The organism is Sorangium sp. So ce381 (assembly GCF_051473845.1).
Taxonomy (GTDB): domain Bacteria; phylum Myxococcota_A; class Polyangia; order Polyangiales; family Polyangiaceae; genus Sorangium; species Sorangium atrum.
Genome location: NZ_CP150336.1, coordinates 6,850,761 through 6,962,526 on the forward strand (window position 1 = coordinate 6,850,761; position 111,766 = coordinate 6,962,526).

A 111,766-nucleotide genomic window follows, 5' to 3' on the forward strand; every position below is an offset into this window, starting at 1 on the left:
GCCGAGCAGAAGGTGCTGGCGTGGCGCGCCGATCCGCTGCGGCAGCACCGCGTGGGGCTCGTCGTGACCGCGCTGTCGGCGCACCTCGCGCAGCAGGCGAAGCTCGTCGACGTGCGGCGGAGCAACGTCGCGCGCGTGTGCCTTGGCCAGCTGCTCGCGCAGCTGCCGGAGCGCTGGGCCCTCCGGCTCGCGGGGGCGCTGAAGAAGCACGGCGTCACGCCGGTCCGGCCGCAATGAGCGAGGCGGCGGGGCGCGGCGGGCGCGGCGACGTGCCCGAGGACGCGCTCGCCGCGTGGCTCGACGCCTTCGTGCGCGATCCCGGCTTCCTGGAGAAGTACCCCTGCTACGCGGCGATCCTCGCGCGGCTCGCGCCTGTCGCGGACCCCTCGGTCAAGCGCATGGCCGTCTCGCTGTTCGATGGCCGCTTCTTCCTCCACGTCAACGTGGAGTCGTTCATGAACGAGCCCGTGTTCCTGCGGGGCGTGCTCCTCCACGAGGTGCACCACGTCGCGCTCGGGCACCTGTGCCACCCCAAGTTCGCGGGCGCGGACGAGCCGGAGCTCATGGACCTCGCCCTGGAGATGTCGGCCAACGAGTACATCGAGGAGCCGCTCCCCGACCCGATCCGCTGGCAGCCCTACGCCGCGATCGGCCTGCGCGGCGGCCAGAGCACGCTCGAGCGCTACGAGCTGCTCGTGAGCGCGGCGCGCGAGGGCAAGCTCCCGCAGCGCGGCGGCGAGGCCGTCGACGACCACCGCGTGCTCCGGCGCCCCTCGCGGGAGCCGGGCGCTGTGGAGCAGACGCGGCAGCTCCTGCTGCGCGCCGCCGAGGAGGCGGACGCGCTCGCGGACGACGGCGATCCGGCGGACGTGCCCGGCCTGCTGCTCGCGGGCAAGACGCCGGGGCGGCTCATCGAGGAGCTGACGGACGCGCTGGGCCCGCCCGCGCACCCGCTCGACTGGAAGACCGCGCTCAGGATGTTCGTGGCGAGGGAGCGCGCGCCGGTGCACACGTACGCGCGGCCGAACCGGCGCTTCCCGGGCCGCGTCGGCGAGGTCCCCGGCAGGACGTACGCGCCCCGCGCGATCACGAAGCCGTCGGTGCTCGTCGCGATCGACACGTCGATGAGCATGCGGCGCGAGGAGCTCTCGGAGATCGCCCGGCAGCTGCAGGTGATGAGCGAGTCGGCGCGCATCACCGTGGTCGAGTGCGACGTGGAGATCGGGCGCGTGTACGCGTTCGACGGGCGGCTCGACGAGGTCGGCGGCCGCGGCGGGACCGATCTGCGGCCGGTGTTCGCCCCGGAGTTCCTGGCGGCGCGGAAGGTCTCCGGCGTCATCTATTTCACGGACGGCGCGGGGCCCACGCCCCCGGCGCCGCCGCCGCTGCCGGTGCTCTGGATCCTGACGAAGCCGCAGGATTTCGCGTGCCCGTGGGGCGAGCGCGCGTGGCTTGCGAGGAAGCCTCGGCCAAGGTGATGTGAAGGCGGCGCGCGAGGGCGCGAAGACGCCCGCGCGGCGTGGGCTCGCCGCGCGGGCTCGGACTCGGGGCCTCAGGGCGTGCTCGCCGGATCCGCCGGGTCGCTCCCCGCGTCCTCCTCGTCGCCGTCGAGCGCCCCATCGCCGTCGCGGTCGAGCGCCATGCGCGTCCCCGAGCCGGGCGGCGCGCAGGTGAAGGTCAGCGCCTTGTTCGGCCCCGCGATCGCGCGCAGCGCCGCCGCGCTGATCGCCGGGCTCGCCGCCCTGTCGGGCAGGAACGTGCCAGCGCCCTGTTGATAGAGGAAGCCCTGCTCATCCCCGTGGAGGCGGACCTTGGCCACGAGATCGCACTCCCCCACGTCGGCGCGCGCGATCAGGAGATCCACGCGCAGCTCGGCGGCCGTGTCGCCCGCGCCGGCGAGCGTCGCTTGCTGGCCCACGATGGGCGCCAGGTTGCTGTCGAAGGCGTGAAGATACTTGGTCACCTGATGGCGCAGCACCTCGCCCGCCGCCCCCGGCGGGAAGCCGGCGACCCCCGGCGCCTCGTTGAAGCCGTTCTGATCGTGGAAGCGGAAGACCGTATCCATCGTCCCGTCGTGGCCAAAGCCGAACCCGCGGATCTGATCGCCCTGGAACTCGAAGTTCCGGTTGTTGAAGCGCGGGTTCTGCACCATGCCGAACATCCCCACCTTCTGATAGACGTTGCGGAGCTGGGCGACCTTGAAGCTCTGGAAGATGAAATCGAACGTGTAGCGCCCGTCGGTCCCGAAGAAGCCGGGGAACTCGACCCCGTACTCGGCGTTGGCGGTGGGATCGAGCACGTGGCACGAGGCGCACGCGCCGCCCTCGCTGGGCGGCAGGGTGAAGAAGGCCTTGCCCGCCGCCTGATCGGCGGTGAGCGAGTTGTCCAGGTGGCGGATGGGGTTGGGCGGATACATCACCTGCATGGCGAAGTCGGTGAAGGCCTGCATGTCCGCCGCGGGGATGGGCGCGTTTCGCCCGAGCAGGCCGACGAAGGCGACGCTGAACTTCTTGAACGCGGCCTCCTCGTCGAACGTGCCGCTGTTCGGCTGCGCGCTCGGCGCGTCCTCCCCGCCGGTGCGGTCTCCGCGCCAGTGCATCGGGCCGTGGTTGGCCATCCCGCGCAGGCTCTGCGTCGTCATCGGCCCCTTGAGCGCGGCGAACTCGGCGGGCGCGCCGAAGATCGTCGGATCGAGCACGAAGGGGCCTGGCATCGGCCTGTTCACCGCGTCGGGGTCGCCGAGGTCCCACGCCAGGCTGTCGAGATCGCCGAAGACATGGCAGCTCGCGCACGCCGAGTCGCCGTGGCTCGACGTGAACGACGCGTCGTAGAGGAAGCGGCGGCCGCGGACCACGCTCTCCGGCTCGGGGCTGTACATGGGCACGTGCGCGACCTCGGCCTTGTCATCGACGTCGATGATCGAGATGGAGTTGTCGAAGCGCGTGAGGGCGTAGAGCTGCCCGCGCGCCTCGTCCAGCACCACGCCGGTGGGCCCGCCGCCGGAGACCGGGATCTGGCGCGCGAGCCTCGGCACGAAGGTGTCGGCCTCGAGCGCCGCGGTGTTGAAGATGCCGATCTTGTCCGAGCCGAGCGCGGCGACGTAGAGCTTCTTCCCGTTGCTGGAGACGGCCATGCCCGTGGGCAGCGCGAGGCTCTTCCGGTTCTCGGCGTTCGGGACCGGGGCGCAGCACGCGCTGTAATTGATGTGTTTGTTCAGGTGCCGCGGGGCGACGCTGCCCGTCGCTGGATCGATCACCGTGATGTTGTTGTGGTTGAACCGGCCGCGCACGGTGTGGCCGGCGAAGACGCCGGGGCCCTCGAAGCGATTCTCGTTGAACGCCTCCGTGTTGGCCACGTAGACGCGCCCGCTCACCGGGTTGACGGCCATGTTGTAGAGGACCGTGCCGACCCCCCGGAACACGCCCCCGGCCCCCTCGACGGGCGCGGGCGGGGTGGCCAGGGCGTCGATGACGAAGACGTCCTTGTCGGGCAACGAGAAGTTCACCTGGTCGTCCCAGGATCGATTCAGCTCGTCCACCCAGTGCGTCCCGTTGAATTTGACGATGAGGGGCGCCTTGGGCTGCACGACCCCGGCGGCGTTGGTGGTCGGCGGGGGCAGGCCGAGGCCCAGGTTGACAATGTTGGTCTCGATCACCGTGGTGCGGTTTCCGGAGTGGAAGGCCGCCGCATAGACGCGTGAGCCGTCGGGCGTGGCGGCGAGCGCGCGCGGCGTGTCGCTGAAGAGGGTGATGATGTTGAGCGGCGCGGGGCTCGGGCTCGCCGCCGAGAAGACCCAGACGTCGGCGCGGCCCACGCCCGGCGTGGTGAGCGCCGGATCCACAGGGCTATTCTGCCCGCGGTGCGCCGTGGTGATGAAGGCCCGGCTCTTGCCAGCGCCGGCGAACACGATGTCGCGAGGCTCGTCGCCGACGAGGAGCGTGCGCACGACGCGGGGCTTCCTCGGCCTCGAGACGTCGACCACGCTCACACTGTCGGAGAGGTGGTTGACGACCCAGACCTCGTCATCGCTGCGGGCCGCGACGGCGACGGGCTCCAGGCCCACGGCGACGGAGCCGCGGTGCTCGAGCCCGCCGCTCCGGACCTTGAAGATCTCGAGCCGGTTGTCAGGCGTGTTGACGGCGAAGAGCATCGAGCCGTCGGGCGAGAGGGCGAGAGGGCGGACCTGGCCGCTCTCGAAGAGGGAGTAGGGCCGGGCGGCGGCGACCGTGATCGGGGCGCCCGCGACGGTCGGTGTTTCGTCGACGGGCGTGCCGTTATCAGCGCATGCGGCCAGGGCGAGAGCCGGGAGCGACCAGAGGACGAGCTTGTTCATGGGCACCTCGAAGGCGGGAGATGAGCGACATTTTATGATCCATCGAAAGGCGCCCACGGAGCAAGAGACAGACGAATGGAATCAACCCACGTTGTTTGGCAAGACACTTTGCGGAGTGCCTCGGCGGCGGGAGCGCTCCACAACACACCACAGGTCTCCCACGGTGGGGCCCCGCCCCACAACAACGTTGTTGCCGTGGGGGAGTCTCGTCGTTGATCACGAGATGAATGCCCGCGTACAAAAAAACGCAGCCCGCCGGCTCCTCGCCGGCGCGCGCCGGCGAGGAGCCGACGGCGCTCCCGAGGCAGAGGGCGTCCTCGGGAGCGCGCTCCGCGCGAAAGGCGCGGCGTTCGCGGCTGACCGCGCTGATGCTGAGTTGGATGGGCGGTGGGGTCGCGCACCTCGCCGCGAGGCGATGAGGGTCAGGCCGCGGCGAGCTTGGCCGGGCGGCGAATCAGCGAGAGGGCGACATAGACGACGAACGAGATGGCGAAGCCCGAGAACCAGGCGTAGCTATAGAGATCCATCCATGCGCTGGAGACCGTCGCGACCTTGATGGTGCCGAGGAAGCCAGGCAAGTTGGGCAGGATGCCGAGGACGAGGGCGACGATCGCGACGGGGTTCCACCCGCCCGCGTACCAGTAGATCCCTCCCCGCTTGTAGAGCTGGGCGAGATCGAGGTTGGTCCTGCGGACGACGTAGTACTCCGCGATCAGGATCGCGCCGAGGGGCCCGAGCAGCGCGGAGTAGCCGACGAGCCATGTGAAGATATAACCCGTCGGGTCGCTGACGAGCCGCCACGGCTGCATCAGGATCCCGATGATGCCGGTGATGAGGCCGCCGGTGCGGAAGGAGATCCGCGACGGCCAGAGGTTCGAGAAATCGTTGGCCGGGCTCACCACGTTCGCGGCGATGTTGGTCGCCAGGTTGGCGATGCAGAGGGCCGCGAGCGAGATGATCAGGACGACCGGGTTCTCGAAGCGGGTGATGACGACGACCGGATCCCAGAGGGTCTCGCCATAGATGACGACCGTGGCGGAGGTGACGGCGACGCCGATGAACGAGAAGAACGCCATCGTGGGCGGCAGGCCGATCGCCTGTCCGATGACCTGATCGCGCTGCGAATGCGCGTAGCGAGTGAAGTCCGGGATGTTGAGGGCCAGGGTGGCCCAGAAGCCGACCATCGCCGTGAGCGCCGGGAAGAAGAAGACCCAGAACTGGCCTTCCTTGGGCTGCCCCACCCCGAAGGACGAGGGCTTCTCGAGCATCGGGCCGAACCCGCCGGCGCGGCTATAGGCCCAGAGGAGCAGCGCCAGGCCGAGGCCGATCAGGAGAGGCGCCTTGATGTTCAGCAAGATCCGGATCGACTCGATGCCCATGCGAATGATCCAGATGTTGATGCCCCAGAAGAACAGGAAGCAGACGAGCTGCGGGACGTTGATCCCCAGCGGCGTCGGCGGCATCTGCTCTATCGACGGGACGAAGACCGCCACGATCTTGTAGATGGCCCACCCGCCGAGCCACGTCCCGATCCCGAACCAGCCGCAGGCCACGAGGGCGCGCAGCACGGCGGGCACGTTCGCCCCTCGGACGCCGAAGGCGCTCCGGCAATAGACGGGGAACGGGATACCGTACTTCGTGCCCGCGTGCGCGTTGAGGATCATGGGCATGAGCACGATGACGTTGCCGAGGAGGATCGTGAGGACAGCCTGCCCCCAGCTCATCCCCTCGGCGATCAGCCCCGAGGCGAGCATGTACGTCGGGGTGCAGGCGCACATGGAGACCCAGAGCGCAGCGATGTCCTTCATCCCCCATTTGCGCTGGTCCGAGCGCACGGGCGCGATATCTTCGTTGATGTAGCGCGAGTCGATGTCCCCTCCTATCCCCTGAAAGCCCTCGCCGGCTTTCGCACCGTGAGCAGCCGAATGCACGTCGGGTTGAGCAGTCGTTTGCGTGTGCGCCATCGCCGATGAGGCTACACGATCGGACGTGAGACTGGGTAGTGGGCAGGCGCGCCCTCTCCGGCGCGCGGCGAGGCTCGGAGCTAGCTGCCCTGGAGGGCCGGAGGTCGAGAGGCGGTGAGCCCGCGCCGCAGGGCGAACGCGATACCCTCTTTCAGGGTCCGGAGCGTCACGACGCCGCCCACGCCGACGCCCTGCGCGACCAGCGTCTGCGCGATCCGCGGCTGGATGCCGGTGAGCACCACCTGGGAGCCGAGGAGGTTCACCGCCTTGGCCAGCCGGATGAGCGAGTCGGCTACCTGGGAGTCGATGACCCCCACGCCGGTGATGTCGAGGACCACCGTCCTGGCGCTGTGCGTGACGACCCCGTTGAGCACGGTCTCGAGCGTCGCCGCGGCGCGGTCGCTGTCGAGGAAGCCGATCAGCGGCACCGCGATGACCTGATCCGCCACCGGCATCAGCGGGGTCGACAGCTCGCGGACCATCTGCTCGAGCCGCTTCGTCTTGTCCGCCACGCGCACCTCGAGCTCGGCGTTGAGGCGCCTCACCTCGTCCTCCGCGTGCCGTCGCTCGGTGACGTCGACGCCGATCGCCTGGAACTCGGCGAGCGGCCCCCCCTCGCCGAGCGGGGCGCGGTTGGTCCAGTGCAACCAGCGGACCGAGCCGTTCGGGAGGATGACGCGGTGCTCGGTGTGGACGATCGGGTTCTCGGGGCCGAGCTTCGCGAACTGCCGAGCGAGCTGCGGCCCGTCCTCGTCGGGGACCATCGGCATGAAGCGGTGGCCGACCAGCTCCTCCCGCGTCTTCTCGAAGTACCGGCAGTAGATGTCGTTGACGAAGGTCAGCGTGCCATCCATCCGGAAGCGGCAGATGAGCTCGGTCTGGTCCTCGACGATGCCCCGGTAGCGCGCCTCGCTCTCCCGCAGCGCGTTCTCGACGCGCTGCTTCTCGGCGAGCTCCCGCTCGAGCTCGGCGTTGCGCCAGCGGAGCATCTCCAGTTCCGCTCGCATCGCAGCGACAACATTCGCTTCGCCGTCGTTCATGATCCGGTGATTCCTTGGCGCGCCGTGTGGACAGTTACGTCCGTCTTAGCTATCTTACCAGAGGACGATAGCGCCGGGTGAATTTCGAGCGTGCCGGAGGCGCGTGCAGCGCATCCTACAGCGCACGCCCTGTCGTCCCATCGACGCACCGGAGCGCACCTGATCACGCCTGCACGAGCATGCGTCTCTTCGTCTCATCAAGAGAGCATGGCAGGCGCATCACGCGCGGATCTGCTCCCGCTCCGCCGCTGACGGGCATCGACGCGAGAGGGCCGGCCGCTCGCTACTGTGCCCGCCGGAGCGTGGCGACGCCCTTCCAGGGCGGCGTCTGCGCGTGCACGATGAGCTCTTCCTGGCCCGAGAACTCGCACAGCGCCTCGTAGGCGACCCCTGCCTCGTCGTAGGAGACCAGCTTGAACCGATCCCACGCGGGGTCGCGGATCTCGTAGGCGCGGTCCACGTGGAGGCCGGGTGAGTCCGCGAGGATGCGCTTCCCATCGAAGCGGACGACCAGGTGCGCGTACTGGAACTCGAGCATCGACGCGAGCATCGGCTCGAGCGGGACCTCGGGCTCGAACCGGACGAGCCTGAAGCTGCCGCGCAGGCGCGCGTCGATCGACGAGATCGCGGCGCCTGCGTCGGGCCCCCGGGAAGCGCTCGAGCCGCAGCCGCCCGCCTGCGCGGCGAGGACGGCGGCGCAGGCGGCGAAGAGGAAGCGGGGTGCGCGGGGCACGCGGGACGGACGCAGGGAGAGACGGCTCGCCGGGGGCGACATGGGGCGGAGCTTAGGGCGAGCGGACGGACAGCGCAAAGCGGCACGGGAGCGCGCGGCCGTGGGCACGCCGTAGACGAGAGAGCGAAACATCTTCCTGCCGCGTCCGCTTCCGCTCACGCTTCCACCTCGAGCGCCGCGGTCGCGCTCGCGGGAGGGGGGAGCATGACAGACGTCCTGAGAGGCACCGATTTCGTCGCACGCCTTCCGGAGCACGCGTGCGCGGCGCGCGAGGAGGCCATCCTGGAAGCGGTGCAGGCCGGCTACCTGGCGCCGATCTCGTGGGTCCCTGTGTACAGCCAGCTCGACGATCGCCGCGCGACGTTCCTCGTGAGCGCCGACGCGCTCCGCATCGGCGACGCGGAGGACTCCGTCCGCGTGAATGCCTCCGCGCGGACGACCCAGCGAATCGCGGATCTGCTCGAGTGCGCGTTGCTGACGACGCGCCTCTGCGACCTCGTGTGGGAGCAGGCCGGCGTGCGGATCCCGCCGTGCATCGGCGCCCCGGATGCCACGATGGCCAGCACCTCCCGCATGCTGGAGCATCACCGCCGCGTCGAGGAGCACGTCGCGGGGCGCGCCGGGCTCATCGAGAACGTGGGCAAGCACTGGGTACTCACCAACCGCCTCGCGGATCGCCCCGACCGGGCCGCCAACTACGGCTGGTTCGACCCGGGCGCGGCCCACAGGTACGGCCAGCACACCCTGTGGCAACCCCTCGGGCTCGCGCACGATCCGGATCACGTGGACTACTCGCAGGTCGTCCGCCTCGTGCGGCGACGGTGCACGGTCGACGACACGGAGCGCGACCTCCTCGAGGTGATGACCGATCCGGCGCTCGCCGGCCTGCTCTCGTCCGAGGGCCCCCTGCATGTCTTCCGGCTGCCCGGGGTGCCCGAAGAGGCGAGGGTCGCCGCGCGCCCGAAAGACAGGGCTGACCCCGCGCCCGAAGACACATGATGCCGCGCGCCGGATCGGCGTGCGCGCGGTCCTCAGGCCGCGTCGCTCACTGGTTCACGAGCTGCATGCCCGGCTCCGGGTAGCGGAGGCCGACGGCCGCGCCCTTCGGCACCACCGCGTCGAGGCGCCGCAGATCGCCCTCGGTCAGCTCGAGCGCCTCCGCGGCGACGTTCTCCTCGAGGTAGCTGCGGCGCTTCGTGCCGGGGATCGGGACGATGAAGTCCCCCTGCGCGAGCACCCAGGCGAGCGCGAGCTGCGACGCCTTCACGCCCTTCTCCCGCGCGATGCCCTCGACCTTCGCCACGAGATCCAGGTTCCGCTGGAAGTTCTCGCCCTGGAACCGCGGCGAGATGCGGCGGTAGTCGTCCGGCGCGAGATCCTCGAAGCGCCGGATCTGCCCCGTGAGGAAGCCGCGGCCGAGGGGGCTGTACGCGAGGAAGCCGATGCCGAGCTCGCGGCACGTGGCGAGCACGTCGTCCTCGGGATCGCGCGACCAGAGCGAGTATTCGGTCTGCACCGACGCGAGCGGGTGAACCGCGTGGGCGCGCCGGAGCGTCGATGCGCTCGCCTCCGAGAGGCCGATCGCGCGCACCTTGCCGGCCTTCACGAGGTCCGCCATCGCGCCGACGCTGTCTTCGATTGGCGTCTTCGGATCCACGCGGTGCAGCTGGTAGAGATCGATCACATCGACGCGCAGGCGCCGCAGGCTCGCGTCGCACGCCGCGCGGATGTACTCCGGCGCGCCGTTGATGCCGCGGACCGTGACGTCGTTCGGGTCGCGGACGATGCCGCACTTTGTCGCGAGGACGACGCGATCGCGCCGGCCCGCGATGGCCCGGCCGACGAGCTCCTCGTTCGTGAAGGGGCCGTACATGTCCGCGGTGTCGAGCAGCGTGACGCCGAGCTCGATGGCGCGATGGATCGTGGCGATCGACTCGGCCTCGTCGCGCTCACCATAGAAATCGCTCATGCCCATGCAGCCGAGGCCGACGGCGGAGACCTGCAGAGTTCCGAGCTTGCGAGTGTGCATGGTGGGGCTCCTTGGCGCCACGGAGAGGCCGCGGCGGCGGACGCCAACGTAAAAGTTAGCGTGCGCACGAAGTCAAGGGCGGTTCGACCTCTCGAGCGACCGGTTGGAGGGTGCTGGCCCCCTCCCGGGAGAGATGAAACTCTGGCCGGAGGCTGTCGACACCTTCCCCGGAAAGACGAAGCTCTGGCCGGAGGCTATCGGCACCTTCCCGGGAAAGACGAAGCTCTGGCTGGAGGCTGTCGGCACCTTCCCGGGAAAGACGAAGCTCTGGCCGGAGGCTGTCGGCACCTTCCCGGGAAAGATGAAGCTCTGGTCGGAGGCTTCAGACAGCCATCACGCTGTACAATTCAGACGACAGCGCAACAACGCACGACTGGGGCGCTCAGGAGGGCGGAGGCCCGTCCATCAGCGGCAGCACCTCGCAGTAGCCCTCCCCCGCGACCTGGAGGAAGCGCTTCGCCCCCGCGATCGCCTCCTCCTTCGAGGCCGCCCGGATCAGCGCGTAGCCGACCATCGGATCCTTCATGTCCGGGAGCGCCCCGTCGCTCACGGTGAGCTCGGCGCCTGCTCTCCGCACGCGCGCGCCCATCGCGGTGGGGAGGAGCGCGTCGGTGCCGAGGAGCACGCCCTCCCGCGTCATCTCGTCGATGAGCTTCCCCATCTGCGCCATGTGCTCCGGATCGGGTGCACAGAGCTCCTGCTGGTTTTTGTCAGGCCGATACAGCATCAAGAATCGCATCGTCGTCTCTCCTTGGGTGCTCGCCCGGCACGGCGGGCGTTCCTCGATCGGACCGCGCGAGCCGCTCCGACTCATCGATCGCGCGGCGGTTTCTCGACCCCCGCTACTTCCGGAGCGGAAACAGCGCGCGCAGCCGCTCGTCGCGCAGGAGCAGCCCGCCCCAGATCATCGCGGCGACGTACACAGGGAACAGGACGTGGCTGAACAGCGGGTTGTCGACGCGCACGTGCGTGGCGATGGCGCCGCCCAGGAAGCCCGTCAGCAGGACCGCGCCGAGCACGGAGGTGCGCGGGATCACGTACGTGACGACGCTCGCCAGCAGGACGAGCCCGATGCCGCGGACCGAGCTCACGGGATATCCGAGCTGCTCCGACCCCTCCAGCACCTGGGGCACCATCATCAGCTTCCCGATGCTGTCGAAGAGCAGGAACGCCACCGAGAGGCCGCTGAGGACCCGCCCGGCCCAGACCTTCTTGTTCGACACCACCACCGGCTCCACGTGCTTCTCCGACATCAAGGCGCTCATCTCCATCGTCTCCTCCGGGTCGATCTGGACAGATCGGTCCGCCCGCCCCGGGGTCACGGTGGCGCGGCGCGGCCGATTCGATCCCTAGGACCGCGCGACCGCGCCCGATTCATCGGTCGTCCGGAAGATTTTTTTCGGAGCTACGCCTCGGGCCGGAGGGGCAGGCCGAAGAGCGGGAAGAGCCGCTCGGCGTCGAGGAACGAGCACACCCCGACGATCTCGCCGGCGGACACCTCGATGACCTGGATCGCCCACGGGACGAAGGCGCCGCCAGGGCCGCTCGGCCGGTACTGCCCCAGCGCGAAGGATCCGTTCGCCGCCACCGGCAGGAGCCGCGAGCCTCTGCACCCCTCGCCCACCTTGAGGAGCCAGGCGTGCACAGAGGGACGCCCCCGGAGCCACAGCCGGTAGGGCGGCATCGACCAGGTCGCGTCCTCCCGGAGCAGCGAGACCAGCGCGTCGACGTCCTGCCGCTCGAAGGCCGCGACGTAGCGGCCGAGCAGGGACCGCTGCGCCTCGTTCATCGGCTCATGGAGGTCGGTCTTCTCGTCCTGGCCCATCGTCGCCCGGGCGCGCTGCAGCGCGCTGTTGACCGAGGCGACGGTCATCCCGAGCAGCTCCGCGATCTCCGCGGCCTCCCAGGACAGGACCTCCTTCAGCAGCAGCGCCGCGCGCTGCCGGGGCGGGAGCCGCTGGAGCGCCGCCACGAACGCGAGCCGGATCGTCTGCCGCGACGAGACCAGCTCCGCCGGGTCGCAGGACGCCGCCAGCACCCGACCGTCGGGGATCGGCAGCACCCACGTCGCCTCCACCAGCGTGTCGAGGACCGGGTTCTCGGCCGAGCCCGCCGGGCCGAGATCCATCGGTCGCGCCCGCCTCGACCGGCCCCGCAGCATGTCGAGGCACACGTTGGTGGCGATGCGGTACAGCCACGATCGCATCGCCGCGCTGCCCTCGAGCTGATCGAAGCTCCGCCACGCCCGCACCATCGTCTCCTGCACGGCGTCGTCCGCGTCGAACGCGGAGCCGAGCATCCGGTAACAGTGGCCGGTCAGCTCCTGCCGGTGCTGCTCCAGGCGCAACTCCATCTCGCTGGGAGGGGGGTTGGCTGCGGGGATCGAGGAGATATCCATCGCGGCAGGTTACCTCGGGCGCAGCCTGATCCTTTGGTCCTTCGCGGCCCCCCTGCCCTCCGTCCGCGCGGCATGCGTCTTGGCGAGCCCAGCCGGCACGAAGCCCACCGCGAGCGCGCCGGGGGTCCGCCGCGTCACCGCTCACAAAAGAAAAAGAATCGAGGGGCGCGGAGGGAGGGCGGCCCGGGGAGGGTCCCAGGAACAAAAGCCGATACGAAGACGCTCTCCCGTGCACCAAGGAGCACGACCCAATGACCCTCGCTCTCTTCTCCAACAAGACCCACAGCGCGATCCGTCGCTTCGTCCTCGGCAGCTTTCTCGCAGCGGCCGTCCTCGCCGGCGGCGGAGCGGCCTACGCGGCGGACGGCGCGGGCGGCACGGGGGACAAGCCGGCGCCGCACCAGGGCCAGAGCAAGAACGCCCACCGCGAGCACGGCCAGAAGGACCCGGCCCGCCTCATCAAGCGCTTCGATAAGAACGGCGACGGCAAGCTGACCGTCGCAGAGCTCCCCGAGAAGATGCAGAAGCAGCTCGGCCAGGCCGACACGAACAAGGACGGCACCCTGTCGGCCGAGGAGCTCAAGGCGAACGCCGAGCAGCAGGTGAAGGAGCGGCAAGCGAAGCAGAACGCGCGCTTCGCCCAGAACGACAAGAACGGCGACGGCTTCCTCACCAGGGACGAGGTGGGTGAAAAGCGCTGGGAGCAGATGAAGGCGGCGGACGCGAACCGCGACGGCAAGCTCAGCCCCGATGAGCTGCGCGCGGCCCACCCCGCGCACAAGCCGGCGGCAGCGCGGTAACTCCGAGGCGAGCCCGAGACGTGGAGAGGCGCGGTCCGCCCGCTCAGGAGCCGAGCGGCGCGCCGCAGCGATTGCAACCCTTCGATCGGTACGAGTGCTTCGCCTCGCAGTTCAGGCAGTGCTTCGGCAGGAAGTACAGGAGCGCCAGCCCGATGCAGGTGGCCAGCCCCACGATGCCCCACGCGCCGCTCCGGCCGCGCATCTTCGCGTAATACACGAGGGCGATGATGCACAGGACGACGCCGAGGAGCGTGAGGGGAGCGCTGTCCATCGCGCGACCCGCCGATTGCAGGACCACGTTATGCGCCTTCCCCGGCGCGGAATAGCAGGAGTTGCACAGGATGCCTGCGGGCAAAGGCGACCTCGAACCCGGGCACCCCGCCGTGAACCCGGAGGCGCCGGGGGTCGCGCCCGCTCCCGGAAAAAAGATCGAGGGGCGCGTAGGGAGGGCGGCCCGGGGAGCGTCCCAGGAACAGAAGCCGGCAAGAACAGGCTGGCCCTTGCACCAAGGAGCACGACCCAATGACCCTCGCCCTCTCCTCCAACAAGACCCACAGCGCGATCCGCCGCTTCGTCCTCGGCACCTTCCTTGCGGCGGCCGTCCTCGCCGGCGGCGGAGCGGCCTACGCGGCGAACGGCGCGGGCGGCACGGGGGACAAGCCGGCGCCGCACCAGGGCCAAGGCAAGGACGCCCGCCGCCAGCACGGCCCGAAGGACCCGGCCCGCCTCATCAAGCGCTTCGATAAGAACGGCGACGGCAAGCTGACCGTCGCGGAGCTCCCCGAGAAGGCGCAGAAGCGGCTCGGCAAGGCGGACACGAACAAGGACGGCAACCTGTCGGCCGAGGAGCTCAAGGCGCACGCCGAGCAGCGCATGAAGGACCGGCAGGCGAAGCAGAAGGCGCGCTTCGCCAAGAAGGACAAGAACGGCGACGGCTTCCTCACCAGGGACGAGGTCGGTGAGAAGCGCTGGGAGCGGGTGAAGGCGGCGGACGCGAACCGCGACGGCAAGCTGAGCCCCGACGAGCTGCGCGCGGCGCGCGGCGCACGCAAGGCCCCGGCAGCGCGGTAGAGCAGCGAGGTCAGCGCCGCGGCGCCGTCGCCTCGCCGGACGCTGTCTCCTCGGCGGGCGCTGTCTCCTCGCCAGCGCCCGCCGCCGCCGTGGCGGCGCGTTTCCTCGGACGCTTCGGGAAGAGCGGGAGCTGCCGCTCCAGCACCTGGCTCCGCCAGGCGAGCAGGGTCTGCGCGCGCCGGCGCGCGGTTTCCTTCCCGATCCCCGCGGTGAAGCGGAAGATGCGGCGCGCGAGCGCCTCCCGCGTCGGCGCCGAGGGCTCGAAGAGATCCGGCGCGACCTCCTTCACGACCTCGCAGGCGAAGATCGCGCGCCGCAGGTGCGTCCGCTCGTCGGCAGAGCCGGACGATGTGGCGAGCAGCTCGCGTGCCGCGGGCGTGATCGAGGCGCCGTCGTCGCCGAGCCAGCCGAGGACGCGGGCAGCGGCGAGCGCATAGCCGACGTGCCGCAAGGAGATGCCCGTCTGCTCGGAGATCCGCTCCTTCTCGGTCACCCCGCCCGAGAGCGCCTCCAGCACGCGCCGCACGTTCGCGAGGTTGTCGGCCTGGGGGATCTCGGCGCTGTGCAACAGGCGGGTCGTCGGCATGGGCGGCAAGGAACCCCCGGCCTCCGGCCGGGAGACGACACCATAGCGCGCCAAGGCACGGCGTGGGTCTCGAAGACGCCGGCCGGGCTGGGCGCGCCGCCGCTCTTCTCCAGCGCGCACGCCTACGCCCGCCGGGCCGTGGGCGCCTGGTCCCTGTGCCAGCGCTGTCTGCGCCTGGCACACATGGCGCAGCGCGCCAGCGGGCGCGCTCGGGAAAGCGCCCGGATCGCGCGGAGCGGCGATGGAACGGTTGCTGCCAAGTCTGCCAGGGCCGACGCTGACGTCGAGTCCGCCGCGGCCCTCCGGGACATCGCGCCTGAAGGTAAAGCGCTCCGGTCTTCCCCTCTACAGCGCTCTCGCGTGTTCCAGGTGCTCCCCATGAGAATGCGGTCTTTTCTTCGCGCATTGACCCGCTCGCAAGCAACTCCCGTGTTCATCCTGGCGCTTCTGTGTCTCCACTGCAGCTCGAGCGTCGAGGCGGACTCGATGGGCGGCGGCTCCGCCGGTGACGGTGGCAGCGGTAGTTCCACCGGCGAGGGGAGCGTCGGCAGCGCCTCGACGGGCGAGGGCGGCGGCGGGAGCTCGAATGGAGCGGGCGCTGGCGGCTCCACGGGGGAAGGCGGCAGCTCCACGGGGGCGGGCGGTGGCGGCGGGTGCCGCCTGCCGGACGACCCCGCGGTGTTCGAGATCGGGACCGGCGAGACCTGCTTCGAGAGCATCGAGGAGGGCGCCACGCTCCCGGTGATGACCGGGCCCCAGGGGGGATATCACCTCTGGTTCGCCGTCGGCTGCACCGACTGCGGGGAGAGGGTGCGTGTTCGGTACAGCGTCAAGGACCCTGCGACCGGGGACCTGTTCCCGCCGGGCGTGCCGCAGGAGGGGATGATCGAGCTCGTCCCCGGGGAGTTCCCGCACGCGTACGGGCTCATTGCGTTCCTCCCCGGAAGAGTGTGGGATCCGGCCACCGCGCTCAAGGAGGGGACCCACGTGCTCCTCGCGGCGGAGGCGCGCAACGACGACGGCTCGACGAAGCACGCGGCGCAGGTGGAGGTCGTCCTCGGCGCCACCGTGGCCTGGGGGCTGCCATGCAGCGACGATCCGGCGACCTGCGGCGCTCCCGGCGGGGCGCCGTGCTGCACCGACTGAGCGATGCAGCGCGGAGCCCATGTTCGGTGCGCCCGGCGCGGGTTCTCCCGACTTGCGCGCCGGGCAGCGGCGGCGGCGTGGATCAGAAGACGACGGCGCCGGGCGAGCAATACTGGTCGAGGAGGGGCGAAGGCGTCGCCGACACGTTGGCGTCGTCCACGTAGTACACGGCCGGCCCGCCGATCGTGTAGATATAGACCTCGTTGTTGAACGACGTGCCGCAGGTCTGGAGGTACTCCCACTTTCCGGTCTGGGTCGAGGTCCTGGTGTTATACCCCGTCCCGCCGCTGCCGAGCCCTATCGTCACCTGCCCGGTCACTGTATAGACCCAGACGCTGAACCGCAGGTAGGGGTTGTTCGGCGGCGGGCTGGCGGATGTCCAGTACTGCTGGGCGATGCCGCCGTTGGTCGTCGTCGCGGACACGAGGAGGCTGCGCCTGTTGGCCGTGTGCACGACGTCGGTCTTGAGCCATGTCGCGATGGCGCCGTAGTTCAGATCATTGCTCGTGGCAGGCCAGGAGTCCGCCGCGGTGCCCCAGCCGGCGAACCATGACGCGTTGGCGTTGCCATGATCGATGAAGCCCGACGGGATGCCGGCCTGCGCGTTCTCGAAGCCGGGGTTGTAAAGCAGGTTGACGATCGGGAGCTGGAGGAGGACGAGGGACTGCGCGCTGCCGGAGCTGACCGCGATCTCTGCGCCAGACTTCGCGACGGGGGTCAGCGTCTGCTGGGCGAGGGCGTCCGGGGCCGGCGCGGTGTTCTGCGCGCCGATGCCTTCGGACGGCTGCACCTCCGCCGGGGCGCGGGCTGCCTCGGGGAAGGCGGCGACCTCCTCGACGTCCATGGGCCCCTCGTCGAGAGGTTCGGAGTCCGAGACGCAACCGACGAGGGCGAAGGGGACAACGAGGCTGCTGAGGATGAATGCGGTAGATTTCATGACGGGTTCTCTCCGGTCGGGGATCGATTGTTCGACTGACGATCCTTCCTCCTGAGCACGCTGAGCACGCAGCGTGCCGGTCCGGCGGGCGCGGATTTCCGGCGATCTCGAGGGGGCGCTCGTGGAGCGAGCGCCGGTACGGGAACACGGCGACAGTCCTGCTAAAATGCTGGGCGCCTGTATGGAGGCTGTGGCCTGGAGGCCAAGACCTTCAGGCGCGGAGGCGTGCCCCTCCAGGACGCCGCGCCGAGGGTGCTGCCTGCACGCGAGCGCCGCGTGCTGTGCGCGAGCGCCGGGTGGATGGAGGACGCGCTGCGGTGGAGCGTGCCGTGGCGCCGTCAGGCGTCAGCCCGGCGGGAGCAGGGCGAGCAGCGCTCTGGCGGCAACCTTCTTGTCGAGGACAAGCACGCTCCGGATCAGCCTTGCGCTCCCCGTGAGCTTCTCTCCCAGCGCCTCGCCCGTGATCTCGAGCCGGCAGGCCAGGAGGCGCTGGGGGTAGCGGGAGAGGAGCGCGTCGCAGTCGCGATAGAAGCGGGTGCTGCCGTCGCTCGCGAGGAAGAGGATGCGCGACGCGCGGGCGTTCTGCGGGCTCTCCGGGGCCCTCCTGGCCGCGGCGTCCAGCCCCTTCTGCTCGCCGGCGAGCTTCTCGGCGATGAGCTCGAGGCCGTGGCAGGCGTGCTCGGCCGCGAGCGCGCCGCGGAGCTCCGCGGCCAGCGCGTCGGTCATCGGGAGCGTCGCCACCTGGTTTCGGCCGCTCTCCCACAAGAGACCCGCGTGCTTGGTGAGGAGATCGGACACCGCGTCATGGCGCGGATCGGCGACGAGATCTTTCGGCAGCTTGAGCACAGGCACCTCTGCGCGCACCCTACCAGACCCGACGCTCGGCGACGACCGCCGCGGCGGCGGCGAGCCTCCCGCACGCGGATCCGTCGGACCGGGCATCCCTCCCGGCCTGGGCCGCTGGCTTCGGTTGACCAGTCGACGACTCGTTGGGCCGACGATGATACCGATCATGGCACGGCAGAGGAGAACGGCCGGCTGCGCGTCGCGCTGTGCCTTGCACCGCCGAGCTTGCTGGCCTCGACGGCCCATCGTAAACCAGGATATGGCCGTTCGAGCCGTTACCGTGAACCTGCCCGAGCCGCTGTACGAGCGCCTGGCTCGCCGCGCTCAGAAGACGCAACGAACCGTCGAGGCCGAGCTCGTCGACGCGGTGGCGACCTCGCTCCCAGACGAACCCGACGAGCTGCCGGTCGACATGGCGGAGGCCATCGCCGCGTTGCACTTGCTAGGCGACGAGGATCTCTGGCGGGCCGCCAGGCAGAGCCTCGCCCCGCACAAGGTAGAGCGACGAAGAGCTTCGGCGGATGCCCAACAAGGATCGACTGCGCATCACCAATAATTTCGTAAGCGCCATGACCGACATGAAGAACGCACTATTCGCCCAGCTGCCGAGCTTCTCGCAATCTATTCAGGAGGCTTTTGGATCCATGAGTGGGATCACGCATCTCAGCAGCCTGCCTCGTTCTCGATCTCGCGAGACTCTTGAAGCGAATGCTGCAGTGGTCGAAGGCTATCGAGACCAATTGGGGGGAGCAGCCGAAGCGCGCGAGCAGTATCGAGACAGTTTTGGGCTACTGCTGAAATTGACCTACGAACTCGATGCGGTCCGCCAGGAGGCGGTCAACGTGCTTGCTCAACTGATCGGGAACCTCGCACGCGCACGCGACTTGGCAAATGGCGTCTTGTCCCGCACCCAGGCTCTTCTGCAGGCGGCGACGTGACACCGGGCGAATCCCCACACAAGCCGCCCAACATGGCGCTGGTGACCGACGCGTGGCTGCCCTGTGCGCACCCACGCGCGGCAGAAGCCGTAGCTGTTGGGCGGATGCGCGTGTATACCAGAGCGAATCATGAGCCCGAAGAAGGAACGCCAGCAGATGCGTCTCGAAGACGAGCGACGCCAAGAGATCGAGCTCGCCATCGCCACGCCGCGCGATCCGCACGACATGACCTGGGGATTTCCCGGCGTGGGCTCCCTGCAGGCACAATTCGTTCGTCGTCCATCGTGGCGAGCAGGCGTATGTTACGAGATCCGCGGCGACGTCGGCAACCTGCACCTCTTCCGCTCTCTCTCGACCAGCGCGGGAGCCGATCTCGTGGTTGGTTACGATCAGGTCGCAGCCAAGCCCGCAGCGCTATGGCGATTGCTCCGGAAGCTGGAGGAACTGCAAGTTCCCGTCCGTCGGCCGCTCGAGCAGGTCGGAGTTCTCGACGGCGTGGTTCTTGAGGCCACCGTGTGCGGTGGCGTGCAGGCGATTGCCCGGTTCACGTGGCAACGCGGGGCCGCCCCGAATGGTTGGCAGCCGCTGGTAGAGTTCGTGGAGTTGTCGATCGAGGAGTTCGACGCGCTTGAGGTCGTCAACGAGGAAAGGCCTCATGCATAGAGCCGAAGCGGGTAACAACCGCCCAACAAGCCGCTGATGCGCGATGATCCGGGCAGCCTCGCTTCACTCGGCCACCTGGCCCGTGGCGCGGCGGCCAGCCGTTAGACAGGAGCGCTCAGCCAGAGAGATGTCTCGTCGATCATGCTCCCGACCCCTCTCTCCGCCCCGTGCGCGGAGTGCAGGGTTGTCTCTGCTCTACCCGCGCGTGGGGGCCGAGCCCTCTCGGCCGGCACGGCCCCGGACTGGCGCGGGCGTCGCATAAGATGCTGGAATCGTTGGATAATGCGGACAGAAATGGCCCGCGGATACCCTGACGTGAGGCACGGCCCGACGGGCGTGATCTCCCGTGGCGTTTGCGGTATATTTGCGGATATGTCCCTCCCGGCGATGCCCCCTCCAGGTTTCGACGAGCTCTCCCCCGCTGAGAAGCTTGATTACGTCCAGGCCCTCTGGGACCGCATCGCGCTCCATCCTGAGGCAGTCCCAGCCCTGGAGTGGCATCGCGAGATCATCGCGGAACGCCTGGCGGCGCACCGAGCTGGTCAGGGTTCAAGCCGCTCGTGGGAGGAGGCCCGCCGAGACCTGCTCTCGCGCCTGCGCGCCGCGCAGCGATGAGACGGCTTGAAATCCGCCAGGAAGCGGAGGTCGAAATCTTTGAGGCTGCGCTTCGCTACGAGCGGGAGCGACGCCATCTCGGATTCCGATTCGAGTCTGAAGTGGATGCCACGATCCGCCGTACCGTAGAGAATCCTCTCCAGTTTCCTGAGATCGAGCCCGGCATTCGTCGCGCACTGGTTCGAATCTTTCCTTACGGTGTCTTCTTCGTACTCGAAGAACCCTTGGTGCTCGTGATAGCGGTGCTTCATCTGCACCGCCATCCGGACGCGTGGAAAGATCGGCTGTAAGCACCGAGCTGCGTAGGAAAGCTCTGGTGCGTGCAGTGCCCCCGGCGCGCCGGCTCCCTTGGCTCCTTGATCGATAGGCTTCAACCAGGACCGTTCTCATGGCACCGATCATTCCCAATCCAGACAAGATCAAGAGCTTCCCCACCGAGGCGGCTTTCGAAGCCTGGCTGGCCGCGAACCACGCCCGCGAGACCGAGCTGTGGCTGAAGATTCACAAGAAGGACTCGGGCGTGCCGACGGTGACCACCGCGCAGGCGCTGGACGTGGTCCTGTGCTGGGGGTGGATCGACGGCATCCGGAAGTCCTTCGACGAGGTCTCGTTTCTGCAGCGGTACACCCCTCGCAAGGCGAGGAGCGTCTGGAGCCAGATCAACAGGGATCACGTCGCTCGGCTGACGGCAGCCGGCCGCATGACCCCGCACGGCCAGCGGCAGGTCGACGCCGCGAAGGCGGATGGTCGCTGGGAGGCCGCCTACGCCCCCATGCGAAGCGCGACCGAAGACACCCTTCCTGCGGACCTTCGCGCGGCCATCGAGGCGAACCCACGGGCGCGCAAGACGCTCCAGACCCTCGGACGCCAGAACCTCTTCGCGCTGGCGTTTCGCATGAACAACGTGAAGACGCCCGCCGGGCGCGCGAAGAAGATCGAGACGCTGGTGGCGATGCTGGCGCGCGGTGAGACCATCGTGCCGGAAGGGCGACGCTGACCTGCGTCGGCGCGCGCGGCTCCACTCCAATGAGCGTGCAACGTGTTGCCTACCTGGTTCTCCGGTGCGCAGACCTCGAGCGCTCGCGGCGGTTCTACGAGGGCCTTGGCCTGCGCTTGTCCCCGGAACAGCACGGCAGCGGAGCGAAGCACTACTCGTGCGATGTGGGAGGAATGATCCTCGAGCTCTATCCGCTCTCGGACAAGCCGACCTCCGGTCTCCGCCTGGGGCTCGTCGTTTCCGACCTCGCGCGGGTCCTGGCGTCGCTCAGAGCATTGGGCGCGGTCGTCGGCGCCGTCGGCTCCGAAGGCAGCTCGCCCGTGACGGTCATCGATCCCGACGGTCACCGGATCGCCCTGGAACAAGAACGCTGAGCCGCTCCAGGGCAAAGCAGAGGAGCGGGCGCAGCACCTCACGAGCCGCTCCCGCCCCTCCTCCTCGGGCGACGAGGTACCTGTCGCGAACAGCGCGCGGAACTTGGCCCTCCGGCGCGCCGCCTGGCATCTCCGCGCGGTGCGATCGCGTCTCTTCCTCGCGCTCGCCGCCGCGATCGCCGTCGGGATCGCGCCGGCGACGGCATCTCCGGCGCCGCCGGGCGTCCGAAAGCTCCACGTAGAGGCCGGGGCGGTCCACGCCACGGTCGGCGCGTCGGGCAAGCAGGTGCGCCTCACGCTCGATCCCGAGCTCCAGCGCGCCGCCGAGCGCCTCCTCGCCCGCTCCGGCGCCCCCGAGGGCGCCATCGTCGCCTCCGACGTCCGCACCGGCCGCATCCTCGTGTGGGCGAGCCGCGGAGACCGGGACTACGTCGCGACCCCGCTCGCCCCGAGCGCGAGCCTCTTCAAGATCGTCACCGCGGCGGCGCTGCTCGAGGGCCGCAAGGTGAACATCGCGACGCCCGTCTGCTACACGGGCGGCATGAGCGCGATCACCGCGGCCGACCTGGAGGGCCGCGGCGCCACCTGCACCGTCTTCGGCGAGGCGCTCGGCCGCAGCATCAACGGCGTCTTCGCCCGCCTCGCAGGCCGGCACCTCACGGCCGACGACCTGCGCAACAAGGCCCGCGACCTCGGCTTCGACGGCGAGGTCCCCATCGACATCCCCGTCGCGCCGAGCACCGCCAACATCCCCGCCGGCGGGCTCGGTTTCGCCCGCGCCGCCGCGGGCTTCTGGAGCGGGCGGCTCAGCCCGCTCGGCGCCCTGTTCGCGATGCAGACGATCGCCAACGACGGCGAGCGCGTCCGCCTCTCGCTGCTCGCGCCGCCGGGCGCGCAGGATCGCGAGGACGCGGGCGCCGTCACGCCGCGGAGCACCGACGGCCGCGGCCTCCGGACCGACGTCGCGCGCACCCTCCGGTCGATGCTCGAGATCACGACGCGGCGGGGCACCTGCGCCAAGGCGTTCCGCAAGCCAGACGGCACCCGCGCCCTCGGCACCATGCCCGTCGCCGCCAAGACCGGCACGCTCGTCGGCGGCAGCCCGTCGCGGATGTTCTCGTGGTTCGCCTCGTTCGCGCCGTCGGATCGCCCCGAGATCGCGGTCTCCGTGATGCTGGCCAACGACATCGCGTGGCGCACCAAGGCGAACCTCGTGGGGCGCGAGCTGCTCGAGATCTACTTCGGCCGGAGGCGCCCGGGGCCCGTGGCCCGGCGTCGCTGAGGGGCCGAGCCCCGCTGACGGGCGGCCCGGGGCTGGGTTACGCTGCGACGACCCCCCATGAACGCCCGAGACCGCATCCCCCTCCTCCTCGCTCAACTGCGCGAGGAGTACCCCGACGCGCGTTACGAGCTCGACTGGAAGACGCCGCTCGATCTGCTCGTCGCGACCATCCTGGCCGCGCAGTGCACGGACGAGCGCGTCAACCGGGTGACCGCCACGCTCTTCCCGAAGTACCCGACGGCGCAGGCGTACGCCGACGCGCCCACGGCGGAGCTCGAGGAAGAGCTCAAGCCGACCGGCTTCTACCGCCAGAAGACGAAGACGGTGCAGGCGATGTGCAGGGAGCTCGTCGCGCGCTTCGGCGGCGAGGTGCCCGCGACCATGGCCGATCTCACCACGCTGCCGGGCGTGGCCAGGAAGACGGCGAACGTCGTGCTCAACACGGCGTTCGACATCGCCTCGGGGATCATCGTCGACACCCACGTCGCCCGCCTCAGCGGGCGCATCGGCCTCTCGAAGCGCGAGAAGCCCGAGCAGATCGAGGAGGATCTGATGAAGATCGTGCCGAAGGATCAATGGACGTTCTTCGGCCCCGCGCTGGTGCTGCACGGCCGCTACACCTGCGTCGCCAGGAAGCCGAAGTGCGGGGAGTGCCGGATGAGCGAGTTCTGTCCGAAGGAAGGGGTCTGAGCGAGAGATGAAGATCGATCTACCTGCCTCGTGGGAGCGCGTGCTCGCCGGAGAGCTCGAGCAGCCGTACTTCAAGAAGCTGGCGCGCTTCGTCGAGGACGAGCGGAAGGCGCACCAGGTGTTTCCTGCGGAGGAGGACGTCTTCGCCGCGTTCAAGCTCACGCCGTACGAGAGCGTCCGCGTACTGCTCCTCGGCCAGGACCCGTACCACGACGACGGGCAGGCCCACGGGCTGTGCTTCTCCGTGCGCCCGGGCGTCACGCCGCCGCCGTCGCTGGCCAACATGTACAAGGAGGCGGTCTCGGATCTGCCGGGCTTCACGATCCCGAGCCACGGCTGCCTCACCACGTGGGCGACCCAGGGGGTGCTGCTGCTGAACACCGTGCTCACCGTCCGGGCGCACACGCCGAACTCCCACAAGAACCAGGGCTGGGAGTCGTTCACCGACGCCGTCATCAAGAAGGTCAACGACAGGCCCGAGGGGGTGGTGTTCGTGCTCTGGGGCGGCCACGCGCAGAAGAAGGCGAAGCTCATCGACGCGAAGCGCCACACGGTCATCAAGGCGGCTCACCCCTCGCCGCTGTCGGCGAGGAGCGGGTTCTTCGGCAGCAAGCCGTTCTCGACCATCAACAGCGCCCTCCGCGCCCGCGGCGCCGAGGAGATCGACTGGCGGCTCCCGGAGACCGCGTAGCGCCGCGATGACGCCGCGGAAGCGCTCCCTGCCGCTCTCCCCGGGGACGCGGTACACCCCCGCCGTCCTCGAGGGGATCGCCGACGGGGAGCGCGCCGCGCTCGCGCCGTCGCTCGCCGCGCGCACCGAGGCCGGCGCGGTGTCGGCCGCGGCCTCGGCGCTCGCGCGGGCCGAGGCGCTGCAAGGGGCCTCGGTGGGCGCCGAGCCGCCCGAGCGGCCCATCGCCTGCAGGGCAGGCTGCTCGACCTGCTGCGTCAGCAAGGTGCTCGTGCTGGCGCCGGAGGTGCTCCGCATCGCAGCCCACCTGCGCGCCACGCGGAGCCAGGCGGAGCTCGCCGCGCTGGAGGAGCGCGTCCGCGCCGCTGACGCGGCGACGCGCGGGCTCTCCCGCCTGGAGCGCGCCGAGGCCGGCGTCCCCTGCCCGCTGCTCGACGAGCGCGGCGCCTGCTCGATCCACGCCGTCCGCCCGATCGTGTGCGCGGCCTGGGGCTCCCTCGACGCCGCCGCGTGCGAGCGCCACTTCGCCGCGCCCGCGTCCGTGCCCACGGCGCCGATGCACCGCCCGGGCTACGAGGTCGCCAACGCCGTCCTCGCCGGGCTGGGATGGGCTGCGAAGGAGCAGGGCCTCGACGCCGCGCCGCTCGAGCTCATCGCCGCCCTGCGCATCGCGCTCGAGCGCCCGAACGCCGGCGAGCGGTGGCTCGCGCGCCTCCCGGTCTTCGCCGCGGCCCGCGACGCCGAGTGGCAGGAGGATCGGCGGCGCGAGGGCTGATCGCGCGCTGCGATCGGCCGCGTCATCTGGGCGCTCGCGGTCCGAGAAATCCGTTTAGGCTAGCGCGCCGCGGAGGCCGCCGCCGGTCGGCGCCTCGCGACGGAACACAGGTCTAAGGAGACGCGATGAAGATCTACGGACATCCCATGAGCACGTGTACGCGCAAGGTCCTGACGGTGCTCGCCGAGAAGGGCCAGGAGGCGCAGTTCGTGCTCGTCGACCTGACGAAGGGCGCGCACAAGCAGCCCGAGCACCTCGCGCGCCACCCGTTCGGCGTGATCCCGGTGCTCGAGGACGAGGACTTCACGCTCTACGAGTCGAGGGCGATCATGCGTTACCTCGATCACAAGCTCCCGGGAGCTTCGCTGACGCCGACCGAGCTCAGGGCGAGGGCGCTCATGGATCAGTGGCTCAGCGTGGAGCAATCGTACTTCGCCACCCCGGCGGTCAAGATCGCCTTCCAGCGTGTCTTCCTGCCGATGCAGGGCAAGCCGGGCGACGAGTCCATCGTCGATGCGTCCAAGGGCGAGGTCTCGAGGGCGCTCGACGTGATCGAGAAGGCGCTGGCGGGCCACGAGTACCTCGCGGGCTCGAGCTACTCGCTGGCCGACATCTCGTGGATGCCGTACCTCCAGTGTCTCGTGGTGTCGAACGTCGGGGAGCTCATCACCGATCGGCCGAACGTCGCGGCGTGGTGGAAGCGGATCAGCGCGCGCCCCGCCTGGGTGAAGGTGTCGTCCTGACGCCTGCCGGCCTGCCCTGAGGGGACGTCTTCCACGATAGAGCGGAAGATCCGCGGCGAGCATGCTTACGCGTGGAGCGCCGCGCTCATCACGAAAACGACTCTCCACGCTGCGGCGCCCGCCAATTGGGACTGCCGAGCCAGGCCGAACTCGACCTCTTCAAGCCAGCTCATTCCTCGCTTTCCCCCGTGGTCTGAAGGATGCGGCCACGGACATCGATCGCCCGGCGCGAGCCTGGCTCCGCTCCGGCGAGGAGCCCCACCAGGTTGAACAGGTCGAACGCTGCGGCCCAGCGCTCGAACCCCTCGGGAAGCGGCGCGCTCTGGCGGTAAGCGCCCGCGAACGCCGCGACGAACTCGGGCCCCGGGCTCCAGCGCAGGAGCTGGCCGACGTCCATCAGGCTCGGTCCCGCGTACGCGAACTCCCAGTCGAGCACGAGCAGCTCGCCAGACGACAGCCAGTGCAGGTTGGACGCCTTGAAATCCCCATGGAGCAGCACGGGCGCCGACGAAAGCGCGCGAAGCGCCTCCGTGTTGGCGTCGAGGAAGGCGCGCACGCGCTCGCTCAGCTCGCCGCGCAGGGCAGGAGCCAGCCTGTCGAGGACCGCGTCGACATGCCCCCGCAGCGCGCCGATGCAGTCGGCGAACGGCCCGGAGACGGCGAGCTCCGGCCCCAGGAAACCCGCGCTGTCGTAGCCGACGGCGTGGATCTCCGCGAGCGCGCGCCCGACGGCAGCGCCGCACGTCGCGGTGTCCTGGAGCGGTCCATGCGGGACGTGCTCGAGGACGAGGAAATCGTCACCCGCCGACAGGACCGCCGGGACGCGGAACGACCTCCAGCCGCGCGCGAGCAGGCTGGCCTCCTTCGGCGCCGCCGCAGCGTCTCGGCGGTACACCCGCAGCACACGCTCGGCGCCGAGGCGCACGTTCACGTTGGCGTGCCCGCCGGAGAGCACCTCCACCTCGCCGGAGAACGGCAGGACGCGCCGCTCGATCTCGGCGCGCGCGAGGGTCTGGACGTGCGCGGCGCGCTCCCATGCGCGCTCGGGGTCGTGGAGCGGCCTCATGCGATCTCTCTTCATTTGAGGCACGAGGCGCGCCGCGCGTCGAGCGCCCTCCCTCGGACAGCGCCCCCGCGGTACCATGCGCGCATGCCCGTGTACCGCACGTCCGCCGTCGAACACGCCGCGGCGGTCGCCGTGGCGGCCCGGACCGACGTGGGCCACAGCCGCGAGCACAACGAGGATACCTTCCTGATCAGCGATCTCGCGCGCGGGCTCGCCCATGGGCCCCCGGCCGTCCAGGCGTCCATCGAGCCGCCGCTCGCCCTGTCGCTCGGCGTGTACGACGGCTCCGGCGGCGCGTCGTCCCCCGACGCGGCGAGCCGGCTCGCGGCGCGCATGGTCCACGCCATCCTCACCCGCTCCGCGCCCCGATCGAGCGACGCCCTCGAGCGGAGCCTCCTCGAGGCGATCGGCGAAGCCGGGCGCGCCGTCCGCGAGAACGCCCGCCGGAGCTCACAGCACCGGAACAGCGGCACCACGGCGACCGTGGCCGCGCTCTGCGATGAGCGCCTCCTGCTCGCTCAGGTCGGCGACAGCCGCGCCTACCTCCTCCGCAGCGGCGTCCTCACCCAGCTCACCCGCGACCAGACCCTCCTCCAGTCGCTGCTCGAGAGCGGCAAGCTGCGGCCCGAAGAGGCCGCCACCTTCGAGCACAGGGGCGTGATGCTCCAGGCGCTCGGGCTCCGCGAACACCTCAGGATCGCGCTCTCCGCCGTCGAGCTCCGCCGCGAGGACACCCTGCTGCTCTGCACCGACGGGCTGAGCGACCTCATCGACGATCGGCACATCGCCGCCACGCTCGACGCCCACCCCGACCCGGCGGCAGCCGCCAGCGCCCTGATCGACGCCGCGCTCGCCGCCGGAGGCCGCGACAACGTGACCGCGCTGGTCACGCGGTTCGACGGCCCCTGGCTCGCTCCGCCGGCGAGCGACCGCGCCGCGGAGATCATCGAGATCGCCAGGTTCTCCGAAGGGCCGACGCGCCGCTCCTGACGGCGCGCCGGCCCCGCGATCACGAGCGCCGCGACCCGCGCCCGGCAGCGTCCCGCCGCGGCGCCAGCCGGCCTCGCCTCCGCCCGCGCGCCGCGAGCGCGAGGGCGGCGAGCGCGCCGAGCCCCGCCGAGATCGGAGCCCCGCCCGCCGCGCCGCCGAAGCTGCACCCGCCGTCGTCCTCCGCTGCCCCAGATCCCTCGTCAACGCCCGCGCCCGTCGTTGCGCCCCCGCCCGTGCCCGCGCCAGCGCCCGTCGTTGCGCCCCCGCCCGTGCCCGTGCCCGCGCCCGTCGTCGCATCCCCGCCTGCGCCCACCGTGGCGCTGCTGCTCGCGCTCGTCGTTGCGCCGCCGCCCGCGCCCGTCGCGCCGCCGCCCGCGCCGGCGCTGGCGCTGGCGCTCGCGGCGGCAGGGTCGGAGGACTTGAGCACCAGATCCGCACAGCGGTAGTACAGGGTGGCCGGCCTCCTGTCCGTCATGACCTGGATGAGCTGAAGCGTGCAGTTGTCACACTCCACGTCCGGGAGCGTGACCTCCGCCGAATACGACCCTCCCTTCTTGTCGGCGATGCCGTCGAGCAGGCAGCCCTTGTCCACCCCCGGCTCGCAGAGATCGTTCTCGTTCGCCGGCTCCGGGAAATCGTCGAAGCCGTCGTCGTCGAACATGATCCGGAAATGCCCGGGGTGATCGATCGTCTCGTTCCACGTCACCGTGATGGTCTCGCCCGGCTCGAACACGGTGACGGTCTCGCCCCGCGCATCGCCGCGAGCACCGCAAGGCGACACCTTCTGCTGGTCGTCCGCGTGCCTCGGCGCGGGGGACGTGAGGTCGATGTGCGCGCTGCTCACGCCAGCGAACGACATCACGGCGGCCAGTACGAACGATCCCATCAGCATGCAACGCATCGATCCACCTCCTCAGAGCTCGCGGGCAGCGCAATCTACACAGCGGCTCATCGTCTGTCTGCGACATCCTCAAGCAAGGAATTTTCTATGGACAAGGCGCCAGCGACCGACGCCGCGAACCGCCGGGCTCAGCCCGGTGAAGGCGCTCGGGCTTGCCTTTCGTGGTGAATTCAGCGATCCCACCCGGGGCGGAGGGGCGCCCCTGGAACGCCGATCAGGTATGAAACGCTGTGTCCATGCGGCTCTCCGTGAAGGGAGGCCAGCACGGACCGCGTGGGGGTGGGGCCCCTGCCGGCTCTGCCGGCGGGGCGGGGGCGGCGCGTGCCGCCCCCGGTGACAAAAGCGGAGGTTCATCATCATGGAGCAGCGCGAACTCGGTTCTACTGGCGTCAAGATCCCGGTCGTCGGACAGGGCACCTGGCAGATGGAGATAGGTGATGAGGCCGCCTGCATCGACGCCATCCGGCGGGGGATCGACGCGGGCATGACGCACATCGACACGGCGGAGATGTACGGCTCGGGCGCTGTCGAGGCGCTCGTCGGCAAGGCGATCGCCGGCCGCCGCGACGAGGTGTTCCTCGCCTCCAAGGTGCTGCCGAGCAACGCGAGCTACTCCGGCACGATCGCCGCGTGCGAGCGCAGCCTGGAGCAGCTCCGCACCGACCGGCTCGACCTCTACCTCCTCCACTGGCCCGGACCGCACCCGCTCGAGGAGACGTTCCGCGCCTTCAAGGACCTGAGGGACCGGGGCAAGATCCGCTATTTCGGCGTCAGCAACTTCGACCAGGCGGAGCTCTCGAAGGCGATCGCCGTCGCCGGAGCGCGCGAGATCGCCTGCAACCAGGTGCTCTATCACCTGCTCGAGCGGTCGATCGAGCACCGGGTGCTGCCGCTCTGCGAGCGGCACGGCATCGCGGTCGTCGCCTACAGCCCGTTCGGCTCGGGCCGCTTCCCGGCGCCGGACAGCACGGCGGGCAGGGTGCTCGCGTCCGTCGCCGCCGCCCACCGCGCGACGCCGTGGCAGGTCGCGCTGCGCTTCCTGCTCCGCCGCCAGCCGATCTTCGTGATCCCCAAGGCCGCGAACGCCGCACACGCGCTCGACAACGCGGCCGCGGGCGATCTGCGCCTCAGCAGCGAGGACATCGCCCGCCTCGAGACGGCCTTTCCGCTCCGGCGGGATCGCGGCGTGCTGCCGACGCTGTAAAGTGGGCGGCAAACAGAGCAACCGTGAGGACGCCAGAAGCCACCGAGATTGGAATTTCCGCCTGGCGCCTTCTGGTACCTTGGCGTGTCTTTCCTTCGCGAGCTCGGCTTCGTTCCGCCGAACGGCGAGGGCCCTCTTGGCGGGCGGCCGAGCGTGGCATACTGCGCACATGAGCCACGCACGCCTATCCTCGCTTCTCTTCGGGCTTTCTCTCGCCGCCTGCAGCGGCTCGGTCGAGATCCCGTCGAGCGACGGTGGCGCCGATGATTTTCTCAATCTCTGCGGCGGCACGGTCGACATGCCGTCCGGCGCCGGCGACAGCGGCGGCACGGCCAGCACTGGCGACACAGGCGACGGCGGTGCAGGTGGCTCCGCCAGCTCGACCTCGAGCGGCGGGACACCGCTCGCCTGCGGAGGGCGAAGCGGCGGGGTCTGCAGCGCGGAGGAGTACTGCGACTTCCCCGACGACTCGTGCGGAACGTTCGACACCATCGGCAGGTGCACCCCCCGGCCCGGGGGGTGCCCGGAGGACTGCCCGGGCGTCTGCGGGTGCGACAACCAGTTCTACTGCAATGCGTGCGCCGCGCAGCAGGCCGGCGTGGACGTCTCGGCGAACGCGTCCTGCATCGAGCCCGAGGTCGGCCGCTACACCGTCTCTTACTGGCCCGGCGGGTACGATCACCTCACGATCTACAAGGCCCGACCAGAGGCGGACCTCTGCGTGGTGCTCTACGCCGAGGCGCCGAGCAGGCAGTCGCCCGAGGGCTTCGACATCGTCACGGTCCCGGAGGTGTGGAGTGTGTCGCGCATCCTGATGAGCAAGGGGGCGGCCAGCTGCACGCCGAACGCCCAGGGCTCAGCTGGCGCCGCCGTGAGCGCGACCAGCGCGACCGGGAGCCTGACGGTGCAGACCTCGGGGAGCACCTCTTTCCCATCCACCATCGACGTGGACATCACCGTGTTCTTCCCGGAGGAGCCCACGACCGACCGCCTCCGCGCGACGGGCCTGGTCGTGGGCACCGGGGAGAACTAGCGGACCCTGGGAGCCGCCGTCAGCGCTTCTTCACGCCGCCGCCGCGCTGGGCCTTCTCCGCCTCGTCGAGCCGCCGCCGCGCGTCGTCCAGGGCCGCCTGGCTGGCGTGGCCCTTCGGGAGCGCCTCGTAGCCGGCCACCTCCTCGCGCAGCGTGGCGATCTGCTCCGCGCCCCGCCCGAGCCGCTGCTGGATCTCCGCGCGGAGCTTCAGGTAGCGAAGCCGGCGCGGGCCATAGGCGCGCCCGATGGCGCGCTCCACCGCGGCGAGCGCCTCCGCCTCGCGGCCCATCGCGTGGAGCACCTGCGCGAGCCGCGCGGGCGGCTCGTACGACGCGGGCATCTGCGCCTCGCGCTGCGAGAGCATCGCGATCGCCTCCTCGCCGCGGCCGAGCGCGACATAGGCCATGGCGCGCCCGTAGTCGTACGCGGCGGCCGCTTCGGGCGTCTTCGCCTCCTTCGCGGCCCGCTCCAGCACGGCGAGCTTCGACTCGCTCGCAGCGCGGGCCCCGCCCGCGTCGCCGAGCGCCTCGAGCCCCTCGGCGAGCAGGCCCCACGCGTCGGCCCTGTCGTCCGCGCTCGCGTCCGCGGGCGGGCTCGCGACGATCGACCGCAGCCGGGCGACCGCCGCCTCGCGCGCGGCCCGCTGGGCCTTGCCGCCGGGGAGCGCGGCCGCGCAGGAGAGCAGGACGCTCGCGAAATCGGCGGGCAGCGCCGCGCCCTTCACCTCGCCGACGTGCGCGCTGCCGAGCTCCACGCACGCCGCGGCGTCCTTCTTGCGGTAGAGCGCCGCCAGGAGGCCGAGCAGCGCCTCGCTGCGCCGCGGCCACGCCTCTCCGCCCCGGGCCAGGGCGCGCCGGTAGGCGGACACCGCGGCGGCGTGGTCACCGGCGCTGTGGGCCCGCTTCGCCTCGACGAGCAGGCGGTTCGGATCGTCCGCAGGCAGCGCCGACGCAGCCTTGGAATCCATCGCGAGCAGCGCGTCGCGGATCAGCTCGCGCAGCTCCTCGACCGAGGCGGCGCCACGCCAGAGCCCGATCACCTCGCCGGCCGCCGGCTCGAGGACGAAGAACGTCGGCCACACCGTCACCTCGTGGCGCTCCAGGAACGGCGCGCTCTCCGGTCGATCCGTGTCGACGTCCGCGAACACCACCCGATCGGCGAGCGGGCGCAGCGACGGATCCGTCAGCACATAGTGCTTCATGCTCAGGCACGTGTGGCACCACGGCGCCCACGCATCGACGAACAGCGCCTTGCCCTCGGTCCGAGCCTTCTCGCGCGCCCTGGGCACATCGTCGTGGATGAACTCGAGCGGCGGCCTCGCCGCGTCCGGCTCCGGCCTCTCGGCCGGCGCCGGCCTCTCGGCGGGCTCCGCAGCCGCGGCCGCGGGCGCCGCGGCGGCCGGCGGCGCAGGCGCGCGCGGCGGCGGCGAGGCAGCACAGGCGGCGAGCGTGGAGAGCGCGGTGGCGGACAGGAGGACGGGGAGCGACGCCGTGGGACGCACGCCGCCATGGTAGCCCGAGCGCGGCGGCCACGACAGGGCTTCACCCGGACGGTCGCAGCCGCGAGCCCGCAGCCGGGTAGCAGCGCCGCGGTCATCGCGACGCGCGCGAGGCGCCGTCGAACGGCTCAACGAACAAGGAGCATTGGCGTCATGAGCCGTGACCATCCTATCTGGCGCCCTCGAGCCCTGCCGCGCCGTCCTCGCCTGCGTGTGGCCGCGCGCCAGCCTCCCGGAGCGGCGACGGCCCTCTCGCGGCCTTGAAGCGCCGGTCGACCACGAGCGGGACCTTCCCCGTGCGCTCGCTCCGCAGCAGCGCGCCCTCCGCGAGGACGTCGACCGACACAAGGATCGAGCCCCGCTCGACGGACTTCCCGAGGACCGGAAGACGATCCAGGATCTTCCGGCGTATCTCTCTCTCGTCCAGGTGAGCGCCCTCGAGGCGGACCACCAGGTGGGCGTTGTGCTCGTAGCGCTCGAGCACGATCTGCATGGCCGAGGGGCCCTCGTCGGAGAAGGCCTTGACGAGCTGGTGCACCCAGACCGTGGCGTCGCTGGAGAGCTTCAGGAACTCGCCCCCGCGGCCGAGGAACTCGATCTTTCGATAGGGCAGCCCGCACGCGCATGCCTGGTCGATGAAGCGGCCTCGATCGCCGATGTCGTAGCGGACCAGCGGATAGAGCGTCCGGTAGAGCGACGTGAGGACGATGCGCCCCTCCTCGCCCTCCTCGACCGGCCTGCCGTCGTCGCCGATGATCTCGACGTGGTTGAAATCGTCGAGGGTATGGTGCTCGTTCCCCGTGCAATGCGAGCACTGGAAGCCGAACTGCAGGGCGTCGACCGACGCGATCACGGAGGCGATGCGCCTCACCCCCATGCGCGTCCTGAGCCAGTCGGCGTCCACCGGCGACAGCCCAGCGCCGCCGTAGAGGAGCAGCTCGAAGCCGAAGGACGGCTCGACCTCGTGGATCTTGCGCAGCTTGTGCATGAAGGAGAGCGGATTGGCGAACAGCACATCGATGCGCATCCGGCGGGCGGCGTTGAGGAAGAAGGCCGGCTCGACGTGGGGACCGAAGGGCAAGCTGCGCGCCCCGAGCTCGAGCAGCTCGTGCTCCAGCGTGATCAGCCCGCCATAGAGCTCGCCGATGGCGAGGCAATTGGCGACATTGTGCTCCTTGCGCACCCCCATCAGGCTCAGCATCCTGACGCCGGAGCGGATCATCTCCCTGATCTCGGCGCCCGAGTAGATCGAGAACTTCGGCTCTCCGGAGGTCCCGCCCGTCTGGAGGACGACGCCGCCGTGCTCCTCGCCGCTCTTCAGGCTCTCGGGGGCCTTCATCATCGTGTCGCTGTAGGCCTTCTGCGTGGTGACCGGGGCCAGCGCCAGCGCGTCGAGGCCGGTCGCGTCCCGCGGGAGGATCCCCGCGTAGTACTCGGCGCGGCGCGCGGCGGTGAGCACCCGGTCCAGGCGTCCCACGACCTCCCTACGGAGCTCCCGCGTCGTGCGCGCCGCCGGCGCGCTCTCGTGTCTCATGCTCATGACATTTCCTCCGAAAAGGCCTGACGGCCGACCGCTAGGGTGACGAGGCAGAACAGGGTGGCCATGCCCGCGACGAAGCCGACGCCCCACGGCGCGCTCCAGCTCAGCAGCTTGGTCGTGCCGCCGATGCCGATGACGGTGACGATGGACACCAGCAGAAAGCGGAAGCTCGATATGCGGCCCTTCTGCGCCGGCGGCATCCGCTGGTAGAGCTTCGACGTGAGCAGCGCGTTGGTGAAGCCGATCGCGGCGCCGAGGCCCAGGAACGACGCGGTCGTCGCCGCCCTGCTCCGCGCGAACGTGATGACCGTGAGGAACAGGACCTGGAGCAGCTGAAACCCGACGAGGTGCCGCGGGCTCCCCCCCTTCCTCGCGAGCAGGAACGTGATGACGGCCCCGGCCGCGAACGCGCCGTCCAGCCCCGAGAGCCACACCGCATCGCCGCCGAACCGGCTGTTGACGAGCGGCACGAGGATCAGGTTCAAGCATGCCATGACGGCGAGATCGCCTGTCGAGATCGCCACGTGGACGAAGAGCGACGGCGTGCGCCGCATCCCTTGCGCCAGCTCCTTCCAGTCCTTGATCACCTGCGAGAGCGAGACGAGCGCGGCGCGCCGCGCCGGATCGCCGGAGACCTCCAGCCTCCAGAGGATCAGGCTCGTGGCCAGGAACAACCCAGCATCGATGAGGAACACGACGGAGTAGCTGAGGCGCGCGAGCAGCACGCCGACGGCCCCGACGCCGAGCAGCTGACCGAGCTGGAGCAGCAGCATCGCGAGCGACGAGTAGCGGACCTGCTCCTCTTTCGCGACCACCCCCGGCACCAGCGCGAAGGCGGCGGTCTTGTAGAAATGGGAGCCGACCTTGAGCAGCGCCGAGAGGGCCACGACGGCGAGCGTGGCCTCGTACCCTGGATGGAGCGCCAGCGCGGCCAGCATCACCATGATGAGCGCGCGGTTGATCCCGGCAGCCGAGGCGACGAGCTTGGGATTGAGCCTGTCGATGATCGGCCCCGCGTAGATCTGGCTCAGCACGCCGATCAGGTAGTCGAAGCCGAGCACGAACGCGAAGGACGACACCGCTCCTGTCCGGTCGAACAGGAACTTGCCCAGCGCCAGCGTGTGCATTCCATCGGCGACGTTGGTGAGGAGCGTCGCGGTCAGGAGGCGCCGCTTCAACTGACCACCTCCGTCGCGTGCGGGACGACCCGGATCTCCTCGCTGAGCCGCCGCACGACCTCGGCGACCTCGGCGCTGTCCCCGCCGCGCAGGATTGCCGCCGCGGGGACCTCCCAGTACTGGTGCGTCACCGACTTCTTCAGCCGGTCGGGGGGCTGCGCGACACGGAGCTTCACGACAGCGCCCGAGCCCGGGAGCCAGTCAGGCGTCGTCACACGGCACGAGGCCTCGGGGAAATGATGGCCAGGCACGACCAGCCAGCCGAACCACGGCCCCTCTGTCTTCGTGACCTCCCGGACGGGCCCCCCGGGCAACGGGCGACCGAGCCGCCGCGCCTGAGCCCGGATGAGGACGTCGATCTCCTCGGTCGGTAGGTGGACGCCGGTCGAGGCCTCCGTCGCCGGGATGACATCGGCGCCGCCCGCGCGGTTGGCGACCTCCAGGAACACGAGCTCCTCCGGCCCCTCGATCACCTCGAGGTGGAAGGCGCCGTCGACGATGCCGACCGCGCGCAGGCAATCGAGGAAGAACGCCCGGTACTGGTCCGACATCCTGAACTGCGCCGAGCCGAGCGGCTTGCTGCCCCACGCGTACTCGAGCGGCGTGTTGACGTAGCGGCTCGCCACGATGAGGCGCGGGGCGCCCCCATCCATCACGCCGTCGACATGGAGGATGGGCCCCTCGACGAACTCCTCGATCTCTCCGTCCGCGTAATACTCGTCGTTCTCCGGCCGGACGACGAAGGCGAGCGCCTCGCGCGGTGAGCCGAAGACGTGCACGCCGATGCTGCTGGCGCCCAGCGTCGGCTTCAGGATGGTGCGCCCCTCCCACGGCACGGACGCGACCGGGGCGCCCTTCTCCACCGCCCGGAGGTCGATGTTGCGCGGGCTCCTCAGGCCGGCCGCCGCCACGAGCCGCTTCATGAGGATCTTGTCCTTGAATTTCAGCAGCTCGTCGTAGCGAGGACCCGGGATCCCGAGGTGCTCCCGCACCTCGCCCGCCTCGTGCAGGTCGAACTCCGACAGGGCCATGACCATCTCGTAGCCGTCCGCCGCCGAGACGATCGCGTTGATCTCCACGTGACGCTTCGCCACGCCTGGGATCACGAGCCTCTCGCAGCGCAGACCGGCCGGCAGATCCGCCATGCGCGCCGCCGTACCCACGTACGTAACGTCGTGCGCGCCGTGATCGAGCGCGCGATGATACTCCATTCTTCGATAAGGCACGGTGTGCATGATGAGGATTTTCATACCTGAAACCTTTCAGACCTGAATGAGGCTCGCTCCCCAAGAGAAGCCCACGCCGCTCGACACGACGACGATCCGCTGACCGGGACGGAGCCTGTTCGTCCTGAGGCCGTCGGCGAGCGCGAGGGCCGTGTCCGTGGAGCCGAGGTGACCGTAGTCGCGGAAGCTCAGATACGACTGCGACTCGCTGAGGCCGAAGCGCGCGAGGACCTCGCGCAGCACCCGCTGATCGCCCTGGTTCATGAACAGGTAATCGATGTCCCGCGCCCCCAGGTTGGCCTCGTCCAGGATCTGCCCCACCAGCCTGGTGATGTAGTGCAAATACTGATCATGAAGGCTCACCTCCGCCGTGCACGGCTCCGTGACGATCGTGGACGCGCCCCGGGGGAGCTTGTACAGATCCACGTACGTGCCGTCCGTCGCGAACGCGCTCGACAGGACGTGGAGCGACGGCGCGTACCGGTCGCACAGGAGCGCCGAGGCGGCGTCGGCGAAGTTGAACAGGCTCTTCGACCCGGGGTCGGTGTGATCGACGTAGCTCGACAGCGTGTCGGCGCAGATCAGGAGCGCCCGCCTGTAGGAAGAGGTCGCCAGCATCAGCCCCTTGATCACGTGGAGCGCCGCGTTCAGCGAGTTGCAGCCGTTGCTCAGCTCGAAGCAGAACGCGCCCTTCGCGCCGATGGCCGCCTGGATCTTGCCTGCCGGTGACCAGAGCGCGTGGTCGGTAAGGCCGGTCGAGGCGTAGACCAGGAGATCGATGCTGTCCGACGCGAAGGGGTGGCGCGCCCTCAGATCGTCGACCGCCTCCAGCGCCAGCTCGACGCACCGCCGCCCTTGCGCCACCGGCTTGGAGGCGAGCTGCATCTTGTCCGTGAAGAACTCGATCGGCACCCCGGACGCCGCGCTGATCGAAGAGGCGCTCATGCGCGCCGGCGGGACGCAGAGCCCCAGTTCAACGATGCCGAACATGCTTCCTTCTCCGCGGTCAGCGCGTCACGCCGGACTCGATGGACAGGCGGTACATCGTGCGCGGGATCTCGGGGTCGGAGGCCATCGCGGCGTGGATCAGCGACGGGTTGTCCCAGATCAAGAGGTCGCCGACGCGCCATTGGTGGCGGTAGATGGTGTGCTCGCGCGTCGCGTGCGCGTGCAGCTCCTCGAGCGTCTGCTGGCTCTGCTCCCACCCCATCCCCTCGAAGCTCAGGGTGTATCCGTCGCTGATATAGAGCGCGGGCCGCCCGGTGAGCGGGTGCTCGCGGACGACGGGGTGGGTGACATCGGGGATGGTGAGCCGCAAGCGATCGTCGATCTCCCGGAGCGACTGACCCACGTCCTGGGCCGTCACCTTGTATCGCTTGCGGATCGTGTGGACGGCCGCGCGCCCCTCCAGCGTCGCGCGGAGCTCCGGCGAGAGCTCGTCGAGGGCGAGGTACATGGAGGCGAACAGCGTGTCCCCCCCCGCCGGCGGCACCTTGAGGGAGTAGAGGAGCGTCGTGTTCGCGGGGTTCGCGATGTACGAGGAGTCCGAGTGCCAGAAGTTGCCCACGCGCGCGACGCCGAGCGGCCTCCCGTCGACCTTCTCGTTCGACGTGACGAGGATCTCGTCGAACTCCGGGTGGCGATAGTTCGAGAGGAGGAACGGCAAGATCGGCCCCATGCGCCGGCCCGCGGCGACGAGCTCGGCGGGCATCAGCTCCTGATCGCGGAGCAGGAGGAGCTGGTGCCGGAGCAGGAGGTCCAGCAGCGCCGTCCCGTTGCGCCTCACGTCGAAGCCGACCAGCTCGACGCCGAAGTACTTTGAAAGAGGCCTCGATTCATAGCTCATACGCAGTTCTCCAATGGCCAAGCAGGCCCTAAAAAAATCTTACATACCTGCGCGAGATGCTCGGGGAACGCCGCGCTCCCCGCGTCCTTCGCGTCGAAAAGGCGCCGCGGATCTGCTCAGCAGCTTCAGCTGGTCGCGGCGATGATGTGCGCCAGCGCGATGACGAAAGCGCGAATCTCGCGCTCCGTGTGCGACGAGGACACGATCACGCGGAGCCGCTCCTGCCCGCGCGGCACGCTCGGGAAATTGATGGGTTGCACGTAGAAGCCGTGCTCTCTGAGCAAGGTATCCGAGATGCTCTTGCACCTGAAGGAGTCGCCGATCATCACCGGCACGATGTGGCTCGGGCTGTCCATGACCGGGAGACCGTGGCGCCGGAGCTCGTCCTTGAGCAGGCTCACGTTGGCGAAGAGCCGCTCCCGCTCGACGTTGCTCTGCTTCAGGTGCCGCACCGACGCCAGCGCGGCGGCCAGGACGAGCGGCGGGAGCGAGGTCGTGAAGATGAAGCCCGGCGCCATGAGCCGGACGGCGTCGACGACGAAGCGGTCCCCCACCACGTAGCCGCCGGTCGCCCCGTGGGCCTTGCCGAAGCCGCCCTGGAACACGTCGATCTCGTGTGCCAGGCCCAGGGAGTCCGCGACGCCGGCCCCGGTACGACCGTAGACCCCGACGCCGTGGGTCTCGTCGAGGAAGATCATGGCGTTGTGACGGTGCTTGAGGCGACACACCTCTTCGAGCAGCCCGAAATGGCCGTCCATCGAGTAGATCGACTCGAGGACGATCAGCTTCGGCGCGTCCGCCGGCAAGGCCTCGAGCTTGGCCTCGAGATCCGAGACCGAGTTGTGCTCGAAGATGACCCGCTTGAGCCCGCTCTTGCGGATGCCTTCGATGAGCGACCGGTGGTTCTTGCTGTCCGAGAGCACGGTGATCTCGGGCATCAGCTTGCCGATGACGCCCAGCGTCTCGTCGTTCGCCACATAGCCGCTGTTGAAGAGCAGAGCGGACTCCTTGCCGTGCAAGGCCGCGAGCTCGGCTTCCAGCTCCACGTGGTAGTGGGATGTGCCGGAGATGTTGCGCGAGCCGCCGGAGCCGAGGCCTTGCTCGTCGAGCACGTTCCGGGCTGCAGCGACGACGCGCTCGTGGTTGCTCATCCCGAGGTAGTCGTTGCTGCAGAACACGCTCGCCTTGTGCTGCGCGCCGCGCCTGTCGAAATAAGCGTTCGGGTAGTCGTCGGCGATGCGGCGGAGCGGCAGGAACGTCCGGTAGCTGCCGTCCACCATGGCCTTGGTGACAAAATCCGCTGCTGCCTTCACGAGGACGTTGCGTTGCTTGCGAGAACTGACGGGAGTCGTCTGCGTCACGTTCGATCTCTCCTTCTATGTACCGATGGGTGTCCGCCGATCTGCGGCGCGCACACACGAAATCTCAGCCATGTGGACATCCGCCATGAACTGCGCCCAGGCCGTGATCCGCGGCGCAGACGATGAAGCAATCCGGATTGGGCCTCACCTCGGCGCCGAAGAGGCGCCGGTGCTTCTGGCGGCCCCGGTCGACGGCCTGGCTCCGCTCGTCGCTCGATCCAAGAGACGTTGAACCGCGTGAAGAACATTCTTTCGATGGGATCGAGCCCTACATGGCGACAGGAACGCCGCGGCCGATTGCAACCCACGGTCCATCCGGCCATCGCCCCTCTCCGGCCCCGGATCCCGCTGGCGCGGCCCGGGCGGCGGTCGAGGCCATCAGCGAGCTTCGGACGAGCGCTTGCGCGACTGCGCAACACGGGTGAGCAACGGTTGGGACGCGGGCCTGCGAAGAGATCGCTTGTCCTGGCTCGACGTCGGCCGGACGATCCCAGGAAACTCGCCCGCTCGGGGCTCGCGGCCGCGACCGACAGGTCCCCCCGCCGGGCGAGCAGCGCCGGGTCGCCGGCCGGAGCCGGGAGGCGGGCGAGCCGGAGCCGGACGTCGCGCGCGGGCCGCCTGGCCAGCTCGCGCCCAGATTGCGCTGCCGGTCGCGCGCAAAGCTGGTACAGTCCGGCCGCGGTGAACGATTACGCGGGCCGGTGCGGAAGCTGCGCGGCATTTACCAGGGTGCACGAGGATCCAGCGCGCGGCCGCGTCGGCGAGTGCGCCCTCGAGGTGTACCCGCCGCCGATCAAGGCGACAGCGACGTGCGCCCGCTACCGCGCCAAGGGCGCGCCGCCGCCGCCGCCACCGCCCCGGGCGGCGGGCCAGCCGCGCGGCACCGGCGTCAGGCCGCGGGCGCCCGAGCGCGCCCCGTCGCCGGAGCGCCGGCCGAGCGCGGCGCCGCAGCCCTTCCGTTCGCCGCTGCCAAGGGAGATCGACATCGACATGGATATCGACGAGTTCCGCCGTGTGCTGCGCGAGGTGCTGTCCGAGGAGCTCGGCGTCGGCCGCGCGGAGCTGGGCGGCCGCTGGGAAGGCGGGGAGATCGTGCTCCGGCCGGGGAAGGAGGGCACGGCCGAGAAGCGCATCCCGCTCGACGTGTTCTTCCACAAGATCGTGATGCTCCGCGACAAGCTGCGCGTGCTGGAGCAGAAGATCAACGCGCACGAGGGGCTGAGCGACGCGGAGAAGGTCCAGCTCCAGGCGTACATCACGGGCTGTTACGGGACGCTCACGACGTTCAACGTCCTCTTCGCGCGCCGGGAAGACGGGTTCGCCGGCAGCGGCCGAGACAGCGACTGATACCCCATCTGACCCGCGCCGAGAGCGCCACGGCTCTCGATCTCGCGCGCGGGATGGGGCCTGATCGCTCGGCCCTCACCTTCGGCCTGCCGGGCGGGGGCGCGGCGCTATACTTGCCGCGTGTTCCGTTCCGATCGAGACGCCCTCGCGGACAAGCTCGACGACGTACAGGCCGAGAACGAGCGCCTGCGCCGGCAGAACGAGGCCATGCGTCACGCCCTGCTGGCGCAGCGCGTCGGCGGGCAGCCTGTTGCCTCGAACACGTATCGCGGCGGCGTGGCCGGGCTGGGCGCCGGCGAGCGGGTCGCGCTCGCGCGGCATCGGCTCGAGGCGTTTCCTGTGTGGGCCACGGCGCTGCTGCACGTCGTGACGTTCGGGATCGTGTCGTTCGTCCGCTTCAACGCGATGCACGCCCAGCTGCCCCAGGCCGAGCGCGACGATCCCTCCGTGGGCAAGGCCATCGGCCTGCACTTCGCCCCGTACTTCAACTACTACTGGATCTTCTGGAACGGCCTCCGGCTCTGTGATCGCGTCAACCTGCAGTGCCGCCTTCGGGGCATGCCCGACGGCGTGCCGCGGGGCCTGGTCATCGCGGCGTGTGTGGCGAGCGTCATCCCGTACATCCAGCTCCTGGCCGGCCCGATCACCTGGCTGTTCGTCGCCATCGCCATGCAGCGCACGGTGAACCGGATCGTCGAGCTCGACGCGCGGACCACGAGCGAGCGCGTGGAGCCGGTCGACGTGGGCGCTCGCGTGTTCGGCGCGCGGTTCCCTGCGGTTCAGGTGCTGCCGCAGCCGGACGACATCGCCGTCCAGGCGGAGGCGGAGGCCGCGGCGGCGATCGCCGAGCAGCGGCAGCGCCGCTAGAGCGCCGCTCCGCGTGATCGGCAGTCGGTCGCATCCTCTGGCTTCCAGCGAAGCGCCGTCATCGTCGCCACGACGCCCGCAGGCCGCGGGGTGAGCGCGGCCTCTTCGACGCATGGATAGGTGGTTGATACGGTATCACCCACCCGGCTTGCAGGGAGAGCCTCGTGACACGGGGCCAGCAATTCCGTCGCAGCGTGGATTCGCCGGGATCGGCCGCGGGCGCGCAGGCGACGGTTCGAGCGGGGATCGGCGAGATCTGCGCCGCCAGCCCTCGCGGAAGAGCTGCACGGCGCGTCGCCCACCATGGTACAAGGTGCGAGGAGGTCGCCGCGCAATGGCCATCAAACAGCTCACGCCAGAGCAGGTTCACACCATGTCGCTCGAAGAGAAGGACGCATGGTGGCTGAAGAACGTCTACCGCGGCGACATGCCCCAGCTCACGTGGCGCTCGGCCATCACGGGCATGCTCCTCGGCGCGTTCCTGTCGCTCACGAACCTGTACATCGGCGCGCGCACCGGTTGGTCGCTCGGCGTCGGGATCACGAGCGTGATCCTGGCCTTCGGGCTCTTCAAGGTGCTCTCCAGGCTCGGCCTCGCCAGCGACATGACCGTGCTCGAGAACAACGCGATGCAGTCCATCGCGACGTCGGCCGGCTACATGAACGCGCCGCTCTTCACGAGCCTCGCGGCCTATTCGATGGTCACGACGACGATCATCCCCATGGGCCGGGCGATGATCTGGATGTTCGTCCTCGCCATCCTCGGCGTGCTCTTCGCCTTCCCGATGAAGAAGCGCTTCATCAACGACGAGCAGCAGCCTTTCCCCGAGGGGATGGCCGCCGGCGTCGTCATGGACGCGCTGCACGAGAGCGACGAGAAGGAGGGCCTCTTCAAGGCGAAGCTCCTCCTCGGCGGCGGCCTCCTGAGCGCCGCGCTCGAGCTCCTCCGCGACGACAAGGTGATGCGCGCGCTCTTCGCGCTAAGGAACATCCCGCATTACTACGACGAATTCCTCTATGGCGGGCGCTTCGCCGATCTGCTCAAGCGCTGGGGCATCGCGCCGGCCATCCGCGGCACCCCCCTGAACGAGCTCACCATCCGGTTCGACACGAGCATCATCTTCGTCGCCACGGGCGGCCTGATGGGCATCCGGACCGGCGTGTCGCTCCTCCTCGGCGGGATCCTCAACTACTGGATCCTCGCGCCGATCCTGATCCAGCGCGGGATCATCCTGCCGAAGAACGGGCATTTCGGGTTCGGGGCGATCACCCTCTGGGCGCTGTGGGGCGGCGTCGCGTGCATGACAACGTCGTCTCTCTACGCCTTCTTCTCCAAGCCGAAGGTGATCCTCGACGCGTTCAAGGGCCTCACCAAGAAGGGCGGAGCGACCGACGTGCTCGCGGACATCGAGCTTCCGGTGAAGCTGTCGATCATCGGCATACCCGTCGTCGGCGCGGTGATCGTGGTGCTCGGGCAGCTCTGGTTCGGGATCTCCTGGTGGCTCGGGGCGCTCGCGATCCCGCTCGTCTTCATCTTCTCGCTCATCGCGGTCAACTCGACGGCCATCACCGCGATCACCCCGACCGGGGCGCTCGGCAAGCTGACGCAGCTCACCTACGGGGCCCTCGCGCCGAAGAACATCACGACGAACCTGATGACGGCCGGGGTCACCGCCGAGGTCGCGAGCAACACCGCGAACCTGCTGATGGATATCAAGCCGGGCTACATGCTCGGCGGCAAGCCCCGCCACCAGGCGATGGGGCACGTGCTCGGGACGGTCGCGGGGCTCGTGCTCTCGGTGCCCATCTGGTACCTCGTGCTGATCCAGGGCGACATCGGCCGCTACGGGACGGAGCGGCTGCCGGTCCCGAGCGCGCTCACCTGGAAGGCCGTCGCCGAGGTGCTGATGAAGGGGCTCGATTTCCTCCACCCGACCGCCAAGTCCGCGGTGGTGGTCGGGGCGATCGTCGGGATCCTCGTCGAGATCACGAGGCAGGTCACGAAGAACCGATTCCCCCTCTCCGCGGTCGCGCTGGGGCTCGCGTTCATCCTCAACTTCACCGATATCTGGTCGATGTTCCTCGGCTCGTTCCTCTTCTGGCTGCTCGATCGGCGCGCCGCGCTCTGGCACAAGAAGCGCGAGCAGGAGACGCGGCTCAGCGAGACGGCGCCCGGCGGGCGCGCGGACGCGCCGCCCGCGCGGCCCTGGTACGCGCTCGCCGCGGACAACACCGAGGCCATCTGCGCGGGTGTGATCGCCGGAGGCTCGTTGATGGGCATCGGCCTCAGCGTGCTCGGCGTGCTGGTGCTGCCCGACGTGCTGGAAGCGGCGAGCTTCACCAAGGCGCTCGGGCAGATCCTCGATTTCCTCCCGAAGTGAACCGCTGACGGTCGACGGGCGGGCCCATCGGTTCTGCTCACGCTCGCTCGACGCGCTCGCCCCGCGCGCGCGTGTTCGGGACGGGCCCCGCTGCGAGCGCGCGTCCCTGCGGCGAGCGCCCGCCCCAGCGATCGCGGGGGCCTCTCGCCGTCGCGGGACGACCAACGACGCCCCACTGTGACAGGAATGCGCGCCCTCGCGCCCCTCGGCGAGCCGCAACGGGCGCGGCGCGTCGCCCTGCCGAGCCGCTCTGCTCGCGAGCGCTTCTGGCGCGCTTCGTGCAGCCCTGTTTGCACCGCGTCAACACGAGCTCAGGAGAGGACGCGCGAGGGAGAGGACATCGATGCCAGTGAACCCGCCCCCGTCCCGGGGTACACCCCGCCCCGCGCCGGTCGGCGAGCCCGAGCAGGGCCCGCCGGCGCGAGATTCAGCGCCGCCCGAACCTCCCCGAGGGGATCCCGATCCGGGCGAACCGGCGCGCCGGGATCCCCCGCCGCCTCCTCCGGAGCCCGGAGAGCGGCCTCCGGAGATCAAGGATCCTCCGGCGTCGGACCGACCGACCGAGCCGCCCGGCGCGTTCGCGAGAGCCGGCCGCGCTCGGCCGGCGGTGTGACGTCATCACCCAACCGTCGAGAGGTTTCCATGAACACGTGTGACTGCTGCGGCAACAGCTACGACAAGGCCTTCCAGATCATGGTGGGCGGCACGAGCTACACCTTCGATTGCTTCGAGTGCGCGATTCACAAGCTCGCGCCCGTGTGCGCCCACTGCGCCTGCAGGATCGTGGGGCACGGCATCGAGGCCGGCGGGGCGTTCTACTGCTGTGCGCACTGTTCCAAGCAGGAGGGGGTGGAGGGGGCGATCGATCGGGTGGCCTGAGCCGCCGCCAGGGCGCCGGCGGCGCGCGGCCCGCCGCTCGCGCGGCCCTGCGGGTCGTTCGGCGCGAGGTCGTACCGCGCGCTCGGCGGGGTCGACCCGCCCTGCGCCGGGGGCGTCGCCGCGAGTCGATCTCCGACCAGCGCGGCGGCCAGGATGAAGAGCAGCAGCGCGACGCCCGTGTGCCCGCGAGCCTGGGTGAGCATGGATCCTCCTTCACGGCGAGGCGATCGCCCCGTCCTCCAGGAAACTAGATCTGGAGCAGGCGCGTGATAATCCTGGTCGGCCGACGAGGATTGCGTCGCGGAAGGAACGAATGGGATGGATCCGCTGGGCGGTCATCTGGACGAGATGAGGGCGTTCCTCGAGGTCGCGCGGCGGCAGAGCTTCTCGGCGGCGGCGAGGGCGCTCGGGCTCACGTCGTCGTCGGTCAGCAAGCAGGTCGCGCGGCTGGAGGAGCGCCTCGGCGCGCAGCTCCTCCGGCGCACCACGCGCCGCGTGAGCCTCACGGAGGCGGGGAACCTGTACGCCGAGCGCGCAGACCGGATCCTCTCGGACATCGAGGAGGCGCGGCGGGCGGTCGCCGATCTCGACGGGACGCCGCGCGGGACGCTGCGCATCTCGGCGCCCACCGTCCTCGGCTCGATCCGCGTCGCGCCCGCGGTGCTGGCCTGTCGCGCGAGGTACCCGGAGCTCCGCATCGATCTCGACCTCACCGACCGCATCGTCGATCTGGTGGCCGAGCGCGTCGACGTGGCGGTGCGCCTGGCCGCCGAGATCTCCCCTGCTTCGCTCGTCGCGCGGCGGCTCGCCGACGACCTGCGCGTGCTCTGCGCGAGCCCGCGGTACCTGCGGCGCCACGGGACGCCGCGCTGCCTCGAGGACCTGGCCGCCCACGACTGCATCACGCTCAACCTCGAGCCTGTCGCCCGGTGGACGCTCGTGGGCCCCGAGGGCGAGCGCGTCGTCCCGGTGAGCGGCACGTTCCGCACCAGCGACACGATCACGCTGCGCGACGCCGCGGTCGCCGGCCTCGGCCTGGCGAACCTCCCCGACTACGTCGTCCAGGATCAGCTAGAGAGCGGCGCGCTGCGGCGCGTGCTGCCGGAGTACGGCGCCTCGCAGCGCGCCAGCTTCGCGGTCTATGCGGCGCCCGCGCGCGCCGCGGTCCGCGTCGTCGTCGATGCGCTGGCAAAGGCCATGGGGGCAGCGGGGACGGCGAAGCCCTGAGCCAGCGCGGCGATCGTGAGGGATCGCGGGGAGGCCGAGGGAGCGCCGCGCCGGAGCGGTCGTCCGCGCGGCGCTGTCACGCGGGCCGCGGAGCAGCGCCCTGGTGCGAGGCGTGCGCCGCGCCGGCCGCGCGCTCCTTGCTCATCTGACGGATGCAGTACTGGAGCGCCGCCCGGAGGTTCCCGAGGGTGGTGATGTTGGCCAGATCGAGCCCGAGGCTGACGATGGTCTGGGCGACGTTCGACCGGATGCCCGTGACGATGCCCTCGGCGCCGAGCAGCCGGATCGCGCCGACGAGATCGAGGAGGTAGCTCGCGGTCTTCGTGTCGACCAGCTCGACGCCGGTGAGATCGAGGATGGCGAAGCGCGAGCCCGTGCGGACGATCGCCTCGAGCAGGGTATCCATCACCTCCGCTGTCCTGGCGCTGTCGAGCACGCCGATCATCGGCAGGGTCAGCACGCCCTCCCACACCTGGATGATGGGAGTCGACAGATCGCGGATGACCCGCTGTTGCCGCTCGATGAGCTCCAGCCTGGCCCGGAGCTCCTGCTCGGTGTTCTTTGGCTTGCTGACATCGAGGGTGAAGCCGACGACCGAGGACACCTCGCCCTGATCGTCGCGCATGGGGATCTCCCAGTTGTCCCAGTACACCCCGTGCGTCAGGGACTCCGAGTGGCTCGCTTCGCCCGCGAGCGCCCGCCGCACCATCTCGCACCCGTGCGGGTTGCTCGCGTAGAGGTCGAACAAGTTCTTGCCGATGTGCGCGCCCTGCTGGAGCCCGATGCCCTCGAGCGCCTTGCCCTCGTGGCACGTGAAGTTCCCCTCGCGGTCGATGGCCCAGACGATGATCGGGAGCGACTGCGTGATGGCCTGCAGGATCACCTCTCTCTGATGGTGGCGGCGGGTCTGCTCGATCCGCTCCGTCACGTCCTGCCCGAACACGCCGACGCCGACGACCTCTCCGTGCTCGTCGAGGATGCGCTCGTGGTGCCACTCGACGCTCACCGCGGCGCCGCCCTTCCTGACGTGGCTCCACACCCGGGGGGCCGCCCCGTCCTCCGCCAGGAGCCGCCGCCACGCGTCGGGGTTGCCGGACGCCGGCAGGAGCTCGTCCACGCGCTGGCCGAGCGCCTCGTTCCGCGCGTGGCCGAGCAGGCGCTCGGCCGCGCCGTTCCAGTCCTCGATCGTGAGCTCCTTGCCGTACTGGACGATCGCGACCGGCGCCCGCTCGAAGAGGCGTGCGCGTTTGCCCGCGAGTTTCTCAGCGTCGACTTCTCCCCATGAAGTGGTGGCGGCGGTCATCGGTGGAAATTTACCCCGGGCGTTCCCCGCTCGTCGAAATAACTGCCATGCGTCCCCATCGGACCGTCCGCAGACCGCCCTGGTTCGTAAGGACGGATCCACTGTTGCTGTAGCAACACTCCTCGAGCAAGCGCCTGCTGCTCCAGCAGCAGGCCGCCATCTGTTATAGCGGATTTGCGTCTGCGGAGCCGGCTCACACTTGGTACGCGGCGTGCTCAACGCCACCGGAACGGTCGAGGATGGCGCTCCACGACCGCGCCTGAATGGGCCTCATGGCGGTGCGACGGTGCGCACCGGATGGCGGGATTTGACGAGCCGTACACCAGCGAGTTCGACCCGTTTTGGAAGGGCGGTCCGTGAAGGGGCCCACCCTCGTCGAGGTTCGGGAGCAGGAGGAGCCATGAGCAACAAGATCCAGTTCCACAACGTGAGCAAGACATTCGCCGTCAAGGGGCCGGCCGGGACCAAGGAGGGCGCGCGGTTCACGGCCATCGAGGACCTCAACCTCGACGTGAGGGCCGGCGAGCTGATGGTCCTCGTCGGGCCGAGCGGGTGCGGCAAGTCGACGCTCATCGATCTGCTCGGCGGCCTGTCGAAGCCATCCAGCGGCAAGCTCCTGCTCGACGGCAAGCCGATCACGGGCCCGGCCCTCGATCGAGGGATCGTGTTCCAGCAGTACGCGCTGTTCCCGTGGCGGACGGCGCGCGAGAACGTCGAGTTCGGGCTCGAGGCCAAGGGCATCCCGGAGAGCCGGCGCAAGGAGATCGCCCAGGATTACCTGGATCTGGTCAGCCTCTCCGGCTTCGAGGATCGGTATCCGCACGAGCTGTCGGGCGGCATGAAGCAGCGGGTCGCCATCGCGAGGAGCCTCGCCTACGACCCGGAGGTGCTGATGATGGACGAGCCGTTCGCGGCGCTGGACGCCCAGACGCGCGAGTCGCTGCAGGCCGAGCTGCTCCGGATCTGGGAGAAGTCGCGCAAGACGATCCTGTTCATCACGCACAGCATCGACGAGGCGGTGTTCCTCGGGCAGCGGGTCGCGATCATGACGTCCCGGCCCGGCCGGGTGAAGCGGGTCATCGATATCCCGGAGGAGATCCGGGGTTATGAGGACGCGCGGTCGACTCCGGAGTTCGGCAGGCTGCGGCACGAGATCTGGACGCTGCTGCGCGAGGAGGTGCTGAAGGCCGAGGAGCAGGAGCGGAGCAAGCGGCAGAAGCGCGCGGCGGAGAGCCGCCCCGTGGCGGGCGTGGTGGCGGTCAATGGCTAGCCTGGAGCAATCGATTCCGCTGCCCGAGGAGTCGCAGCAAGGGCAGCTCGTGGGCGACGCGGCGCGGTGGTTCGGCCGCGCCGTCGCGCGCTCGGGGATCCTCCTCGCGGTCGCGGCGCTGTGGGAGACGGCGCCGCGGGTGGGCCTCGTGGAGGCGGCGTTCCTGCCGCCGCTGTCCGAGGTGCTGGGGACCGGGTGGCAGCTCCTCCAGAACGGGCAGCTCCTGAGCCATATCAAGGCGAGCCTGTCGCGCTCTCTCGTCGGCTTCACGCTCGCGATCTCGGTGGGCGTGCCGCTCGGGCTCGCGATCGGGTGGTACAAGGGCGTGGCGGACGCGCTCAATCCGCTGCTCGAGGTGCTGCGCAACACGGCGGCGCTCGCGCTCCTGCCGGTGTTCCTGCTGCTGCTCGGGATCGGGGAGGCCTCGAAGGTCGCGCTCGTCATCTACTCGTGCACCTGGCCGATCCTGCTCAACACGATCAGCGGGGTGCGGGGGGTCGATCCGCTGCTCATCAAGTCGGCGCGCACGATGGGGCTGTCGCCGCTCCAGCTGTTCCGCAAGGTCATCCTGCCGGCCGCCGTCCCGACGATCTTCGTGGGTATCCGCCTGGCGGGCGCGTACTCGCTGCTCGTCCTCGTGGCGGCGGAGATGATCGGGGCCAAGGCGGGGCTCGGATACCTGATCATCTACGCGCAATACAATTTCCAGATCCCGAGCATGTATGTCGGCATCTTGACGATCACGGCGCTCGGGCTGACGTTCAATCACCTGCTCATGCGCGTCGAGCGGCGGTTCACGTCGTGGAAGGTCGCCCCGAAGGAGTGAGCCCGCGCCCGGCGTGGGCTCCATGAAGGTCACCGTTCATCGAGGGAGAGGACGACCGTGAATCGAATCATCCTGGGCCGGACCGGCCTCGAGGTCAGCGTGCTCGGCCTGGGCGCGGGCGGCGACAGCCGGCTCGGGTCAGGGCGCATCGCGGAGGCCGAGTCGCTCCGGCTCGTCCGTGCGGCCATCGAGCGCGGCGTGAGCTTCATCGACACGGCGGAGGCGTACGGGACCGAGGGGCTCGTCGGGAAGGCGCTCCGCGAGGTGCCGCGCGCCAGCGTGGTGCTCTCGACGAAGAAGACGACGCGCCTCGAGGCGCCGCTCCGGCAGGAAGACGTGGTGTCGTCGCTGCATGCGAGCCTCGAGCGGCTCGGCACGGATCACGTCGACGTCTACCATCTGCACGGGGTGCTGCCCCACCAGTACGCCGATCTGCGCGAGCGGATCGTGCCCGTGCTGCTGCGCCTGCGCGAGCAGGGCAAGATCCGCTTCCTCGGCATCACGGAGGCGTTCGCCGCCGATCCGACGCACGCGATGCTCGAGCAGGCGCTCCTCGACGATGTGTGGGACGTCGTGATGGTCGGGTTCAACCTTCTGAACCAGGCGGCGCGGGCGCGGGTGTTCCCGCTGACGCGGGCGAAGGACATCGGGACGCTGATCATGTTCGCGGTCCGGCGCGCGCTGAGCCGGCCCGAGCGGCTGCGGGAGCTGCTCGCCGACCTGGCGGCGCGGGGCAAGGTGTCACCCGAGCTCGGCGACGGGGGGCTGGACCGGCTCCTGGAAGGAGAGGGCGCTTCGTCGCTGCCGGACGCGGCGTACCGCTTCTGCAGGGACGAGCCCGGGGCGCACGTGATCCTGTCGGGGACGAGCAGCGTGGAGCACCTCCTGGAGAACGTGCGATCGATCGAGGCGCCGCCGCTGTCGGCGCGGACGCGCGAGCGCCTCATCCAGGCGTTCGCGCAGGTCGACGACGTGTCGGGGCACTGAGGGGCGCTCGCGGGCGGGAGCGCGGCGCCGGGTCACGCGACCGGTGCGGCGAGCCCGGGCGGCGCGGGGGGCGGCGCGACGTCGGCGGGCTCACGCGCGGCGTCGCTCCCGAGGAAGCGCGAGATCCGCTCGCAGAGCCGCGCGCGGAAGGCGTCGTCGGTGGGGGGCGAGTGGCGGCACCCCTCGAGCAGCTCGGTCTCGGCGCGCGGCAGGAGCTCCTTCGCGCGCGCGAGCAGCTTCGCGCCGGGGAAGCTGACGTCGTCGTCGGCGCCGAACACGAGCGCGGGCCGCGTGAACCCGGCGAGGGACGCAGGCGTTGCGAGCGGGGGCGGGCGGAAATCGAGCCGGTAGCTGCGCACGGCGTCGCCGAAGTAGGAGCACCACATGTCGTCGTGCGTGGAGAACAGCCCGGAGACGAGGCGCGCGAGGCGCTCTTCCGAGGGGAAGGCGCGGTAGAGGGCCATCGGGATCGCGATGCGGGTGAGGCCTTGCCACGCCGAGCCCGACACCAGGGCCGCCGGCACGATCAGGACGAGCCGGTCGATGCGGGCGGGCGCGGCCTGGGCCATGCGCAGGGCCGCGAAGCCGCCCCAGCTCACGCCGAGGAGGTGGGTGCGCGCGAGGCCGAGCGCGTCGAGGACGTCGGTGAGCCACTCGGCGTAGGCGGGCCCGTCGATCGGCAGGCGGACGTCGGCGCTCTTGACGGACTGGCCGATGACGTCGACGACGTGGACGCGGTAGCGCGCGAGGAGCGGGCCGAGCTCGGGCATGAGGTGCGCGGAGCTGGCGAGCGCGCCGTGCAGGCAGACGAGCGGCGGGGCGTCCTCGGGGCCGGCGACGAGGACGTGCGTGGCGCCGAAGCGGGTCGAGACCTCGCGCGATCGGGCCGGGACCGGGAGCTTCTCGTGGAACCTGTCGAACCACGCCGCGATGCGCGCGCGCGCCTCTGGACTGCGGAACATGATGGATGACGTCATCGAGCCCTCCTGACGTTGGCTGCGGGGCGGAGGCCGCAGAGGTGCTGAGCGACGAGCCGATCGAGCAGGGCGATGGGCGACGGGTGCGCGCCCTGGGCCCAGGCGATCAGCGCGAAGTAGTAGAAGGAGAAGAAGGCGACGCCGAAGAGCGCGGGGTCGGCGTCGTCGGCGACCTCTCCCTGCGCGCGGGCGGCGTTGAAGAGCTCGACGACGCGGCCGTGCACGGCGGCGACCTGCTCGGTGAAGCGGGCCTGCCAAGGCGGGTCGGCGAACAGCGCGTCGCGGAGCAGCGTCTTCGAGAGGGCCGGCCGGCGGGCGTAGTACGCGAAGAAGGCGGCCCCGAGGCGGTGGAGCCGCTGCTCGAGGGGGCCGGGCTCGTCGTCGAGGATGGCCTCGGCCGCGGTGGCGGCGAGGTCGTCGAACAGCGCGGCGTGGAGCAGGTCGCGCTTGTCGGCGAAGTGGAGGAGGACCGTGCCGGCGGCCACGCCGGCGTCCGCGGCGATGGCGCGGACGTTTGCGGCCTCGAAACCGTGGCGCTCGAAGTGGTCGCGCGCGGCCTCGAGGATCCGGGCGCGCGTCGCGTCCTTCTGGGCATCGCGCCGGCCGGGTTTTTTAGTGAACGCGTTCACTGAACGAGTTCATTATATAAAAAGAAGCAACGCACAAGGGGGAATTGATGAGTCCAGCGCGCAATGGTGGGCGTCCGACCCAGGTTGAGGGCGAGGGTGAGGGTGCCCGACAGGGTGGGGTGCCCGACCGAGGTTGAGGGCGTCGTGGGCGTCGTCGTACGTCCGGTGCGTCCGACGACGGTTCAGGGCGTCTGAGGTTCAGGGCGTCCGTCCGGCGTCCGACCCAGGTTGAGGGGCGTCCGGCGTCCGACCGAGGTTGCGACCGAGGTTCAGGGCGCCCGAGGTTGAGAGCGTCCGCCCCTACGACACTCGATCGGTCCCGTGCGGGACATCTTTTTGCGTACGCCCCTTGCAGGCGGCGATCGCCGGTAAGGCTCAGCCCGCCGCGGAGGCCTGCTGCGCCTGGGCGCGCGCCCGGAGCCGCTGCTTGGCGGAGGGGCCGCCGGCGTGGCGCACCGAGGCGACGGCGCGATCCATCGCGTCCCGCCAGTAGCGCGCGACGTCCTCGCGCTCGGTGAGGAGGGCGTCGATGGGCCCGTGGTCGGTGTCGATCTCGACCGCGAAGCGGTCGCCGCGCGGGAGCACGCGGATGTCGCGGACCTCCCCGGCGGAGATGGCCGCCCCGAGCCGGCCCTCGGGACGCAGGTCGATCGCGCCGGTGCGGCTCACCCAGGGGGCGACGACGAAGCGGCCCGGGCCGAACGACACGACCGGGGCGGAGCGCGCCGCATAACGGGACGAGAACCTGGCAACGCCCAGGAAGGCGTAGCCCGCGAGCGAGAGCAGCGCGGCGGCGCTGCCGACGCCGATGGCGATGCCGCTGTCCCCCGCGGAGACGCTCCGCATGACCTGGATCCAGAGCGCGAGCGCGGCGAGCAGCAGCGCGGCCCCGATGAGCGCGTTGCGGGCCGCGGAGCTGCGCGGGCCGTGGCTCGCGTGGTCCCGCAAGACGAGGAGCTCGCCCTCGCTCCGGATCGCGAACCGCGACAGCGCGGCGGCCGGCAGCGGCGTCGGCGCAGGCTCCGGGAGGGGCCGCGGCGCAATGGCGCCGGGCGGCTCGGTCCCCCGCGCCGTCTCCAGCGGGACGCCCAGCGCGGCCGCGAGCGGCGCCGCCACAGCCTCGACGAGCGCCTCCGCCCGCTCGGCCTCGAGATCTTGCGCCTCGGCGACGAGCAGGCGCCGCGCCTCCGTGGCGCGCGCGGGCCCGGCGAGCGCGAGCCAGGCGGCGACGTAGGTCCGCTCGCGCGCGCACGTGGGTGCGCCGCAGCACGGGCGCCGCTCCGAGATCACCTGGACGCCCACCGCGTCGCGAGGCTCGGCCGTCCCCTCCCCGGCCGCGCCCGCGCTGGCCTCCCCGCCGCCTGCCTGGGGCCGCGCGTGGCGGGCGCCCGCGAGCCTCAGCGGCGCGAGCCGGACGACGCTCGCGCCGCGCTCGATCCGGAGCCACACGGGGTCCCGCGGCGCCGGGCCGAAGCCCGTATCCTGCTCCCGCCGCAGCGCGCCAAGCTCGGGCGCCACCCGGAGGATCAGCGGCGCACCGGCGCCCTCCGCCGAGAGCGCGCACGCCGCCCCGGCCGGATCGCCGAGCGGATCGAGGGCGGGTACGGTGCTTTCGGCCTCAAGGGAGCGGAGGGCACACGCGACCTCCGCCTCGAACGCTGCGGTGCTCGGCTCGGGCATGGCGGCACGTTTGCCCCGGCTGCGCTGGGTTGTAAAGCGCACCCGTCCGCGCGACAACGCGGGCGGCCCGCCCTCCTGCCCGGCCCGATTGCTGCCGCTCGCGCAGGGTCTGGCGCTGCCGCCTGCGCCAGAGGGCCAGCAGCGCGCCGAGCGCCGTCATCGGCAGGGCGCCGGGAGCGCTCGGCGGCTGGCCAGCGCCCGAACAGGAGCAGCCGGCGTCGCCCTCGACCTCGTCCACATTGCCGCTCTTCGGCCCGTCCTCGCTCCCCGACGCCGCGCCGCCCGATGCGCCCGAGGTCGCCGTCGCGCCCGCGCCGAAGCCGCCGCCGCCCGAGCTCGCGGCGCCCGTCCCGGCGATCGGGTAGAGCGCGCAGACCCCTTCGATGTCGTCGTCCTCGATCGTCCGCGCCGACGTGCCGCCCGGGTAGAACCCCAGCATCGTCGCGCCGCGCACGTTCGTGTGGCCGAGGCCAAGGAAGTGCCCCTCTTCGTGCGTCGCGATCGACCGCACATCGATGCAGTCGCCTTCGCCCGTGTCGTCCCAGCAGAAGCCGACGTTGTTGAAGATCATGTCGGCCTCGCCGATGACGCCGTCGGGATCCCAGACCGGCATCGTGACCGCGATGACCGAGCCGGCTTGCCCGAGCTCGCCAGGCCAGCTGTCGCTGATCCAGAGGAACACGCTCTTTCCGTCGTCGAAGTCGTAGCCGTCGTCCGTGTCGCCGAGGAGCTCGGTCTCCCACGCCGTGCATCCGGGGCTCGACCACGCCGCGAAGCCGGCCTCGATGCTGGCGGCAGCGAAGCTGGAGAGCGGCCCCGGGATCGTCCCCCCGTTGATGCGGTAGCCGACCGGCAGCTCGCGCCAGCGGGGGACGACCTCGAGATCGAGCGGCGCCCACGCGACGGCCTCGCGGGCCCCCGCGAGCAGCGACAGCGCGGCGGCGAGCGGGGTGCCCAGGGCGACCGCAGCCCTGAAGCCTCTCTTCATCCCCCCATCATCGGCTCATCGGTCCTGCGGGACCACCTCGAGCTCCTCGGGCGCCGCGCTCCCCTCGAGGGGCAGCGTCACCTCCACCCCCTCGTGCACCGGCAAGGTCGCCGCGACGGGCCAGGAGCGCGGCGCGCTGCCCTCGCCTGCCGCGACCTCGCGCAGCGTGACGCCGCGCACCGGATTCACGCCGCCGTTGAAGAGGCACGCGCGAAGCCGCCCCTCGACGACCGCGGCAGAGCACGGGATGACATCGGCCGTCGCGCGCCGGATCCGGCCGAGCATCGCCTCCTCCGCGGGCGCGGCGGGCAGGAGCGACACGAGCGCGTCGCGGGCGCGCGGGTCGCGGAGCCAGGCGAGCATCATCGCCGCGTGAATGCGCACCACGCGGTAGCGCGCGCGCGTGAGCTGGAAGAAGGCGTCGGGCGACGCCACGCCGGTCTCGCCGTCGAGCATGCCCGTCACGCCCGGCTCGATCTTCACCTCCGTACCGGGCGCCTCGACGTGCCACTTCACCGCGCGCCCCGGCCCGAGCGCGCCTTCCCAGAACAGCCCGCGCTCGGTGATGCCGGCGCGCTCCCCGCGGCGATCGCGCCGCGCGAACGTGAGCAGCACGCGGAAGTCGCTGACGGGCGCGCCGCTGTTGTTCACGACCGCGAGCTCGAAGTCGTAGCGGCCGCGCGCCGGCCGCGTCGCGCCGCCGTCCCGGCCCGCGTCGCCCGGGTCCGCCCCGGCGTCGCCCGGCTCCCCGGCCGCGTCGCCCTGCCCCGCGCCGGCCTCGCTCTCCGCGTCGTCGTCCGCGCGTTCCTGCCGCAGGATCGGCGCGATCACCCCGGCGCCGTCGTCCGGCCCTGTCGATCCGAGCAGGCTGAGGATCGGCACCCCCGCCCGCCAGAGCGGCGAGTCGGCGCGATCGCAGAGGCAGTGCGGGAACGACGGCTCGGCGCGCTCCCGGACCTCGCTCGCGAGGAGCGCGGCGGTGGCTCCGCGGGTCACCTGCCCGACGCCGCGCGCCGCCTGTCGCTCGGCCGGCGGCTGATCGCGGGGCGCCGCGAACCGCTGCACGAACGCCATCGTCGCCACGATGCCGATCACCGCGAGCGCCGCGGGCACGAGCACGCGGGCCCGGAGCGGGAGCGCGTCGATCCCCTCCTCGACGCCGCGCCTCTGTTCGCGCCCCGGCCGCTCGCCGAGCGGCGTCGGGCGGGGCGCGAACACGGGCGCAGCCGGCGAGCCGGGGGATGAGGCCGCGAGCCGCTCCGACGCGAAGCCCATGCGGCTCGACATCTCCGCCACCAGCGCGTCGCGCAGGCGGTCCGAGGGCGGCCCTCCCCAGGTCGCGAGGCGCGCGACGAAGCGCAGCGCGAGCCAGGTCGCGAGCGCGACGAGGCACGCGAGCGACGCGGTCCCGAGCGGGCCGCTCGCGAGATAGTCGGGGGACAGAGCGGCCGCGAGCACGCCGAGCGGCGCCGGCGCGATCCAGCTCGCCATGCGGGCGTTGAGGCGCGCGCGGTAGGCGCTCTCCATGGCCTCCATCGCCGCCGGCGAGGTCACGCCGGGCACGCCGGGCAGATCGCCCTCGAAGCGCGCGAGGACGAAGCAGTTGTGCGGCGAGCACGCGGACGGATCGAGCGCCACGCAGAGCGCCTTGCCGCGCCGGAAGAGGCCGCGGATCGCGGTGTAAGGCACCCCGAAGCGGACCGGCGCCGCCACGGCGCCCAGGGCGAACCCCTCGGCGTAGCCGGCGACGCGGACCAGCTCGACCTCGAGCTCCGCCTCGGCGCAGGTGAAGCGCACCGCGCCAACGGCATTGGCGCCCCCCTCGGCGATCGCCAGGGCAGCGACGGAGAACGCGCGAGCCAAGGTGGCCGCACCCTAACCGCGCGGGCCGGAGCGCTGCAACGGAAACCCGGACGGCTGGGAGGCCCCGGGCGCGTCGGGTGACCGTTGATCGCCCCGCGCCGGGTGCGTAATACGTGGCGCCATGAAGCCTCTCCAGATCGTCATCGCCATCTCCTGCGCTGTCCTCCTCGGCCCGGTCGCGGGCTGCGAGGAGAAGGTCCCCGAGCCGGATCTGCCGCCGGGCAGCGCCGTGCCGGCGGTGAAGCCCGCCGAGCCGGAGCCCGCCGATCTCATCAAGGAAGACACCGTCGTGGGCACCGGCCCGGAGGCGAAGGACGGCGACAAAGTCCGCGTCCACTACACGGGGCGCCTGCTGAAGAACAACGCCGAGTTCGACTCCTCCGTCGGCCGCGAGCCGTTCGAGTTCACGCTCGGCGCGTCGGAGGTCATCAAGGGCTGGGACCAGGGCGTGGCCGGGATGAAGGTGGGCGGCAAGCGCAAGCTCACGATCCCCTCCCGCCTCGCGTACGGCGACGCGGGCAGCCCGCCGAAGATCCCGGCCAAGGCGACGCTGGTCTTCGACATCGAGCTGCTCGGGGTCGGCGACGCGGCGAAGGACGCGGCCGGGGAGGACAAGGCCGGGAAGACCACGGCCGACAAGGCGGCCAAGCCCGCGGGCGACAAGGCGGCCAAGGGCAACAAGCCCGCGGCGCCGGCCGAGAAGAAGGAGGCGCCCAAGGAGGCGAAGTGAGCCGCGGGCGCCGCGCGAAGTGAGCCGCGGGCGCCGCGCTCAGACGACGCGCGCGAGCGCCTTGAGGAAGATCTCGTAGGCCTCGAGCGGGTACTCGCCCATGTGGAAGATCCGGAACAGCCGGTCCGAGAGCTTCCCCTGGGCCGCGTAGATCTCGAACACGTGCCCATCGACCGGCTCGCTGGCGAGCCGGCTCGCCATCTCGTCATACGTCCGCCCGGCCGGGATGTGCAGCGCCGTCCCGATCGACTGGAGCGGCATGTTCTCCCAGCGCGCGATCGTCAGCCCGAGGCGCTCGTAGCCGGGGCGCAGGATCGCGCAGCGCGCCTGGTACACGGCGTGACGCCCGGCGACGCCGCCGGTCGCGGCGAGGTGATCCAGCGCCGCGATCACCTGGCAGAGGCTCATCGGATCGATCGTGTACGGGTGCGCGCCGCCCTGCTGGGCGCGCCACATCTTGTGGAGCTCCAGGCTCGGGACGCGGGCGGGGATCCGCTCCATCTCGGCGAGCAGGTCCTTGCGGACCAGCGCCACCGTCAGGTTGGGGTGGCTGTGGAGGCCCTTGTTGCACGAGCCCATGACGGCGGCGATGCCTGAGCCCTCGAGGGCCAGCGGCTCGACGAAGAGCGCGCTGATGCCGTCGACGAGGAGCTTCTTGCCGTACTTCCGGGCGAGCGCGCCGACCTCGGGCAAGGGGTTCAACGTGCACGTCGACGTGCCCCCGTAGACCATGGCCACCGCGTCGACCTGGTCCGCCGCCAGGATGGCCTCGATCTTCGCGAGGTCCGGCCTCTCGCCGTAGGGCAGGCACATGTCGACCGCCGGCTGGCCGAGCATGGCGGCGTACTCGAAGATCCGGTCGCCGTAGGCGCCGTTCCGGACGACGAGGAGCCGCTCGTCGCGCCGCAAGCAGGAGCCGAGCACGGCGGCCATGGAGGTCGATCCCGAGCCCGTGAGCAGGATGGCCTCGTAGCTGGGCGCGCCGAGGGCCTCGACGATGCCGTGCCGGGCCCTGTCGAGCAGCGGCCGGAGCCGGGGGCCACGCGGGACTATCGGGCTCTCCCCGTAGGTGCGGGAGACCTGGTTCACCGCGTCCGGCAGGTGGAAGACCGCGGGCGTGAGCGAGACGACGCGTGGCGTTGCGGCGGCGATCATGCCGCGAGATCTAGCCCGGAACGCGCGCGGGACGCAGCGGAGATTGCGCTACGCCCAGCGGAGCTGGCGCAGATCGTCCCAGACATCGCGCGCGGAGTGGTAGCGGTAGGCGTCGCGGCGGCGCAGCAGCTTGGCGATCACCTGGCTGAGCGGCGTGCAGAGCGCCTCGGCCTTCTGCCGGGGGGTGCCCTCGGCGATCTGCCGCGTGATCTCCTCGTAGGCGACGTTCACGTCGATGGCCGGTTGCCCGGTGTGCATCTGGTACATGAGCAGGCCGAGCTGGTAGAGGTCGCTCTGCGTCGTCGTGTAGCCCGCCGTCACGAGCTCCGGCACGAGGATCTTCGGGTTCGCGACCTGCGGGCGGAACCAGCGGGTGACGCCGTCGAGCTGGTGCGCCACGCCGAAGTCGGTGAGCTTGACGAGCGGCCTGTGGTCGAGCTGCGAGATGAGCACGTTGCCCGCGTGCAGGTCGGCGTGCACGACGCCGTTGTCGTGCAGGTACTGCAGCGTCATCAGCAGCTGGCGCGAGAGCTCCAGGAGCAGCGGCGGCTGGAACGGGGCGCCGAGCAGCGCCCGGAGGCTCGTGTCGCACCGCTCGAGCGCCAGGTAGAACAGGTAGTTCACCTCGAACGCGTCGTGGATATAGACGATGTTCGGGTGGCGGAAGCTCTCCAGGCGGAGCATCTCGCGCGACCACTCTTCCTTGACGACCTGGTAGGGCTTGTTCGCCGGCCGCAGCATCTTCAGGGCGTACACCTGATCGAACGGCCCGCTGCACTCGTACACCGAGCCATACTGCCCGTCGCCGATGAGCGCCCCGATCACGTACGTCCCCCGGGTGGAGGTCAGCGCTGAGCCCGGCACCGGAAACGGGATCAGGAAACTGCCAGTGGAGGACCAGGTCACGGCGAGGCCATCGTAACCGAAAACGCCGGCGCCCGTTCACCCCGCCACGCTCGCCCCGCGCAGCAGCCCGCCTTCGCGGCGCAGGGGGCGTCCATGGCGCCCCGGACGCGGAGCGCCGAGGGCGGCCGGCCGCTCATGAAGCGGCGAGCTTCCGCACGATCTCCGCGGCCTCGGCCTGATCGAGCTCGAGCGCCGCGGCCACGTCGAGCAAGAGCTCGCGCTCGCTGCTCCTGACGATCCCGTCGGCGACCACGACCTGAGCGGCCAGGAAGAAGGCGACCTTCCGGGCCTGCGGGCTGGCCAGCCGCTCCTTGAGCGACGCGAGCCGGGCCGCGCGGCCCTCCCTGTGGAGCTGCTCCACCACGCTCTGGAGGAGCGTGTCCATGGTGCTCTGCGGGATCCGTCGATCCGTGAGCGACTCTACGCTCCGGGCGAAATGGATCTTCTCCTCCGGGCTGAACTCGCCGTCGGCGAACGCCGCGAGGAACATCAGCTCGACGAGCGCCTCGAGGTTCGGCTCATCAAGCGTTTGCAGCGGAGGAGGGCTCATCTGGGGCATCGGCCCCGTGTACACCGAGGCCCGGCGCGGGACCAGCCCTGGAGCGTCCCCTTACCCCGCGCGCCCGGGGCAAACGCGGCGGCGCTGAACGCGCCCGATGGGCGGCATTGGGAGAGCGCTCCCTGTGTGTCATGAGTTCGAGCATGCTGGTTCGCGAACTCGCCCCGCCGCTCCTCGGCGCGCTCTTCCTCTGCGGCTGCAGCAGCGCGACCGCGGCGCGGCGCCCCGCCGAGCCGGGTCGACCTGCACCCGAGGGGCGCGCGGCGACCCCGCGGGCCGCGGCGAGCGCCGAGGCGGCCCCGCCGCCGCTGCGGCTGCCCTGCGAGGCGGACGATCTCGTCGGCTGCACGAACGGCTGCGCCGACCACCAGATCGAGGACTGCGTGACGCTGGGATCGATGTACCTGGGCGGCGCGATCGTCTCGATCGATGTGGAGCGAGCGATGACGCTGTTCGAGAAGGCGTGCGCGGAGGGGAGCGCGCGCGGCTGCTTGCGGCTCGGCGACGCCTACCACGATCGGCTCGCGCGCGCGGACGGCGCCGGCGGGGCGAGCGGGGCGGACGAGGCGGCGCTCTACTGGCACGCGCGCGCGTGCCACGCGGGCGCGAACCTCGGGTGCCTCGCGGCAGGCAGGGCCTACCTCCACGGCCAGGGCGCGAGCGCCGATCCGGGTCGCGCGGCCGCGCTGTTCCAGCGCGTCTGCGAGCGCGGGAACGCCCACGCGTGCGTCGAGCTCGGACACCTCCACGCGGAGGGTGAGGGCGTGCAGCGCGACGACCGGAAGGCGGTCGAGCTGTTCACGAAGGCGTGCAAGCTCGGCCTCGACGAGGGGTGCCTGCGGGCGAGCCGGTCCGGCGACGTCCTCCCGCCGCGCGACTGACGCGGCCTCGACCGCGGCTCGTCGCCGTCAGTCGGTCCGGCGGCGCTGGGCGATGTCCAGCGCCGCCGTGATCATCGCGGCGAGCTGTGTATCCGGCACGCCCTCGGAGGGGAGCACCACGAGCTCGGCGCCGATGCGCCGCGACAGCTCGATGAACCCTTCCGGGTCGAACGCCCGCACGTCCTGGGTCATCACGATGGCCAGCGGGTTCAGCCATGCGGCGCTGCCGCGCAGCGACACGAGATCGCACGCGAGCAGGTCGGCGCCCTCGACGAAGACCAGCCGCCGGCACCGCTCCGCGAGCTGCTCGCTGGCGCTCACGATGAGCACCACCGAGGCCGATGCCGTCCGCTTGCTGCGCCCCGCCGGGCGTGTCGGTAGCTCTCGCGTGCTCATGAAGCCCAGGTCAGCGAGCGAGCAGCAGGCGCCCGTACGGGATGGGCCCGGCGCCCGGCGCCCGAGCGCGCGCCTCGTCGGCGAGGGCGAGATCCATGACGAAGGAGCCGAACGGCAACCGGAAATCCCGGTCGTTCGGCTTGGTCGCGTAGAGGGCGAGCAGCGAGAGCACGCTCCCGATCTGCGCCGCGGCCGGATCGTCCTCGCAGGCGTTGAAGCGATCAGCGAGCGTGCACAGCTGCCGGAAGAGCGGACCGCCCGGGTGCGGGCCGGCGCTGCACATGGCGAAGGTGCCGCTGCCTCGATATCCGAGCTTCCGGCGCTTCCTGGCGGGGGTACGGGAGGGAGGTACCATCGTCATGATTGCTGCCCAAGTCGCCTGTGAAGGGTGAATCGCCCCACGCCGGGGCTGGCCTGCCGCGGGACGCTCTCCAACCAGTAATAGAGCAGCCCGAAGAGAGTCAATCGGAGAGGACGCTGCAGGCCGGGCGAGCGTGAAATTCTGCGGAATGGTCCCCCGTCGGGGCAGCGCGTGGGTATACGTCACCGCATGAAGGCAGTCGTGCTTGCCGGCGGCAAGGGCTCCCGGCTCCGCCCCTACACCGCCCTTATCCCGAAGCCGTTGATGCCGATCGGGGATCACACGATCGTCGAGATCCTCCTCCGGCAGCTGGCCCGGGCGGGGGTCACCGACGTCGTGATGTGCGTCGGCCACCAGGCCGCGCTCATCGAGGCGGTCGTCGGCGAGGGGAGCCGATACGGGCTGCGCATCTCCTACCAGCGCGAGGAGACGCCGCTCGGGACCGTGGGTCCGCTCCGGGTCATCGAGCGGGACCTGCCGGAGCGCTTCCTCGTGATGAACGGCGACATCCTCAGCGATCTCGACTTCACGGCGCTCCACCGCACGGGCGAGTCGACCGGATCGCCCCTCACCGTCGCCGTCTGCGAGCGCGCCTCGAAGATCGACCTGGGCGTGCTCGACCTCGGCCCCGACGGGCGCGTCGTCAGCTTCCGCGAGAAGCCGACGTACACGTTCTGGGTCAGCATGGGCATCTACGCGATGAGCCGCGGCGTGCTGCGCTTCATCCCCGAGGGCCGGCCGTTCGGGTTCGACGACCTGATGCACGCGCTGCTCGGCGCCGGCGAGCCGGTGGCCACCTTCCCCTTCCGGGGCCACTGGCTCGACATCGGAAGGAGCGACGACTTCGCCGAGGCGCAGGACGAGTTCGAGAAGAACCGGCAGCGGTACCTACCCGAGTGACGCGGCGAGCGCCTCGCACACGGCGTCGACGTCGGCGTCGGCCATGCGCGGGTGGAGCGGCAGCGTGAGCTCGCGGCCCGCGATCGCGTCCGTCCGCGAGAGCCCCTCCTTGCGCACCCGGTCGGAGGCGCCGTGGTGCGAGAAGCGGTGGATCGGCGTGTAGTGCACGCTCGTCTGGATCCCGCGCGCCTTCATGGCCTCCATCACGGCCTCGCGCGAGGTGCCCTCGGGCAGGAGCACCGGCATGAGGTGGTGCGCGCTCTCCCCCAGCCCGCGCGCGTAGAAGTCGCGGTACGGCAGCCCGAGGCCCCGCACCCCGGCGAGGCGCTCGTGGTACCGCGCCGCGAGCGCGCGCCGACGCGCGTTGCCCGCCGCGAGCCGGCCGAGCTGCACGAGGCCGATGGCGCTGCGGATCTCGTCGATGCGGTAGTTCATGCCCGCCTCCACGACGTCGTACGTGAACGCGTGCCCCTTGTGCCGATCGAGGGTGAGCGTCGTCATCCCGTGCGCGCGGAGGAGCCGCATGCGCGCGTGGAGCGCGTCGTCCCTCGCGATCACGGCGCCCCCCTCGCCCACCGCGAGGTTCTTGTTCGAGAAGAAGCTCAGGCAGCCGACGTCCCCCAGCGTCCCGAGCGCCCTGCCCCGGTAGCTCGCGAGCGGCGCGTGCGCCGCGTCCTCGACCACCGCGAGCCCCCGCTCGGCCGCGATCGCGGAGATCGCGTCCATGTCGCAGGGGTAGCCGGCGTAATGGACGACCGCGATCGCCCGCGTCCTCGGGGTGATCTTGCGGACGATGTCGGCGGGATCGACGCCGAGGTCGTCGTCGCCGACGATGTCGGCGAGCACCACGTTGGCGCCGCACAGGAGCGCGGCGTTGGCGGTCGCCACGAACGTGAGGCTCGGGCAGATCACCTCGTCGCCGGGGCCCACGGAGAGCGCGGTGTACGCGAGGTGCAGCGCCGCGGTGCAGTTCGTCACGGCGAGCACCCTCGGGGTGCCGAGCGCCTCGCCGAGCTCCCGCTCGAACTGCGCCGTCCGCTCCCCCATCGTCAACCAGCCCGACGCGACGACCTGCCGCGCGGCCTCGGCTTCTTCAGGCCCGAACGAGAGATCGCTGAGAGGTATCTTCCACATGGCCTTCCATCCATCCAGCCGGCGCCTCGCGGAGAGGGCGCGCGAGGCGCTGGCCCCCGGCCGCGCGGCGACGCGCGTCAGATCGCGTACTCGCGCGGCCGGTAATCGGTGAGGTGACGCTCGACATAGGCGTACGTCCGCGCGAGCCCCTCCTCGAGCGGCACGCGGGGCGCGTAGCCGACGAGCTCCGCGGCGCGACGGAAATCGGCGAGCAGCACCATGACCTCGCTCGCGTCAGGGCGCACCCGGGCCTCGTCCGTCACGAGCTCCGCGCGCTTGCCCGTCACCTCGAAGATGAGCCGGATCAGATCGCCGATCGAGATGGCGCGCCCGCTCCCGACGTTGAGCGTCTGCCCCACGGCCCGCGCGCTCGATCCGACGAGGAGGAAGCCGGCGACGGTGTCGGTCACGAAGTTGAGGTCCCGCACCGGCGTGGTGCTCCCGATGCGGAGCGCGGCGCTGCCGGCCGCGAGCTGCTGCATCACGCTCGGGATGATCGCGCGCGACGACTGCCGCGGGCCGTAGGTGTTGAACGGCCGGATGGTCGCCACCTCGAGGCCGAACGAGAGGTGATAGCTCTCGGCGAGCTTGTCGGCGCCGATCTTCGTGGCCGAGTACGGGGACTGGCCGGTCAGGGGGTGCGCCTCGTCGATGGGCGTGTAGCGCGCGGTGCCGTAGGTCTCGCTCGTCGACGTGTGGACCACGCGCGCGCCGTGCTCGCGCGCCGCCTCGAGGACGTTCAGCGTGCCCTGCACGTTCGTCGCCACGTACTGCTGCGGGGCCACGTACGAGTACGGGATCCCGATCAGGGCCGCGAGGTGGAACACGACGTCGGCGCCGCGCACGAGCGACCGGACCGCGCCCGCGTCCTCCACGTTGCCTGGGACGACCTCGACCTCCGCGAGGGCGTCCTCGGGGAGCCGGTCGAGGTGCCCGCGCCGCGAGCCCGAGGTGTACCGGACGAGCGCCCTCACGCGCGCGCCCTCCCGGATCAGCGCCTCGACGAGGTGGCTGCCGATGAACCCGCCGGCGCCGGTCACCACGACGCGCTTGCCGCGATAGAAGCCTTCGCTCACGGCCGCGTCCGTGGCCTCTGCGGGTTCGCGCGTCAAGCGCGTACCGAGGCGGCGCGCCCGTTTGCGCCCGGCGGCGCTGTCCCGCGCGCGGGGCGGGCCGGCGCGCGCCACGCGCGGGCAGCGCCGCCGCGCAGCGGCCCGCGGGGCGCGCTGGCGGACGGCGTCGCGGGGATCACTGGATCTGGATCTGGTCGGTGGGCGTGTTGCCCGCCCCCTCCGCCGTGCCGAGCTCGCGGTGAACGCAGAGCCCCTGCTTGCAGTACGACTCCGGCGGGGCCTTGCAGTCCACCTTGGGCTCCTCGCACTTGCCCGTCTTGTAGCTCTCCGACATGGGCTTGATCTTGTCGAAGGTCGCGTTGCTGATGGGCTTCGCACAGCCCGGCCACTCGCTCTGACGGCAGTCGGCGTCCGTGTTGCAGTGCTGCGCCTTGTTCACCAGCTCGAAGGCGTCGCCGCGGACTTTGTCGCACTCCTTGGGATCCATCTTGCTCTCGCAACCGGCGGCCAGCGCGAGCAGGAGGAAGCTCGCGGTCATGCGGAGCGAGGTCCGAGGTCGGAAGGAGGCCGATCCTGGCCGCCCGCGTCGACGAGCACATGTGATCATTCAGGGTTCTCCCGGTCAAGGCCGCCCTTCCGCGCCGGAGGGGCAGCGGCCTGCGCCGGGCCCTTCGTATCACGGCTGGATCCGGGCGCGCAGCTGGCGTAGCCCGTCGACATGGAACGTCCTCGAGAAGGCTCCGGGGTCAGCGGCGCCCCGCACGGCGGATCCGGCATCCGTGTTCGCAGCTCCCTCCGGGTGCTCACCCTGAACATCTGGAACCGCCACGACCCGTGGGAGGCGCGCCTCGAGCTCATCCGGGAGGGGCTCCGCGAGCTCGATCCCGACGTTGTCGGCCTCCAGGAGGTCCTGTCGTACGAGGGCCGATCGCTGGCCGACAGCATCGCGGACGGGCTCGGCTACGAGGCCGCGTTCGGCGCCGCGCACGACCTCGGCGGCGGCGTGCTCTTCGGCAACGCCGTGCTGTCGCGCTGGCCGATCGCGCGGAGCCAGGCGTTCCCCCTGCCCACGGGCGAGACCGACGAGAAGCGCTCGATCCTTCTCGCCGAGCTCGGGTCGCCCCACGGCGCGATCCCGTTCTTCGTCACCCACCTCAACTGGAAGTTCCACCACGGCGCCGTGCGCGAGGCGCAGGTCGCGGCCGTGGCCGACATCGTCATGCGCGAGGCGCCCATGGAGGGCCTGCCGCCCATCGTCGTCGGCGACTTCAACGCGCAGCCCGAGGCCACGGAGATCCGGTTCATGAAGGGGCTGCACGCCCTGAACCAGAAGAGCGTGTACTTCGCCGACACCTTCGACCAGGCGGGCAAGGGCCCCGGGTTCACCTTCGATCCCGCGCGGAACCCGTTCGCGGCCATCACGAACGAGTACCCGCGCCGCATCGATTACGTCTTCGTCCGCGGCCCGGACGCGCAGGGGCGAGGCAAGCCCCTCTCGTCGAGGGTCGTCTTCGAGGAGATCCGCAACGGCGTCGCCGCTTCGGATCATTACGGGGTTCTCTCGGAGATCTCGATGTAAAGCGGGCCGGCGCCCCCGGAGGGGCGCGCGCTCCGGCGCGTGCCCGGGGGTGCCCTGTTCACGTGTACACTGGCGGCATGTCGTCCCCTCGAGCGCCGGGCGGCGAACCGCCGAGCCCGCCCGACGCGCCCGGCGATAGCTCGGCTCCTCCGCCTGCTGTCGCGGTCCGCGTCGGTCCGGTCGTGCCCGACGCCCTGGCGCTCATCGGCGGCACGCCGCTCGTCCGCCTCGCCCGGATCTCGCCCGAGGGCGGAGGCGTCGTCTACGGCAAGCTCGAGTCGATGAACCCGGGCGGCAGCGTCAAGGACAGGGCGGCGCTCGGCATGGTGCTCTGCGCCGAGCGCGAAGGGATCCTCAGGAGAGGGTCGACCATCGTCGAGGCGACGAGCGGCAACACGGGGATCAGCCTCGCGATGATCGCCGCCGTGCGCGGCTACCGCTGCGTGGTGGTCATGCCCGAGGACATGAGCGTCGAGCGCCGGCACGTCCTCCGCGCGTACGGCGCCGAGATCGTCCTCACGCCCGAGGGCCAGGGCATGGCCGGCGCGGTCGCCCGCGCGATCGAGATCTGCGAGGCGACCCCCGGCGGGTGGATGAGCCAGCAGTTCCAGAACCCGGCGAACCCCGGCGCCCACGCGCGCGCCACCGGCCTCGAGATCCTCGCGCAGACCGGCGGCGACATCGCGGCCTTCGTCGCCGGCGTGGGCACGGGCGGCACGCTGACCGGCTGCGGTCGCGTGCTCCGGGATCGGCTCGGCAGCGCGGTCCGCATCTGCGCCGTCGAACCGACGAAGAGCGCCGTGCTCTCCGGGCGAGGCCCCGGCCCCCACGGCATCCAGGGCCTCGGCCCCGGCTTCGTCCCGGCGATCCTCGAGCGATCGCTCATCGACGAGATCCTCACAGTGACCGAAGCGGGCGCCTCGCGCATGGCGCGGCGCCTCGCCCGCGAAGAGGGGCTCCTCGTCGGGCCGAGCTCCGGCGCCAACGTCCACGCGGCCGTGGAGATCGCGCGCAGGGTGCGCGGGACGATCGTGACCGTGCTGCCCGACTCGGGAGAGCGCTACCTGCTCTGAGGTACATCCGGCAGCGGCGGCGCGCAGCGCGCGCCAGCCGCCGGACGCGGCACATGGCTACGGCCGTCCGTCACGACGGGGCGCTCGGCCGTCCGCGTCGGTGAAGCGGCGGTTCGCCGCTGCCGCGAGGCGCGCCTGCGCGCCGTGCGCCACGTCGTGGAGGACCCGCTCGACCACCGGCTCATGGATCGCGATCAGCCGCGCCGGGGCCACCCCCAGGACGACGGTGAGCGCGACGAGCGCGAGCAGGAACGCGCGCTCGCGGAGCACGAGCGCCTCCAGCGCGGCGCCCTTCAGGTGGCGCCGGAGCGGCCCCAGGAAGGTCCGCTGGAACGCCCGGAACAGCGTGATCCCGTTGAGCGCCGCCGCCGTCAACGCCAGCACCGCGAGCACGGGATGGGCATGCAAGATTCCATGCAGGAGCAGGTCCTCGCTCACGAACGAGAGCGCTCCCGGCATCCCGATCATGGCGCACGCGAGCAGGAAGAAGAAGGCGGCCATGCGGGGCGTCCGGGCGACGAGGCCGCCGAGCTCGCGCGTGTCCGCCGTACCGGCGCGCGCCTCGATCGCGCCGACGACCATCGTGAGCCCCGTGATCGCGATCGACAAGGCGACGCTCTGCAGGAGCGCGCCGCTCACGCTCTGCGGGCTCAGCGAGGCGACCCCCAGGAGCACGAGCCCCTTCTGGCTCGCCACGAGGTAGCCGAGCAGCCGGCGCAAATCGGTCTGGACCAGCGCGAGCACCGCGCCGTGCAGCGCGCTGATCAGGCCGAGGACGGCGAGGATCGGCATGCCGTCGGCGCAGCCCAGGGGCAGGAGCGTCGCCCCCACGCGAACGAGCACGCAGACGCCGACCTGCATCTGGGCGAGCAGGATGGTCACGCCGAGCGGCCCCCGCTCCAGCAGCACCGGCAGCCAGCCGTGGAACGGCACGGCGGCCATGCGCATCAGCACCGCGATGCCGACGAGCGCGAACAGCGGCGACTGCCACGCTTCGGGGACGCCGACGCGGGCGATCTCCTCGACGTCGAACGGCAGGGCGGCGCCCTGGCGCGCGGCGAGCACGGCGATGGCGCCGATCGCCACGACGAGCGGCGCCGTGCCCCCCAGCAGGAAGATGCGGCAGGTGCGCCGGAGGAGCGGGTCCTGGGCGCCCTTCCTGGCGACCAGGCGATCCACCGGCACGAGCGCAGCGACCCAGGCCGCCGCGAGCACCGCGAGATCGACGGAGCAGAACACGCCGAGGATGGCGCTGCCGGTAGCGAGCAGCGCGGCGGCGCCGGGCGGATCGATCGCGGCGCGCGGGCTCGCGGCGAGCAGGGCGAGCAGGACGAAGCCGAGCAGCGGGAGCAGGGTGATGGTGAAGCCGTCGAGGCCGAGGCGGAGGCGCGCCCCGAGGAGCGGCAGGGCGGGCCCCCCGGCGGTGAGCGCGACGCCGGCGTGCGAGAGCGCGAGCGGCAGCAGCGAGAGGAGCAGGGTGAGCGCCGCGCCGATGAGGGCGACGCGGCGCGCGCGCTCGTCGCTGCGCGCCCGGGCGGCGAACAGCGCCGCGATCGCGGGCGTGAGGATGAGCGTCCCGAGGAGCGGAAAGGCGTTCATGTGCGAGCCCTCTTCGTGTCGCGCGCGCGGGGCTGAAAGGCCGCCGCGCCCTCTGTCGCGTCGCGGGCGTCCTCGTCGCCGGGCTCTGCGGGGGTGCGCTCAGGCCAGCCGCTCAGCGCCGCCACCCAGCGGCGCTCGCTCTGGTCGAGCAGGCGCCCGAGGCGCATCAGCGGCGCGGCGACGAGCCGCTCCTGCAGCCCCTCGAGGTGGAAGCGGTCGAGGGACAGCCAGTACGCGCGCCGCACGAGCGCCGCCGGCAGGAGCCGGCCAGCGAGCCCGAGGTGCGGCAGCGGCTCGCCGGCGTGCGCGGCCCGGATGTCCTGCGCGTCGCGGAGCGCCGACGGGGCCCGCAGCAGCTGGAGGCAGCGCAGGCAGGCGTGGGCGAACAGGTGGACGAGCGCGAGCCAGTAGAGCCCGAGCCCGATCTCCACGAACATGAGCCCCACCTGCGTCATCGTCGCGTGCGCGAGCGCGCCCTTCACGTCCGCCTGCACGCGCCCCACCATCGTGCCGTAGACGGCCGTCGCCGCCCCGACGCAGGCGACCACCACGCTCGCGGCGAGCGAGCGCTGGAGCAGCGGAGCCGCGCGGAGCATGAGGTACACCCCGGCGTGCACCGAGATGGCGCCGTAGAAGAGCGCGCTCGACGGCGTCGGCCCCTCCATGGCCCGCGGCAGCCAGCTGCCCATGGGAAACTGCGCGCTCTTGCCCATCGCGGCGAGGAACAGGCACAGCGCGAGCGCCGTGGCCGCGCCGGGCCCGAGCGACGCCGCGGTCCCGGGCCAGGGCGAGCCGCCGAACACCTCGCCCCACTGCGAGGAGCGGGCGACGTCGTGCATGAGCACCGCGCCCCCGAGCAACCCGATGTCGCAGAGCCGGTAGGTGATGTACACGCGCACCGCGGCCCGCGGCGGCGCCTCGCGCTCGTGGAAGAAGGCCACGAGCAGCACGCTCGTCGCGCCGACGAGCTCCCAGCCGGCGAAGAGGAGATCGACGGTGCCCGCCGACACGAGCCCCAGCATCCCGGTCGAGAACAGCGCGAGGAGCAGGAAGAAGCGCGCGAAGCCCGGCTCGCGGTGCAGGTACGCCACCGAGAACCTGCCGACCAGGAGCGCGATCAGCGAGACGAGGAGCATCATCGTCGCCGACAGCCGATCGACGAGCAGGACGACCTCGAACGCATAATCGCCGAGCTCGAACCAGTGGCCGAGCGCCACCGGGACGAACGCGTAGGGCGCCGCGACGGCCGAGAGCCATATCGCCAGCGAGGCCGCGAGCGAGAGCGCGAGCGTGGAGAGCACGACGCGCGACACGACGCGCTCGCTCGGCGTGCGAACGAGCAGCAGGTAGGCGCCGAGCGCGGCGAACGCCGCCGCCGGAGAGAGCACGGCGAGCGCGGCGAGCTTGCCGAGGAGCACATCAGACAGCATGGTCGACGACCTCACGTGGCCGCGTGGACGCGGCTCGGATGAGCGCAGGCGGAACGAAGCCGGACCTCCCGGCGTACCAGTCGGCGGAGCGCTGGACCGCAGGCAGGGGTTGATGCGGTGGAGAGAACGGCGCGAAGCCGTCGCCCGTGAAGCACGCGATCCGGCCCGTCGCCGGATCGACGCAGGCGAGCTGGATCCAGCCGTTGCCGATGAGCTCGCGGAGGGCCGGCTGCCGCGCGTAGAGCGCGCCTGCCGTCTCCGTGCTCGCCTCGACGATGACGAGCAGGCGCACCGGCTCGTGGATCTCGATCATCTGCTTCGGCAGCCCGGTGCGCAGGTCGCTCAGCGATCCCTCCATGACCCCGAGCAGCGAGGCGAGGTTGTGCGGGAGCTTGGTGCCGGCGCCATAACGGCGGTTGTCGACGCAGGAGAAGTAGTACTCGAGGTTGATCCCTGCCCCGACCGGGCCGACCGCGAGCAGGATGCGCTCGAGGATCGTCCCGCCCTGGTCCTGGGTCGGGTCGTACGAGACGAGGAACGCCCTGCGGTCGAGGAACAGCCCGCGGGTGAGCGACCGGCGGCCGACGACGCAGACCGCGTTGGTGACGTGTCCCAGCTCGGGCCGCGCCTCGCTGAGATCCGCGGCGCGCGCCTCGACGTGCGCGAGCGCCCGCGCGGCGTCGCCCTCGCGCGGCGCCGACGCGAACCTCCGGCAGCGCTCGTGCGCGTGCTGCTGGCGCGCAGCGTCGAGCGCCCCGACCAGCGCCGCGAGCTCGCCGCGGTGGGACGCCGGCACGAGGTTCTGGTCGTAGAGGACGATCTCGTCCGTCGTCGTGTTGTTCATGCCGCCGAGGAAGAAGGTCCCGTCCGGGATGTCGATCCCGCGCGCGGCGAGCAGCACGCGGACCTCGGGATCGTTCGCCATGGCCGCGAACAGCCGCGCGTTCGGGCCGCCGTGGCGGCCGCCGCACGCGCCGCAGTCGTACGCCGACTGGTGCGGGTTGTTCACGCTGGTCGCCCCGTGGCCGAGCACGACCACGATCGGCGCAAAGACGCGCGTGAGCCCCATGTTCTCCAGCGTGGCAGCCACGCGCGCCGCCTTGGCCGCGGCGGTGAACGGCTGCCCCTCGCCGCCCGCGGCGGAGCCCTCGTCGTGCGGGCTGTGGAGCCGCGTCGGCACCGGCGGGAGCAGGCGCCGCTCGAGGGCGCGGCGCAGCCTCGCCACGGCCCGCGGAAACAGGGTGCGTCCCACGAGCGGCACGGTGGACAGGAGTCCCAGGGTCGGGGTGAGCAGCACGCCGCGCGCCATGGTGCGGGTACCGCGCCCCAGCGCGTGCAGGAGCCGCGCCCAGCGCTTGCGGCGAGCCTTTCGGCGCCAGCCCGCCTCCTCCTCGTGCGGCCGCTCGACGATCTCGTGCGCCGGCTCCACGCCGACCGGGCAGAGGCTCACGTGGCCGGCGTCGTCGAGCCCGCGGTAGCGGATCGGCACGCCGAAGAACCCGGCCACCCCGAAGGTCTCGTGCCGCGGCGACAGCTCCTCGAAATGCCTCCGGAGGCCCTCGCAGCGGTCGTCGATGCAGAACGCGACCTGGAAGCGCGGCGCCTCCACGGAGCGCTCCTCCTCCGGGCGCCGGAGGTTCGCGGCGATCCCGTGCAGCACCTCGGCCCGGTGGTGGTGCTCGTAGGCCTCGTGCAGGACGCGGCGCCGCGCGATCTCGTCGAACGCCTCGAGCGCCTCGAGCGCCCATACGCGCTCCGCCGTGGAGAGCGGCTCGATCTCGGCGGCCGAGAGTCCGGCGAGCTGAGCGAGCTGGAACAGGCGGAACGGCCTGGCGTGGTCGGGAGAGCTCGACGGCGGCGCAGGCGGCCGCGCGGCGCGCCGGGCATGCTCGACGAGGCCAGCGAGGGGTCCCCGGTACCCGAGCCGCCGGCGCGCGACGTCGCGCAGCGCGTACCGGGCGAGCGTCAGACGCACGGCGAGGTACTCGACCAGCGACACGGGCGGCGATCCCGGAGGCCGGTCGCTCGGGGTGTGCTCGAGGCGGTGGATCATGCCGGCCCAGCCCGGCAGCTCGAGCAGCACGCGCGTCACGTACACGTCCCAGTGTTCCTCGGCGACGGAGAGCTCCTCGAGGGCGCGCAGCGCGATCGCGGGCGGCGACAGCGCCTCCGCGTCGAGCCGGCGGAGCTCCACGTCGAGCCCGACGAACGCCGGAGCGGCCAGCCAGGAGCCCTCGAGCGCCATGTCCCGAAAGCAGCGCCAGAGCCCCTGCGCTCGATCGGGCATCGCCCAGTGCGCGATGCCCTCGTCAAGGTAAGCGCCAAGGAAGCGGATCACGAGCGGATCGACGAGCTCGGCCGGGTCCTCGCCTGCGAGCTCGATCAGTAGATCGCGGTGCGACCGGTCGGCGCCCACGCGCTCGACGAGCGGCGGCTCCACGGGAGGGGCGGGCGGCAGCGGAACGGCGCGGCACGCGTCCCAGAGCGCGAGGGCGGCGCGCGACTCCGGATCGCGGCCCCCCCGGTCGAGGAGGCGCGCCGCGATCTCCGGGTGCGCCTCGAGCCAGCGCTCCGTGTTCTGGACGATGCGCCGGCGTCGCTCGTCGGGGACGTCGGCCCGGAGCCTGCGCGTCTCCCCCGCCTCGGAGATACGCCACAGGAGGCCCGCCGCGGTCTCGGCGTCGATCGGGTGGCGCAGCGCGAGCCGCTCGATCTCGTGCCGGGACAGCGGGCCTCGGCGCTCGTCCGGCCGCGCGGCGAACCGCCCCGCGAGCGCGGCCTCGAGGTCCTCGTCGCCGATGCGACCCGACGCGATGTGCGCGCGGTAATCTGCCTCGGAGAGATACGGCTCGGCCTCGAAGACGGCGCTCGCCGCGGCGAGCGCGTCGTGGAACGGCAGGTGCTGGAACGCGTGCAACGTGTTGTGGTGGACGAACACGCCGATCGGTCCCTGCGCCGGCAGGAGGTGTCCGGCGTGCTCGACCACGTCGCACAGGTGCTTCTGCCGGGCGGCGCTCGCGCGAAGATCCTGAGAGAGCTCGCTGTTCATGGGGTTCCCGAGTGGCGGTTGTTCATGGAGAGCCCCACGCGCGCTTCCCCCCTCGCGCCATGGGGTCTCGACGCGATTCAACGCTCGGCGACGGGGCTGATGACGGGCCGCTTCCTCGCCGAGAGCGGGTGGGATGACATCTGGAAATGATCGCCGAGGCCGGCGAGGGTCAAGGTCCGCCCATTTCGTTCCATCACGCCCTGGAGCTCATGCAGATTGGACATGACCGTGTGATCGACCAGGCGGGCATCCGCGAAGTTGATCTCGATGTTCGCAACCTGCGCGTGGTTCTCGATCTTCCGCTGGATGCTGAGGTAATTGCTGAAGATGGCGGCGTGCTTGACGCGCAGCACGACCCGGCCCTCCTCGACGCGCTCGTCCACATCGGGGCGGAAGACGACGCGCAGCGGCGCGCCGTTCGTGAGGTGAATGAGCAGCTTCACGGCGATGCCGGCCGCGACGCCGACGAGCAGATCGGAGACGATGCACATCACAGCCGTGGTGGCGAAGATGACGAGCTGCTCCCTGCCGATGCGGAGCGTCTTCGCGAACTCCTTGGGCGACGCGAGGCGGGTGCCCGTGAAGGTGAGCATGGCGGCGAGCGCGGCGAGGGGGATCCGGTGGATGAGGCCCGGCGCGAAGGCCACGAAGAGGAGGAGGAAGGTCCCGTGAAAGAAATTGGACAACCGGCTCTTCGCGCCGTAGCCGATGTTCGCGGAGCTGCGAACGATCTCGGAGATCATCGGCAGCCCGCCGAGCAGGCCCGCGATGAGGTTGCCCACGCCCGTGGCAAGCAGATCCCTGTCGAGGTTGGAGCGGCCCTTCGCCGGATCGAGCGAGTCGACGGCCTTCGCGGAGAGGAGCGACTCGATGCTGCCCACCAGCGAGAACATGACGATATATTTGATGGACGCGGGCGTGCCGACGTGGCTGAAGTCCGGGAAGACGATCGCCTGGACGAGGTTCCCAGGCAGGTTGACGAGGAAGCTCGGCCCGATCGCGTACGTCGCCTGGGTCGCCGCGAGCGTGTACGTGTGCTCGTGCTCGAGATCGAAGACATAAGCGAGCGGCACGGACAGCGCGAGCACCAGCATCGGCGCGGGGATCTTCTGCATCCAGCTAGCTCTCTTGGCGAGCAGCGGATAGCCGAAGAGGAGGATCATCGAGAGGACGCCGATCGAGGCGATCTCGGGGTTCAGGCGCGACAGGCTGCGCGGGATCTCGAGGATCAGGTGGAGCGGATCTTTCGCCGAAGGCGTGACGCCGACGAGCGTGTGGACCTGCTTCGAGCAGATGATGATCCCGATGGCCGCCAGCATGCCGTGGACCACCGAGGAGGGGAAAAAGTCGCCGAGCGTGCCCGCGCGCGCCAGGGCGAAGGCGATCTGCGTCACCGCGGCGATGGCGATGCAGGCGAGCGCGCGGCGGTAGCCCACGGCGTTGTCCCCGCCGCCGAGCTCCTGGACGGCGCCGAGCGCAATGACGATGAGGCCCGCGGCGGGCCCCTTGATGGTCAGCGGCGCGCTGCCGAGCCAGGTGGCGACCATGCCACCGACGACGGCGGTGAGCACGCCCGCGATGGGGGGGAACCCGCTCGCCATGGCGATGCCCAGGCAGAGCGGTAGGGCGATCAAGAAAACGAGGAACCCTGAAACCAGGTCGTTCCTCCATGTGGACGCCGCGGACGTCGACGCCCTAGAAATCTTCGGATTGGACATGCGGTGCTCGCCTTGGAGTTGGGGCACCATGTGGGCCCGCTGTTCGTTAGAACACGGCCCAGGACGGGACCACTCAGCCCGAGGTTCCCGATCGAGGTGACAATTTCGTGCGGCGCCCAGGAACCTCGGCGCGGCTCCGTTCCGTCCCAGGGCGGCCGATGCACATTTCCCCCTCCTTAGGGGCGCCGCCGCTCGCCCCCCCGTGGCGCGAGCGGCGGGCGCTACCCTTCCGTCCATTCCACGCTAGAGTTCCGGCCTTCGACGCTCTAGATGCTCGAACGGCCCTCATGACCGAATCGCGACCCTCCCTCGGCGAATCGCGTGCGGCGTTCGAGTCGGCGGTGCGCCCGGTGCTCCCCCGGCTCTATCGATTCTGCGCCTCGCTCTGCGGCGCGCGAGACCAGGCGGACGATCTTTTCCAGAACGCGTTGCTCAAGGCATACCTGCACGCGGCGTCGTTCGAAGGGCGCTCGGACCTCGGCGTCTGGCTGTGCGGGATCGCTCGGCACGAGTACCTGGAGGCCTACCGGACCGAGGCGCGGCGCCGCGGCCTGCTCGATCGGCTCGTCGAGGTGTGCAGCGAGGCGCTCGGTATCCTGCCTCGCGCCGAGGTCTCGAGCCCGGAGGCGGCCGCGATCTTGAACCAGGACACCGGAGTGCTCCTTGCGTGCCTCCAGGAGCTGCCGGAGGAGTTTCGCACCGTGGTGGTGCTATGCGACATCGAAGAAGTGGGTTATGACAACGTGGCCGAGATCCTCGGGATCCCCAAGGGGACGGTGAAGAGCCGCCACGCTCGCGGGCGCGCGCGGCTGCGCGACGCCTATGAGCGCCTGGCGGCGCCGCGCGTCGTCGCGGCGCGGGAGGGTTCGACATGAGCGGGCACGACCGCGAGCTGCCTCCGATTCCGCAGGATCTCGAGGCGAGCGTGCGGGCGCTGCGCTCGATGACCCCCCCCGATGCGCTCGTCGAGCGCGCGCTGAGCAAGCTCCCCGAGCGGCCGAAGCGCCCGGCGGCGGCAGAAGGGTCGCAGCGGGCGAGCAGCCTCTGGGGGTGGAGGGCCTTGCTTGCAGCCCCGGCGCTCGCGGCGTTGGCGACCGCCGCCTTCGTGGCGGGCGACATGGGCGCGATATCCCCGGCGTTCGAGCGCTCCGAGGAGCTTGCCATCGCCTTGCCTGAAGAAGGGGACGCGTGGATGCACCTCGATCTGTGGACCCACCGCCACGCGGACGAGCCGGCGGTGGTCCAGCTCGAGGTGCCCGAGCACGTGCGCGTGAGGTTGCCTGACGGCGAAGGAGGATCGCTGGAGCAGCACTGCCAGCAGGAGCGCTGCTCGCACAGGCTGACGCGCTACCGCGGCGACGCGCCGCTCAGCGTGGCCGTCGCTCAGCCGGGCCGGTACGAGATCCACGTCCGCCATGAGTCGAACGAGGCGCGCGTGCGCGAGCGCTTCATTCTGATAGCGGCGCGCGATTGAGCCCAGGGGGCGTGAAGACGACCTCCTCTTCGAGGGGTACTCCTCGCGGGCGCTCGACCGCTTCCGGGTGAGCCTTCCAGGTTGGTAGGAAGCGCCTTGCGGAAGGCGCTCCGGTTCACTTCTTCGCCGCCTTCTGCTCTCCACGAACACGCCCGCTTGGCACCCGCACGCGCCCCGCTGCGACGTAGCGTTGCACCGTCCTCAGGCTGATCCGAAGCCGCGCCGCCGCCTTGATCTTGTCGCCCCCGTCGCGCTCCAGCGCCGCCTCGACGATCTGCTGGATGAGCGACTCCAATCCGTCGTCGAGGTCGAGCACGAGCGAGGTGCTGGCGCGCGACACGCCCGCGGCGGCTTCTTCGGGCATGCCCTGCGAACGGACGCCCTCCGGCAGATCGGCCACGCGCACCTGCCGCCCATCCCGGAGCAAGCAGAGCGTCTCCACGACGTTCCGGAGCTCGCGCACGTTGCCAGGCCAGTCGTAACGGAGCAGCAGCGCCTTGGCCTGCCGGCTGAACCTCGGCGGGCGAACCCCGTGTCGCGCCGAGTGCTGCGCGGTGAACTGGTTCAGCAGGGGCGCGATGTCGGCGCGTCGCTCCCGCAAAGCGGGGACATTGAGCGTGATGCCCTGGATTCGATAGAACAGGTCGGCGCGAAAGCGACCCGCGCGCACCTCCTGATCGAGCGGTCGCAGCGTGGCAAACATCAACCGGACATCCGCCTCGATCTTGATCGCGCCGCCGACGCGCATGTACCGGCGGTTCTCGAGGAATCGCAGGAGCTTCGCCTGCATCGGCATCGGCATCTCACCGATCTCATCGAGCAAGAGCGTGCCCCGCTCGGCCGCTTCGACTTTGCCCTTCGCTCGCTCGCTCGCCCCGGTGAACGCGCCGCGCTCGTGACCGAAGAGCTCGCTTTCAAAGAGCGCGTCGGGGATGGCCGCGCAATTGATGGGCACGAACGGCCCCCGCCGACGCTCCGAGAGCTCGTGCGCGCGCCTCGCCAGCACCTCCTTGCCGGAGCCGCTCTCGCCGATCAGCGTCAGGGTGACGTCCTTCGCGGCGACGGCGCGGAGGATCTGGTCCGCCTTTTTCATGGCGTGAGAGCGCATGATCGGCTCGAACACGACGTCAGGTCGTCGTTTTCGCTCTCGCACGCGAGAAATAGTGAGCGATCTGGTCGCAACCTGCAAGCCCGACGACGAAACCGGCGCCAGCGATCCACGTCGCCCCTCGACTGGCGAATGCCGTCGGCTGTTTGGCTTGGAAATGCCGAGAAAGCACGCCGCTTCGAGCGCTCCAGGCACGGCTCACGGCCAGGCCGTGTTCCGGCACGGATTCTGCTGTGGCGAAAGCCATGAACGAAGGTCCCACGACGAACCGCGCCGAGCTCCTCGGGATCCCCAAGAGGACGGTGAAGAGCCGCCATGCCCGCGGGCGCGCGCGGCCGCGCGATCCCTATGAGCGTCTGGCGGCGCCACGCGCCGTCGCGGCGCGTGAGGGTTCGACGTGAGCGGGCGCGACCACGATCTGCCTTCGATTCCGCAGGATCTCGAGGCGAGCGTGCGGGCGCTGCGCTCGATGAGCCCATCCGATGCGCTCGTCGAGCGCGCGCTGAGCAAGCTCCCCGAGCGGTCGGAGGGCCCGGCGGCGACAGGCGGCGCGCGGTCGCAGCGGGCGAGCTGCCCTTGGGGGTGGAGGGCCTTGCTTGCAGCCCCAGCGCTCGCGGCGTTGGCGATCGCCGTCGTCGTGGCGGGCGACAGGGGCGCGAGATCTCCGGCGATCGAGCGCCTGGAGGAGCGTGCCATCGCCTTGCCTGAGAAAGGGGACGCGTGGATGCACCTCGATCTGTGGACCGACCGCCACGCGGACGAGCCGGCGGTGGTTCACCTCGAGGTGCCCGAGCACGTGCGCGTGCGGCTACCTGACGGCGACGGTGGAGCGCTGGAGCAGCACTGCCAGCAGCAGCGCTGCTCGCACTGGCTGACGCGCTACCGTCGCGGCGACGCGCCGCTCAGCGTGGCCGTCGCCCAGCCGGGCCGCTATGAGATCCACGTTCGTCACGAGTCGAACGAGGCGCGCGTACGCGAGCGCTTCGTGCTGATCGCGGCACGCGAGTGAGCCTAGCGAAAGGCGCGCCTTGTGGCTACCGGTCCGGTTCTGGTGCCGGATGAGCGCTGATCACCATGACGACGCGTGATGCGCCGTCGCACATCACGCGATCCCGAGCAGATCGAGTATCGCGTTCACGAAGGTGAGCGGGTGCGGCGGACATCCAGGGACGTAGAGTGAAGGGCCGACGCTCTCCAGGAAGCCGCGGTCGACGCCCGCTGCGCCGTCGTAGAGGCCCCCGGAGATGGCGCAGGCCCCCACGGCGACGACGAACCGCGGCTCGGGCATCGCATCCCAGGCCAGTCGAACCGCCTCCTTCATGTTGCGCGTGAGCGGCCCCGTCAGGACGAGCGCATCCGCGTGCCGCGGAGAAGCCACCCACTCGATCCCGAACCGCTGCACATCGAAGTTGACGTTGGTGACGGCGTTCAGCTCGAGCTCACAGGCGTTGCAGCCGCCGGCCGAGACCTGGCGCATCTTCAGAGACCGCCCGAACAACTTCGAGAACGCCGCGGAAGCGCGGACCCGCACGATCTCCTCTTCGCCCTCTCGAACCGTGAGGTCCGAGGGCTCGTTCCCGCCCATCCTGGGCTCCGGCCTGAACTCGATCTTCGCCTCGGGACAGACCTCCGCGCAAGCGTTGCAGAAGACGCAGCGGCCCAGATCGAGCGCCACCGGAGCCAGCCGGATGGCCTGGGTCGGACACGCGTCGCGGCACGCGCTGCAAGCGGCCGCGCAGGGGTCGCGGCGGATCGTCGGGCGACCGCGAAACCCGGTTGGCGCTGCCTTGCGGAGATCCGCGATGGCTTGCGTGCCCTGGGAGGCACGTACACGGAGCGACAAGAACATGCTCATAGATCGTTCCCGCAGTAGGAGAGGTCGAAGCTCTTGTTGCAGATCGGGAAGTCCGAGATCTCGTTGCCGCGCACCGCGAGGGCGAGCCCCATCCAGTTGCGGAGCGACGGGTCCTGGACTTTGTAATGGACCACCTCGCCGCGCTCGCCGGTCTCGATGCAGTGGACGACCTCTCCCCGGAAGCCCTCCACGAGCGAAACGGCGAGCTGGTTCGGCGCGAGCTCGCCGATCGACGGCGGCGGATGCTCCCAGTTCGGGTAGAGCGCGATAACGGTCGATATCCACGACAGGGACGCTTCGATCTCCGCGATGCGGATACGTGCGCGTGCCCAGCAGTCGCCGTCCGGCAAGACGGCGGGCTGGATGGGCACCACGCTGTACGCCCCGTGCTCCATGAGGTGGCGCGCGTCGAGCCCGATCCCCGAGGCGCGCGCGGCCAGCCCGACGAGCCCGAGCTCCCGCGCTTGCGCGGTCGTCAGCGTTCCCGTGGAACGCAGCCGGTGCTGAACCGTTCGTGCCATGAGGAAGCAATCGTTGATGATCGGCAGATCTGCTTGAAGCAGCTCGAGGTTCGCGCGAATGTCACGCAGCGCCTCCGGCGGCAGCCGCATCCGGACTCCACCGGGACGTAGCGCTCCTTTGCCGAAGCGGCTGCCACACAGCCGCATCATCGTGTTGATCGCCGTGGTTCGGAGTCGGCCGTAGGTCGTCGCTCCCTGCAGAAATCCGACATCCGCCGCCATCCCGGCGAGCCCCGAGAGGTGCATCGCGACCCGCTCGAGCTCGAGAGCGACCGCCCTGGCGAGCTCGATTTCGCCGTCCAGCTGGCATCCCGCGAGGCTCTCGAGGACGGAACAGTACGCCCATGCGTGAGCGACGCTGGTATCTCCCGCGATGGTCTCGATGAGCGGGGTCAGGCTCCGCGGATCACGCTCGAGGAGCCGACGTTCGACGCCACGGTGCTGATAACCGAGGTGGATCTCCAAGTGATGCACCTGCTCCCCGAGGCACATGAAACGAAAGGAGCCGGGCTCGATCACCCCGGCATGGATGGGGCCGACAGCGACCTCGTGCACCTCCTTCCCTTCAATCTTGTAGAATGGGTACGAGCGCATCGCCGATTGTTCCTGCCCCTCGTAGCGGATCGGCTTGAGCCACGGATGTCCGGCGATTCGCACGCCGGTCTGCTCGTGGAGCTCGCGCTCGAAGCAGTGAAGCGCGGCATGCTCTGTCGTCATCTCGTGGTACCCGCGCTCCGCGGCCACCTCGGTCCTGGAGACGCGCAGGGAACGGTCCGGCGCCTGAAGGACCGCCGTGATCGCGACGCGGTCGACGTCGCGCCTGCCATACAGCGTGACCACACGCATGTCCGCGCGGAGCTGCTTCAAGAGCTCGTCGCGCCACGGTCCCGGCTCGAGCCTCGGGATCGCGTCCACGGCGACCTGGTGGGCGGTCATCGATGCCTTCACGGCCCCTCCAAGCAACCAGCCACCTCGGCGAGCAGCGAGTTGATGGGCGGCGGGATGTAGACGCCCAGCACGACCAGCGCGACGAGGAACCCGAGCTTCGGCAGAGCGACCGGCAGCGTCTGCCGAGGCCAGCTGCGCTGCCTCGTGGGTTCACCCCAGATCATCGGAAACACCGCTCGTCCCGTCGCCACGAACGTCATCGTGATCAGCACGCAGAAGGCGGCGAAGACGAGCATCTGCCCTGAGCCGACGAGGGCAGACAGGATCAGGAGCTCTCCGAGAAAGCTGCCGAACGGCGGAAAGCCGAGCAGAGCGAAGGTGCCGACCATCAAGAACCCACCGCTGTACGGGAGGTCCTCGATGAGGCCCGATATCGCGCGCGTGTCCTTGGTACGATAGTGCGCCTTGATCGTGCCCGCCGTGAGGAAGAGGATCGCCTTGATGAAGGCGTTGCTCAGGACGTAGAGCAGGAGTCCGTAGGACGCCGACTTGCCGACGCCGAGGCCGATCGCGATCACGCCGGCATGGTTGATCGACGCATAAGCGATGAGGCGCTTCAGGTTGCGGGTCGCGATGATGCCGACCGTCGACACGACAACCGAGACGATGCCCATCGTGAGGAGCTCGCCTTCCAAGAGCGCCGCGTGGGTCGGTCGGACCACCTGAACGACGCGGAAGAGCGCGACGAGAACGCAGTTGAACTGGACGGCGCCGAGGAGCGCCGCGACGGCCGGCGGGGCCTCGTCGTAGGCCTCCGGGAGCCAGCTGTACATCGGCGCGAGGCCCAGCTTGGTGCCCAGCCCGAGGAGCGCCAGCGCGGCACCGAGCTTCGTCCAGTGGTTCACCGGGATCGCGGAAGGCTCGAGGAGGCGATCGAGGAAGAACGTCGGAGCCTGGCCGCCGGCTTCGAGCCCGCGCCCCAGGCAGATGAAGCCGACGAGGAGCACGCCGAGCCCGACGGACGAGAAGAGCAAATAGCGCCATGACGCTCGGTGGGACGCCGGTACGCCGGGCCGCGCGATGAGGGGCGCGGCCGCGAGGGTGGTCGCCTCGAGCGCGATCCAGAGCAACACCAGGTGATTCGCGATAAGCACCGTGTTGGCTGCAGCCAGGAACAAAAGAGCCAGCCACACGAACCGCGCGATGTCCTGGCGGAGCGCCGGGGTCGTGTACACCCGATGCATCACGTACAAGGAGATGCCGAGGAAGATCGAGTCCACGACGGCCATGAAGAGCCGTGAAGTCGCGTCCAGGCGAAAGAATCCGCCGAGAGAGCCCGGGACGTCGGGGGACATCGCGGCTCCCATGATCGCGAGGGCCGTCGTTATCGCGGAGGCGCCGACAAGGACCAGCGTGGCTCGTTCGCGGGCGGCGCGCGCGATGAGCGCCACGGATGCCAGCGCTGGAAGCAGGACGAGGGCGATCGTGCTCATAACGTGGGCCCCTCCACGGCGCCCTCGGGCTGCGCGACGGTGCTCGCGCCGAGCACCTCGAGATACCAGCGATAGAGCGCGATCGTCACCGCGACGACGGCGACCTGACCGAGCTGAACGGCGAGCATGTCGTGCTCATGCGCGCCGCCGAGCTCGAACAGAGCGATCGCGTTCTCGACGCGAAGAACACCCACCATCTGGCTGAACGGACCGGATTGCGTCGACAGCACGAGGAAGCCGAGCAGCACCCCCGCTGCAGCCACCGCGACGAGCGTTCGCTGCTCTCCGTGCTCGGGGACGAGCGACTCGGAGAAGTTGAAGGCGAGGAGGACGATGCCGAGGGCGATCGTCCAGGAGAGGAGGTTCGGCGAGATGACGTCGTTGCGCCTGGGCGCGTTCTGCGACCGAAGCACGCGGTAGAGCGCGATCGGCGCGGCGAGCCCGCGCAGGAGGACCAGATCGCCCAGGGTGACCCAGTCACTCACGGCGTCGAGCTCCGGATTCAGTCGGTACGCCACCCAGGCCATCAAGAACCCTTGGCAGGACAGGCCGAGCAGGCTCGTCCGCCACGTCGCGACGAACAGGGGGATGAGCAGCACGCCGAGCAGCGTATTCAAGAGAGGGCTCATTCGGGGACCCCCGCCCGCCACACGGTCGCGAGGAGCGCGACCGAGCCAGCGGCGAGCGCGATGACGATGTACTGAGGAACCGAGCGTAGCTTCAGCCGGGCTACCAGGGATTCGATCGTGCCGATCGCGACGCCGGCCGCGAGGGTCAAGGCGAGGTTCGCGGCGGCGCAGGCCGCGCCGCCGGAGCCCGCCCACGGATTGAGGAGCGTCGCGACGATGGACGCGCCGACGAAGAGCTTGATCGCGGAGCCGAGGTGGATGCACGCGAGATCCGGGCCGCTGTGGTCGAGGATCATGACCTCATGCACCATCGTGAGCTCGAGGTGGGTCGTCGGGTCGTCGACGGGCATGCGCGCCGCCTCGACCTGAAGCACGATGAGCATCGCCACGACAGCGGCGCCCCAGACGAGCGCGGGCGCGCCGGCGTGGAGGTGCGGCGCCAGCGCCTCGTGCAGGGTGCGCCCGCCCCCGGCGAAGCTCAGCGCGCCGGTGACGAGGAACAGCGCCGGCTCGAGGAGCGACGAGAAGACGGCCTCCCGCGCCGCGCCCATCCCCTCGAAGGAGCTCCCCGTATCGAGCGCGGCGAGCATGATGGCGACGCGGCCCAGCCCCCACACGTACGCGAACCACACGAAATCGAGCTGAAACGACGCGAGGGGCGTCGAACCGAGGAGAGGCGCGATGAGGGCGGAGCCCACCGCGGTTGCGAGGAACACGTACGGCGCGACCCGGAACAGCGGCGTCGTGGTCGTGCTGTACACAGACGATTTCCGAAAGAGTCGCCTCACGTCATGGGCGAGCTGAAGGACCGGCGGTCCCTTGCGCCCGGACCAGAGCGACTTCACGCGGTTGATCACGCCGGTGAGGACGAACGGCATGACGACGAGCACGGCGACGTTCGCGAGGCGGGTGAGCATCATCGGCCGACCCCTCCGACGACCATCGCTCCGATGAGGACGAGCGCCACGAGCCCTGCGGCGAACGCGAAGCGCGGCTGCTCCGGGATGCGGTCAAAGGCTTGAGCGATGAAGCTCTCTCCGTGCCCGAGCACCTCGAACATGCGTCGCTCGACGGCGTCGACATGGTGTGTCGACAGATGGCCGGGCTGCTGCGGGAACGGCCCCTCGGGCAGCCGCTCCCTTCGAAGCGACGGCAAGAAGGATGCGAAGAACCGCGTGAACTGCTCGGAGAACGAGCTCCCCGTGTACTGCATGCGAGAGGAGGTGGCGGTGGTTCCACACCCCCACGTGACGCTTCGCCGCGCCGCTAGACCTCGACGCCAGCCGATCACGCCGGCGACGAGCAAGGCGCCGGCGAGCGCGCGGCTCGCCCATGCGAGCGGAGCGAGCAGGGCCGGCAGCGTGCTCGCGCTGGACTCGATGGGAAAGAGCCTCAGCGCGGCGCCTATCGCTGCGAGGCCCAGGTCTGGAGCCACGCCGATGGCGACCACGAGCGCGGCGTGGATCACCATGGGCCAGAGCATCGAACCGGGCGCGTCCTCGCCGACGTGGAGCCCTGGCTCCCGAGGCATGCCGAGGAACGTGAGCCCGAAGGCCCTCGTCATCGACAGCGCGCTCACCGCGCCGACGAACGCCAGGGCCGCCGCCGCTGCGATGGTCACCACGCTGCCTTGACTGGAAGGCGCGCGCCCTGCGAGGAGCCCGGCGTAGATCAGGAACTCGCTGACGAAGCCGTTGAGCGGCGGGAGCGCGGAGATGGCCAGGGATCCGATGAGGAAGAGGACGGATGTCCGCGGGAGACGCCTTGCGAGCCCGCCGAGCCGCTCGAGATCGACGGTGTGCGCAGCGCGGTAGATCGCACCAGCGGCGTAGAACAGAAGGCACTTGAACAGCGCGTGATTCAGGACGTGCAGGAGGCCGCCGCCGAAGCCGCACACGGTCAGCGCAGGGACTCCCCAGGCCCATCCCAGGTATCCCACCCCGAAGCCCATCGCTGCGATGCCGACGTTCTCTGTCGACGAGTACCCGAGCAGGCGCTTCAGATCGCGTTCGGCGGACGTGGAGAGGACGCCGAAGAACGCGGAGAGCGCGCCGAAGCCGAGCACGCTCCATCCCATCCACTCGTCAGGTCGTCCCATGAGCAGCGTGAAGCGGAGAAAGGCAAAGAGACCGGCCTTGTGAATCACGCCGGACATGAGCGCCGAGATGTGCGCCGGCGCCGCGGAGTGGGCTCGGGGAAGCCACGTGTGAAACGGAAAAAACGCGGATTTCAGCGCGAACGACGCCCCGAGGAGCAGGAAGAGCGTCCCCCGCGCCGGATCCTGGCTCGACAGGAATTTGCCGAACACGGCGAAGTCCATGGAGTCGGTCTTGCTGTGGAGCAGCATGAACGCCGCGACGAGGACGAAGAGCCCGACATGGGTTGAAACGAGATAGTTGAAGCCGGCAAAGCGGATCTTCTGGTTGCGGTAGTCCCAGATGACGAGCAGCCACGCAGCGAGGGCGGCGATCTCCCATCCCAGCAAGAACACGAGGGCGTTCTGCACCGAGTAGATCAGCACGAAGGACAGGGCGACCATGTTCAAGAGAGCGAAGTGGGAGCCGCCGTTCCTCCCTCGATCGAAGTAGGGGCGAAGGTATCCGACGGCGTAGATCGTGCCGAGCAGCGTCATCGGGAGGGACCACGCGAGGAAGAACGCTCCGAGCGCGTCGACGCGAAACGCCATGCTGTCGATGGGCGTCGGCCAGGGCCACACGATCTCCAGAGCCTCGCCGCCTCGAAGGATGGGGGCGACCCTCGCGAGCACGAGCGCGGCGGCGATCGCTTGCGAGGCGATCGCCGCAGCGCTTCGCGCGCCGTTCGAGCGCAGGCCCAGCGAGAGCGCCGCGCCGACGAGCAGCACGGGCACGCTGAGAAGCAGGGATCCCGTCACCTTGCTGTCCTCCCGCGACGTCTGATGGCGCGTCGCGCTGCGCCAGAAGGAGATGAGTTCCGGCGGCTTGTTGAAGCGGTCATGTGGACCTCGAATGAGCGTGGGCACGAAGAGCGTCGAGGATGTTCCAGCCAAACGCCGGCTTCGGCAGCACCATGGGTGGCAAGGAGTGGCCGTCCGGTCCCAGCGCGGAGCGAAAGGACTGTGGTGTGCCCGTCACGAGGAGGACGAGGAGCTTCGGTCGCGCGCTCCGCAGCGACGTGATGAACGTCACGATGTCGCCGGGATCGAAGTCGTCGGGAAACAGGACCAGAGCGGTGGTCGCGGGCACCATCCTGTCCGCGTCGTTCAATGTCCTCGTGCCGTTCGACGCAATCCCGGCCTGGCTGAAGTAGGCATGAAGCGCGTCGATCGTCTCGGGATTGTCCGCGACGACGGCGACGTGGAGCGACCCGGCGGAGGGGCGGTTTGCCATGGCTGCCCGGGCATGTAGCAAGCCGGGGGCCGCCTCGTGAAAGGCGCAAAAACCTCGAGTACGCGCCTGATGGGACGGGAGAGCTGACGACCCTTTCGGAGGGCAGTGCCACAAAACGACAGATTGACGCAGGAAACAGCGACATCTGCCGTGACTTTCGTCATGGGTAGGTCGCCTTTTGACGCGATGGCGCCTACTTGACGCTCCGAAGGCCAGCCAGCGGAGGAGTCGTCACGCCGAGCTCGACGCCGTCGGAGCGCGCCGCTCGCCCGGGGTCGACCGCTTGCTGAGGACGTCCGATCCGGGGTCTCTGCTTCGCGCCGCGGTCAGGTCCGCCGCTCGCCGCGCTTGGCCTCGTCCCAGTAGCCGTCGAGCTCCTCCAGCGTGAGGGTGTCGCGCGACGCCTTGACGGGCCAGCCCCCGTGCCGCTCGACGACCCGCCGCTCGACATGCTCGAAGCGCCGGGTGAACTTGTCGATCGTCCGGCGCAGCGCCCCCTCCGCGTCGACGCCGGCGTGGCGCGCCAGGTTTCCGAGCGCGAAGAGCACGTCGCCGAGCTCCTCCTCGATCGCGGCGGGATCGCCGCTATCGAGGGCCCTATCGAGCTCTCCGATCTCCTCGTCCACCTTCGCGCGCGAGCCCCGCGCGTCCGGCCAATCGAAGCCCACGCGCGCGACCTTCTCGCCTACCCGCTGCGCCCGGGTCAGCGCCGGCAGGCTGCGGGGAACGCCGCCGAGCACGCCGCGGTCCTTGCCCTGGCTCGCCCGCTCGGCCGCCTTGATGCGCTCCCAGTTCTGGAGCACCTCGTCGGCGTTCTCGGCGCTCTCGTCCGCGAACACGTGCGGGTGGCGCCGCACGAGCTTCTCGCAGATCGCTGCGATCACGTCGTCCGGCCCGAACGCCCCCTCGGCCCGGGCGAGCTCGGCCTGGAAGACGACCTGGAGCAAGAGATCGCCGAGCTCGGCGCACAGCTCCTTGCGGTCGCCGCCGTCGATGGCGTCGATGACCTCGCACGCCTCCTCGAGCACGTAGCGCCGGAGCGTCGCGAAGCTCTGCTCGCGATCCCAAGGACATCCGTCGGGCGCGAGGAGCCGCTGCATCAGCTCGACCATGCGCGGAAACGTACGACCGGCCTGCTCGGGGAGCGGCGGAGCCTCCACGGGCTCGAAGGAACGAGGCATGCCGTGCTACTAGCGCAAACCACCCCCGCTCCGGAAGCATGAGCATGAGGAAGAGGAGATGATGCAGGGCGCGCTATCGCGGAGCGTCATCCTGGCTTCCAAGGCCGTAGCATGAGAAAAATACGGAGGGCATCGAGGCTCCGACGACGAGGATGACCATGAGGAGCGCAGGCTATGTGGTGCTGTTCGCGATCGCCGGCTGCTCGCAGGGGGTGTGTCGGAGCATCGGGAGCGCGCCGGGCGCGGCGCCGAGCCCGGGAGCAGCTGCCGAGGACCCCGTGACCGCGGCCCTGGACAACAGCGGCGAGCAGGACGCCCTGGACGAGGAGATCGCCCCGCTGCGCAAGGGCGGGCGCAACCTCGTCGCGGAGCCGCCGGACGGCGCGGAGGAGGTGACCTACGCCGCATGGATCGCGGCGGCAGGGCTCGCCGCGCAGAACAGGCGGCCGCCTCCGGCTGCACCACCGGGGTTCGCGCTGCGGGCCGTCCCCGGGCGCGACCTCTGGGTGCTCTCCGAGGACGGCACGCGCCGCCGCGGGGCAGCCGCCGTCGTGCTGCGCGTAGGACCGGCCATGCCGCTGATCGTCGAGGCGCCGCACACGTTCTTCGATCGAGGGACGCTGCCCGTCGCGCTGGCGATCTTCGAGGCGCAACGGGCGCGCGCGCTGATCGTGAATACGTCGCACCGGTACGGCGGGCGTCCCAACCCACGCAACGCCAGCGTGGACGATGAGGGCGCAGACGGCGGGCGCGCAGACCTGGGTACCGCTGTCGGGGGCGGGCGCGGCCCGGGTCACACCGCGGAGGATGACGAGAGCTTCGAAGGCGCAGGTGGCAAGGACGGCGGTGACGGCAAACCCACGCAGGACGGCTCCCAGGGCATTGGCGGCAGCGCTCGTGGAGAGGACCGTGCTTCCCGAGAGCGGCTGATTGCGTCGCTCGCCTTCGCAGACGTCGCCCACGCCGAGCGCTCGTTCTTCCTTTCGGTGCACCGGGCGCTGCTCCAGACCTTCCCCGGCACGCCCACGGTGCAGCTGCACGGCTTTCAAGACCGCTCGGCTCCGAACGCCGCCGTCATCGCCAGCGCGGTAGGGCATGGCGCCGCGCTGGAGCGGCTGCTCACGCCTCTACGGGCGATCATCAACGAGGGAAAGGTCCTCGCCTACCCCACGGAGATCGACAGGCTGGGCGGTGCCACGAACGTGCAAGCACGCTGGTCGCGCCAGATGGGCGCGCCGTTCTATCATGTCGAGCTGTCCCGAACGCTGCGCGACAAACTGGTCGTGGACACAGATCTCCGGCGCCGCTTCGCGGCGGCCTTCGCTGGGCTCACCGCCGGAACAGGTCAGACGCGCGACCCGGGTTGATCGCATCCGCACCGCTGTGGCTGGCTCGGGTCGCGCGCGCCGCGCGGGGTCGCGAAAATTACACGAGCAACGCCGGAATCTGGTCGGGTCCGAACGCGGCCGCGCCGCGCGGCGCAGTCGAGAACGTCGGCCGCAGGGTCGGATCGGCCCGGAGCGCCGGAAACCGCTCGAGCAGGAGCGACACGCCGATCCTCGCCTCCATCCGCGCGAGCGGCGCCCCGACACAGTAGTGCAGACCGCCGCCGAAGTTCAGCATTCCCACGGGTCGTCGATGGATGTCGAAGATCTCCGGGCGGGGGTAGATCTCCTCGTCGTAATGGCGAGCCATCAGCGACAGGTAGAGGATCGTCCCCGCATCCAGCGTTTCGCCGCCGATCGTCGCCTCACGCTCGACGAACCGCACGATGCCCGCCACGCTGCTGCACCAGCGGGTCGACTCCTCGATGGCCTGCGGCAGGAGCGAAGGTTGCTGACGCAGCTGGTTCATCGACTCGGGGTGGGCGAGCAGCGCCACGAGCAGGTTGGCCAGCATCCAGCTGGTCGTCTCGTAGCTGGCGAGGATCAACGTGAGCACGACCCCCTCGCACGCCTCCACACCGCCCAGCCCCTCCGCGACGATCGCCCGCGCGATCTCGCCGAGCAGCGTATCGCTCGGGTGCGCCACCTCGCGCTCAGCGATCTCCCGGAGCTGCGCCTCCATCGCGGTGTGGGCGCTCCGCCCCTCGGCCATGACGACGGGATCCTGCGGCATCACGACGCTGCGGATCATCTTGCGGATCAGCACGTCGTTCTCGGCGATCCGCTCCTCCGGGAGCCCGAAGAGGGCGCTCGTCACGCCCATGGGCATCGACATCGCAAAATCATCAAAGAGATCCGCCCGCTCCTTCCGCGCGAGCCGCTCCACGACCCTGCGCGCCACCGGGGTCACGATCGCCTCCTCGTAGCGGGAGATCACGCGTGGGGAGAGGACCGCGTTGAAGAGCCGCCGCATGCGTGTGTGCGACTCACCGCCGAGCGTCACGAGCGTCCCTTTCATGATCCCGTTGTCGTAGGCCCGGGTGCTGAAGGTCTCGCTGTCGCGCAGCACCGCGGTCACGTCGGCGCCGCGGAGTACGACTGGCACGCCGAGTCCCTCGTCGAAATAGACGGAGTGCTCCCTCGCCGCAGCGGCGAGGTGGATCGCGAACGCCGAAGGGTCTTTCGAGGTGAAAGAAAATAGATTCTTACGAGGCAGCATACATAAAAATTAGTATTCCATATCGAAACGCGAATCAAGCCGCTTTGCCGTGACCTCGACTGGGACGTAGGTGGGGAAGAGCCGGTATTGCGGACGCTCCTCCCACGTTGGCTTCGAGCGCGGGCACTGTGGGTGAGGCCCCCGGACGAGCCGAGATCCGTCCATGGTGATTCGTCGAATCCCTGGCGACGTCGAAAAGCTGCTCGACTCGGGAGCTCTGCTCGACCCGGGATGAAGGCGGCGAGTGTCGCGGACCGGAGGCGCCGTTCCCCGATGGCGGCAGCGAAGCCCGCCGTTCGTCGCGCCGATCACCGAGATGATGGATGGATTCCATCGCCTGCTTCGAGAAAGCGCGCGCTCCATGACGGCCGGGCGTTGAGCTCCTCGACGTCGGTTCCAATCATCTTCGCGTAGCTGCGGCCCATCTCCTCCAGCTCTTCCCCGCTCAGCACGTCCTCGATCCGGGTGAAGCCCGCCGGCGCTCGCTGCTCCACCATCGAGAGGACCCGGTCGGCGCCCATCGCACGGTTCGCGAGGACGAGGGAGCTCGTCGGCGGACGGCGCGCGGCATCATAGGCGGCGAGCGCCTCTTCGGGGGTGCTCGTCTGGGCGAGGTGCCAGGCCAGCACGCGAGCGTCGAGGATCGCCTGGGAGGCGCCGTTGGAACCGACAGGGTACATGGGGTGTGCCGCGTCGCCGAGCAGGGTGACCCGGCCAGCGCCCCACGACGGCAGCGGATCGCGATCGATCATGGGATACTCGAAGATGACGGGCGCCGCGGCGATGAGCGCCGGAATGTCGAGCCAGGAGAAGCGCCACGCCGCGAAGTGGGGCAGCACGTCCTCCACGCGTCCTCGCCGGTTCCAGCTCCCCGGCGCGACCGCCGCCCCCTCGTGCAGCCGCACCTCCGCCACCCAGTTGATCGCCGCCCGCCCGCGGAGCTCCGCGCGGCGGGAGATCGGGTAAGCGACGAACTTGGCGGCAACGTTGCTGCCGGCCATGATCATGGTGCGCCCCGAGAGGAAGGGCTCGCCCTCGGTCACGCCACGCCACATGTGGATCCCGTTCCACCGGGGCGGCCCCTCCGCCGGGTGGAGCTGCGCGCGAACCACGGAGTGGATGCCGTCGGCCCCGACGAGCACGTCCGCAGGGACCACGTCGCGCTCACCGGTCCGCCGATCCCGCACCGTGACCTGCACCTCGGATGGCGTCTGCTCGAACCCCTCCACCGCCGACCCGACGCGCACGCTGGAGGCCCCCAGGCGCCGCTGCACCGCCGCGAGCAGCATCAACTGGAGCTCACCGCGGTGGATCGACACCTGTGGCCAGCGATACCCGGCGGAGATCCCTCGCGGCTGGCCCCAGATCCGGCCCCCGAACCGATCGTGGTGCACGACCTCGGCGGTCGGGATCCCTGTCGCCAGCAGCGCATCAGCGAGGCCAAGCTCCGTCAGCTCTCGCACGGCGTGAGGGAGGAGGTTGATGCCGACACCGAGCGGCCTGATCTCTCGCGCGGCCTCCACGACGCACGCATCGATGCCGGCCGCGTGCAGGCTCAGGGCCGCCGTCAGCCCGCCGATGCCGCCGCCCGCGATCAACACCCGCATCGCGCGACGCTCGCACGGCGCGCCGGACGCGGCAACGGCGCGCATGGCGCCCGCCACCGCGGCGCCGAACCCGGGTAAGATCCTCGAAAGAGGGACATACCATGCGATTGCTCGTCTCGATGGACTCTTGGGGTGCGAGGCTGCTGTCGGTGCTGGCGATCGCGCCTGCGCTGAGCTGCGGTGGAACCGTCACGCCCGGTGAAGGCTCGGGCGGAGGCACCTCCAGCAGCTCAGGTGAAGGCACCTCCAGCGCCACAGGCGAAGACACCGCCAGCAGCTCGGGTGAAGGCACCTCCAGCAGCACAGGAGGCCTGCCACCGGAGGGGTTTCCGTTCGCTTGCGACGATCCGGAGCCCATCGTCGTCGCGGACCAGAACACCGGGTACGTGCGCTGCGCCGGCGGCTGGATCCACCGCGCGGAGGTCGTCACCTGTCCGAGCCCGCTCCCGCGCGCCAAGGCCTGCGCGGACCCGAGCGGCGCGACGGGGAACTGCAAATCCGACGCCGACTGCACCGAGCAGCCCCACGGGTACTGCGACGTCATGACCGGAGGCGAGGTGGCGCCAGGGTGCTTCTGCCAGTACGGATGCACGACCGACGCCGACTGCGGCGAGGCGCAGATCTGCCTGTGCGGCGATCCGGTCGGGCGGTGCGTGCCCTCGCGGTGCACCAGCGACCAGGACTGTGGACTGTTGCTCTGCTCCAGCTACGTCCTGCACCCCGGATGCGGCGGGACCGCCTTCGCGTGCCAGACGCCCGCCGACGAGTGCGCGAGCGACCAGGACTGCTCAGGGGACACGCAATGCTCCCTGGAGGCCCTGCGGCACGCCTGCACCGAGCAGAACTGCGTGATCGGCAGGCCGTTCCTCGTGGAAGGCGTCGTGCGCACCGCACAGCCCGCCGCGCGTGACGACTGGCGGACCACAGCTCCGGACGCGCCGCCTCGCCTGGAGGAGCTGTCCTCCGAGCAACGGGCGGCCCTCGCCGAGCACTGGACCCGCGCCGCCCTCCTCGAGCACGCGTCCATCGCCGCGTTCGCGCGCTTCGCGCTGCAGCTCCTGTCGCTCGGCGCGCCGCCGGAGCTCGTCGGCGCCGCGCAGGCGGCCATGGGCGACGAGGCCGACCACGCGCGCGCGTGCTTCGAGCTGGCCAGCGCGTTCGCCGGCCGCGGCGTCGGCCCGGGGCCCCTCGCCATCGACGGCGCCCTCGGCAACGATGGCGCCCGCGAGATCCTCGTGACGACCCTCCGCGAGGGGTGCATCGGCGAGACCATCGCCGCCATCGAGGCGGCAGAGGCCGCCCTCCACGCGACCGATCCCGCGGTCCGGCGCGCGCTCGAGAAGATCGCCGAGGACGAGACGCGGCACGCCGAGCTCGCCTTCCGGTTCACGGCCTGGGCCCTCGACCGCGATCCCTCCCTGGCGAGCGCCGTCGTCGACGAGCTCGCCACGGCTTCCTCCGAGCTCCCCGCCCCGAGCGAGGCGAGCCACAGCGGCCCGCTGCTCGGCTTCGGCGTGCTCTCCCCGCAGCACCGGCGCGCGGTCCGGGAGCGCGCGCTCGCTCAGGTCATCGCTCCGTGCGCGCGGGCGCTGCTCTCGCGCGGCGGCGACGGCATCGAGCGCAGCCGCCCGCGCCCGCCGCACGGCCGTCAGAGCGAGGAGACCGACAGCTTGGCGACGAACAGCTGACCGTCCGCGGCCTCGACAGGGCAGTTCAGGAGCGCGAAGTCGGCGCCGGACGTGCCCGCGAGGAACACGTCCGTTCCGGAGACGGCGAGCGCCAGGATCCGCTGGAGCGCAGGGCCGCCGAGCGCGCCCAGCCACTCGACCTCGCCGTCCGTGGCCCGGAGCCGCGCGAGGAAGGCGTCTCCCTCGCCGGCCTCCCCGCCGATCTCGACGTCATCGATCTTCATCTGCTGCTCGAACTGCCCGGCCACGACGAGCTTTCCGAGCTCGTCGACCCCGACGACCTGCGCCGATTGAGCCCCGCTGCCCCCGAGCTGCTTGGCCCACGTGGCGACGCCGTTCCGGTCGAGGTGTGCGGCGAAGCCGTCCTCTCCGGTCGAGGCGATCGCTCCGGTGAGATCGATCTGCCCCTCGAATGAGCCGGTCAGGACGACGCCGGCCTCGTGCAACGCCACGGCGCTGGTGCGCTGATCGCCGCGGAGGGCGGAGTAGTGTCGATACCAGACGTCCGCCCCCTCGGCGCTCCATCCATCGCAGATCCACGACGCCGGAAACGACGCCAGGAAAGCGTCGATCCCGTCCGAGGCCGCGCCGCCGGGCGGCAGCGCGCTCTCGAAGCCAGGGAAGCCCACGTTCACCCGTCCCTCGAAATCGGAGGCCACGAAGGCGTCGCCGGAGGCCACACGGAGGTCGCGAGGCCAGTAACGCGCTCCCTCACGGCCCGTAAAGACGCCGCTGCACGGGTTCAAGAGGGTCTGTCCATCGTAGCTGGAGAACCCGATGTCCGACCCGCCCTGGAGCGACGTCAGGACGAAGACGCGGTCGCCCTCCGCCGCGACCGCCCTCGCCTCGTCAAGCCCGCTGGACCCGTGCGTCACGCACACAGCGACCCCGTCGGGATCGCTCGTGTCGAGCCGCGCCACGAACGCGTCGCCGTCGCCGGCGCCCTCGGGCAGCCCGCAGTCCGCGCCGAACGACAGGCTGCCCGTGAAGCCGCCCGCCACGTAGACGCTGCCGCCGCCCAGCGTGATCGCGGTCGCCTGATGGACGTGGGTCGCGGTGTCGTTCTCCGCGTTCCCGAAGCGCCCGCTCCACATGTGGTTCCCGTCCCGCGCGAGGTGCGCCACGAAGACGTCCTTGCCGGCGCCTCCCGCCGTGAGCGGCGCGCCGCCGGCGACGGTGAGATCCCCCTTGAAGCCGCCCGCCAGCCACAGGGTGCCGTCCTCGTCGGCCGCGATCCCGCCGAGCGTGGCCTCGGCGTCACCGAAGGACATCGCCCACTGGCACGTATAGCCGGGCTCGCTGAACGAGCCGCCCCCGACGCCCTGCTCGTCGATGAGCTGAATGCCGACGATCTCCGCGCATCCCGCGCTGCTCGCCGCCAGGAGAGAGCTCGCCAGCCACAGCCGGGCGCGCCGTTCGAGCCTCATCGTCATCAGAACACCCCGACGACGGAGCCACCGACGACGCCCGGAGCGAGCTGGACGCCGGCGGCCGCGCGCGGCCCGTCCGAGGGCAGCGTCAGCCAGAGGACGGCCGTGCCGGCGAGCGCCACGCTCGCGGCGATGAAGGAGAAATCGGACACGGTCGCATACGACATCGCCTTGCTGGCCAGATCGGGCACCGGCTGCGCGCAGTCCCGGTAGCGCCTCGGATTCGCGCACGCCGTCTTCGCCTCCTCATCGACCTTGTCCCACGTGGCGATCGCCAGGCCACCGAAGGTGCTTCCGAGCGCGATGCCCGCCAGCGTGAGCCCGCCCGTCACCCACATCAGGCTCCGGTGGATCGGATCCGGCCTTGCGCCGTAGGGCGTCGGCCTGCGCAGCTCGATGTCGCCGGCGGAAGGCGCGGGATCCTGCGCTGCTGCGCTGGGCGCGAGCGCCCTCCCGGGGACCTCGACGCCCTCTCCCGGCCGCGTCGCCTCGACCTCCCGCGCGCGCGCGTACCGCCCGGGCGCGGCCGCGATGACCTCGTGCTTCCCCGGCTCGACAGGGCGGGCCGCGCCGGCCCCTTTCGCGGGCGACCCCTCGGCCTGCGCGCGCGCTGCGGCGGTCGGCTCGGCCTGGGCCGCGCCCGCCTGCGCCCAGGCGGCCAGCGTCACGAGGAGCCAGAGCGCGGGGCGACCGAGCCCCCTTCGCCCCGCGCGCCCCACACCCTTTGCGGAGCGCCGGGAGCCTCTGCTGATCGCTTCAGGCATCGAGTCCCCTGGAAGGTCAGCGAGCGACACCTGCTTCAGGTCCCCGCGCTGGACCACGACGACCGATAACAGGGCACCGCGACGAGCGCCAGACGAAAGACCCCCGCGCCAGCCACGACGCCACTCCCTTGCGCCCATGTTGCCGCCCGCTGCGCCCGTCGCGCCCGTCGCGCCCGTTGCGCCGTGTTCCCGCTTCGACGCACGCGGCCTTTGCGCTAGCGTTCCGCTCGCGGTTCCCCTCGGTTTCTCTCGGTTCCGGTCTCGCCCCTCGCTCCCCAGGTCGTCGAGCGTACCGGCTGGAGCGCCCTCGCGAACAGGTGCCCTGATGCCCTCCGTGCCAGCCCCCAAGAAGAAGCGGTCCAAGAAGAGCGCGCGCTCGCTCCCTCGCAGGGACGAGGAGTGGATCGGCGGCTTCTTCTCCCTGCGCGCGTTCGTGCACGAGGGCGACGACGCGTACCGCCCCGAGGCGGTCGTCTGGATGACCGAGCGAGGCTTCGTCCTGAGCTGCGCCGCGCTGCGCCCCGGCGACGTCGTGACGGGCGCGGTCGACAGCTTCGAGGCCGCCGCCAGGGATCCCCTGGAGGGCAAGCCGCGCCAGCCCGAGCGCGTGCGCGTGGCCTCGCCGGCGCTCGCGGAGGCCCTGCGGGCGCGGCTCGGCCCGGAGGTCGAGGTCCGCGTCGCGCCGACGCCCGAGATCGACGTCGTGGCCGAGGACCTGGAGGCCCACCTCGGCGCGCGGGACGGCCGCCTGACGCCGAGCTTCCTCGGGGGCGGCATCGAGGCGCCGGCGATGGCCTCGTTCTTCCGCGCGGCGGCCGCGCTCTACCGCGCGACGCCCTGGAAGGCGGTGCCCAGCGACGCCGACATCATGGCGCTGTCGATCCCGTCGCTCGGCGCGCGCGATCTCGCACTGTGCGTCGTCGGGCAGGCTGGCCAGAGCCACGGCGTCCTCCTGTTCGAGAGCGCGCGCGGGTTCGAGCTCTACCTGGCCGAGACCGCCAAGCTGCCGGACGCGCCGCCCGCGTCGCTTCCGGCGAGCTTCTTCTCGCTGAGCTTCGATCGCGCGAGCGACCTGCACCCCGCGCTGCGCGCCGAGGTCGCCGAGCAGCGCTGGGAGCTGGCCGATCCGGACGCCTACCCCACGCTCGCGATGGTCGACGAGGACCTCATCGGCCGCAAGCCGACGCCGAAGGAGCTCACCGCCTCCGAGGCGCTCGCGCTCGGCCTTGTCGAGCTGATGAAGCGGCGCAAGGAGATCACGAAGGCGTTCCGCGGCGGCGCCCCGGTGGACGCGAGCTACGTCGTGGAGACGCACGCGGGCCCCGTGGAGGTGCTCTTCCGCGCGCCCCACCCGGAGCGGAGCTGATCCCGGCGGCAGGCGCCGGCAATCTGTCGAGGCTCGGGCGATCCGACGAGCGAGCGGAGCAGCGGCGAAGCCGCGTCCTCAGCGAGCGGCGAGCCGGTAGAGATCGGCGTTCACGATGAACTCGCAGACGACGTTGCCGAGCTGGATCATGTCGCCGCTGCGGAGGGGCACGCCGTCCCCGGACGGCGCAAGGAGCCGGTCGTTCAGGAAGGTCCCGTTGGTGCTCTTTCTCGCGTGGAGCATCGGGGTGTCCGCGACCAGCACCGAGATGTGGGCGTGGACCTTCGAGACGGACGCGTCGCGGAGCACGATATCGCTGTTCAGCGCCCGCCCGATGAGGATGCGATCCTGCCAGGGGCTCTCGGGGCGCTTCGCCACCGGCAGGAGCTCGCAGCCGTGCGACGTGGCGATCATCCCTGACGAGATCCGGTGCCGGGACGTGGTCGGCTGGCCGCTCATGCCAGGCGCGGTCCCGGCGACGAGGGTCTTGAACGACGGAGGGGGCTGGTCATCGGGGCCGAGCTCCCGGAGCAGCCAGGCGTGCGGGTACTTCCGATCGAACGCCATCCGTGAAATCGCCCGGGTCTGAGCACAAAGCGCCGCGAAGGTCAACATGACGAGATCTTCCCCCAGGTTCCGGGCCGTTCGAGAGAGCCGAGCTCCCCGAGCGGCGATCGCCCACTCCGGCGGGGCCTGATAGGCCCTTATACATCAGGAGGCGACGGAATCACCGGACGCCACGAGACACGGTCGAGACGACCTACGGCGCTGAGCTGACTACATCGTCGGCGCTCGCCATACTCGGCTCCCGCGCGGGCAGCTCCGCGCGCGGCGCCGGCCGCCGAGACGCGCGGGACGAGGGGCGCGCCGGCAGCGGGGCTTCAGGGCAGGTTCGCCAGCGGATCCGTCTTGCCGACGCCCGCGTGCTGCAGGACGAGGGCCTTCACGGCGGCCGCGCGGTCGAGCGGGTACTCGTACGGCGCGGTCCAGGAGCAGTCTTCACCCGACGCCTGCGTCCCGGTGGTCTCCTCGAACAGGTTGTCGATGCGGTGCGTACCGCCGGCCGGGCTGTCCAGGGTGGTGATGGGGTTCTTCACCTTGTAGAAGTGATTGCCCTCCACCCTCAGGCAGGCGCCGACCCGCGAGTTCACCCCCGACGTGGGGACGTCCTCGAAGTAGTTGTTGAAGATGTGCCCGTTGCCGCCGCGGTAGCTCGGGACGCGGGAGTTCACGTTGCGGAAGCGGTTGTGATGGAAGGTGATGCGGCGGTCGCTGTCGTCCTTGTCCGACGAGCCGACCAGCATGCCCTTCCAGTGGTCGTGCAGGTAGCTCCATGAGATCGTGATGTTCGAGGACTCGTGGGTCGCGTCGATGAGGCCGTCGTACTTGTCCTTGTCGGAGTTCACGGCGGGAGACTCGGCCCAGAGCTCGCAGTGGTCGATCCAGACGTTGTGGCTCTCGTCCATGTGGATGCCGTCGCCGTTGCCGCTGCTGGCCAGCACGTGGTGGATCTTCAGGTTGCGGACGATGATGTTGGAGGATCTCCTTAGATTGAGCCCGATCCCCTCCAGCTCTCCGCTCGACCCGACCCCCACGAGGGTCTTGTCGGAGGTGACGTCCACGTCGTCGCCGCTGCCGCTGATCTTGCCGGTGATCTGGATGATCACGGCGCCGTCCCTCGCGGCCTCCCTCCTCAGGGCGTCGAGCGAGCTCACGGAGACGACCTGTCCGCCCTTGCCGCCGGTGGTGCCGTCGCCGGTCGTGGCATAGCCGTAGAGCCTGAAGTCGACGGCGCCGGGGTCGCCGCCGCCGGCGCCGCTGCCGGAGCCGCCCTCACCGCTGCTGGAGCTTCCGGTGCCTTCATCCGAGCCGCCCTCACCGCTGCCGGCGCCGCCCTCACCGCTGCCGGCGCCGCCCTCGCCGCTGCCGGCGCCGCCCTCGCCGCTGCCGGAGCCCCCGGTCCCGCCGCTGGCGCTGCCAGCGCCGGTCCCGCCGGTGCCGGCGGCGCCGACGCTCGCCGTGGAGCCTGCGCTCCCGCTGCTCGTCGGCTGACCCGCATCGTCTTCCGGCTCTGACGTCTCCGAGCCGCACCCGACCACCGAAACGCCGAGCGCGATCAGCGCAGCCCAAGCGACTCGAGATTCGCACTTCATGAGCAAGTCACCTTTCCGTGATGAGCCAAGGCCAAGCAGCTCGCGCGACGCGGGCGGAGACGCCGGACAGCACACAAGCCGTTCGCTGGAGCTCCACAGCAACGGACATGCCATCAGTTCAGGACGAACCGGCCCTGTCTCGATCGCACGGTTCCACCGCATTTCCCGCAGGGATCTCTGCAGCGCCGCGCCTCTCCTCCGGAGGTTCCGGGGCGGCGTCACAACCGAGGCTGTCAACCACGGGTTGACACGGTGGACACGTGCGACACCGCGTCATCAGCCCTGACGATGTCCGAGGCCCGCGATATCGAGCGCCGCGGCGTGGCCCCGGGCTCGGCGCCGCGGCTCCTCCCGGGGATCAGGGGCCGATTCGAACGAGCTCGACCCAGTCGAGCCTGGCCGCGTCCTCGCGGCACCCGAACGAGACGATGTGCATCCCGGGCCCGAGCGCGAACTTGAGCAGCAGCCCTGTCGCGTCCTTCGAGTCGTGAACGTAATCTTCGTGGAACTCGGTCCCGTTGAAATCGTACCTGGTCCCGAGCTCCGGCTCATGGTCCACGCGGACCAGGAACGAGTTGTCCGTGCTCTCGTCGGGCCCCGTGGCGACCCTGGCCCTGATCTGGTACGTGCCTGACTCGCCGATCTCGAACGAGCAGTCGACCCGGTCGCTCTCGCAATTCGCCTCCTCGGGGACAGCCACGTACGTCCCGCCGCTCGCCAGCGGGTCGTCCACACGCTCGAAGCGGCCGGAGAGCTCGCAGTCCTCGGCCTCGATCCTGATCCTCGACAGGCTGCCCCCCCCTCCCGTGGGCGCCGGCGACGCGTCCCACTCGGCAGACAACCCCTCCAGCGAGCACGCGCAGGCCAGCACCGGCAAGAGCGCCCCCCAGCGCCCCCATCGCGCTGCGCGCGCGACGGCCGCCGCCGCGAGCGCCGTGGGAGCCTCCCCCGCGCTGCGGCCCGCGCGAGGCCTCGTGTCCGCCCCAGGTCCCGAGATCTCGTTCATCTCCCACGACGCTAGCAAGACACGCACCGCCGGCGCGGCACAAGTTGTCGAGCCGGCGCGATTCACGCGGGGCGCGCGGACGTCAGGAGCACGCCCCGCGCGCTTCAGCTCGCGGCGGGACGCGCGTAATCCTGCGCGCGGAAGAGCACCCCGTGGACTTCACCGTCGAGCAGCGCCGGGACGAGCGCCCCAGGCAGCACCGACTCGACGTCGTTCGGCGCCTTCGGCCCGCCGAGATCGGTCCGCAGCCACCCCGGGTCGAGGAGGTTCATCAGCACGCCCGTGCCACGGAGCGAAGGCGCCATGTCGCGCACGAACTTGTCGAGCGCGGCCTTCGACGCCGCGTAGGCCATCAGCTCGGGCTGATCCTGGATCCCGGAGGTCACCTGGACGATGCGCCCGAAGCGGCGCTCCAGCATCGTCGGCAGCAACCGGTGCGTGATCCGTATCGGGCTGATGACGTTCACCTCGAAGCTGAGCCGGTAATCGTCCGCCGGCGTCTGCAGGTACGACGCGCGGAACGGCGTCATGATGGCGGCGTTGTTGAACAGGAGGTCGATCCCGCCCGACGCCGCGATGGCGTCGTCCAGCATGCGATCGACCGCCGCCTGATCCGACAGCTCGCCCGAGACGGCGCTCACCCGGATCCCCTTGCCAGCGAGCTCCCCTTCGAGCTCGCGCGTGTGCGCCGCGTCGCGGCTGTGCAGGACGACGTTGCAGCCGAGGTCCGCCAGGCCGCGCGCGATCCGCTTTCCGATACCCCTGCTCGCGCCGGTGACCAGCGCCCACTTTCCACGAATGTTAAGCGTCATGGCGGCCCTTATGGCAGAGGCCGTCCGACCTGGCAGCTCGAAAAGCGCTGCAGCGGGCGCAGGCGCCGCCGGACGCCGCCCCAGATGGCGCCGCGCGCGCCGGCGCCTAGGCCCGCCGCCGCGCGTCTCCACGCGCGCGCTTCCGGCTGACCTCCAGGCCGCGGCCGAGGCTGCGCAGGACGAGCAGATCCTCGCCGAGGTCGACGTCGACGAGCGCGCGCGCGACCTCCGGGCGGACGCCGGTGAGGATCGGCCTGGAGCCGAGCAGCTGGATCGCGTGCGCCAGCCGCTCCAGGGCCGCGGCGCCGTCCGGATCGAGCGCCTCCGCGCCGGTGACGTCGAGGACCACGTGGGACGCCCGATGCGCCACGATCGCGGGGAGGAGCCGCTCTCCCAGCTCGCTGCCGCGCTCCGCGTCCAGGCGCCCGATGAGCGGCACCGCGAGCGTGCCCCGGCCGACGTCGAGGATCGGCGCGGAGAGGTTGAGGATCTGCCGCCGTTGCTCCTCCACGAGGGCGAGCGAGCGGTTCAGCTGGTCGATGAGCCGGCCCTGCTCCTCGACCTGCCCCTCGGCGCGCCGCTGCGCCGTGACGTCGAGCTGCTGCACGAGCACCGCGCGCGCGCCGGTCACGGGATCGGTCGTCGGGCGCGCCTCCACCTGGTGCCACCGCTCGCCGTCGGTCGTGACGACCCGCACCTCCCCTGCCCACGGCGCCTCGGCGTCGATCGCGCCGCGGACCGCCGCGCTCACGCCCTCATCCGGGAACGCCGCGTCGATCGTCGGCGCGTCGCCGAAGGCCCGAAGGGCCGCGGGGTTGTGGAAGAGCACCTTCCCCTCCCGATCGACGAGGCTGACCAGCACCGACGAGTGGCGGACCGCCTCCACGCCGCGCACCATCGACGCGCCGACGCTGGCGGCCTGAGGGAGCGCCTGGAACAGGATCGCGAGCCGCCCGTCATCGAGGTCGATCGGCTGCCCGTGGAGCGTCACCGTCGCGGGCGCCCCGCGCGGGTAGAGCGTCCAGTCCTCCAGGACCGTGCCCCCTTCCGCGAGGACGCGGAGGTAGCCGTCGAGCCGCGCGCGGACAGCCGGCGACAGGTCCGAGAGGTCGCGGGAGAGCAGCTCGGCGCGATCCGTCGCGCGCCAGAACTCGATGGCCTTCGCGTTCGCCCAGGGGAACCGGTGCCGACCGTGGTCATAGACCCAGGTCGGCAGGACGGACAGATCGAGAGCCGACAGGCGCTGGTCGAGGGACGTCATGTCGTGGCGGCACGTCATACGACGCCCCCGTCCGTCCTGCACGCCCCTTGACATCTCTTCACCGGCGCGGCCGGCGCGCGCGGACGTTCAGCGGGTGATTCGCCACAAGAGCTCGAGCAGCTCCGCCACGGCGGCCCGCCGGTGTTCCCAGCGGGATTCCCAGGACGAGGCTGCCACGACGGCGCTCGCCCGGCGCGCCGTCTCCCTGGCGATCTCGGCCTCCCGGCGCGACCTCGCTTCTTCCTCGATCTGCTGCTGCCGCGCCCTCGCGGTGCCGCCCGACGCGGCGAAGGCGAGGAGCTGCGGGAGCTCGCCCCGGTCGAACCAGGTGCCGTGTTCCCTGCAGATGTCGACGATGATGCCGCTCTTGCCGGCGAAGTTCTTGCGGTTCATCCGCTGGCCGCACGCCGGGCACCGGACGTAGCGCACGCGGACGTCGACGTGCTCCGGGCGCTGCGGCGGCGGCCTCGGCGCGCTCGTCCCATAGCTCTCCCGGCGCTCCAGGAGGTCCCGCAGGAGCGCGTGGTCGACGAGCTGACCGCCGCACCGGCTGCAGTCGCGCAGGAGGCCGGCCGCAGCGCGGAACGCCGAGAAGGGCACGCCGCAATCGGAGCAGAGGAGCGCGTCGGGCTCGGGGATGGGCTCCAACCCGAGCTCGTGCCCGCAGCCGTCGCAGCGCTCCGCGTCGGGGAGGTTCAGCTGGTAGCAGCCGCCGCAGCGCACGGTGGCGAGCGGCCGCTGGCAGCCGGGGTAACAGAGCCCCTCCGCGTTGATCAGGAGCCCGCAGCTCGGGCACGTGCTGCGATCGGCGCGCACCACGGGAGTCTAGACGCCCGGAGCGCTCACGAGAAGCGCCGCGACAGGCGCCCTCGCTCCGGGCGCCGGGGCGGCCTTCACGTCGCCGGGCTTCTCGGGCTCAGCGCTGCCTGGCGGGGCGCATGAAGGGATTGGGATGGGAGCTCCGGGGGCGGCTGTGCGGCGGCGCGCTGGACCGGCGCGCCTGCTTTCCGAGCTCCTCGAGGAGAACTCCCACGGCGGCGTCGTCGTCCTGAAGCACGACGACATGGTCGTTGTTCTCCTCACGCAGGAGCCGGTTCACCTGGAGGGCGCCGACCGCCGTCCGCACGACGATGGCGACGCAGGCGAACTCGCTGACGAGCATGCTGCGCGTGCGCATCGTCGCGGCCTCGAACGCCGGATCGTTGTTCATGGGCGCCCGGCGGAGGTCGATCAGGTGGCCGAGGCTCCAGCGATCCAGCGACTCGTAGACCTTGAGCGCTTCGGAGTGGACCCGGATGAAATCGTCGGGAGACGGATAGGGGAGCTCGGAGCGGGTGCTGCGGACGATCGACATCTCCTGATCGAGGGTGACCGTCAGATGATCGTTCTGCAGCAGGACATCCATCCCACCACAGGATAGCGAGCCGGCGGCGCGCCGGCACTGAAAAGCAATGGCGAGCTCATCGCTGCGCCGGCAAACACTGCGTGATCGGCCGGAACGGACCGCCGCGCAGAGGCGTGGGTCCGGGTGTGCGTGGAGCGATGAGCGGCCCAGAACGAGCGGTGTCTGCGTTCCCTCGCGACGGGCGCGGGCTGCGGGAATGAGTCTCCTTCAGACCAGGGATATGGTTCTCGGGACGACGACCAGCGGTCATGTGTCCTGGTCATGCTTCGCTATCGTCCAGCGCGCCCGAGACTCCCCCCTTCAACCCGTACCTTTCCCATCGCCCGCTCACTCGAACCGCAGCGCCTCCACCGGATCGAGCCTCGACGCGCGCCTCGCCGGCCCCACGCCGAACGTGATCCCGATGAGGATCGACACCCCGAGCGCCAGCCCGACCGCGTAGGGCGGCACGATGGTGGCCCACTCCCCGAACCGCGACAGCAGCACCGCCGCCCCGTACCCGAGGCCCACCCCGGCCACGCCGCCCGCGAGCGACACCACGACCGCCTCGACGAGGAACTGCCGCAGGATGTCCCCGCGCCGCGCCCCGACCGCCATCCGCACGCCGATCTCGCGCGTCCGCTCCCGCACCGAGACCAGCATGATGTTCATGATCCCGATGCCCCCCACGATCAGCGACACCGCCGCCACGCTGCCGAGCAGCATCGTGAAGGTGCCCGTGATCTGCCCCATCGTCGCCAGCATCTCGGCCTGCGACCGCACCTCGAAATCGCTCGCCTGATCCGCGCGCAGCCGGTGGCGCAGGCGGAGCAGCTGCTCGAGCTGCGCGATCACCACCTCGGACCGATCCTCGCTCGCCAGCTGCAGCGAGATCGTCGACAGGTGATCTTGCCCGAACAGCACCGACCGGTGCGTCGACATCGGCACGAACACCCCGTCGTCCGGCGAGCCCATGCCCGACCCCTTCTCCGTCAGCACCCCGACCACCCGGAACGCGTTCCCGTTGATCTGGAGCCGCGTCCCGAGCGGCGAGGCGCTCACGTTAGCCGCGTAGAGCTGCCGCGCGACATTGGCCCCGAGCACGACCACGCGCGCCCGCTGCTGCTCGTCGAGGTCGGAGAACGAGACGCCGCTCGCCACCGACAGCGAGCGGACCTCGAGGTACGCCGGCGTGATCCCCGTCACGGACGCGTTCAGGTTGCTCGCCATGTACCGCAGCTGCGCGCTGCCGCTCCGCTCCGGGGCGACCGCCGCCACGCCGGCGAGCCCCTTGAGCGCCTCGGCGTCGCCCTCGGTCAGCGTCTTCACCGTGCCCGACCGCACCCCGCTCGCCGACGCGGACCCCGGGCGCACCATCAGCAGGTTCGCGCCGAGCGACCGGATCCGCCCCTCGACGCTGCTGCGCGCGCCCTCCCCGATCCCGAGCACCGCCACGACCGCCGCGGTCCCGATGATCATGCCGAGCATCGTCAGCAGCGTGCGCAGGCGGTTCGAGGCGAGCGAGCGCCACGCGCTCTTCGCCGTCTCCTTGATCAGCATGCCGCCTCCATCTCGCCCGCGTGGAACGCCGACACCACGTCGGCCGAAGGCCCGTCGGCCACGATGTGCCCGTCCCTCATGTGGATGGCCCGCGAGAGCGACCGCGCCACGCCGAGGTCGTGGGTCACCATGATCAGCGTCGTCCCGTCCGCGTTCAGCGACAGGAGCAGCTCCAGCACGTCGCGCCCCGTCTTGCTGTCGAGCGCGCCCGTCGGCTCGTCGCACAGCAGGATCGACGGCCGCGTCACGATCGCCCGCGCGATCGCCACGCGCTGCCGCTGCCCGCCGGAGAGCTCCGACGGCAGGTGCCGCGCGCGCGCCGCGAGCCCCACGCGCTCGAGCGCGCCCTCCGCGAGCGCGCGGCTGTTCTTCACCGCCCCGTAGAGCAGCGGCAGCTCGACGTTCTCCGCCGCCGTCATCCGCGGCAGCAGGTTGAAGCTCTGGAACACGAACCCGATGTGGCGGTTCCTGAGCGCCGCGAGCTCGTCGTCGTCGAGCTCCGCCACGTCGCGCCCCCCGAGCCGGTACGTGCCCTCCGTCGGCCGATCCAGGCACCCGAGGATGTTCAGCAGGCTCGACTTCCCGCAGCCGGAGGGACCGATGATCGCCACCGACTCGCCCCGGCGCACCTCGAAGCCGATCCCGTCGACCGCCCGCACCGCGAGGTCCTCGCGATCGGCGTGGTACACCTTCGAGAGCCCGCTCACGAGGACCGGGACGTCCATCTCAGCGCCCTCCTCGGCTGGCGCCGGCGCCCATCCCCATGCCCATCCCGCGCATCGGGTTCTGGCCGCCGCCCTGCCGCTGCCCCTGCCCCTGCGGCCCCGCCGCGCTCGAGACGGGCGCGCTCGCGAGCACGTCGTCGCCCTCGCTCAGCCCCGCGGTCACGACCATCTGCGAGCCGTCCGTCGCCCCGGTCTGGATCGGCCGCTCCTCGCCGCTCGCGAGCCGCACGAACCGCCGCTTGCCCTGCGACTGCACGGCCAGGAGCGGCACGAGCAGCACGTCCTTCTGCTCCGCGGTCACGATCTCCACGTCCGCGCTCATCCCCGACCGGAGCAGCGACGCGTCCTTGTCCTTGACGACGATCTCGACGTCGAAGGTCACGACGCTCGACACCTCCTTGCCGAGCGGGCTCACGCGGTCGACAACGCCCTGGAACACCCGGTCCCCGTAGGCGTCGACGCGGATGTCGACCCGCTGGCCCGGCGCGACGCGCCCGATCTGCGCCTCGTCGATCGCGCCGATGATGCGCAGGTTCGACAGATCGGCGAGCGTCATCACGGAGCTGCCGCCGCTCACGTTGGTCAGCGCCGACGAGACGAGCGTCCCCTTCTCCACGGCCACGTCGAGCACCGTCCCGGCGATCGGCGCGTAGATCTGCGTCTCCTTCAGCCGCGTCTCGGCGTCCTGCACCGCCAGCTCGGCCGCCTTGAGCTGCGCCTGCGTCGAGCTCAGCTGCGCCCGCCGCAGCGTGATGTTGGCGCCCGCGACCTTCGTCGAGTGCGCCGCCGTGCGGGCCGCGTCGGTCGACCCGAGGCCCATCTCGGCGCTCTTCTCGGCGACCTCCTGGCTCGTCTGGCTGTTCTTGCGCTCGAGCTCGGCGACCGCGACCGACGCGTTCGCCGCCGCGAGATCGGCCTTCACGCGGTCGCGCGCCACGCGCGCCTCGGCGAGGTCGCGCTCCGCGTCCGTCGGGTCCAGGCGCACGAGGAGCTGCCCCGCCTCGACCGTGTCGCCCTCCTTGACGAGCACCTCGATGACCTGGCCCGGCGCGCGCGACTTCACCTCGACCTGCACGTCGGGCTCGATCTTGCCGGACGCGGCGGCGGTCTCGGTCAGGCTCCCGCGGCGGATCTCGACGGTGGGGCCGGCGGGGGTCTTCTCGGGCTGCTTGTACCAGGCGTACCCGCCGATCGCGAAGCTCGCCACGGCCAACGCGGCCACGCCGGACATCAGGTAGCGCTTCTTGTTCCTGTTCATGACGACCTCCTGGGGAGCACCGACGCGAAGCGGACGAGCAGCGCGCCCGTCTCGTGATCGAGCTGGAGGCGCGACGTCAGCTCCGTCACCGCGGCCCGCAGCCTGCGGAGCTCCGCCTCCCTCCGCGTCTGCTCCGCCTGCACCACGTCCGCCGACGTCGCGGTCCCGAGCGAGAGCCGCTGCCGCTCGGCCTCGGCCAGCTCGCCCGCCATGCGCGCCGTCTCGGTGGCCAGCGCGACCTGCTCGGCCGCGGCCTCGAGGCTCGCGCGCAGCGAGCTGACGTCCGCCGCGATCGCCTCGGCGCGCGCCTGGTACCGCGCCTCCGCGGCCGCGAGCTGCGTGCGCGCGCGGGCCGCGTCCGCGGACGCCCGCCCGCCGCCGAGCGGCAGCTCGACCTCGATCCCGCCCAGCACCCCGAACGCGGGCCGGCCGCCGGGCAGCGAGAGCCCCGGCAGGCCGTCGCGCACCCACTGCCCGTCCATCGAGGCCGTCGCGAACAGGTCGAGGCGGATCTGGTCCGCGTCCTCCGCCGCGCTCACCCGCGCGCGCTGCGCGTCGAGGTCGGCGCGCAGGGCCGCGAGCTCCAGGGACCGCTCGCTCGCCGCGCGCACGAGCGCGTCGGCCGACGGCAGCGCCCCGAGGGACGGCGGCGCGCCGGTCGGGGCGAGCGACGCGGCGCTCGCCGGGGCCATGCCGAGCGCGCGCCCGAGCGCGATGGCCCGCGCCGCGCGCGTCGCCCGCGCCTGCGACAGCGCGTCCGCGATCGACGCCGCCGAGGTCGAGAAGCGCAGGACGTCCACCTTCGTGCCGGTGCCGAGGGTCTCGGCGCGCGCCTTCGCGTCGGCGAGCAGCCGCTGCGCGGCCGCGAGCGCCTGCTCCTGCACGAGGATCGCCTGCTCCGCGTACCAGAGCTCCCAGTAGGCCCCGAGCACGTCGAGCGCGGTCTGGCTCGCCGCGAGCTCGCGCTCCTGCTCCGCGGCGACGGCCGACGCCTGCGCCTGCGCGTACGGCGCGAGGACCGCGTCGGTCCCGGCCCCCCGCAGGAGCGGCTGCCGCGCCGAGACGTACGCCTGGGCGCCGTAGTTCGGCCCCGGGGTCCCGTCCGCGGGCGAGCGCCCCGACGCGCCCACCTCGAGGCTCGTCCCGACGTCGGTCGTGTACCGCAGCGCCACGTTCGACGCGACGGACGTCCCGCTGGAGCGCTGGAGCGCGCCGACGCCGTTGCCCGGGGCGCTGCCGTTGGCGTCGGCGATCCTGCCGTAGGACTCCTCGTACTGTCCGGTCACCGAGGCCGAGAGCGTGGGCTTGCGGGCGCCCTCCTCGGCGGCGACGGCCTGCCGCGCCGCGGTGGCCTCGATCAGCGCCGCGCGGAGGGACGGGTTCTGGGAGGCTGCGCGGCGGACCGCCTCCTCGGCGGTGAGCGTCTCGGCGCGCGCCGCGACGCTCAGCGAGCACGTGGCGGCGAGGGCGAGAGACGCCAGCCACGGCAAGGGAACGGAGCGAGTCAACGTCATGCACCGCAACCTAGAGGGCAGTGTCTCAAGAGGTGTCCTGGTCGTGTAAAGATTCGTCAAGACGCCTCTTGACCAGGCCTTACACGGCGGTGCGACAGCCGCGCTACAGTCGCGACATGACGGATCCGCCCCAGATCCTGGTCATCGACGACGACGCCGAGCTCTGCGAGCTCCTGGCCGAGCTGCTCGGTCAGGAGGGTTACGCGGTGGAGAGCGCGCGCGACGCGATCTCCGGCCTCGCGCGAGCGCAGGAGGAGAAGGAGAGGCCGTTCACGCTCGTGGTGCTCGACGTGATGCTGCCTGGGCTCAACGGGTTCGAGGTCCTCACGCGGCTGCGGCAGACCTCGCGCGTCCCTGTCCTGATGCTCACCGCGCGGGGCGAGGACGTCGACCGCATCGTCGGCCTCGAGATGGGCGCCGACGACTACCTGCCGAAGCCGTTCAACCCGCGCGAGCTGGTCGCCCGCGTGCGCGCGCTCCACCGGCGCGCCTCTCACGCCGGCGCGGCGGCTGGGCCGGGCGCGGCGGCCGGCGCTTCCGCCGCGGAGGCGCAGGGCGCGCTGACGGTCGACGATCTCGAGGTGCTCCCCGCCGCGCGGCGCGTCCGTGTCCGCGGCGAGGAGGTCCGGCTCACGACGGCCGAGTTCGACCTGCTCGAGGTCCTGGCGCGGCAGGCGGGGACGGTGGTCTCGCGCGAGGATCTCGCGCGGCGCGTCCTCGGCCGCCGGCTCGCGGCGTACGACCGCGGCATCGACATGCACGTCTCGAACCTCCGCCGCAAGCTCGGGCCTGGGCCGGGCGGCGGCGAGCGCATCAAGACGGTCCGCAACGCGGGCTACATCCTCGCGAGGGAGCGCGCGTGAAGCGCTTCCTCCCCGGAGGGCGTCCGTGAAGAGCCTCTTCCTGCGCCTCCTCGTCTCGCTGTGGCTCGCCATGGCGCTGCTCGTCGGCCTGCTCGCGGTGATCCACGGCTGGGCGTTCTCCGCCGAGCCGAGCGGGCTGCGCCGCCGCCTGAACACGCGCAGCGTCGAGCTCCGGGCGGAGAGCGCGCTCGCCTGCGCGCGGGAAGGGCTCCCCGGCTGCGAGCAGCGCCTCGCGCCGCTCGATCCGCGGGATCAGCGCGTCGCTGTGTACCGGGCCGGCGCGCTCGTGATGGGCGAGCCCATCGAGGGCGCGCCGCTCGTGGAGGACAAGGCGAGGCGCTCGGGAGACGGCATCGCCATCGAGCTCGGCGAGGAGCGGGAGCTCGTCGCCGTCGTCCTGCGCCGCGACCCTGCCGTCGCCGCGGTCGCGGCCGGTCCGGTCCGGTCGCCGTGGATGTTCTTCATCGTGCCGGAGACGTTGCCGCAGCGGCTCCTCGCGATCGTCGCCGTCACCGGGCTCGTCGCGGTGCTCCTCGCGCGGTACCTGTCCCGTCCGATCCGCATCCTGCGCGGCGCCACGCAGCGGATGGCCGCGGGCGATCTCTCGGTGCGCGTCTCGCAGAAGCTCGCGGGCGCGGACGGCGAGACGCTGGCGCTCGGGGGCGACATGGACCGGATGGCCGAGCGCATCGACGAGCTCCTGGAGACGCAGCGCCGGCTCCTGCGCGACGTCTCGCACGAGCTCCGGTCGCCGCTCGCGCGGCTCAACATCGCGCTCGAGCTCGTCCGCCGGCGCTCGCCGCCGGACGTGGAGCCGGCGTTCGACAGGATCGAGCGGGAGACGGAGCGGCTCAACGGGATGATCGGCGAGCTGCTCACGCTGAGCCGCCTGGAGTCGGGCCAGGGCATGGAGCGCACCGAGCGGGTCGATCTCACGGCGCTCCTGGAGCAGCTGGTCGAGGACGCCGCGTTCGAGGCCGAGCAGCGGGGCTGCTCGGTCGAGCTCGGGGCGCGCGACGCGTGCTCGCTGGACGGGAACGAGGAGCTCCTCCGGCGCGCCATCGAGAACGTCGTGCGCAACGCGGTGCGCTTCACCGAGCCGGGCACCGCGGTCCGCATCGATCTCGAGTGCTCCGGCGGGACGGCCGAGGTGCGCGTCCGCGATCGCGGCCCGGGCATCCCGGAGGGCGCGCTCGGGGACATCTGGAGGCCGTTCTACCGGGTCGACGACCACAGGGCGCGCGGCGCGGGCGGCACGGGGATCGGGCTGGCCATCACGCACCGGGCGGTGCGGATCCACGGCGGCGAGGTCGAGGCGAGGAACGCGGACGGCGGCGGCCTCGAGGTCGCGCTGCGGCTCCCGGTCGGCGCGGGGGGCTGAGCGGAAGGGCTGGCAGAGCAGTGGACACAGCCCGCTTGGTCGTCTCCCGTGCCGACATTTGGGTATATACCCTGTCGGTGCTCCAAGAATCTCGGCTGCGCGGCGACGCACACGGCAGACGGCGACGACCATGATCCAAGAGGTCTCCTTCACCAACTTCAAATCCCTGCGCAGGGTCGACGCTCACCTCGGGCGTTTCATGGTCATCGTCGGGCCGAACGGTTCCGGGAAGACGAGCATCCTGGACGGCCTGTACTACCTCGCGCAGGTGACGCGATGGCCACTTGCAGGAATCATGAACGATGTGTTCGCGCCTCCGAACCTGAAGAGCCGCGACACCGCGGGGCCCATGAAGCTCGTGGCCAGGGGTAGCTTCCATGACGTGAACGCGGAGGTCGGGATCGTCGTCGAGTGCAAGGACGACGCGAACGGCAACGCCAGCTGGAGTGGGACGGTCGCTCGGCGCTGGGGTGATGCCGTCGAGGAGACCTCCGAGACGGAAAAGGGATCGCGGATCATCACGCCGAACGAACCGGGTTCGAAGCCACAACGAGCGCTGGGTAGAAAAAACGTGTTGCGGGTGAATAGTCTCCCCGAGATGAATGAGCTGGCGAGA

The 111,766-nt window shown here is 71.0% G+C and carries 106 protein-coding genes (2 of these 106 only partly in view); 42 read left to right on the top strand and 64 right to left on the bottom strand.

Annotated features, from left to right (window positions below):
• Together WMF29_RS25450 and WMF29_RS25455 are read left to right on the top strand one after the other, a co-directional pair.
• Positions 1–237: the end of an AAA family ATPase gene (locus WMF29_RS25450; protein ID WP_437322739.1), read on the top strand. The gene continues 1,122 nt to the left of window position 1, outside the view; only the last 237 of its 1,359 coding nucleotides appear in the window; its start codon lies off the left edge, out of view; its stop codon occupies positions 235–237.
• Positions 234–1,478 (top strand): vWA domain-containing protein, encoded by a 1,245-nt coding sequence (locus tag WMF29_RS25455; RefSeq protein ID WP_437322740.1) that lies wholly within the window; start codon positions 234–236, stop codon positions 1,476–1,478. Before WMF29_RS25450 ends, WMF29_RS25455 begins: the two co-directional genes overlap by 4 nt.
• A gap of 74 nt (positions 1,479–1,552) precedes the next feature.
• On the opposite strand, the gene WMF29_RS25460 is transcribed toward WMF29_RS25455, so the two are convergent.
• The 4 genes from WMF29_RS25460 to WMF29_RS25475 all read right to left on the bottom strand — a co-directional run bounded on the left by WMF29_RS25460 (position 1,553) and on the right by WMF29_RS25475 (position 8,070).
• Entirely contained in the window at positions 1,553–4,333 is a 2,781-nt protein-coding gene (locus WMF29_RS25460) for a hypothetical protein (protein WP_437322741.1), read from the bottom strand.
• 422 nt (positions 4,334–4,755) lie between these two features.
• A complete protein-coding gene (locus WMF29_RS25465; RefSeq protein ID WP_437322742.1) occupies positions 4,756–6,297 on the bottom strand; it encodes an NCS1 family nucleobase:cation symporter-1 in 1,542 nt (513 codons plus the stop codon).
• A gap of 80 nt (positions 6,298–6,377) precedes the next feature.
• On the bottom strand, positions 6,378–7,304 hold the full coding sequence (locus tag WMF29_RS25470; RefSeq protein WP_437322743.1) for a PAS domain S-box protein: 927 nt from the start codon (positions 7,302–7,304) through the stop codon (positions 6,378–6,380).
• 316 nt (positions 7,305–7,620) lie between these two features.
• Entirely contained in the window at positions 7,621–8,070 is a 450-nt protein-coding gene (locus WMF29_RS25475) for a hypothetical protein (protein WP_437322744.1), read from the bottom strand.
• 204 nt (positions 8,071–8,274) lie between these two features.
• Between WMF29_RS25475 and WMF29_RS25480 the strand changes: the two genes are divergently transcribed.
• A complete protein-coding gene (locus WMF29_RS25480) occupies positions 8,275–9,069 on the top strand; it encodes a hypothetical protein (RefSeq protein WP_437322745.1) in 795 nt (264 codons plus the stop codon).
• A gap of 46 nt (positions 9,070–9,115) precedes the next feature.
• On the opposite strand, the gene WMF29_RS25485 is transcribed toward WMF29_RS25480, so the two are convergent.
• From WMF29_RS25485 to WMF29_RS25500, 4 genes are all read right to left on the bottom strand, one after another.
• Positions 9,116–10,099: an aldo/keto reductase gene (locus tag WMF29_RS25485; RefSeq protein WP_437322746.1), complete on the bottom strand. Its 984-nt coding sequence runs from the start codon at positions 10,097–10,099 to the stop codon at positions 9,116–9,118.
• Positions 10,100–10,481: 382 nt separating this feature from the next.
• Complete coding sequence (locus tag WMF29_RS25490) at positions 10,482–10,838, bottom strand: YciI family protein (protein WP_437322747.1); 357 nt, start codon at positions 10,836–10,838, stop codon at positions 10,482–10,484.
• Between the two features lie 103 nt (positions 10,839–10,941).
• Positions 10,942–11,370, bottom strand: a complete 429-nt coding sequence (locus WMF29_RS25495) for a DoxX family protein (RefSeq protein ID WP_373372156.1) — start codon at positions 11,368–11,370, stop codon at positions 10,942–10,944.
• 134 nt (positions 11,371–11,504) lie between these two features.
• The gene (locus WMF29_RS25500; RefSeq protein WP_437322748.1) at positions 11,505–12,497 is read right to left on the bottom strand and encodes a sigma-70 family RNA polymerase sigma factor; all 993 of its coding nucleotides are present in this window, start codon (positions 12,495–12,497) and stop codon (positions 11,505–11,507) included.
• Between the two features lie 251 nt (positions 12,498–12,748).
• On the opposite strand from WMF29_RS25500, the gene WMF29_RS25505 reads away from it, so the two are divergent.
• Complete coding sequence (locus WMF29_RS25505; RefSeq protein ID WP_437322749.1) at positions 12,749–13,297, top strand: EF-hand domain-containing protein; 549 nt, start codon at positions 12,749–12,751, stop codon at positions 13,295–13,297.
• A 43-nt stretch (positions 13,298–13,340) separates the two neighbouring features.
• On the opposite strand, the gene WMF29_RS25510 is transcribed toward WMF29_RS25505, so the two are convergent.
• Entirely contained in the window at positions 13,341–13,568 is a 228-nt protein-coding gene (locus WMF29_RS25510; protein WP_437322750.1) for a hypothetical protein, read from the bottom strand.
• A gap of 251 nt (positions 13,569–13,819) precedes the next feature.
• Between WMF29_RS25510 and WMF29_RS25515 the strand changes: the two genes are divergently transcribed.
• Positions 13,820–14,368 carry an EF-hand domain-containing protein gene (locus WMF29_RS25515; RefSeq protein WP_437322751.1) on the top strand — a complete coding sequence of 183 codons (549 nt, stop codon included), beginning with the start codon at positions 13,820–13,822 and terminating at the stop codon, positions 14,366–14,368.
• A 10-nt stretch (positions 14,369–14,378) separates the two neighbouring features.
• Here WMF29_RS25515 and WMF29_RS25520 read toward each other — a convergent pair whose 3' ends face one another.
• Positions 14,379–14,954 carry a hypothetical protein gene (locus WMF29_RS25520; RefSeq protein ID WP_272093629.1) on the bottom strand — a complete coding sequence of 192 codons (576 nt, stop codon included), beginning with the start codon at positions 14,952–14,954 and terminating at the stop codon, positions 14,379–14,381.
• Between the two features lie 678 nt (positions 14,955–15,632).
• Here WMF29_RS25520 and WMF29_RS25525 point away from each other — a divergent pair.
• Positions 15,633–16,100, top strand: coding sequence for a hypothetical protein (locus tag WMF29_RS25525; protein WP_437322752.1), 468 nt, complete (start codon positions 15,633–15,635; stop codon positions 16,098–16,100).
• 82 nt (positions 16,101–16,182) lie between these two features.
• On the opposite strand, the gene WMF29_RS25530 is transcribed toward WMF29_RS25525, so the two are convergent.
• Together WMF29_RS25530 and WMF29_RS25535 are read right to left on the bottom strand one after the other, a co-directional pair.
• Positions 16,183–17,037: a hypothetical protein gene (locus tag WMF29_RS25530; RefSeq protein WP_437322753.1), complete on the bottom strand. Its 855-nt coding sequence runs from the start codon at positions 17,035–17,037 to the stop codon at positions 16,183–16,185.
• A 345-nt stretch (positions 17,038–17,382) separates the two neighbouring features.
• Positions 17,383–17,889 (bottom strand): hypothetical protein, encoded by a 507-nt coding sequence (locus WMF29_RS25535; protein WP_437322754.1) that lies wholly within the window; start codon positions 17,887–17,889, stop codon positions 17,383–17,385.
• Between the two features lie 274 nt (positions 17,890–18,163).
• Here WMF29_RS25535 and WMF29_RS25540 point away from each other — a divergent pair, with 274 nt between their 5' ends.
• From WMF29_RS25540 to WMF29_RS25555, 4 genes are all read left to right on the top strand, one after another.
• Entirely contained in the window at positions 18,164–18,439 is a 276-nt protein-coding gene (locus tag WMF29_RS25540; RefSeq protein ID WP_437322755.1) for a hypothetical protein, read from the top strand.
• Positions 18,405–18,821, top strand: a complete 417-nt coding sequence (locus WMF29_RS25545) for a hypothetical protein (RefSeq protein ID WP_437322756.1) — start codon at positions 18,405–18,407, stop codon at positions 18,819–18,821. Before WMF29_RS25540 ends, WMF29_RS25545 begins: the two co-directional genes overlap by 35 nt.
• A gap of 129 nt (positions 18,822–18,950) precedes the next feature.
• Positions 18,951–19,484 (top strand): hypothetical protein, encoded by a 534-nt coding sequence (locus tag WMF29_RS25550; RefSeq protein WP_437322757.1) that lies wholly within the window; start codon positions 18,951–18,953, stop codon positions 19,482–19,484.
• Between the two features lie 387 nt (positions 19,485–19,871).
• Positions 19,872–20,099 (top strand): addiction module protein, encoded by a 228-nt coding sequence (locus tag WMF29_RS25555; protein ID WP_437331167.1) that lies wholly within the window; start codon positions 19,872–19,874, stop codon positions 20,097–20,099.
• On the opposite strand, the gene WMF29_RS25560 is transcribed toward WMF29_RS25555, so the two are convergent.
• Positions 20,027–20,350 carry a hypothetical protein gene (locus tag WMF29_RS25560; RefSeq protein WP_437331259.1) on the bottom strand — a complete coding sequence of 108 codons (324 nt, stop codon included), beginning with the start codon at positions 20,348–20,350 and terminating at the stop codon, positions 20,027–20,029. The genes WMF29_RS25555 and WMF29_RS25560 overlap by 73 nt on opposite strands.
• A 137-nt stretch (positions 20,351–20,487) precedes the next feature.
• Here WMF29_RS25560 and WMF29_RS25565 point away from each other — a divergent pair, with 137 nt between their 5' ends.
• From WMF29_RS25565 to WMF29_RS25595, 7 genes are all read left to right on the top strand, one after another.
• Complete coding sequence (locus WMF29_RS25565) at positions 20,488–21,096, top strand: YdeI/OmpD-associated family protein (RefSeq protein ID WP_437322758.1); 609 nt, start codon at positions 20,488–20,490, stop codon at positions 21,094–21,096.
• A gap of 29 nt (positions 21,097–21,125) precedes the next feature.
• The gene (locus WMF29_RS25570; RefSeq protein ID WP_437322759.1) at positions 21,126–21,470 is read left to right on the top strand and encodes a VOC family protein; all 345 of its coding nucleotides are present in this window, start codon (positions 21,126–21,128) and stop codon (positions 21,468–21,470) included.
• 139 nt (positions 21,471–21,609) lie between these two features.
• Positions 21,610–22,752, top strand: a complete 1,143-nt coding sequence (locus WMF29_RS25575; RefSeq protein ID WP_437322760.1) for a penicillin-binding transpeptidase domain-containing protein — start codon at positions 21,610–21,612, stop codon at positions 22,750–22,752.
• A 57-nt stretch (positions 22,753–22,809) separates the two neighbouring features.
• Positions 22,810–23,442, top strand: coding sequence for an endonuclease III (gene nth / locus WMF29_RS25580; protein ID WP_437322761.1), 633 nt, complete (start codon positions 22,810–22,812; stop codon positions 23,440–23,442).
• 7 nt (positions 23,443–23,449) lie between these two features.
• Positions 23,450–24,133 (top strand): uracil-DNA glycosylase, encoded by a 684-nt coding sequence (gene ung / locus WMF29_RS25585; protein WP_437322762.1) that lies wholly within the window; start codon positions 23,450–23,452, stop codon positions 24,131–24,133.
• 7 nt (positions 24,134–24,140) lie between these two features.
• Positions 24,141–24,905, top strand: coding sequence for a YkgJ family cysteine cluster protein (locus tag WMF29_RS25590; RefSeq protein ID WP_437322763.1), 765 nt, complete (start codon positions 24,141–24,143; stop codon positions 24,903–24,905).
• A 125-nt stretch (positions 24,906–25,030) separates the two neighbouring features.
• Entirely contained in the window at positions 25,031–25,648 is a 618-nt protein-coding gene (locus tag WMF29_RS25595; protein ID WP_437322764.1) for a glutathione S-transferase family protein, read from the top strand.
• Positions 25,649–25,817: 169 nt separating this feature from the next.
• Here WMF29_RS25595 and WMF29_RS25600 read toward each other — a convergent pair whose 3' ends face one another.
• Positions 25,818–26,714 carry a phosphotransferase family protein gene (locus WMF29_RS25600; protein ID WP_437322765.1) on the bottom strand — a complete coding sequence of 299 codons (897 nt, stop codon included), beginning with the start codon at positions 26,712–26,714 and terminating at the stop codon, positions 25,818–25,820.
• Between the two features lie 84 nt (positions 26,715–26,798).
• Between WMF29_RS25600 and WMF29_RS25605 the strand changes: the two genes are divergently transcribed.
• Positions 26,799–27,704 (top strand): PP2C family protein-serine/threonine phosphatase, encoded by a 906-nt coding sequence (locus tag WMF29_RS25605; RefSeq protein WP_437322766.1) that lies wholly within the window; start codon positions 26,799–26,801, stop codon positions 27,702–27,704.
• 19 nt (positions 27,705–27,723) lie between these two features.
• Here WMF29_RS25605 and WMF29_RS25610 read toward each other — a convergent pair whose 3' ends face one another.
• A complete protein-coding gene (locus WMF29_RS25610) occupies positions 27,724–28,605 on the bottom strand; it encodes an SCE4755 family polysaccharide monooxygenase-like protein (protein ID WP_437322767.1) in 882 nt (293 codons plus the stop codon).
• 358 nt (positions 28,606–28,963) lie between these two features.
• Between WMF29_RS25610 and WMF29_RS25615 the strand changes: the two genes are divergently transcribed.
• Complete coding sequence (locus WMF29_RS25615) at positions 28,964–29,809, top strand: aldo/keto reductase (RefSeq protein WP_437322768.1); 846 nt, start codon at positions 28,964–28,966, stop codon at positions 29,807–29,809.
• Between the two features lie 169 nt (positions 29,810–29,978).
• The gene (locus WMF29_RS25620; protein WP_437322769.1) at positions 29,979–30,842 is read left to right on the top strand and encodes a hypothetical protein; all 864 of its coding nucleotides are present in this window, start codon (positions 29,979–29,981) and stop codon (positions 30,840–30,842) included.
• A gap of 19 nt (positions 30,843–30,861) precedes the next feature.
• On the opposite strand, the gene WMF29_RS25625 is transcribed toward WMF29_RS25620, so the two are convergent.
• From WMF29_RS25625 to hemA, 7 genes are all read right to left on the bottom strand, one after another.
• Positions 30,862–32,343 (bottom strand): thioredoxin family protein, encoded by a 1,482-nt coding sequence (locus tag WMF29_RS25625; RefSeq protein ID WP_437322770.1) that lies wholly within the window; start codon positions 32,341–32,343, stop codon positions 30,862–30,864.
• A 166-nt stretch (positions 32,344–32,509) separates the two neighbouring features.
• Positions 32,510–33,880, bottom strand: coding sequence for a phenylacetate--CoA ligase family protein (locus WMF29_RS25630; RefSeq protein ID WP_437322771.1), 1,371 nt, complete (start codon positions 33,878–33,880; stop codon positions 32,510–32,512).
• On the bottom strand, positions 33,877–35,058 hold the full coding sequence (locus WMF29_RS25635; RefSeq protein WP_437322772.1) for an MFS transporter: 1,182 nt from the start codon (positions 35,056–35,058) through the stop codon (positions 33,877–33,879). The genes WMF29_RS25630 and WMF29_RS25635 overlap by 4 nt, the downstream gene beginning before the upstream one ends.
• On the bottom strand, positions 35,055–36,308 hold the full coding sequence (locus WMF29_RS25640; protein WP_437322773.1) for an ATP-grasp domain-containing protein: 1,254 nt from the start codon (positions 36,306–36,308) through the stop codon (positions 35,055–35,057). Before WMF29_RS25640 ends, WMF29_RS25635 begins: the two co-directional genes overlap by 4 nt.
• 12 nt (positions 36,309–36,320) lie before the next feature.
• A complete protein-coding gene (locus WMF29_RS25645) occupies positions 36,321–37,274 on the bottom strand; it encodes a 3-oxoacyl-ACP synthase III family protein (RefSeq protein ID WP_437322774.1) in 954 nt (317 codons plus the stop codon).
• A 16-nt stretch (positions 37,275–37,290) separates the two neighbouring features.
• Positions 37,291–38,130: a TauD/TfdA dioxygenase family protein gene (locus tag WMF29_RS25650; RefSeq protein ID WP_437322775.1), complete on the bottom strand. Its 840-nt coding sequence runs from the start codon at positions 38,128–38,130 to the stop codon at positions 37,291–37,293.
• Positions 38,131–38,255: 125 nt separating this feature from the next.
• Complete coding sequence (hemA, locus tag WMF29_RS25655) at positions 38,256–39,443, bottom strand: 5-aminolevulinate synthase (RefSeq protein ID WP_437331168.1); 1,188 nt, start codon at positions 39,441–39,443, stop codon at positions 38,256–38,258.
• Positions 39,444–40,220: 777 nt separating this feature from the next.
• Here hemA and WMF29_RS25660 point away from each other — a divergent pair.
• The 5 genes from WMF29_RS25660 to WMF29_RS25680 all read left to right on the top strand — a co-directional run bounded on the left by WMF29_RS25660 (position 40,221) and on the right by WMF29_RS25680 (position 46,191).
• Positions 40,221–40,838: a hypothetical protein gene (locus WMF29_RS25660; RefSeq protein WP_437322776.1), complete on the top strand. Its 618-nt coding sequence runs from the start codon at positions 40,221–40,223 to the stop codon at positions 40,836–40,838.
• Positions 40,839–40,958: 120 nt separating this feature from the next.
• Positions 40,959–41,705, top strand: coding sequence for a hypothetical protein (locus tag WMF29_RS25665; protein WP_437322777.1), 747 nt, complete (start codon positions 40,959–40,961; stop codon positions 41,703–41,705).
• Between the two features lie 334 nt (positions 41,706–42,039).
• On the top strand, positions 42,040–44,085 hold the full coding sequence (locus WMF29_RS25670; RefSeq protein WP_437322778.1) for an OPT family oligopeptide transporter: 2,046 nt from the start codon (positions 42,040–42,042) through the stop codon (positions 44,083–44,085).
• Positions 44,086–44,727: 642 nt separating this feature from the next.
• On the top strand, positions 44,728–44,964 hold the full coding sequence (locus tag WMF29_RS25675) for a hypothetical protein (protein WP_272093661.1): 237 nt from the start codon (positions 44,728–44,730) through the stop codon (positions 44,962–44,964).
• A gap of 318 nt (positions 44,965–45,282) precedes the next feature.
• The gene (locus tag WMF29_RS25680; protein ID WP_437322779.1) at positions 45,283–46,191 is read left to right on the top strand and encodes a LysR substrate-binding domain-containing protein; all 909 of its coding nucleotides are present in this window, start codon (positions 45,283–45,285) and stop codon (positions 46,189–46,191) included.
• A gap of 76 nt (positions 46,192–46,267) precedes the next feature.
• On the opposite strand, the gene WMF29_RS25685 is transcribed toward WMF29_RS25680, so the two are convergent.
• Entirely contained in the window at positions 46,268–47,494 is a 1,227-nt protein-coding gene (locus tag WMF29_RS25685) for a PAS domain S-box protein (protein ID WP_437322780.1), read from the bottom strand.
• Between the two features lie 400 nt (positions 47,495–47,894).
• Between WMF29_RS25685 and WMF29_RS25690 the strand changes: the two genes are divergently transcribed.
• Genes WMF29_RS25690 through WMF29_RS25700 form a run of 3 tightly spaced genes read left to right on the top strand, consistent with a single transcriptional unit; the run spans position 47,895 to position 50,577 of the window.
• Positions 47,895–48,764, top strand: a complete 870-nt coding sequence (locus tag WMF29_RS25690) for an ABC transporter ATP-binding protein (protein WP_437322781.1) — start codon at positions 47,895–47,897, stop codon at positions 48,762–48,764.
• Entirely contained in the window at positions 48,757–49,590 is an 834-nt protein-coding gene (locus tag WMF29_RS25695; protein ID WP_437322782.1) for an ABC transporter permease, read from the top strand. Before WMF29_RS25690 ends, WMF29_RS25695 begins: the two co-directional genes overlap by 8 nt.
• Before the next feature lie 57 nt (positions 49,591–49,647).
• Entirely contained in the window at positions 49,648–50,577 is a 930-nt protein-coding gene (locus WMF29_RS25700) for an aldo/keto reductase (protein WP_437322783.1), read from the top strand.
• 32 nt (positions 50,578–50,609) lie between these two features.
• Here the strand turns inward: WMF29_RS25700 and WMF29_RS25705 are convergent, their stop codons facing one another.
• From WMF29_RS25705 to WMF29_RS25725, 5 genes are all read right to left on the bottom strand, one after another.
• Complete coding sequence (locus WMF29_RS25705; RefSeq protein ID WP_437322784.1) at positions 50,610–51,554, bottom strand: alpha/beta fold hydrolase; 945 nt, start codon at positions 51,552–51,554, stop codon at positions 50,610–50,612.
• Positions 51,551–52,183 (bottom strand): TetR/AcrR family transcriptional regulator, encoded by a 633-nt coding sequence (locus WMF29_RS25710; protein WP_437322785.1) that lies wholly within the window; start codon positions 52,181–52,183, stop codon positions 51,551–51,553. The genes WMF29_RS25705 and WMF29_RS25710 overlap by 4 nt, the downstream gene beginning before the upstream one ends.
• Before the next feature lie 375 nt (positions 52,184–52,558).
• On the bottom strand, positions 52,559–53,863 hold the full coding sequence (locus WMF29_RS25715; protein WP_437322786.1) for a hypothetical protein: 1,305 nt from the start codon (positions 53,861–53,863) through the stop codon (positions 52,559–52,561).
• Positions 53,802–54,851, bottom strand: a complete 1,050-nt coding sequence (locus tag WMF29_RS25720; RefSeq protein ID WP_437322787.1) for a matrixin family metalloprotease — start codon at positions 54,849–54,851, stop codon at positions 53,802–53,804. Before WMF29_RS25720 ends, WMF29_RS25715 begins: the two co-directional genes overlap by 62 nt.
• 15 nt (positions 54,852–54,866) lie before the next feature.
• Complete coding sequence (locus tag WMF29_RS25725; RefSeq protein ID WP_437322788.1) at positions 54,867–56,714, bottom strand: hypothetical protein; 1,848 nt, start codon at positions 56,712–56,714, stop codon at positions 54,867–54,869.
• A gap of 121 nt (positions 56,715–56,835) precedes the next feature.
• On the opposite strand from WMF29_RS25725, the gene WMF29_RS25730 reads away from it, so the two are divergent.
• Positions 56,836–57,444 carry an FKBP-type peptidyl-prolyl cis-trans isomerase gene (locus tag WMF29_RS25730; RefSeq protein ID WP_276596374.1) on the top strand — a complete coding sequence of 203 codons (609 nt, stop codon included), beginning with the start codon at positions 56,836–56,838 and terminating at the stop codon, positions 57,442–57,444.
• Between the two features lie 39 nt (positions 57,445–57,483).
• On the opposite strand, the gene WMF29_RS25735 is transcribed toward WMF29_RS25730, so the two are convergent.
• The 3 genes from WMF29_RS25735 to WMF29_RS25745 all read right to left on the bottom strand — a co-directional run bounded on the left by WMF29_RS25735 (position 57,484) and on the right by WMF29_RS25745 (position 60,064).
• Positions 57,484–58,599 carry a pyridoxal-phosphate-dependent aminotransferase family protein gene (locus WMF29_RS25735; protein ID WP_437322789.1) on the bottom strand — a complete coding sequence of 372 codons (1,116 nt, stop codon included), beginning with the start codon at positions 58,597–58,599 and terminating at the stop codon, positions 57,484–57,486.
• Between the two features lie 48 nt (positions 58,600–58,647).
• Positions 58,648–59,505 carry a serine/threonine protein kinase gene (locus tag WMF29_RS25740; RefSeq protein WP_437322790.1) on the bottom strand — a complete coding sequence of 286 codons (858 nt, stop codon included), beginning with the start codon at positions 59,503–59,505 and terminating at the stop codon, positions 58,648–58,650.
• Positions 59,506–59,638: 133 nt separating this feature from the next.
• Positions 59,639–60,064 carry a tellurite resistance TerB family protein gene (locus WMF29_RS25745; RefSeq protein WP_437322791.1) on the bottom strand — a complete coding sequence of 142 codons (426 nt, stop codon included), beginning with the start codon at positions 60,062–60,064 and terminating at the stop codon, positions 59,639–59,641.
• A 143-nt stretch (positions 60,065–60,207) separates the two neighbouring features.
• Here WMF29_RS25745 and WMF29_RS25750 point away from each other — a divergent pair, with 143 nt between their 5' ends.
• A complete protein-coding gene (locus tag WMF29_RS25750; RefSeq protein ID WP_437322792.1) occupies positions 60,208–60,945 on the top strand; it encodes a tetratricopeptide repeat protein in 738 nt (245 codons plus the stop codon).
• Positions 60,946–60,972: 27 nt separating this feature from the next.
• On the opposite strand, the gene WMF29_RS25755 is transcribed toward WMF29_RS25750, so the two are convergent.
• Both WMF29_RS25755 and WMF29_RS25760 read right to left on the bottom strand, forming a co-directional pair.
• Positions 60,973–61,341 carry a hypothetical protein gene (locus tag WMF29_RS25755; protein ID WP_437322793.1) on the bottom strand — a complete coding sequence of 123 codons (369 nt, stop codon included), beginning with the start codon at positions 61,339–61,341 and terminating at the stop codon, positions 60,973–60,975.
• Between the two features lie 10 nt (positions 61,342–61,351).
• A complete protein-coding gene (locus tag WMF29_RS25760; protein WP_272093678.1) occupies positions 61,352–61,702 on the bottom strand; it encodes a hypothetical protein in 351 nt (116 codons plus the stop codon).
• Positions 61,703–61,891: 189 nt separating this feature from the next.
• Here WMF29_RS25760 and WMF29_RS25765 point away from each other — a divergent pair, with 189 nt between their 5' ends.
• Positions 61,892–62,602, top strand: a complete 711-nt coding sequence (locus tag WMF29_RS25765; protein WP_437322794.1) for a nucleotidyltransferase family protein — start codon at positions 61,892–61,894, stop codon at positions 62,600–62,602.
• On the opposite strand, the gene WMF29_RS25770 is transcribed toward WMF29_RS25765, so the two are convergent.
• The 3 genes from WMF29_RS25770 to WMF29_RS25780 all read right to left on the bottom strand — a co-directional run bounded on the left by WMF29_RS25770 (position 62,591) and on the right by WMF29_RS25780 (position 65,347).
• Complete coding sequence (locus WMF29_RS25770; RefSeq protein ID WP_437322795.1) at positions 62,591–63,736, bottom strand: DegT/DnrJ/EryC1/StrS family aminotransferase; 1,146 nt, start codon at positions 63,734–63,736, stop codon at positions 62,591–62,593. The two genes, WMF29_RS25765 and WMF29_RS25770, sit on opposite strands and share 12 nt — an antisense overlap.
• A 77-nt stretch (positions 63,737–63,813) precedes the next feature.
• On the bottom strand, positions 63,814–64,812 hold the full coding sequence (locus WMF29_RS25775; RefSeq protein ID WP_437322796.1) for an SDR family NAD(P)-dependent oxidoreductase: 999 nt from the start codon (positions 64,810–64,812) through the stop codon (positions 63,814–63,816).
• 172 nt (positions 64,813–64,984) lie between these two features.
• Positions 64,985–65,347 (bottom strand): hypothetical protein, encoded by a 363-nt coding sequence (locus tag WMF29_RS25780; RefSeq protein ID WP_437322797.1) that lies wholly within the window; start codon positions 65,345–65,347, stop codon positions 64,985–64,987.
• Between the two features lie 180 nt (positions 65,348–65,527).
• On the opposite strand from WMF29_RS25780, the gene WMF29_RS25785 reads away from it, so the two are divergent.
• The gene (locus WMF29_RS25785; protein ID WP_437322798.1) at positions 65,528–66,388 is read left to right on the top strand and encodes an endonuclease/exonuclease/phosphatase family protein; all 861 of its coding nucleotides are present in this window, start codon (positions 65,528–65,530) and stop codon (positions 66,386–66,388) included.
• A gap of 182 nt (positions 66,389–66,570) precedes the next feature.
• A complete protein-coding gene (cysK, locus tag WMF29_RS25790; RefSeq protein ID WP_437331169.1) occupies positions 66,571–67,461 on the top strand; it encodes a cysteine synthase A in 891 nt (296 codons plus the stop codon).
• 57 nt (positions 67,462–67,518) lie between these two features.
• Here cysK and WMF29_RS25795 read toward each other — a convergent pair whose 3' ends face one another.
• From WMF29_RS25795 to WMF29_RS25810, 4 genes are all read right to left on the bottom strand, one after another.
• Positions 67,519–69,060 carry a complex I subunit 4 family protein gene (locus WMF29_RS25795; protein ID WP_437322799.1) on the bottom strand — a complete coding sequence of 514 codons (1,542 nt, stop codon included), beginning with the start codon at positions 69,058–69,060 and terminating at the stop codon, positions 67,519–67,521.
• Positions 69,057–70,490 (bottom strand): proton-conducting transporter transmembrane domain-containing protein, encoded by a 1,434-nt coding sequence (locus WMF29_RS25800; RefSeq protein WP_437322800.1) that lies wholly within the window; start codon positions 70,488–70,490, stop codon positions 69,057–69,059. The genes WMF29_RS25795 and WMF29_RS25800 overlap by 4 nt, the downstream gene beginning before the upstream one ends.
• Positions 70,480–73,539, bottom strand: a complete 3,060-nt coding sequence (locus WMF29_RS25805) for a YbcC family protein (protein ID WP_437322801.1) — start codon at positions 73,537–73,539, stop codon at positions 70,480–70,482. The genes WMF29_RS25800 and WMF29_RS25805 overlap by 11 nt, the downstream gene beginning before the upstream one ends.
• Positions 73,540–73,616: 77 nt before the next feature.
• Positions 73,617–75,257 carry a SulP family inorganic anion transporter gene (locus WMF29_RS25810; protein ID WP_437322802.1) on the bottom strand — a complete coding sequence of 547 codons (1,641 nt, stop codon included), beginning with the start codon at positions 75,255–75,257 and terminating at the stop codon, positions 73,617–73,619.
• 287 nt (positions 75,258–75,544) lie between these two features.
• Here WMF29_RS25810 and WMF29_RS25815 point away from each other — a divergent pair, with 287 nt between their 5' ends.
• Together WMF29_RS25815 and WMF29_RS25820 are read left to right on the top strand one after the other, a co-directional pair.
• Positions 75,545–76,132: an RNA polymerase sigma factor gene (locus WMF29_RS25815; RefSeq protein WP_437322803.1), complete on the top strand. Its 588-nt coding sequence runs from the start codon at positions 75,545–75,547 to the stop codon at positions 76,130–76,132.
• Complete coding sequence (locus WMF29_RS25820; protein ID WP_437322804.1) at positions 76,129–76,731, top strand: hypothetical protein; 603 nt, start codon at positions 76,129–76,131, stop codon at positions 76,729–76,731. The genes WMF29_RS25815 and WMF29_RS25820 overlap by 4 nt, the downstream gene beginning before the upstream one ends.
• Positions 76,732–76,846: 115 nt before the next feature.
• Here the strand turns inward: WMF29_RS25820 and WMF29_RS25825 are convergent, their stop codons facing one another.
• The gene (locus WMF29_RS25825; protein ID WP_437322805.1) at positions 76,847–78,034 is read right to left on the bottom strand and encodes a sigma-54 interaction domain-containing protein; all 1,188 of its coding nucleotides are present in this window, start codon (positions 78,032–78,034) and stop codon (positions 76,847–76,849) included.
• A gap of 202 nt (positions 78,035–78,236) precedes the next feature.
• On the opposite strand from WMF29_RS25825, the gene WMF29_RS25830 reads away from it, so the two are divergent.
• The gene (locus tag WMF29_RS25830) at positions 78,237–78,848 is read left to right on the top strand and encodes a hypothetical protein (RefSeq protein WP_437322806.1); all 612 of its coding nucleotides are present in this window, start codon (positions 78,237–78,239) and stop codon (positions 78,846–78,848) included.
• A 93-nt stretch (positions 78,849–78,941) separates the two neighbouring features.
• Here the strand turns inward: WMF29_RS25830 and WMF29_RS25835 are convergent, their stop codons facing one another.
• From WMF29_RS25835 to mazG, 8 genes are all read right to left on the bottom strand, one after another.
• Positions 78,942–79,694 carry a 4Fe-4S binding protein gene (locus WMF29_RS25835; protein ID WP_437322807.1) on the bottom strand — a complete coding sequence of 251 codons (753 nt, stop codon included), beginning with the start codon at positions 79,692–79,694 and terminating at the stop codon, positions 78,942–78,944.
• Complete coding sequence (locus WMF29_RS25840; protein ID WP_437322808.1) at positions 79,691–81,163, bottom strand: hydrogenase; 1,473 nt, start codon at positions 81,161–81,163, stop codon at positions 79,691–79,693. The genes WMF29_RS25835 and WMF29_RS25840 overlap by 4 nt, the downstream gene beginning before the upstream one ends.
• Positions 81,160–82,596, bottom strand: coding sequence for a proton-conducting transporter transmembrane domain-containing protein (locus tag WMF29_RS25845; protein ID WP_437322809.1), 1,437 nt, complete (start codon positions 82,594–82,596; stop codon positions 81,160–81,162). Before WMF29_RS25845 ends, WMF29_RS25840 begins: the two co-directional genes overlap by 4 nt.
• Positions 82,593–83,225: a hypothetical protein gene (locus tag WMF29_RS25850; RefSeq protein ID WP_437322810.1), complete on the bottom strand. Its 633-nt coding sequence runs from the start codon at positions 83,223–83,225 to the stop codon at positions 82,593–82,595. The genes WMF29_RS25845 and WMF29_RS25850 overlap by 4 nt, the downstream gene beginning before the upstream one ends.
• Positions 83,222–84,145: a respiratory chain complex I subunit 1 family protein gene (locus WMF29_RS25855; protein ID WP_437322811.1), complete on the bottom strand. Its 924-nt coding sequence runs from the start codon at positions 84,143–84,145 to the stop codon at positions 83,222–83,224. Before WMF29_RS25855 ends, WMF29_RS25850 begins: the two co-directional genes overlap by 4 nt.
• Entirely contained in the window at positions 84,142–86,118 is a 1,977-nt protein-coding gene (locus tag WMF29_RS25860; protein WP_437322812.1) for a proton-conducting transporter transmembrane domain-containing protein, read from the bottom strand. The genes WMF29_RS25855 and WMF29_RS25860 overlap by 4 nt, the downstream gene beginning before the upstream one ends.
• Positions 86,119–86,197: 79 nt before the next feature.
• Positions 86,198–86,593, bottom strand: coding sequence for a hypothetical protein (locus WMF29_RS25865; RefSeq protein WP_437322813.1), 396 nt, complete (start codon positions 86,591–86,593; stop codon positions 86,198–86,200).
• A gap of 326 nt (positions 86,594–86,919) precedes the next feature.
• Positions 86,920–87,774: a nucleoside triphosphate pyrophosphohydrolase gene (gene mazG, locus WMF29_RS25870; RefSeq protein WP_272093701.1), complete on the bottom strand. Its 855-nt coding sequence runs from the start codon at positions 87,772–87,774 to the stop codon at positions 86,920–86,922.
• A 158-nt stretch (positions 87,775–87,932) separates the two neighbouring features.
• Here mazG and WMF29_RS25875 point away from each other — a divergent pair, with 158 nt between their 5' ends.
• Positions 87,933–89,141: a hypothetical protein gene (locus WMF29_RS25875; protein ID WP_437322814.1), complete on the top strand. Its 1,209-nt coding sequence runs from the start codon at positions 87,933–87,935 to the stop codon at positions 89,139–89,141.
• A 58-nt stretch (positions 89,142–89,199) separates the two neighbouring features.
• On the opposite strand, the gene WMF29_RS25880 is transcribed toward WMF29_RS25875, so the two are convergent.
• On the bottom strand, positions 89,200–90,378 hold the full coding sequence (locus tag WMF29_RS25880; protein WP_437322815.1) for a cytochrome P450: 1,179 nt from the start codon (positions 90,376–90,378) through the stop codon (positions 89,200–89,202).
• A 308-nt stretch (positions 90,379–90,686) separates the two neighbouring features.
• Positions 90,687–91,985, bottom strand: coding sequence for a flavin-dependent oxidoreductase (locus tag WMF29_RS25885; RefSeq protein ID WP_437322816.1), 1,299 nt, complete (start codon positions 91,983–91,985; stop codon positions 90,687–90,689).
• A gap of 101 nt (positions 91,986–92,086) precedes the next feature.
• Here WMF29_RS25885 and WMF29_RS25890 point away from each other — a divergent pair, with 101 nt between their 5' ends.
• Positions 92,087–93,673 carry a ferritin-like domain-containing protein gene (locus WMF29_RS25890; protein WP_437322817.1) on the top strand — a complete coding sequence of 529 codons (1,587 nt, stop codon included), beginning with the start codon at positions 92,087–92,089 and terminating at the stop codon, positions 93,671–93,673.
• Here WMF29_RS25890 and WMF29_RS25895 read toward each other — a convergent pair.
• Together WMF29_RS25895 and WMF29_RS25900 are read right to left on the bottom strand one after the other, a co-directional pair.
• Positions 93,634–95,106, bottom strand: a complete 1,473-nt coding sequence (locus WMF29_RS25895; protein ID WP_437322818.1) for a hypothetical protein — start codon at positions 95,104–95,106, stop codon at positions 93,634–93,636. The two genes, WMF29_RS25890 and WMF29_RS25895, sit on opposite strands and share 40 nt — an antisense overlap.
• Entirely contained in the window at positions 95,106–95,867 is a 762-nt protein-coding gene (locus WMF29_RS25900; RefSeq protein ID WP_437322819.1) for a hypothetical protein, read from the bottom strand. The genes WMF29_RS25895 and WMF29_RS25900 overlap by 1 nt, the downstream gene beginning before the upstream one ends.
• Before the next feature lie 325 nt (positions 95,868–96,192).
• Between WMF29_RS25900 and WMF29_RS25905 the strand changes: the two genes are divergently transcribed.
• Complete coding sequence (locus tag WMF29_RS25905; protein ID WP_437322820.1) at positions 96,193–97,233, top strand: hypothetical protein; 1,041 nt, start codon at positions 96,193–96,195, stop codon at positions 97,231–97,233.
• A gap of 78 nt (positions 97,234–97,311) precedes the next feature.
• Here the strand turns inward: WMF29_RS25905 and WMF29_RS25910 are convergent, their stop codons facing one another.
• The 11 genes from WMF29_RS25910 to WMF29_RS25960 all read right to left on the bottom strand — a co-directional run bounded on the left by WMF29_RS25910 (position 97,312) and on the right by WMF29_RS25960 (position 108,906).
• On the bottom strand, positions 97,312–97,800 hold the full coding sequence (locus WMF29_RS25910) for an FHA domain-containing protein (RefSeq protein WP_437322821.1): 489 nt from the start codon (positions 97,798–97,800) through the stop codon (positions 97,312–97,314).
• Between the two features lie 314 nt (positions 97,801–98,114).
• Positions 98,115–99,386, bottom strand: coding sequence for a pectate lyase family protein (locus WMF29_RS25915; protein WP_437322822.1), 1,272 nt, complete (start codon positions 99,384–99,386; stop codon positions 98,115–98,117).
• A 358-nt stretch (positions 99,387–99,744) separates the two neighbouring features.
• Positions 99,745–100,392, bottom strand: coding sequence for a hypothetical protein (locus WMF29_RS25920; RefSeq protein ID WP_437322823.1), 648 nt, complete (start codon positions 100,390–100,392; stop codon positions 99,745–99,747).
• Between the two features lie 104 nt (positions 100,393–100,496).
• Positions 100,497–101,204, bottom strand: coding sequence for an SDR family NAD(P)-dependent oxidoreductase (locus WMF29_RS25925; protein ID WP_437322824.1), 708 nt, complete (start codon positions 101,202–101,204; stop codon positions 100,497–100,499).
• Positions 101,205–101,310: 106 nt separating this feature from the next.
• Positions 101,311–102,465 (bottom strand): PAS domain-containing protein, encoded by a 1,155-nt coding sequence (locus tag WMF29_RS25930; protein WP_437322825.1) that lies wholly within the window; start codon positions 102,463–102,465, stop codon positions 101,311–101,313.
• Between the two features lie 87 nt (positions 102,466–102,552).
• On the bottom strand, positions 102,553–103,281 hold the full coding sequence (locus WMF29_RS25935; protein ID WP_272093714.1) for a zf-TFIIB domain-containing protein: 729 nt from the start codon (positions 103,279–103,281) through the stop codon (positions 102,553–102,555).
• Between the two features lie 100 nt (positions 103,282–103,381).
• A complete protein-coding gene (locus WMF29_RS25940) occupies positions 103,382–103,870 on the bottom strand; it encodes a hypothetical protein (RefSeq protein WP_437322826.1) in 489 nt (162 codons plus the stop codon).
• A gap of 327 nt (positions 103,871–104,197) precedes the next feature.
• Complete coding sequence (locus WMF29_RS25945) at positions 104,198–105,409, bottom strand: ABC transporter permease (protein WP_437322827.1); 1,212 nt, start codon at positions 105,407–105,409, stop codon at positions 104,198–104,200.
• Positions 105,403–106,134 (bottom strand): ABC transporter ATP-binding protein, encoded by a 732-nt coding sequence (locus tag WMF29_RS25950; RefSeq protein WP_437322828.1) that lies wholly within the window; start codon positions 106,132–106,134, stop codon positions 105,403–105,405. Before WMF29_RS25950 ends, WMF29_RS25945 begins: the two co-directional genes overlap by 7 nt.
• A 1-nt stretch (position 106,135) precedes the next feature.
• On the bottom strand, positions 106,136–107,392 hold the full coding sequence (locus WMF29_RS25955) for an efflux RND transporter periplasmic adaptor subunit (protein WP_437322829.1): 1,257 nt from the start codon (positions 107,390–107,392) through the stop codon (positions 106,136–106,138).
• Complete coding sequence (locus WMF29_RS25960; protein ID WP_437322830.1) at positions 107,389–108,906, bottom strand: TolC family protein; 1,518 nt, start codon at positions 108,904–108,906, stop codon at positions 107,389–107,391. Before WMF29_RS25960 ends, WMF29_RS25955 begins: the two co-directional genes overlap by 4 nt.
• Positions 108,907–109,022: 116 nt before the next feature.
• Between WMF29_RS25960 and WMF29_RS25965 the strand changes: the two genes are divergently transcribed.
• The 3 genes from WMF29_RS25965 to WMF29_RS25975 form a co-directional block, all read left to right on the top strand.
• Positions 109,023–109,769: a response regulator transcription factor gene (locus tag WMF29_RS25965; RefSeq protein ID WP_272093720.1), complete on the top strand. Its 747-nt coding sequence runs from the start codon at positions 109,023–109,025 to the stop codon at positions 109,767–109,769.
• A gap of 25 nt (positions 109,770–109,794) precedes the next feature.
• On the top strand, positions 109,795–111,150 hold the full coding sequence (locus WMF29_RS25970; protein WP_437322831.1) for an ATP-binding protein: 1,356 nt from the start codon (positions 109,795–109,797) through the stop codon (positions 111,148–111,150).
• A gap of 130 nt (positions 111,151–111,280) precedes the next feature.
• Positions 111,281–111,766 carry the 5' end (the start) of an AAA family ATPase gene (locus WMF29_RS25975; RefSeq protein ID WP_437322832.1) on the top strand. 741 nt of this gene lie beyond the right edge of the window, so only the first 486 of its 1,227 coding nucleotides appear in the window; it begins with the start codon at positions 111,281–111,283; its stop codon lies beyond the right edge, outside the window.

Excerpts from the sequence above, each read along its gene's own strand:
- WMF29_RS25955 (WP_437322829.1), bottom strand. The coding sequence starts at position 107,392 with ATGAACAGGAACAAGAAGCGCTACCTGATGTCCGGCGTGGCCGCGTTG.
- WMF29_RS25595 (WP_437322764.1), top strand. The coding sequence starts at position 25,031 with ATGAAGATCTACGGACATCCCATGAGCACGTGTACGCGCAAGGTCCTG.
- WMF29_RS25510 (WP_437322750.1), bottom strand. The coding sequence starts at position 13,568 with ATGGACAGCGCTCCCCTCACGCTCCTCGGCGTCGTCCTGTGCATCATC.
- WMF29_RS25885 (WP_437322816.1), bottom strand. The coding sequence starts at position 91,985 with ATGCGGGTGTTGATCGCGGGCGGCGGCATCGGCGGGCTGACGGCGGCC.
- WMF29_RS25850 (WP_437322810.1), bottom strand. The coding sequence starts at position 83,225 with ATGAGCCCTCTCTTGAATACGCTGCTCGGCGTGCTGCTCATCCCCCTG.
- WMF29_RS25680 (WP_437322779.1), top strand. The coding sequence starts at position 45,283 with ATGGATCCGCTGGGCGGTCATCTGGACGAGATGAGGGCGTTCCTCGAG.
- WMF29_RS25690 (WP_437322781.1), top strand. The coding sequence starts at position 47,895 with ATGAGCAACAAGATCCAGTTCCACAACGTGAGCAAGACATTCGCCGTC.
- WMF29_RS25565 (WP_437322758.1), top strand. The coding sequence starts at position 20,488 with ATGGCACCGATCATTCCCAATCCAGACAAGATCAAGAGCTTCCCCACC.
- WMF29_RS25735 (WP_437322789.1), bottom strand. The coding sequence starts at position 58,599 with ATGATCGCCGCCGCAACGCCACGCGTCGTCTCGCTCACGCCCGCGGTC.
- WMF29_RS25960 (WP_437322830.1), bottom strand. The coding sequence starts at position 108,906 with ATGACGTTGACTCGCTCCGTTCCCTTGCCGTGGCTGGCGTCTCTCGCC.
- WMF29_RS25915 (WP_437322822.1), bottom strand. The coding sequence starts at position 99,386 with ATGAAGTGCGAATCTCGAGTCGCTTGGGCTGCGCTGATCGCGCTCGGC.
- WMF29_RS25455 (WP_437322740.1), top strand. The coding sequence starts at position 234 with ATGAGCGAGGCGGCGGGGCGCGGCGGGCGCGGCGACGTGCCCGAGGAC.
- WMF29_RS25950 (WP_437322828.1), bottom strand. The coding sequence starts at position 106,134 with ATGGACGTCCCGGTCCTCGTGAGCGGGCTCTCGAAGGTGTACCACGCC.
- WMF29_RS25480 (WP_437322745.1), top strand. The coding sequence starts at position 8,275 with ATGACAGACGTCCTGAGAGGCACCGATTTCGTCGCACGCCTTCCGGAG.
- WMF29_RS25765 (WP_437322794.1), top strand. The coding sequence starts at position 61,892 with ATGAAGGCAGTCGTGCTTGCCGGCGGCAAGGGCTCCCGGCTCCGCCCC.
- WMF29_RS25605 (WP_437322766.1), top strand. The coding sequence starts at position 26,799 with ATGCCCGTGTACCGCACGTCCGCCGTCGAACACGCCGCGGCGGTCGCC.
- WMF29_RS25495 (WP_373372156.1), bottom strand. The coding sequence starts at position 11,370 with ATGGAGATGAGCGCCTTGATGTCGGAGAAGCACGTGGAGCCGGTGGTG.
- WMF29_RS25780 (WP_437322797.1), bottom strand. The coding sequence starts at position 65,347 with ATGACCGCGAGCTTCCTCCTGCTCGCGCTGGCCGCCGGTTGCGAGAGC.
- WMF29_RS25920 (WP_437322823.1), bottom strand. The coding sequence starts at position 100,392 with ATGAACGAGATCTCGGGACCTGGGGCGGACACGAGGCCTCGCGCGGGC.
- WMF29_RS25485 (WP_437322746.1), bottom strand. The coding sequence starts at position 10,099 with ATGCACACTCGCAAGCTCGGAACTCTGCAGGTCTCCGCCGTCGGCCTC.
- WMF29_RS25820 (WP_437322804.1), top strand. The coding sequence starts at position 76,129 with ATGAGCGGGCACGACCGCGAGCTGCCTCCGATTCCGCAGGATCTCGAG.
- WMF29_RS25490 (WP_437322747.1), bottom strand. The coding sequence starts at position 10,838 with ATGCGATTCTTGATGCTGTATCGGCCTGACAAAAACCAGCAGGAGCTC.
- ung (WP_437322762.1), top strand. The coding sequence starts at position 23,450 with ATGAAGATCGATCTACCTGCCTCGTGGGAGCGCGTGCTCGCCGGAGAG.
- WMF29_RS25910 (WP_437322821.1), bottom strand. The coding sequence starts at position 97,800 with ATGGCGTTCGATCGGAAGTACCCGCACGCCTGGCTGCTCCGGGAGCTC.
- WMF29_RS25855 (WP_437322811.1), bottom strand. The coding sequence starts at position 84,145 with ATGATGCTCACCCGCCTCGCGAACGTCGCCGTGCTCGTCGTCATGCCG.
- WMF29_RS25505 (WP_437322749.1), top strand. The coding sequence starts at position 12,749 with ATGACCCTCGCTCTCTTCTCCAACAAGACCCACAGCGCGATCCGTCGC.
- WMF29_RS25645 (WP_437322774.1), bottom strand. The coding sequence starts at position 37,274 with ATGTTCGGCATCGTTGAACTGGGGCTCTGCGTCCCGCCGGCGCGCATG.
- WMF29_RS25640 (WP_437322773.1), bottom strand. The coding sequence starts at position 36,308 with ATGAAAATCCTCATCATGCACACCGTGCCTTATCGAAGAATGGAGTAT.
- WMF29_RS25545 (WP_437322756.1), top strand. The coding sequence starts at position 18,405 with ATGCCCAACAAGGATCGACTGCGCATCACCAATAATTTCGTAAGCGCC.
- WMF29_RS25520 (WP_272093629.1), bottom strand. The coding sequence starts at position 14,954 with ATGCCGACGACCCGCCTGTTGCACAGCGCCGAGATCCCCCAGGCCGAC.
- WMF29_RS25465 (WP_437322742.1), bottom strand. The coding sequence starts at position 6,297 with ATGGCGCACACGCAAACGACTGCTCAACCCGACGTGCATTCGGCTGCT.
- WMF29_RS25875 (WP_437322814.1), top strand. The coding sequence starts at position 87,933 with ATGAGGAGCGCAGGCTATGTGGTGCTGTTCGCGATCGCCGGCTGCTCG.
- WMF29_RS25945 (WP_437322827.1), bottom strand. The coding sequence starts at position 105,409 with ATGCTGATCAAGGAGACGGCGAAGAGCGCGTGGCGCTCGCTCGCCTCG.
- WMF29_RS25620 (WP_437322769.1), top strand. The coding sequence starts at position 29,979 with ATGAGCCACGCACGCCTATCCTCGCTTCTCTTCGGGCTTTCTCTCGCC.
- WMF29_RS25755 (WP_437322793.1), bottom strand. The coding sequence starts at position 61,341 with ATGAGCACGCGAGAGCTACCGACACGCCCGGCGGGGCGCAGCAAGCGG.
- WMF29_RS25555 (WP_437331167.1), top strand. The coding sequence starts at position 19,872 with ATGCCCCCTCCAGGTTTCGACGAGCTCTCCCCCGCTGAGAAGCTTGAT.
- WMF29_RS25760 (WP_272093678.1), bottom strand. The coding sequence starts at position 61,702 with ATGACGATGGTACCTCCCTCCCGTACCCCCGCCAGGAAGCGCCGGAAG.
- WMF29_RS25570 (WP_437322759.1), top strand. The coding sequence starts at position 21,126 with ATGAGCGTGCAACGTGTTGCCTACCTGGTTCTCCGGTGCGCAGACCTC.
- WMF29_RS25835 (WP_437322807.1), bottom strand. The coding sequence starts at position 79,694 with ATGAGCATGTTCTTGTCGCTCCGTGTACGTGCCTCCCAGGGCACGCAA.
- WMF29_RS25500 (WP_437322748.1), bottom strand. The coding sequence starts at position 12,497 with ATGGATATCTCCTCGATCCCCGCAGCCAACCCCCCTCCCAGCGAGATG.
- WMF29_RS25880 (WP_437322815.1), bottom strand. The coding sequence starts at position 90,378 with ATGCTGCCTCGTAAGAATCTATTTTCTTTCACCTCGAAAGACCCTTCG.
- WMF29_RS25805 (WP_437322801.1), bottom strand. The coding sequence starts at position 73,539 with ATGAACAGCGAGCTCTCTCAGGATCTTCGCGCGAGCGCCGCCCGGCAG.
- WMF29_RS25705 (WP_437322784.1), bottom strand. The coding sequence starts at position 51,554 with ATGACGTCATCCATCATGTTCCGCAGTCCAGAGGCGCGCGCGCGCATC.
- WMF29_RS25675 (WP_272093661.1), top strand. The coding sequence starts at position 44,728 with ATGAACACGTGTGACTGCTGCGGCAACAGCTACGACAAGGCCTTCCAG.
- WMF29_RS25965 (WP_272093720.1), top strand. The coding sequence starts at position 109,023 with ATGACGGATCCGCCCCAGATCCTGGTCATCGACGACGACGCCGAGCTC.
- WMF29_RS25470 (WP_437322743.1), bottom strand. The coding sequence starts at position 7,304 with ATGCGAGCGGAACTGGAGATGCTCCGCTGGCGCAACGCCGAGCTCGAG.
- WMF29_RS25600 (WP_437322765.1), bottom strand. The coding sequence starts at position 26,714 with ATGAGGCCGCTCCACGACCCCGAGCGCGCATGGGAGCGCGCCGCGCAC.
- WMF29_RS25715 (WP_437322786.1), bottom strand. The coding sequence starts at position 53,863 with ATGCCCGAGCCGAGCACCGCAGCGTTCGAGGCGGAGGTCGCGTGTGCC.
- WMF29_RS25695 (WP_437322782.1), top strand. The coding sequence starts at position 48,757 with ATGGCTAGCCTGGAGCAATCGATTCCGCTGCCCGAGGAGTCGCAGCAA.
- WMF29_RS25925 (WP_437322824.1), bottom strand. The coding sequence starts at position 101,204 with ATGACGCTTAACATTCGTGGAAAGTGGGCGCTGGTCACCGGCGCGAGC.
- WMF29_RS25800 (WP_437322800.1), bottom strand. The coding sequence starts at position 70,490 with ATGCTGTCTGATGTGCTCCTCGGCAAGCTCGCCGCGCTCGCCGTGCTC.
- WMF29_RS25530 (WP_437322753.1), bottom strand. The coding sequence starts at position 17,037 with ATGAAATCTACCGCATTCATCCTCAGCAGCCTCGTTGTCCCCTTCGCC.
- WMF29_RS25795 (WP_437322799.1), bottom strand. The coding sequence starts at position 69,060 with ATGAACGCCTTTCCGCTCCTCGGGACGCTCATCCTCACGCCCGCGATC.
- WMF29_RS25770 (WP_437322795.1), bottom strand. The coding sequence starts at position 63,736 with ATGTGGAAGATACCTCTCAGCGATCTCTCGTTCGGGCCTGAAGAAGCC.
- WMF29_RS25895 (WP_437322818.1), bottom strand. The coding sequence starts at position 95,106 with ATGACGATGAGGCTCGAACGGCGCGCCCGGCTGTGGCTGGCGAGCTCT.
- WMF29_RS25810 (WP_437322802.1), bottom strand. The coding sequence starts at position 75,257 with ATGTCCAATCCGAAGATTTCTAGGGCGTCGACGTCCGCGGCGTCCACA.
- WMF29_RS25785 (WP_437322798.1), top strand. The coding sequence starts at position 65,528 with ATGGAACGTCCTCGAGAAGGCTCCGGGGTCAGCGGCGCCCCGCACGGC.
- WMF29_RS25745 (WP_437322791.1), bottom strand. The coding sequence starts at position 60,064 with ATGCCCCAGATGAGCCCTCCTCCGCTGCAAACGCTTGATGAGCCGAAC.
- WMF29_RS25865 (WP_437322813.1), bottom strand. The coding sequence starts at position 86,593 with ATGGCAAACCGCCCCTCCGCCGGGTCGCTCCACGTCGCCGTCGTCGCG.
- WMF29_RS25750 (WP_437322792.1), top strand. The coding sequence starts at position 60,208 with ATGCTGGTTCGCGAACTCGCCCCGCCGCTCCTCGGCGCGCTCTTCCTC.
- WMF29_RS25930 (WP_437322825.1), bottom strand. The coding sequence starts at position 102,465 with ATGACGTCCCTCGACCAGCGCCTGTCGGCTCTCGATCTGTCCGTCCTG.
- WMF29_RS25610 (WP_437322767.1), bottom strand. The coding sequence starts at position 28,605 with ATGCGTTGCATGCTGATGGGATCGTTCGTACTGGCCGCCGTGATGTCG.
- WMF29_RS25900 (WP_437322819.1), bottom strand. The coding sequence starts at position 95,867 with ATGCCTGAAGCGATCAGCAGAGGCTCCCGGCGCTCCGCAAAGGGTGTG.
- WMF29_RS25630 (WP_437322771.1), bottom strand. The coding sequence starts at position 33,880 with ATGAGCATGAGACACGAGAGCGCGCCGGCGGCGCGCACGACGCGGGAG.
- WMF29_RS25560 (WP_437331259.1), bottom strand. The coding sequence starts at position 20,350 with ATGAAGCACCGCTATCACGAGCACCAAGGGTTCTTCGAGTACGAAGAA.
- WMF29_RS25650 (WP_437322775.1), bottom strand. The coding sequence starts at position 38,130 with ATGAGCTATGAATCGAGGCCTCTTTCAAAGTACTTCGGCGTCGAGCTG.
- WMF29_RS25845 (WP_437322809.1), bottom strand. The coding sequence starts at position 82,596 with ATGAGCACGATCGCCCTCGTCCTGCTTCCAGCGCTGGCATCCGTGGCG.
- WMF29_RS25515 (WP_437322751.1), top strand. The coding sequence starts at position 13,820 with ATGACCCTCGCCCTCTCCTCCAACAAGACCCACAGCGCGATCCGCCGC.
- nth (WP_437322761.1), top strand. The coding sequence starts at position 22,810 with ATGAACGCCCGAGACCGCATCCCCCTCCTCCTCGCTCAACTGCGCGAG.
- mazG (WP_272093701.1), bottom strand. The coding sequence starts at position 87,774 with ATGCCTCGTTCCTTCGAGCCCGTGGAGGCTCCGCCGCTCCCCGAGCAG.
- WMF29_RS25590 (WP_437322763.1), top strand. The coding sequence starts at position 24,141 with ATGACGCCGCGGAAGCGCTCCCTGCCGCTCTCCCCGGGGACGCGGTAC.
- WMF29_RS25720 (WP_437322787.1), bottom strand. The coding sequence starts at position 54,851 with ATGAAGAGAGGCTTCAGGGCTGCGGTCGCCCTGGGCACCCCGCTCGCC.
- WMF29_RS25550 (WP_437322757.1), top strand. The coding sequence starts at position 18,951 with ATGAGCCCGAAGAAGGAACGCCAGCAGATGCGTCTCGAAGACGAGCGA.
- WMF29_RS25460 (WP_437322741.1), bottom strand. The coding sequence starts at position 4,333 with ATGAACAAGCTCGTCCTCTGGTCGCTCCCGGCTCTCGCCCTGGCCGCA.
- WMF29_RS25890 (WP_437322817.1), top strand. The coding sequence starts at position 92,087 with ATGCGATTGCTCGTCTCGATGGACTCTTGGGGTGCGAGGCTGCTGTCG.
- WMF29_RS25685 (WP_437322780.1), bottom strand. The coding sequence starts at position 47,494 with ATGACCGCCGCCACCACTTCATGGGGAGAAGTCGACGCTGAGAAACTC.
- WMF29_RS25940 (WP_437322826.1), bottom strand. The coding sequence starts at position 103,870 with ATGGATGTCCTGCTGCAGAACGATCATCTGACGGTCACCCTCGATCAG.
- WMF29_RS25730 (WP_276596374.1), top strand. The coding sequence starts at position 56,836 with ATGAAGCCTCTCCAGATCGTCATCGCCATCTCCTGCGCTGTCCTCCTC.
- WMF29_RS25615 (WP_437322768.1), top strand. The coding sequence starts at position 28,964 with ATGGAGCAGCGCGAACTCGGTTCTACTGGCGTCAAGATCCCGGTCGTC.
- WMF29_RS25670 (WP_437322778.1), top strand. The coding sequence starts at position 42,040 with ATGGCCATCAAACAGCTCACGCCAGAGCAGGTTCACACCATGTCGCTC.
- WMF29_RS25815 (WP_437322803.1), top strand. The coding sequence starts at position 75,545 with ATGACCGAATCGCGACCCTCCCTCGGCGAATCGCGTGCGGCGTTCGAG.
- WMF29_RS25905 (WP_437322820.1), top strand. The coding sequence starts at position 96,193 with ATGCCCTCCGTGCCAGCCCCCAAGAAGAAGCGGTCCAAGAAGAGCGCG.